Below are 113,597 nucleotides of genomic sequence, written 5' to 3' on the forward strand. Positions count from 1 at the left end.
GATCAGCGGTTGGCGGTGGTGACCGGGGAGGTGACGCCGCCGAGCGAGACCCAGGCGACGGCGTCCTGGCTCTCGCGCTTGATGAACACGTAGCCGGTCTTGTGCCAGGGCAGGATCGCGTTGGTCTTGTTGTCGAGCACCAGGTCGCCCCGGTCGGTGATCAGAGTGAGCACCGCGTGGCCCTCGCCCTTCTCGTCGATCACCACGGTCATGCGCATCGCCCGCCGCGGCAGGCCGGCCTGGGCCAGCAGATGGCGCTTGAGCAGCTGGAAGTCCTCGCAGTCGCCGATGCCGTCCTCGGCCAGATCCCACCGGTCGGCCACGTGCAGGTGGTCCTGATCGGTCATCGGCTCGACCGCCTTGTTGACCCGCCGGTTCACCGACACGATCGTCGCCCAGGTCGCGGGCGTCAGGCTGATCCGGGCCGGTTCGCCCCGGTCGAGCGCGCATTCGGCCGCGTAGGTCTGGCAGAAGGTCGTCCAGGCCGCGATCGGCTTGGCATCGCCCTGCACCCGCGCACCGGCTTCCGTCGGCAGGCTCGCAAGCGTCTGCGCCTGGACGCCCGTGGCGAGGCCCGCAATGCCGAAGACCGCGAGGGCGGCGGCGGCGCGGCGGCTCCGGGGCAGCCGACGCGCTGCGGGTGCCTCGACCCGTCTCTGCATCATGGAAACCGCGAACCGCATCGCCGGACCCAACCGTTAAGCTCTCGTTAACGAAAGCTCTCACGCCGGCGGGCCGGCGGCAATGCGCCGATTAACAAAAGGTTAATGCTGTGCGCAACGCGGATAATCGTTCAGTCGTCGTTCCGAGCCGGCACGTCCCCGCGATGCGCGAAATCGTGAAGGCGCACCAAGGTCTTCGTTTCCGAGATCCGTCGTTATCCCGGCGTCGCTCCACCGAGAAGAAGCCTGTGGGCGGCAGGAGGACGACTTATGCGGCGCGCAGCAGACAGGATCGCCGGGCTCATTCTGGCCGGACTTGCAGCAGGAACCCTGGGAGCCGTTTCGACATCCGCCGCCCCAGCCGGCGCGGCATCGACCGACCTGAAGAGCGAGGGACCGACGCAGCCGGCGAAGGTCCAGGACGGCCAGTACACCGACAAGAACGGCGATCCGACCTACCACGTCACGGACGGCGGCAAGAAGGTCGACTGGTACACCATGTCCGGCTACGTGCGGTACAATTCCAACTGCATCGTCTGCCACGGCCCCGACGGGATGGGCTCGACCTATGCACCGTCGCTTGTCGATGCCCTCAAGGGCATGGACTACGCGCACTTCGCCGGCATCGTCGTGGGCGGCAAGAAGGACGTGAACGCCTCGCAGGAGCTGGTCATGCCCGCCTTCGGCGATAACAAGAACGTCATGTGCTACCTGCCGGACATATTCACGTATCTCCGCGCCCGTTCGGACGGAGCGCTCGGTCGCAACAGACCGCCGGAGCACGAGCCCAAGCCCGCTGCCTTCGAGAAGGCCGAGGACGCCTGCATGAAGTGAACGCCGCCTCCCGGGCCTCGGACCGAGATTGAACCTGCCCGGGGGGCGACACGCCCCGTTGCACCGCTCGGTTGCGCACGACATACTCTGCACAAGACGCGGAAGAGCAGGCGCCAAGCTTGCCGAGGGGGTCGCAGGGGATGGAACGTGGCTCAAGGATCGGGAGTGCGCCGCCATCTCTGCGGCATCTGGACGGCCTGGACCGATGCGGCCGGGGCCGCCGACGCGGCCGCTGAGGTCGCCCGGGCCGTCGGGGGCTCGGCCCTGTCACAGATCGTCGTGTTCTTCTCGGCGGATTACGATGCGGAGATCCTGGCCCGCGCGCTGGAAACTTGGTTCCCCGGCGTCCCGGTGGCGGGCTGCTCGATGTCGGGAGGCATCGCCCCGGCCGGAGGCCTCGACCGCGGCCTCGTGGCCATCGCGTTCCCGGCGGAGCGCTTCCGCATCGTCTCGACGGTCCTCGACGCCATCGACCACCTCGACGTGGAGCGGACGGCCTCCGCGGTCCGGGCGCTGCGCCGGACCCTCGACCCGCTGGACCGGTGCCGCGAGGTCGACATGGCCGCGTCCGGCCACCGCTTCGCCCTGTCGCTGATCGACGGGCTCGCCAACGCCGAGGAGACGGTCGTCTCGGCCATCGCCTGGGCACTCGACGGCATCCCGATCGTCGGCGGCTCGGCCGGCGACGACCTGCGCTTCCGCGACGCCGTCCTACTCCACGGCGGGAAGATCCACCGGAAGGCGGCGGTCCTGGTCCTCGTGGAGACCGACTTCTCGGTGGAGATCTTCAAGAGCGACAATTTCGAGCCGACCCAGACCAAGTTCGTGGTGACGGCCTCCGATGGCGAGCGCCGGACCGTGCACGAGTTGAACGCCGAGCCGGCAGCCCGGGAATACGCGATGGCGATCGGCCTCGACCCCGAGGGCTTGTCGCCGATGAGCTTCGCCGCCTACCCGCTGGCTGTGAAGGTCGGCGGCGAGTATTTCTGCCGCTCGATCCGGCGCATGAACGAGGACGGGTCGCTCAGCTTCTTCTGTGCGGTGGACGAGGGCGTTGTGCTGACCCTCGCCGAACCGCGCGATATCGTCGCCTCGACGCGGGCCGAGCTGGCGCGCCTCGACGCGGTGCTCGGCGGCGTCGACCTGATCATCGGCTTCGAATGCGTGCTGCGACGGCTCGACGCCGAGAGCCGGCAGGTGCGCCACGGCATTGCCGACCTCTATCGCCGCTACAACGTCGTCGGCTTCGAGACCTTCGGCGAGCAGTACAGGGCGATGCACCTGAACCAGACCTTCACGGGCATCGCCATCGGCAAGACCCTCGCCGGCGGTGCCCCGGGGGCGGAAGCCACCCCCGTCGCGTCGTGACCCTGCATCCGAACGGTCTCGAGACCGACGCGTCGCTGCACCGGCGGATCGAGAAGCTCGAGCGCATCAACGCCGCGCTGATGTCCCATGTCGAGCGCTCCATGGATCAGCGGGGCAGCGCCTATTCGCTGTTCCAGACCGCGATCATGCTGGAGGGCCGGGTCCGCACCCGCACCGAGGAGCTGACCGGGCTGATGCACCGGCTGGAGCGCTCCAACGAGGCGCTGGGCGCCGCCAAGGAGGAGGCCGAGACCGCCAACCGCTCCAAGACCCGGTTCCTGGCCGCGGCGAGCCACGACCTGCTTCAGCCGGTCAACGCCGCCCGCCTGTCGATTTCGGCGCTGGCCGATCTCGACGTGCCGCCGGAGGCGCGCATCATCGCGGGCCAGGTGGATCGCGGCCTGCAGACCATCGAAGATCTGATCAAGACGCTGCTCGACATCTCGAAGCTCGATGCCGGGATCGTGCGGCCGCAGATCCAGCCGGTGTTCCTGCCCGACCTGCTGGCGGAGCTGGCCGAGAGCTTCAAGCCGTTCGCGGAGCGCAAGGGCCTGCGGCTGTCGCTGCGCTGCCCCGACGTCACCGTCACCAGCGACGTGATGCTCCTGCAGCGCATCCTCCAGAACCTCGTCTCCAACGCGGTCCGGTACACAAGCGTCGGCGGGATCGTTCTCGCGGCCCGGCGGCGGTCCGGCGGCATCCGGATCGAGGTGACCGATACCGGCTGCGGCATCGCCGCAGAGGAATGCGACCTCGTCTTCGACGAGTTCTTCCGCGGCGGCGCCCGGACCGGCAGCGGCGAGGAGCCGGGCCTCGGCCTCGGCCTGTCGATCGTCCGCCGTATGGCCCAGGCCCTCGACCACCCCCTGCGGCTGCGCTCCCGGATCGGCCACGGCACCCGAGTCGCCCTGACGCTGCCCGTGAGCACGATCCCGGCGGCCGTCGCCCCGCCCGCTCCGGTGGCGACCCGGCTCTCGGGCGCGCACGTGCTCGTCGTGGAGAACGACCCATCCACGTCCGACGCCCTCGCCCGCCTCCTCCAGAACTGGGATGCCCGGGTCTCGACCTTCCGCGACCTCGCGGGGGTGCGGGCCGCCGTAGAGGCCGGCGCCCCGCGGCCGGACATCCTGGTGCTCGACTACCATCTCGACGACGGCGCCTGCGGCCTCGACGTGGCCAACTACCTCCGGGCCGCGCACGCCGATCCGGTCCCGGTCATCGTCACCACCGCCGACCATTCCGATGCCGTCGAGGACCGGGTCACGGCCGCCGGGGCGGAACTCGTGCACAAGCCGATCAAGCCGGCGCAGCTCCGCTCCCTGCTCACCTACATGCTCGCCTGAGCGGCCTGCGGCGGTCCGCGCTTCGACCGGCGGCACGCCTCGCGCTGCCTGCGGACAGGCGGACCTTCGGGAAAGCCGATCCCCGGCCGAGCAAGGGATGGGTCGCCCCGCTGCGGAGCACGAGCCCCCGACGCGGCACCCGTCCGACGCGAACAAACCTGCCCGTGCCGTGACATAGGACACACGACGCCCCTCGACGTGCCGTGCCGCCTGCGCGACAGGGAACAGCGTCCGCGGCGCGTCCTGCGTCCGGATTTTCCCAGCCATCGACGTCACGGACCCGCCGGGACGCCGCAGGAGCGCGCAGGAATGGCGCAGGTCCCGCTCGGTCCAGCCGGCGGCCGTCACGGACACCCGCAGAGGCACCCGCAGGGGCCTTCGCACGATGGCCTGCCGCCCCGCGAGCGCGTCCTCGCCATGGCGGCGATCGCGCTGGCCATGACCATGGCGGTCCTCGACGGCGCCATCGTCAACGTGGCGCTGCCCGTCATGGCCAAGGATCTGGCGGTCAGGCCGGCCGACGCGATCTTCGTGGTCAACGCCTACCAGATCGCCGTCACGGCCACCCTCCTGCCGTTCGCGACGCTGGGCGACATCTTCGGCTTCCGACGCGTCTACCTGCCGGGTCTGGCCGTCTTCGTGGCCGCCTCGCTGGCCTGCGCGCTGGCGCCAAGCCTGCCGCTGCTGATCGCCGCCCGGATCGTCCAGGGGCTCGGCGCCGCGGCGATCATGAGCGTGAACATCGGCTTCGTCCGTTTCATCTACCCCCACCGGATGATCGGCCAGGGGGTCGCCAACGTCGCGCTCGTGGTGGCGGTGGCCTCGGCCGCCGGCCCGACCGTGGCGGCCGCGATCCTGTCGGTGGCGACCTGGCCCTGGCTGTTCCTCGTCAACATCCCCGTGGGCCTGCTGGCCCTGGCGGTGGCGTCCCGGACCCTGCCGGCGACGCCGGCGAGCGGCCGCCCCTTCGATCTCGTGAGTGCGGTCCTCAACGCCCTGACCTTCGGCCTGCTGATCATCGGCATCGACGGGCTTGGCGATCCGGAGGCCCGGGGCATCGCCGTCCTCGAACTCGCGGCCGCGATCGCGGTCGGCGCGGTGTTCGTCCGGCACCAGATCCGGCTGGCCGCGCCGCTCCTGCCCGTGGACCTGCTGCGGATCCCCGCCTTCGCCCTGTCGATGGCGACCTCCGTCGCCTCGTTCTGCGCCCAGATGGTCTCCTACGTGGCGCTGCCCTTCTATTTTCAGGACGTGCTGCACCTCTCCAGCACGCAGACCGGCTTCCTGCTCACCCCCTGGCCGATCGCGGTCGCCGCGATGGCGCCGATCTCCGGCCGCCTTGCGGACCGGTATCCGCCCGGGATCCTGGGCGGGATCGGCCTGGCCATGATGGCCGTCGGTCTGGTCTGCGTGACGATCCTGCCGGCCGCTCCGACGACCCTCGATATCGTCTGGCGGCTGACCCTGTGCGGTCTCGGCTTCGGCCTGTTCCAGTCCCCCAACAACAAGGTGATCGTCACGTCGGCGCCGCGCGAACGGGCTGGGGGGGCGAGCGGGATGCAGTCGACGGCGCGGCTCACCGGCCAGTCGCTCGGCGCAGCTCTGGTGGCGGTGATCTTCGGCCTGACCCACGGTCTCGGGGCCGAGCGGGCGGTGACCCTGTCGCTCTCCTGCGCGGTGGCGATCTCGGTGATCGGCGGCTGCGCCAGCGTCCTGCGGCGGAGTCGGAGCGGCTAACCGGATCGCGTATGCCACCCGGGACGCCGGCTTACGTTGATGGGGTGTAACCCATGCTGGAGCGCCCCATGGATCTCGATCTCACCGGCCGGAAGGCCCTGGTCACCGGGTCGACCGGCGGCATCGGCTACGCCATCGCCAAGGAACTCTGCGACCTCGGTGCGGAGGTCGGCATCAACGGTCGCACGCCCGAGCGGGTCGAGGCCGCCCTCGCGAAGCTGCGGGGCGAGACGCGGGCCGGCCGCGCCTTTGCGGCACCGGGCGATGTCGCCACCGGTGAGGGTGTTTCAGCCCTGGTCAAGGCTGTCCCGGCGGTCGACATTCTGGTCAACAACACCGGGATCTTCGAGCCGAAGCCGTTCTTCGAGATCCCGGATGCCGACTGGCAGCGCTTCTTCGACGTCAACGTGATGAGCGGCGTGCGCCTGTCGCGGGCCTACACGCCCGGCATGGCGGAGCGGGGCTGGGGACGGGTGATCTTCATCTCCAGCGAGTCGGGCATCAACACGCCGACCGAGATGGTCCATTATGGAATGACCAAGACGGCGCAGCTCGCGATTTCCCGCGGTCTGGCGCAGACGGTGGCCGGCAGCGGCGTGACGGTCAACAGTGTCCTGCCCGGCCCGACCCTCTCGGAGGGTGTCGGGGACTTCATGCGGCAGATGGCCGGAGCCGCAGCCGATACCGACCTCGAGGCCATGGGCCGGAAATTCGTCGCGGAGCATCGCCCCTCGTCGCTGATCCAGCGGCTGGCGCGGGTGGACGAGGTGGCCAATCTCGTCGCCTATCTCTGCAGCCCGGCCGCGAGCGCCACCACCGGCGCCGCCCTGAGGGTCGACGGAGGGGTCCTGCAGGGCCTCGCTTGAAGCCGGGATCGGTGGGGGCAACGCCGGCGACCGCCGAAGCGGGGCTCGAACCGTGCTGGTCTGGGACGGCGAAATCCGCGCGGCGGCGCATCGACAAGCCCGCGCTGGCGATACGTCGGGCGCCTCGGGTTCAGGCGACGCGTTCGCCACGAGGGATCGGACCGGCGGCTCTGGATGCCGGACTCTCGTCCGCATCATACCAAGCCACACGGCCGGTCTTCCCGTACGACGGGGAACGCCGCAGGGCTCCTAGAGCCGTCGGCCCGGAGAGAATGCCGGACTTGGCTCTAGGGCGCGATCAGGCCTTCAGGTGCGCAGCGAGATGCTTGTTCATCTCGAACATCGTGCACTTGTCCTTACCGAAGACCTTCTTGAGCTTGTCGTCGGCGAGGATCTCACGCTTGTTCTGCGGGTTCTGAAGGTTGTTCTTCTTGATGTAGTCCCAAACCTTGCTGACCACCTCGCCGCGCGGCAGCGGGCTGGTCCCGACGATGGCGCCGAGCTCGGCCGACGGCTTCAGCGGCTGCTGCAGAGCGTTCGGCTTGGCGCCGGCCGACTTCTCGGCGGCGGGCTTCGCAGCCTTGGCCGGGGCGGCCTTCTCCGCAGTCTTGGTGGTCTTGGCCGCTTTGGGCGCAGCCTTCTCGGTCTTTGTGGCCATCAACATCCTCCGGTTCTCGGGCCGCAGGCCGGGGCATGATCGCCCCACGGCCGAGCCAGCATAGCAGCAACTAAGCGGTGCCGCCGCCGTTCCAAGGGGAAATTGCCTTTGGAAACGCCTCATCCACAACGCAGGCGCAGAAATCCCCTGCGGGATCGCCGGATGGACGCCGCCGCCAAGATTATTCGGCCGACCGCCGGGCGTGAAACCTGCCTTTAACAATCCTGCACGTGAAGTACAGGCATGTTTGCCCCGACCCTCACGCTCGCGCTCCTGCTCGCCACCGGACTGGTCACGAGTCTCGGTCTCCTGGTGCGGGCCGAGCCTTCCGCGCCCGGCATCGCGCCGGGCCGCGGCTTGGTCTGAACGCGCCGGGATTGCAGCGCCCGTCCACCGGGTGCATCAGCCCGACCGCATGACCGATCCGATCACCCTCGCCAGCCCGGAAAGCACCGCCCACGTCGTCCAGGTGGCGCTGAGCCCCGTGTTCCTGCTGTCGGGCATCGCGACGCTGCTCAACGTCTTCGGCGCGCGGCTCGCGCGCGTGGCCGATCAGGCCGACCACGTCTCCGGGCTCCTCGCGGGCGCCGGCGATGCGGAGCGCATCCTCCTCGGACGGCGCCTGGATCGGCTGCACCGGCGCTCGCTGGCCCTGGATGCCGCCGTGTTCCTGGCCGCGCTGGGCGGCGTGGCGACCTGCGGATCGGTGCTGACCCTGTTCGTCGGAGCCATGCGCGACAGCACGGTCACGACATTACTGTTCGGTCTGTTCGGCGCGGCGATCCTCTGCACCCTGTGCGCCCTCGTGGCCTTCGGGTTCGAGATGCTGCTGGCCAGCCGATCGGTCCGCGACCGGATCAATCAGCGGCGGAGGAGCGCCGGGATACCACCCGACCTCTGAGAGGCCGGCGCTCGCCCGGCCACCGGCTCAGGAGGCGGAACCCGTCCCGGCCCAGGCGCTTAGTGAGCCAGGGACCGCCACGCGGGCACGATCCCGCTCATGGATCGGGAGACATCATGCCGACGGACCTGCCCAACGAACGCGCCTTGAGAAAGCCCGGCACCCTGGAGCTCGATCCCGCCGGCGAGGGCATCGCCATCGACGAGAGCCCCCGGCTGATCGCGTCGAACAAGGTCGAAGGCACCGCCGTGTACGACAGCAGCGGCCGCCACCTGGGCGCCGTCCACAATTTCATGGTGGACAAGGTTTCCGGACAGGTCGCCTACGTGGTGCTGGCCTTCGGGGGATTCCTCGGATTGGGTGAGACCCACCACCCGCTTCCCTGGAAGGCTCTGACCTACAGCACCGAATTCGGCGGCTACGTGATCGACATCGATCCGGCGGTCCTCGCAGGCGCATCGAGCCCCGGCGCCGGCGAAGACGAAGTCGCCGATCCGAGCTATCGCGCCCGGATCTAGACCTTCGACGGCCCGTACGCGCGCCCCTCCTGAGCGGGCGCGGCGGTCTCGGCCTGACGGCTCAGAATTTCCCGCCGAGGCCGACGCTGCCGCCGGGCGACAGCATCGGACCCATTGCGCCGCTGCTGCCACTGCCACCGACCGCCGCATTGCCGCCGTCGAGATCCTCGCGCCGGATCCGGCGCTCCCCGCTATCGGCGGTGCGGGTCGCCCCGCCGGCGGTCTTCGGGATCGCCAGCTGCTTCGTCGGAGCGGTCTGGAGCGGCTGACCATCGGCATCGACCGCAGCATTGCGCGGCTCGCGGTTCGGCAGAGATCCGCGCAGCGAGGGCGGCAGGCCGACCTCTGTCGCGGGCATCACGCCGCCGCCGCCACCGAGCGCCTGGCAGCCGGCCACGAGGCCGGCCAGGGCAGCGCCGAGCGCAAGGCCGCGCGCTGCGGCGCATCTCGACGTGGGGAGGGTCGACATCGTGTGGTCCTCGACAGTGGCCGCGGTGCCGTCCGCGGCTCGCATGGGCTTATGAGCGGTTGTCTACGCCGGGGATGCGGCGAAAACCAGACAGTGCCGTCGCGCCCCCGGTCATCATCGCCGTATCCTTTGTGGCAGACCGCCGAAGCGCGCGGTTCGCGTCTTGCTGTCTGGCCGCTGCGGTCCATAACTTCGCCCAGGTCCTGCGGCATGACGCCATCCGCAGGCGGGGTCCAGCCGGCGGCGGACCCGGAACCGGCCGATACGGTCGTGGACGCGCCGGCGCGCCGGTGCAGCCCGGCCCTTCCTCAGAGGACGAAGCGTGTTCAGAACCAACCGGATGATCGCGGCCGTGACGCTCGCCCTCTGGGCGTCGGGGGCTGCGGCGCAGGTGAGCGGCAGCGAGGGTGCGGCCGGGCAGGCAGCGCCGCACGCACCGGCCACGCCTCCGTCCGCGACTCCGGCTCCCGCGCCGGCTCCGGCGCCAACTCCGACACCGCCGACTTCTCCGCCCGCGGCGGCGCCGGCCGCACCGCCGGCCGCCGGGACTTCGCCGCCTTCCACGACCCAGACGCAGCAGCAGGGAACACCGGCCACGGTCCTCGACACGCAGGATTACGAGAGCCTGCTCGGTCGCAGCGTGCGCAGCGCCGGCGGCGACGAACTGGGGCGCGTCATCGACATCATCATCGACAAGGAGGGCCATCCCAGGGCCGCCATCATCGATTTCGGCGGCTTCCTCGGGGTCGGAACCCGCAAGATCGCAGTGGATTGGCGCGCCCTGCGCTTCACGCCGGACGGCGGCAAGGAGCGCAAGCTCTCGGTCGCGCTGACCCGCAACCAAGTCCGCGTGTCACCGGAATACAAGGCCGGGGAGCCGATCGTGGTTCTCGGGCCCGCCAGCCCCGCCGCGCCGGCGGCGGAGGGCGAGCAGGCGACCACGCCGCCGGCCAATCCGGCGCCGGGCTCGGCGGCACCGTCGCAACCGGCCCCCGCCGCGGCGGCTCCGACCTCGCCCGCTCCGGGCAGTGCGGCCTCGGGCGCGGCGGCGCCGGCCGCGACCGCGCCCGCCCGCCCTCCGGAGAAGGCACCGGATAAGTGACGGTGGCCCGGTCGAAGGCCCGAACCGCCGCCACTCCGCGCGAACGTGAGCTGTCCCGTCAGGACATCCGCTCCCGTCCGGGCCGCCTGAAGGATCCGGCGGGCGAGGCCGCGCGCGCGTCGGCGGTTCCTGCCGCACAGGGGGGACGCGTGATCTCGGCAACGAGCCGCTACGGCCTAGATGCCTTCGCGTTCTTCGTGGCCAACCTGCAGACCGGGTTCGGCCCTTTCCTGGCCGTCTACTTCTCCCAGGCGAAATGGACCCAATCCGACATCGGGTTCGCCCTGACCGTGGGGAGCCTCGTGGCGCTGCTGGGCCAGGTCCCGGGCGGCGCCTTCGTCGACGTCGTGCGCTCGAAGCGCTTCGCCGCTGCCGTGGCGGTGATCGGGATCGCCGGCAGCGCCTTCGCGCTGGCGGTCTGGCCGAGCTTCCTGATCGTGCTCCTGGCAATGGCACTGCACTCGGCCGCGAGCTGCGTGCTCACACCGGCCATCGCGGCGATCAGCATCGGACTCGTCGGGCGTGCCCACGCTGGCGAGCGTCTCGGCCGCAATGCCAGCTTCGCGGCCCTCGGCAACGCCCTCGGCGCGGCCGGGATGGGCGCCATCGGATATTACCTGTCGAACGGCGCCGTCTTCTACCTCACCGCCGCCCTCGGCATCCCGACGGTGATCGCGCTGGCGCGCATCCGCGCCCAAGACATCGATTCCAACGTGTTCAAGGAGCCGGCCACGGCGCAGGCGGCGCCGTCGACCGGCAAGGACAGCATCCGCGCCCTGCTGACCAATCGGAGCCTCCTGTGCTTCGCGGCCTGCATGGTGCTGTTCTTCCTCGCCAACGCCGCGATGCTGCCCCTGGTCGGCAGCGTCCTGACCCTGCGGGCGAGCGAGACCGCCACCGCGCTGGTCGCCGCCTGCATCATGGTCCCGCAGGCGGTGCTGGCGGTCAGCGCCCCTGCGGTCGGCCGGGCCGCCGAGCGCTTCGGCCGCTACCCGGTGCTGCTGTTCGGATTCGGCGCCCTGCCGGTCCGGGGCCTGCTGCTCGCCTACACCACCAACCCCTACGGTCTCGTCGCCATCCAGGTGCTGGACGGCATCTCGGCGTCGGTGCTGGGCGTGATGGTGCCGCTGATCGTGTCGGATCTCACCCGTGGCACCGGCCGCTTCAACCTCGCCCTCGGCGCGGTCGGCACGGCCATGGGCATCGGCGCCGCCCTCTCGACCTCGCTTGCCGGCATCATGGCCGACCATCTCGGCAGCCACAGCGCCTTCCTGGGGCTCGCGATCGTGGGGTTCGCGGCTTTCATGCTGGTGGCGCTGATCATGCCGGAGACGCGTCCGACGGAGCACACGGCCTGACCGGCCGCGGCATCGGATTCGCAAGGGTGTTTCCGCGCCGCTCAAGCGACGTTCAGGTTCTGCGGATAAAAGCGCACGGAAGGTGCGGGCCGGTGAAACATATGGCAACGCTCTCGCGTTGCCGCTGCGGGTCAGACTGCGCCCGCTCTGCACGCCGCCTCAGCCCGTAAGCCAAAGCCGCGCGAATACGGAATGGTCACCGCGATGGAAGAGCTGCACCGATACGCCGACAGGCCCTTCGCCTTCGTCGCGCGGTATCTCCGCCGCCGCTGGCTGCCGCACTTGGTCATCCTGATCTCCGTGCTCGGCGCCGTCGGCTTCTCGGTCTCCACCGATTACGCCCTCAAGGGCGTGGTCGACGCGCTGACGAAGGGGCCCGGCCCGGGCAACACGGTCGTCTGGAGCGCGCTCGCGGTCCTGGTCGCCTTCATCGCCGCCGACAACATGCTCTGGCGCGTGGCGGCGCTGACCGGCGCCTTCACCTTCGTGGGGATCACCGGCGACATCCGGCGCGACCTGTTCCGGCACATGACCGGCCATTCCCCGACCTTCTTCTCCGACCGCCAGCCGGGCACCCTGGCGTCGCGCATCACGGCGACCTCGAACGCGATCTTCACGGTCGAGAACATGTTCGTGTTCAACGTGATGCCGCCGACGGTCGCGGCCTTCGGGTCGATCGCCTACATCGCCACCGTCAACCTCACCATGGCGGGCATCCTGGCGGGCGTGTTCGCGGCCGTCGTCGTGCTGATGTTCAAGATGGCCTCGGCCGGCAAGCCGCTGCACCACGACTTCGCCGCCAAGGCCGCCAGCGTCGACGGCGAGATGGTCGATCTCGTCGGCAACATGTCGCTCGTGCGCGCCTTCTCGGCCTTCAAGCGCGAGGGGCAGCGCTTCGAGGGCACCATCGCGACCGAGATGCGGGCGCGGCGCTCGTCGCTCCTCTACCTCGAGAAGCTGCGCATCGTGCACGCGGTGCTGACCGTGCTTGCCGTGTTCGGCCTGCTCTATTGGGCGATCCAGATGTGGGAGGCCGGACAGGCGACGAACGGTCAGGTCGTGCTGGTCTGCACGCTCGGCATCCGCATCCTGGCGGCCACCCGCGACCTCGCGGTCGCGCTGGTCGATGCGACCCAGCACACCGCCCGGCTGGCCGAGGCCCTGCACACCCTGCTTCAGCCCCACGATCTCGTGGATCATCCGGAAGCGCAGCCGCTCACAGGCCAGGGCGCCAAGATCGAGTTCGAGCACGTCGCCTTCAGCTATCCGGACGGGCGCCCCGTCTTCACGGATTTCGACCTCGTCATCGAGCCGGGCCAGCGCGTCGGTCTGGTGGGCCGGTCCGGCGGCGGCAAGTCGACCCTGTTCTCGCTGATTCAGCGCTTCTACGACGTGCAGAGTGGCGCCATCCGCATCAACGGCCAGAACGTCGAGCGGGTCACCCAGGAATCCCTGCGCGAGGCGATCACCGTGGTGCCGCAGGACGTCTCGATGTTCCACCGCAGCTTGCGGGAGAACATCCGCTACGGCCGGCCGGAGGCGACGGACGAGGAGGTCTGGCAGGCCGCCGAGGCCGCGCATTGCACCGACTTCATCAAGGCCCTGCCCGAAGGCTTCGACACGATCGTCGGCGACCGCGGCGTGAAGCTCTCGGGCGGCCAGCGTCAGCGGATCGCCATCGCCCGGGCGATCCTGAAGAACTCGCCGATCCTGCTGCTCGACGAGGCCACCTCGGCGCTGGACGCGGAATCCGAGCAGGCGATCCGTCAGGCCCTCGCCAACCTGATGAAGGGCCGGACCGTCATCGCGATCGCGCACCGCCTCTCGACGCTGCAGGATTTCGACCGGATCGTCGTGCTCGACGGCGGCCGCATCGCGCAGGACGGCTCGCCCGACAAGCTGACCCATCTCGACGGCTTCTTCCGGGAGCTGATGAAGAAGGAATCCATGGCGATGGCCCTCGCCGCCGCCTGACTTCGCCCCCGTGGACCCGTCCCGGCATCGCCGCGCCGGGACGGCGGCGCAGTTCCGCCGCTCCGGTTTTCACGCCCGATCGGCACTGGTAGATCATCGGCCCGCCGGACCGGACCTTGCATCGCCTGGACGTCGCGAACCGGCCCGGTTCCGACGCGTCTCGATGCCCGAGCCCCACCGTGCCTGACCTTGCCCTCGTCATCCGGGAAATCTCCGAGGAGATGGCCCAGCGCTCCGATCGGGGGGCGGTCGCGGATTACATTCCCGAACTCGCGCGGGTGGATCCCGGTCAGTTCGGCATGGCGGTGATCGATGCTGCGGGACGCGTCTTCGCCGGGGGCGACAGCGAGACGCCCTTCTCGATCCAGAGCGTGTCGAAGGTCTTCACCCTCACCCTCGCCCTCGGCATGGTCGGCGACCGGCTGTGGAAACGGGTCGGCCGCGAGCCTTCGGGCAACCCGTTCAACTCCATCGTCCAGTTGGAGCGGGAGCGCGGCGTGCCGCGCAATCCGTTCATCAATGCGGGCGCCATCGCGGTCACCGACGTGATCCTCTCGGGCCACGAGCCCCGCGAGGCGCTGGGCGAGATCCTGCGCTTCATGCAGTTCCTGGCCCAGGATTCGAGCATCGCGATCGACGAGACCGTGGCGGCCTCGGAGAAGCGCACGGGTTTCCGCAACACCGCGCTCGCCAACTACATGAAGTCCTTCGGCGTCATCGACAATCCGGTCGACTACACGCTCGGCGTCTACTTCCACCACTGCGCCATCGCGATGAACTGCCGCCAGCTCGCACGCGCCGGCCGGTTCCTGGCGCATAACGGCATCAACCCGTCGACCGGCCATTCGGTGGTCTCGGCGGAGCGCGCGCGCCGCATCAACGCGATCATGCTGACCTGCGGCCACTACGACGGGTCGGGCGAGTTCGCCTATCGCGTGGGCCTGCCGGGCAAGAGCGGAGTCGGCGGCAGCATCCTGGCGATCGCACCCGGCAAGGCCTCCATCGCCGTCTGGTCGCCCGGTCTCGACGCGGCGGGCAATTCCCATCTCGGCCGCATCGCCCTGGAGCGGCTGACGCAGCGCATGGGCTGGTCCGTCTTCGGATCCTGAGCGGGTCCCTTCCCCTGCCCCCCTTCCCTGCCCCCCTTCCCCTGCCCTCTTGCGCGGCGCCCACTTCCGCGGCACTGCGCCGCCGGGGCGTTGCGGCGCCGAAGCGAGACTCAGCGGCATGGCGACGAGTGTGGCGGTCCGGGCTGCCGACGACGGTCTGGATCCGGGTGCCATCCTGGCCCGTCTCGACCGGCTTCCGGCCACGCCGACGGTCTGGCGCCTCGTGGCGCTGCTCGGCCTCGGGTTCTTCTTCGAACTCTACGACCTGCTCTTCACCGGTTACGTGGCGCCCGGCCTCGTCAAGGCCGGGATCCTGACGCCGACAACCCCCGGCCTGTTCGGCGCCAGTGGTGTGGCGAGCTTCGTGGCCGCCCTCTTCACGGGACTGTTCATCGGCACCCTCGTCTGCGGCTGGCTCGCCGACCGGTTCGGGCGCCGGGCGATCTTCACGTGGTCGCTCCTCGCCTACACCGCGGCGAACGTCGTGATGGCCTGCCAAAGCGACGCCTTCGGCCTCAACCTCTGGCGGCTCGTCGCAGGGATCGGCCTCGGCCTGGAGATGGTGACGATCGGCAGCTACCTCTCCGAACTCGTCCCGAAGGCGATCCGCGGCCGGGCCTTCGCCCTGTGCCAGGGCATCGGCTTCACGGCCGTGCCGGTGGTGGCGTTCCTCTCCTACCTGCTGATCCCGATCGCCCCCCTCGGCATCGACGGGTGGCGCTGGGTGGTGCTGATCGGCGCCTCGGCGGCGATCGTGGTCTGGTGGATGCGGGCGGGCCTTCCGGAAAGCCCGCGCTGGCTCGTCGAGCACGGGCGTCTGGCGGAAGCCGACGCGATTCTGCGGCAGCTGGAGGCGCGGATCGCGGCCGAGCATGGCGGCGCGCTGCCCGCGCCGGCCGCGGCGGAGCCGGTGCAGCCGCGCGGCGCCTTCCGCGACCTGTGGGTCCGGCCCTATCGGCGCCGGGCGCTGATGATGGCCGGATTCAACGTCTTCCAGACGGTGGGCTTCTACGGCTTCGCCAACTGGGTGCCGACCCTGCTGGTGGCCCAGGGCATCACGGTGACGTCGAGCCTCGCCTACACGGCCCTGATCGCGCTGGCCGCCCCCGTCGGCCCGCTGATCGGCCTCGCCATCGCCGACCGGTTCGAGCGCAAGCACGTCATCGTGGCCGCCGCCCTCGTCTATATCGGCTGCGGCCTCGCCTTCGCGCAGACGCGGGACGTCCCGATCATCGTGGCGCTCGGCATCGGCCTGACGCTCGCCTCGAACGTGATGTCGTACAGCTTCCACGCCTATCAGGCCGAGCTGTTCCCCACGGGCATCCGCGCCAGGGCGGTGGGCTTTGTCTATTCCTGGAGCCGCTTCTCGGCGATCTTCACGGGCTTCGTCATCGCGTTCGTCCTGCGGGAGGCCGGCACGCCGGGCGTGTTCCTGTTCATCTCGGCCGCGATGCTGGCCGCGGGCCTGCTCGTCGGGCTCCTGGGTCCGCGGACACGGGACGTCGCGCTGGAGAAGATCGCGGGGTGAGGCCCGTCACGGGCTCGGCTCCCAGGAGGCCGAATCCGTGCTAGCCTCGGGCATGGTCGCTCAGCCGAAATCCCGGATGACGGTCGACGAGTTTCTCACCTGGGCCGATGGGCAGCCGGGGCGCTTCGAGCTGGTCGATGGCGAGGTGTTCGCGATGTCGCCGGAGCGCGTTCGGCATGCCGAGGTCAAGGCTGCCACCTATCTGGCGCTCCGGTCCGCACTGAAGCAAGCGAAGAGCGCCTGCTACGCGCTGCCGGATGGCATCAGCGTTCGCGTCGATCAGGATACGGTCTTCGAGCCCGACGCCCTCGTTTACTGCGGAATGCGCGCTGACCCCGATGCGACGGAGATCACCGATCCCGTCATCGTCGTCGAGGTGCAGTCGCCGAGCACACGTTCCGTCGATTCGGGTTTAAAATTGACCCGCTACTTCAGTCTCGAGAGCGTGATCCACTATCTGATCGTGGATCCGGTCAAACGCCTCGTCATCCATCACCGCCGCGCGCAGGGCGGCCTGATCGAGACCCGCATCGCGACCCAGGAGACGCTGGACCTGACGCCGCCCGGCCTGCGCCTGCCCGTCCCGGAGCTGTTCGCCGACCGCGCGTCCGACGACGACGGAGCTTGATCCGATCCGAGGTGGATGCCACAGCGGCGCGAACGCGAATCAGGACGCCCGGATGACTGAACCTCTCGATCTCCTCGTGCTCGGCAACGCGATCGTCGACGTGATCGCACGGACGGACGATGCCTTCCTGGCGGCGCAGGGCGTCACCAAGGGTGCGATGCAGCTCATCGACGAGCCGCGGGCCGAGGCGCTGTTCGAGGCCATGGGCCCGGCCACGATCGTGTCGGGCGGCTCCGGCGCCAACACCGCGGTCGGCGCGGCCCTGCTCGGGGCCAAGACCGGCTTCGTCGGCAAGGTCCGGAACGACGAGCTCGGCGGCCTGTTCAGCCACGATCTCAAGGCGACCGGCGTCGACTTCAGCGTCCCTGCGGCGGCCGAGGGACCGGCCACCGCCCGATGCTTCGTGCTGGTGACGCCGGATGGCGAGCGCACGATGAGCACCTATCTGGGCGCCTGCCAGGGACTCTCGCCCGACGATGTCGACAAGGCTCTCGTGCGTTCCGCCCGGGTCGTCTATCTCGAGGGCTACCTCTGGGATCCGCCGGCCGCCAAGGAGGCGTTCCGCAAGGCGTCCGACATCGCCCACCAGGCCGGCAACGCCGTTGCGCTGACCCTCTCGGATGCGTTCTGCGTCGGTCGCTACCGCGATGAATTCCTCGGTCTGATCCGCGACGGCACCATCGACATCCTCTTCGCCAACATCGGCGAGTTGCAGAGCCTCTTCCAGACCGACGATGCCGAGGCCGCGGTGGCGGCCCTGCGGGACGAGCGCAACGCCCGCGGCCGTCATCTGCTCGGCCTCGTGACGCGCTCGGCCGACGGTGCCCTGGTGGTGCAGGGTGGCGAGGTCCGCGCCGTCGAGGCGAGCCCGGTCCACGAGGTGGTCGACACGACGGGGGCGGGGGACCTCTTTGCGGCCGGCTTCCTGGCCGGCCACGCCCGCGGCCTCGACCACGTCACGAGCGCCCGGCTCGGCACGCTCGCGGCGGCCGAGGTCATCCAGCACATCGGCGCCCGTCCGCAGGCGGATCTCGTCGGCTTGGCCAAGGCACGCGGGCTCCTCTGAGCCGGTGCGCCGGGCGCGCGGTCGGAGGGTTGCGTCCGCTCCGATTCCGCCCGCTCAGACCGCGCGGACGGTCGCGAGGAAGCGCGTCACCTCGTCCTGAGATGCCCGGACCGGAGCGACAGCTCCGAGGCTGCAGTGAGAACCTGATCGGCCGCCGCTCCGGTTGCCTTCGCCGCGTCGGCGACGCCCGTGATGGTGCTGGTGACGTCAGCCGCCCCCTGGGCGGCCTGGGAGACGTTGCGGACGATCTCCTGCGTCGCGGCGCCCTGCTGCTCCACGGCGCTGGCGATCCGCGTCGCCACGGCGCTGAGTTCCTGGACTCGGCCGCCGATGCGCCCGATCGCCGAGACGGCGTCGCCGGTGGAGGACTGGATCCGGGCGACGTGGCCACCGATCTCGTCGGTCGCCCGCGCGGTCTGACCGGCCAGCGCCTTCACCTCTGCGGCCACGACGGCGAAGCCGCGGCCCGCCGCGCCGGCCCGCGCCGCCTCGATCGTGGCGTTCAGCGCCGGGAGATTCGTCTGTTCGGCGATGGTCGAGATCAGGGTCACGACATGACCGATCTGGACCGCCGCCCCGTTCAGATCCCGAACCAAGTGCGCGGTCGCCTCCGCGTCCGCGACCGCCGACTGGGTCAGCGCCGTCGAGCCCGCGACCTGGCGGCTGATCTCCTGGACGGAGACGCCGAGTTCCTCCGCCGCCGCCGCCGCGACGTTGACGGTGCTGGCCGCGAGTTCGGCCGCGCTCGCCACCCGGCCGGAGCGATCGGCGGTGTCGGCGGCCGCCTCATTCATGGCCGAGGCCGTGTCCTGCAGCGCAGCGACGGCGGCCGAGACCGTGCCGATGATGCCGCCGACCGTGCCCTCGAAGGCGTCGGCGATCTGCTGCATGCCGCTCCGCCGCCGCGCCTCGGCCGCGGCGCGGGCCTGTGCCGCTTCGTGCTCGAGCGTGCGCGCGCGGATCAGGCCGTCCTTGAAGACCTGGACGGAGGCCGCCATGACCCCGACCTCGTCCGCTCGCTCGGAGCCGCCGACGGCCACGTCGAGGTTGTTGGCCGCGAGCCGACCCATGATCTCGGCCAGGGACCGGATCGGGCGGGCGACCCGCTGCCAGACCCACCAGACCGCCGCGCCGGTCATGATCGCTCCGATCACGGAGAGCGTGATGGTGACGGACCACGCCGTCCGGAACGCATCCTCGGAGCGCTGGACCGAGACGTTCGTGCCCTCGGCGGTGACCTGGGCGAGATCCGCCAGGGCATCGAAGGCGGCCACCAGAGGCGGGCGGGCGGGCGCGATGGCGTCGCGGGCCGCGTTCCGGTCGCCGCGCCTGAGCGGGGCGAGGATCGCCTCCTGGGCGGTGCGATAGACCTTCCACCGCCCCTCGAATGCGTCCCAGAGCGCGCGCTCCCGGGGCGTCGTCGCGCGCACGCGATAGCTCTGGAAGGCCTCGGGGATGGTCCGATCCATCTCGACGAACTCGGCATCGAGGTCCCGGTTCTCACCGTCGTCGACGGCGACCACCTTGCGGATCGTCGTCGTGTGGTACCGCAGCATCAGGAATCGAATCGTATGGAGATCGTTGTCCTTGCGCACCCAGACGTCGCGGGTCTCCACGGCGGCGGCATTGATGGCCTGTATCTGCATCAAGCCGATGGTCGAGCTTGCGATAAACAGCAAAAAGCCGATTATCGATGGCAGTATCAGCTTCGAAACGATACTTCTTCGAAAGCTCATCTCGGGCACCACAGAGGACGACACCGGCGCATCGTGGCACACGAAGATGAAGGACAGATTTTTCGCAACCTCTACTTCGGAAGTGATCTGCGCCGCAGATCAGCGCGGAACGCATGACGCGTCGCCCGCCAAGGCCGTGCCGCGGGTCGAGCGCCGATCCAGTCGAAGGCGGGCGGCCGCGGCCCGATCAGGGCCGCAGGAGAACCTTGCCTACGGCCGCACGGCGGGTCAGCAGGCCGAAGGCCTCCGGGAAGTCCGCCAGCGGGTAGACGCCGTGGACCTGCGCGGTGAGCTTGCCCTCGGCCACCCAGTCGAGGAGCCGACGCTGGTCGGCCCGATGCGCCTCCGGCTCGCGTTCGAGGAAGGCGCCCCAGTGGACGCCCTGCACGTCGAGTTCCTTCAGGAGCATCAGGTTCAACGGCAGCCGCGGGATCTCCCCGGCGGCGAAGCCGATGACGAGGAACCGGCCGCGCCAGCCGAGCGCCCGCAGGGCCGGCTCCGCGTAGGCATCGCCGACCGCATCGTAGACCACGTCGATCCCGCCCCCGGAGATCCGGCGCAACTCGTCCTTGAGCGTCGCGGGATCGTAGACGAGGCCGGCCTCGGCGCCGTGGGCGCGGGCGACGGCGAGCTTTTCCTCCGAGGAGGCGCAGGCGATCACCCGGGCGCCCATCAGCCGCCCCAGTTCCACGGCGGCGAGACCGACGCCCCCGGAGGCCCCGAGGACCGCCAGCCATTCGCCGGGCTGCAGGCGGGCACGGTTCGCCAGGGCATGGAGCGAGGTGCCGTAGGTGATGGTGAGCCCGGCCGCCTGCTCGTCCGGCACCGCGTCCGGCACCGGCGTGAGCCGGGCGGCGTCGAGGGCGATGAGTTCGGCGCAGCAACCGTGCCCGGCATGGACGATCACCCGGTCGCCCACGGCCACGCCCGAGGCCCCTGGCCCGAGCGCCTCGACCACGCCGACCCCCTCGCCGCCCGGCGAGAACGGCAGGGCCGGCTTCACTTGGTAGCGCCCAGCCACGATCAGCGTGTCGAAGAAGTTGAGCGCCGCGAGCCGCATCCGCACCAGGGCCTGCCCGGGACCCGGAACCGGATCGGGGCGCTCCACGATCTCCAGATGCTCCGGCCCGTCGAGCCTCGTGCACAGCAGCGCCCGCATTCCGTGTCTCCTCCCCGGCGTTTCTCCGCCGATGAGGCCCGAACCGGCCGTGCGGTCAAGCCGTCCCGATCATCTCGCGGATTCGGGCGCCCAGCACCTCCACCACGAACGGCTTGGTGATGACCTGCATCCCGGCATCGAGCTGGCCGTTGCCCAAGACGGCATTCTCCGCGTAGCCGGTGACGAACAGGACCTTGAGCCCCGGTCGCGTCACCCGGCCGGCCTCGGCCATCTGGCGCCCGTTCATGCCGCCCGGCAGACCGATATCGGACACGAGCAGGTCGATGCGCACGTCGGATTGCAGCACCCTGAGGCCGGCCGCGCTGTCGGCGGCCTCGATCGCCGTGTAGCCGAGATCCTCCAGCACCTCGGTGACCAGCATGCGCACGGTCGGCTCGTCGTCGACCACCAGCACGGTCTCGCCCGGCGCGGCCCGAGGCGGCGCGCCGACGGCGGTATGCGGATCCTCCTCCGCGACCGCGCCGCGATGGCGGGGCAGGTAGAGGCAGACCGTGGTACCCTTGTCGACCTCGGAATGGATCCGCACTTGGCCGCCCGATTGCTGGGCGAAGCCGTAGATCATCGACAGGCCGAGGCCGGTGCCCTGCCCCAGCGGTTTGGTGGTGAAGAACGGCTCGAACACCTTGCCGACGATCTCGGGCGGCATGCCGATGCCGGTATCGGTGACGCAGAGCGAGAGGTACTGGCCCGGCGGCATGTCGTGACGCCGGGCGGCGCGCTCGTCGAGCCAGGCATTGGCGGTCTCGATCGTGATCCGGCCGCCCTCCGGCATGGCGTCACGGGCGTTGATGCACAGGTTGAGCAGGGCGTTCTCGAGCTGCGGCGGGTCGACCAGGGCCGGCCAGAGACCGGGCGCACCCATCACCTCGACGATCACGGCGGGGCCGACCGTCCGCCGGATCAACTCTTCCATGCCGGCCACGAGCCGGTTCACGTCGGTGGGCTTCGGATCGAGGGTCTGCCGCCGCGAGAAGGCGAGCAGGCGATGGGTCAGGGCCGCGGCCCGCTTGGACGCTCCCTGCGCGGCATTGATGTAGCGGTCCACATCCATGACGCGACCCTGGCCGAGGCGGGTCTGGATCAGCTCCAGGGATCCGGAGATACCGGCGAGCAGGTTGTTGAAGTCGTGGGCGATCCCGCCGGTGAGCTGGCCGACGGCCTCCATCTTCTGCGATTGCCGCAGGGCCTCCTCGGTGGCGGCCAGGGCGTCGGCGCGCTCGCGCTCTGCGGTGAAATCGCGGCCGACGGCGTTGATCACACCCTCCCCCGGCCGGGCCGCCCAGCTGATCCAGCGGTATCCGCCGTCCCGGTGGCGGTAGCGGTTGTCGAAGCGCGCGAGGCTCGATCCCGTGGCGAGCTGCTGCGCGCCCTCGACGGTGCGGTCGAAATCGTCCGGATGGACGAAGGCGATGAGCTTGGTTCCGATCAGCTCGTCCGGCCGCCAGCCCAGCACCTCGGTCCAGGCCGGGTTCACCGCGGTGATCGTGCCGTCGAACAGGCAGCGCAGCATCATGTCGGACGAGAGCGTCCACAGGGCGTTGCGATCGGCGGTGCGTTCCTCGACCTGCTGGGCCAGGGTGGCGTTGAGGTCGCGCAGCTCCGCGAGGGCGGATTCCAGGCGGCCCTGGCTCTCCTTGAGGGCGGCGTCGGCGCGCACGCGGGCCGTGGTCTCGTTGGTGAGGATGAACAACCCCGTGACCCGCCCCGCGGCGTCGAGGACCCGCGAGTACGAGAAGGTCCACCACGTCTCCCGGGAGCCCCGGTCGGTGTCGAGCTGCCAGGGCAGATCGATGAAGCGCTCCGGGCTGCCTGCCATGGCCGCGTCGATGATCGGCTTGGCCTGATCCCAGGCATCGGCCCAGACCACGTCGAACCGCTCGCCCATGGCCCAGGCCAGACGGGGCCCGAGCAGCGGGAAGTAGGTGTCGTTGAAGAAGAAGTGGAGATCGGGCCCCCAGGCCAGGATCATCGATTCCGGCGAGTTGAGAACGAGCGAAAGGGCCGCGCGGAATTCCGCCGGCCAGGTCCCCGGGGGGCCGAGGGGATGGCCGGTCCAGTCGCGTGCGCGGATCATCCGCGCGGCCTCGCCGCCGCCGGATAGAAAGGAGAGGGGATCGATCACAAGTTCTGAGCGATACAGGTCATGGACTTACCGCGTATGACCGTCTTCGACGCCATCTCCAAGCCAGGGCGGCCCTGTGGATGCCTGTAGTCGGAGACCAGCCCGACGTCACAGCCCGACGTCACAGCCCCGTCATTCCGGGACTGCGAAGCAGGATCCAGACCTCGACCGCGTGCCGGCATGGCTGGCGGCGGCTCTGGGTTCCGGGCTCGCCCGGGGGTGCCCGGGAATGACTGGGATTGCAGGACGGCAGGGCCTGGATCGCGGCGATCCGTTGACCTGATCTCTCCGCGCAGGCCTCCAACACCGCCCTCTGGACCGGCGGCAGTCCGTGCGGACGAAATACGTTGACCCGGGCACGTGCAAGAGCGTGGGCCAGGGCAGACGGCACAACCGGCGGCCGGCATTTCAGTCGACAGCGACGCAGCCCACGCCGAAGCCGAACGGCTGTTCGCGTTCGTCAGCGACCTTCTGCAGACGAGCCTGCCCGTCCCGGCGGGCATCCTGCATGTTGGAGCGACAGCGATACCCGGGTGCCTGACCGAGGGCGATCTCGCCGTGCCCGGAACGCGGGATCGAGCTGAACTGACGAATTCTCGTCCTCCACGGAGGCGCACCGAACAGCGCATCTCGGTGTCCAATGGACCGCCGGAGGCGGCTGCCTCGACCGGTTGCACCCTTTCGTCGAAACCCTGCGGGCCGGCCCGGTGCTGTGCGGCGCGACGACGCCCCCCAAGCGGGCGCACGCGACCAAGCCGATGGCGCTCTACCGGACGCGCGAGGACGACGCCATCGCCCCTGTACTGAACCCGCGCCCACCGGATCGATGAGCGTCGTGCCGGCCCGCTCCGCTCCGGTCGCGAGGACGGCCAGGTTCAGCCGCTATCCGCGCTAATGCGCCTCCTGCCAGTTCCCCGCCGCGTTGGCCTCCACCACCAGCGGCACCCGCAGCGTGAGGGCCGGCGCCGGCGCTTCCTCCATCACGCCGCGGATGATCGGGATCGCCCGCTCCACCTCGTCCTCGGCAGCCTCGAAGACCAGCTCGTCGTGGACCTGCAGGAGCATGCGCACCCCGAGCTTCTCGTCGGCCAAAGCCCCTTCCATCCGGGTCATGGCCCGGCGGATGATGTCGGCGGCCGAGCCCTGGATCGGCGCGTTGATCGCCTGCCGCTCGACACTGGCGCGCTCGGACGGGTTGTTGGAGCGGATCTGCGGATAGTGGCACACCCGGCCGAACAGGGTGGTGACGTAGCCCTTGTCCCGGCAGCTCTTCTTGGTCGCATCGATGTAGTCGCGGATCCCGGGGAACTGCTCGAAATACTGCTTGATGAACGCTGAAGCCTCCTCGCGGCCAATGCCGAGCCGGTCGGCGAGCCCGAAGGCCGAGATGCCGTAGATGATGCCGAAATTGATGGTCTTCGCCCGGCGCCGCAGGTCGGGCGTCATGTCCTTGAGCGGCACGCCGAACATCGCCGAGGCGGTGGCCGCGTGGATGTCGATCCCGTCCGCGAACGCCTTCCGGAGTTCCGGGATATCGGCCATGTGGGCCAGGAGACGCAGCTCGATCTGGGAATAATCCGCCGAGATCAGCCGGTTGCCGGGCGCCGCCACGAAGGCGCGGCGGATGCGCCGGCCCTCCTCGGTGCGGATCGGGATGTTCTGCAGGTTCGGCTCGGAGGAGGACAGCCGGCCCGTGGTGGTCGCCGCCAGGGAGAACGAGGTGTGGACGCGCGCCGTCTCCCGGTCGGCGTGCGTCTGGAGCGAATCCGTGTAGGTGGATTTCAGCTTTGAGAGCTGCCGCCATTCTAGGATCTTCTTGGGCAGCTCGTGCCCGGCCTGGGCCAGCTCCTCCAGCAGGGTGGCTGGCGTCGCCCACTGGCCGGACGGCGTCTTCTTGGCGCCCGGCAGGCCCATCTTCCCGAACAGGATGTCGCCGATCTGCTTCGGCGAGCCCACCGAGAATTTCTCGCCGGCATCCTCCTGGATTTCCTCTTCCAGGCGCACGAGGATCTGCGAGAAATCCCCCGAGAGGCGGCTCAGCATGTCCCGGTCGACCCGGATGCCGCGCTGCTCCATCCGGGCGATGACCGGCAGGAGCGGGCGCTCCAGGGTCTCGTAGACCGCGACCCGGTGCTCGGCGACGAGGCGCGGCTTCATCATCCGCCACAGGCGGAGCGTCACGTCCGCATCCTCGGCCGCGTAGGCGGTGGCCTTGTCGATCGCGACCCGGTCGAAGCTCACCTTGTTGCGGCCGGTGCCGGCGACATCCGAGAACGTGATCGGCTGGTGGCCGAGATGGCGGCGGGCCAGCTCGTCCATGCCGTGGCCGCCCTTCCCGGCATCGAGGACGTAGGAGATTAGCATCGTGTCGTCGAAGGGCGCCACCTCGACGCCGTAGCGGGCGAGCACGACCCAATCGTATTTGAGGTTCTGGCCGACCTTCAGGACGCCGGGATTCTCCAGAAGCGGCTTCAGTCGGGCGACGGCATCCTTCAGGGGGATCTGGCCCGGGACCGGCTCGACCACGTCGGAGGGCGCGGCCCCTTCGCCGAACAGGTCGGTGGCGTCGGCCTGCACCTTGGCGGCCTGCACGTGCGCCAGCGGGATGTAGCAGGCCCGTCCCGTGGACACCGCCAGCGAGACGCCGACCAGGCCGGCCTTGTGGGCGTCGAGCGCGTCCGTCTCGGTGTCGACCGCGATCACACCGGCCTCCTCGGCCTCGGCGATCCAGGCGTCGAGCTGCTCCAGAGACGTGACGGTCTCGTAGGCGGCGGTGTCGAAGGGGGCCACGGCCTCCGCGGCCCGGGCCGCCACGACGTTGCCGGGCGTCGCCTCGACGGGGGCCCGGGGCTTGGCGGGCGCGTCCGGCAGGTCGAGATCCGCGAAGGGGTCCACCGCGCCGCCCTCGGGCGGTGCGGCGCCCGGCGGGCGCTCGGCCCCGGCCGCCGCGGTCTCGGGATCCGGCGGCACGGAATCGCCGAAGAATGGCACCGCGTCGCTGCCGCCGGCCCCGTTGCCGTAGCCATGCGGCCGGGCGCCGGGCAGGAGCCGCGGATCGGGCTTCACCGCCTCGGGGTCGACGTGCAGCATCTGGGCGATGCGGCGCGTCAGGGTGTTGAACTCCATCGCCTTCAGGAAGCCGACGAGCTTCTCCGGATCGGGCTCGGGCACGCCGAGATCGTCGAGCGGCACCGGGACCGGCACATCCTCCATCAAGGCCACGAGCTTGCGCGACAGCTTGGCCTGATCGACGTTGGCGAGCAGGGTTTCCCGGCGCTTGGGCTGCTTGATCTCGCCCGCCCGCTCCAGCAGCGCCTCGAGGCTGCCGAACTCCTTGATCAGCGCCGCAGCGGTCTTCAGGCCGATGCCCGGCACACCCGGCACGTTGTCGGAGGTGTCGCCGATGAGCGCCAAGGCGTCGCCGATCTGGTTCGGCTGAAGGCCCTCCCATTTGGCGATGATCGCCTCGACATCGAGGTTGCGCTCGGGCCGGTAGCCCGGCTTGCCCTTCGCACCGGATTCGAAATCGTAAAACCGCACCTGCGGTCCCACGAGCTGCATCAGGTCCTTGTCGGAGGAGACGATGATGACGCCCGCGCCCCGCGCCTCGGCCTGGCGGGTATAGGTCGCGATGAGGTCGTCGGCCTCGTAGCGTTCCAGCTCCACCGCGTGCAGGCCGAAGGCCCGCACCGCGTCGCGCATCAGCGGCATCTGCCGCTTGAGGTCGTCGGGCGCGTCCGGGCGGTGGCCCTTGTAGTCTGGGAACATCTCCTTGCGGAACGACCCTTCCGACTTGTCGAAGACGATTCCGAGATGCGTCGGCATCGTGCCGGCGGCGCCGTCCTGCAGGAACTGCGCGATCTTCGTGCAGAACAGCCGCACGGCGCCGGTGGGCATCCCGTCGGAGGGGCGCGAGTTGTACTTCTGGTCCTGATTGATCGACTGGAAATAGGCCCGGAAGATGAACGACGAGCCGTCGACCAGGATCACCTGATCGCCTGGGCCGACGGACTTTATTTCGGGCTTCGCGTCGGTCATGGGCTCAGGCGGCTCGGGGCGATCAGGAATCGGGCGCGCGGGCGAGTTCGGCGCGGCAGGCCGCGACGAGAACGGGCAACTCGTGGTGGACGGTGAGCCAGACGATGTCCAGCGTCACCCGGTGATAGCTGTGGCGATAGACGTTGCCCGCATCCGCGATCTGTCGCCACGGCACGTCCGCATACCGGTCCTTCGTCTCGGCGCTCAATCGGCGGCTCGCCTCCGAGACGATCTCCAGGCAACGCATGACTGCGAAGTGCGTGCGCTCGTCCGCCCCGAAAGTCTCGAGCGTGAACCCCGCCACAAAGCGAGCGGCACGCTCGGCGTTGGCAATGATGTCGGCGCAGGCGGTCCGCTCGCGCTCAGAAAGCGAAAACGGCATCGCGCTCTGCGTGCTTTCGGACCCGATCCTTGAGGGCCGCCCGGTCCGCCACGTCGACCCGGATCGGAAACAGATCATCGATGAAATGGCACAACCCGACATAGCCGAAGAGACCGCCGACGACGGGCGCATCGATGTCGATCAGCACGTCGAGGTCGCTATCGTCCCCGGCGTCCCCACGGGCGACCGAACCGAACAGCGCCGCATGCAGCACCCCGCGGCGGCGCAGTTCCGCTTCGTTCGTGCGGAGGATGTCGAGGGCGAGCTGCTTGTCCATGGCGGCGGGACCGGAGGGAATCGGCGGCCATCAGCATAGCAGAACCGCGGGGTTGGAGGATCAGGCCGCGAGCTCTTGCCCCAGGGCCTCCACCCGGCGCAGGTCGTCCACGAACGCCGCGTAGGCCTCTTCCTTCGCCTCGTCGGGCAGGCGCAGCAGGTAGGAGGGGTGGACCGTGATGAAGCCCTGGAAGCGGTTGTCGAACCGGTCGAACCGGAATGGGCCCCGCGCCCGGGTAATCGGGACGGCCTTGCCGGTCAGCGCCAGCACCGCGGTCGCGCCGAGGGCGACCACGAGCTTCGGAGCCACGAAGTCCAATTCCCGGTCCAGCCACCAGCGGTAATGGCTGACCTCGCCCGCCGTCGGCTTCTGGTGGATGCGGCGCTTGCCGCGTTCTTCGAACTTGAAGTGCTTGACCGCATTCGTGAGATAGCTCGCCCCACGGTCGATCCCGGCCTCCGCCATGGCGCGGGAGAGCAGTTGCCCCGCCGGTCCGACGAAGGGTCGGCCCTGCCGGTCCTCCTGATCGCCGGGCTGCTCGCCCACGAAGGCGATCGTTGCGCCCACCGGCCCCTCGCCGAGCACGGCCTGGGTGGCGCCCGCGACCAGCGGCTCGGTCCGTCGGATGATCGCGTTCAGCTCCTCCAGGGTCTTCGGGTCCTGGTCGGCCATGGCGGCGACGGCGCGGGCCGGGTCGCGGCGTGTGGGCATGGTCGGCTCCCTCTCGATCATCGCTTCGGTGCGCCCGGCCGCCGCGCGGACGAGGGCGGGGATGGCGGCCGTCTCGGGCATGTTGTGCCAGTACTTCTTGGGCATCTCGGCCCGCATGGCCTTCAGGTTGGTGCGGGCCGGGTTGAACGTGCTCTCGTAGTAGGTCTGCCAGCCGGCCTCGAACCCGTCGCCCTCCGGCAGCTGCGCGCGGTCGCCCGGCGGTCCGAAGGTCAAGGCCTCCGTATCCCAATGCGCCGATCCGTCCGGCGTGAGGATCGACCAGCGCATCCCGCGGAAGCGATTGACGAAGAACGGCGCCGCAGCCTCGAGAATGTGGTGATCCGGCTCGAACCACGCGATGTAGCGCTCCCCATCCGGCCCCTCAGCCCGGCGGAAGCGCAGGAAGGCGTGCATCTTGTGGAGGTCGCGCCCGATCGCCTTGGCCAGACGGTGCAGGCGGTGGACCAGCGGATCGCTGCCGACCTCCATCAAATGCCGCTCGCCGTGGCAGACGCGCCAGATCAGCGCGTAGAGCAAGCCATAGCGTTCCGGATCGCGGTGCGGGATCACCTGCGGGATCAGAGCGGCGACGGGCTTCGGCAGGGCTAGCGGCGGGCTGAGGGCATGCGCCGCGCCGGTGCCGAACAGGCCGGGGGAGTCCGCCTCCGACCATGTCACCCCCTCGGGTGGGACACCCTCCGCGACGAGGCTCCGGACGGCGGTGCGGAAGCCGTCGAGATCGGCGCCCGGGCGCAGGAGCATGGCGCGCGGCGCGCCGGCATTCCCGTGTCCGCTTGCAGGGGAACGGAGCATCGCGTCTGCGGCCTTTCTCAAAACAGGCTCAGTTGCGCCGCCGGCTCGACCAGTCGCGCCCGCAGGTCGAGCCGGTCGGTGAGCCCCACCGGACGATGATCGGCGGCGACGAGGAACGGCCGGGCCCGCTTCAAGCCCGAGGTCAGGCGGGCGACGTCGTCGAGGCGCAGGGTCGCGTGCCGGCGCGCCTTGACGATCTTGTCCACGGCCCGGGCGCCGAGCCCCGGCACCCGCAGAAGCCATTCCCGATCGGCCTTATTCACGTCCACGGGGAACTTGTCCCGGTGCTTCAGCGCCCAGGCGAGCTTCGGGTCGATGTCGAGGGCGAGCATCCCGCCCTCCGACGCGTCGGCCACTTCGTCGGGGGTGAATGCGTAATACCGCAGCAGCCAGTCGGCCTGGTACAGCCGGTGCTCGCGCTGGAGCGGCGGCGGCTTCGGCGGCAGGATCGCGGACCCGTCCGGGATCGGGCTGAAAGCGGAGTAGTAGACCCGCTTCAGGCCGACGCTGCCGTAGAGCAGTGCGCTCTTGCGGATCAGCGCCTCGTCGGTGGTGGCGTCCGCGCCGACGATCACCTGCGTCGAGTGGCCGGCCGGCGAGAAGCGGCGCTTCTCGGCCTTGGCCTGCACGATGCGCTCGCCGATCTGGGCCATCGCCCCCTGGATCGCGGCGCCGTCCTTCTCCGGGGCGAGGCGTTCGAGGCTCGCCTCGGTGGGCAGCTCGACGTTGATCGAGAGCCGGTCGGCGTAGAGACCGGCCTCCTCGATCAGCCAGGGGCTCGCCTCCGGGATCGACTTCAGGTGGATGTAGCCGGCAAAGCCGTGATCGCGCCGCAGCGACTTCGCCACCCGGGTCAGCAGCTCCATGGTGTGGTCCGGCGACTTGATGATGCCCGACGAGAGGAACAGGCCCTCGATGTAGTTGCGCCTGTAGAAGTTCAAGGTGAGGTTCACGACCTCCTCGACGGAGAACTTGGCCCGCCGCACGTTCGAGGAGCGCCGGTTGATGCAGTAGGCGCAATCGAACAGGCACCAGTTGGTCAGCAGGATCTTCAGCAGCGAGACGCAGCGCCCGTCCGGCGTATAGGCGTGGCAGATCCCCGCCCCGGTGGTCGACCCGAGCCCGTCCTTGCCGGCTGCGCGCTTCGGCGCGGCCGAGGAGGCGCAGGAGGCGTCGTACTTGGCGGCATCCGCGAGGATGCGCAGCTTCTTGGCCAGGGTCTCGTCCATCGAACAGACAATGAACAACCCGGCCAAAGGTGCAAGGCCGCCCCGCCTTTCACCCCGGGCAGCGATGCCGCACCCGTCACACCATGTCGTCCGGCTCCAGATCGACCACCCGGCGGGCGAGGTCGTAGGCGAAGCCGGCGCGGGCCATGGCGGCAAGGTCCCGGTCGCGGTGCGCCGCCCGCTGATCCGGGCGGCGATACGGCCCGAGGCGCCGCCGCTTGGCGTAGGCCCGCGCGGCCTGGTCCTCGATCGCCTCCGCCTCACCGTCCGGCAGGGCGTCGCGCTCCGCCAGCATCGCGGCCTCGACGACATCGCGCGGAACGCCCTTGGCGGCGAGCTTGGCCGAGACGCCGCGGCTCGACGTGCCGCGGCGGCGCAGGGTGGCGAGGCGGGTGTCGGCGAAGCGCGCGTCGTCCACGAGGCCGGCCGACACCGCCCGCGCGACGGTCGTCGTCACGAGGTCGGTGAAGAGCGCGGGATCCTCGCCCCGAGCGCGGGCCCGCTTCTGGACGCGGCGCGCAAGGGTCCGGCGCAGCATCTCGGTCGAGGCGCTGTAGCGCTCCAGATAATGGAGCGCCGCCCGCTCCAGCCACGCCGGGCTCACAGGGCCGGGCGGCTTGATCTCGCGGTCGCGACCTTCTGGCGCGGATCCTGCAACGAATGGAGATTTCACCGGTTCTTCACGATCTCGACAGGTTTGCGTTCCATGACTCGGGCATGGAACGCGCGCAACGCGACAGGCTCGGCCATGGCCCGAACCACCGTTCTTCGTCAGGCGATCCGCAGGGTCGACGGAACCGTCGGCTGCCACGTGCGGCAGCTATCCTGATGCGGCGTGAATGGCTCCTGGTCCTCGTTGCCCTGGGGCTCGCTGCGGCCGCGGCCGCAATCGTCTATCTGTCGCGCCCGAATACCCTGACGGTGGCGGTCGGCCCGCAGGACGGCCCCGAGGCCGCGCTGATCGAAGCCTATGCCAGCGCCCTCGACCGGGCACGCGAGGATGTCCGGCTCAAGGTCGTGCGCTACGGCGACGTGCGCGACAGCGCCCTCGCGCTTCAGCGGAACAAGGCCGACCTCGCCGTGGTCCGGCCGGACGTGTTCCTGCCCGAGAACGGGCTGACCCTCGCGATCCTGCATGACGAGGCCCTGGTCATCGCGGCGCCGGAGGCGGCCGATATCGACGACATCCCCGCGCTCGCGCGCAAGCGGCTCGGCATCGTGGTCCGGCACAGCGCCGACCTGTCCTTCCTGACGAACCTGCTCTCCTTCTACGACCTCGTGCCGGACAATGCGGGCGCGGACGCGCCGGAGGCCAGCCCTGCCGCCGAGGCGGAGCCCGGTCATGTCACCGTGGTGCCGCTCAAGATCGGCGAGGTGACCGCCGCCCTCGCCGACAAACGCGTCGATGCGGTGGCGGTGATCGCGAGCCCCGCCTCCAAGCCCGCGGCTTCCGTGGTCCGCGCCGTCGAGCTGGGCTCGCCGGAGCGGAAGGTCGGCTTCGTCTCGATCCCGGACGGCGACGCGATCCTGCAGCGCTTCCCCGAATTACAAGCGGTCACGATTCCGGCCGGCACCTTCGGCGGCCGGCCGAAGCGCCCCGACGAGGAGATCAAGACCGTCGGCGCGTCCTACCGCCTGATGGCGCGGGGCACGGTCAGCCGGGTCGCGGTCGCCTCGGCGACGCAGCACCTGTTCGAGTGGCGCTCGCGTCTGGCCTCGGCGGCGCCGGTGGCCAAGCTGATGAAGGCGCCGGACTTCGACACCACCGTGGCGGCGACCTCGGCGCGCCTGCCGAACCACCCCGGCGCCGTCGACTATTTCGAGCGCGAGCAGCAGACCTTCCTCGATCGCTATGAGGATTACATCTACCTGTTCGCCTTCTTCGGCGGCACGATCGGGTCCGGCATCGCCTGGATCGGCCAGCGCCTCGCCCGCAAGCGCCGGGAGCGCGTGGACTTCGTCCTCGACCGGCTCCTCGACATCATGCGCGAGGTGCGGGCGGCGACCAGCGCCGCCGAACTCGATGCGATCGCGATCGAGACCGACGGGCTGGTGGCGGACGTCGTCTGTTACGCCCGTGAACGCAGCATCGATGCGCGGACGGTCAGCGCGCTGATCCTGGCGGTGGACGGCGTCCATGCGGCGATCGCGGACGCGCGGCGGCAGGCGAGCGAGGCGGAGCCCCGGGCGGCGACCCGCACCCGCACGGCGCGGCTGCTCGCCCTCGACCTGCCGGCTGCGGAATAGCGGCGGGGCCGCGTGGCTGGCGGTGTCGGGATATCATGCTAACGGGAGCCATGTTCGATCCCGTCGCAGCCCTCAACACGGTTCTGGAGAACCTCGACCGCGAGGCCCGTGAGCCCACGAAGCTCCGGGCCGCGCTCGTGCCGCAACTGCGCCGGGTCATCGAAGAGGGCCACCGCGCCGCCGAGGCGCAGCTCCTCGAGGACCGCAACGGGCTGCGCTGCGCGCAGACCTTGTCGAACCTCACCGATGCGGTGGTCCGGGCGATTCACGATGCCGTGGTCTGGCGCCTCTATCCCAACGACAATCCGTCGACCGGTGAGCAGCTCGCGGTGGTCGCCACCGGCGGCTACGGCCGGGGCACGATGGCGCCGGGCTCGGACATCGATCTGCTGTTCCTGCTTCCCTACAAGCAGACGGCGTGGTCGGAGAGCGTCGTCGAGGGGATGCTCTACGTCCTGTGGGACCTGAAGCTGAAGGTCGGCCACGCCACCCGGTCGGTGGAGGAATGCCTGCGCGAGGCGCGGGCTGACATGACGATCCGCACCGCCCTCCTGGAAGCGCGATACCTGTTCGGCACCCGGATCCTCTACGAGGAGCTCGTGACCCGCTTCGACGCCGAGCTGGTGGTCGGATCCGCCGCCGAGTTCGTGGAGGCGAAGCTGCGCGAGCGCGACATGCGCGTCTCCAAGGCCGGCACCTCCCGATATCTCGTCGAGCCCAACGTCAAGGACGGCAAGGGCGGCCTGCGCGACCTGAATACCCTGTTCTGGATCGCCAAATACACCTACCGGGTCCGCGACCAGCTGGAACTCGTGAGCGCCGGCCTGTTCACCCCGGAGGAATACGCGCTGTTCGAGCGCTGCGACGAGTTTCTGTGGCGGGTTCGCTGCCACATGCACTTCGTGACGAAGCGCGCGGAGGAGCGCCTGTCCTTCGGCCTGCAGCCGCGGATCGCCGAGCGCTTCGGCTACGAGCCCCGGGGCGGCCTCTCCGGCGTCGAGCGCTGCATGAAGGCCTATTTCCGCATCGCCAAGGACGTGGGCGACCTCACCGCCATCGTCTGCGCGGAGCTGGAGGCGCGCCATGCCAAGCGCACCCCGGTGCTCGACCGCTGGATCGGCCGGTTCCGCGACCGGTTCCGGGCAACCGCCATGGAGGCGGAGGATTTCTGGATCGACCACGGCCGGGTGAACCTGCGGGCGGAGGACGCCTTCGAGCGCGACCCCGTGAACCTGATCCGGCTGTTCTGGCTCGCCGACCGGCACAACCTCGCGATCCATCCGGACGCCAAGCGGCTGGCCAACCGGTCCCTGCGCCTGGTGAACCCGTCGCTGCGCGTGGACCCCGAGGCGAATCGCCTGTTCGTCGAGATCCTCACCTCGCGGAACGCCCCGGAGGAGGCGCTGCGCGAGATGAACGAGGCGGGCGTGCTCGGCCGCTTCATCCCGGATTTCGGCCGCATCGTCGCGATGATGCAGTTCAACATGTACCACCACTTCACGGTGGACGAGCATCTGCTGCGCACGGTCGGCGTCCTGGCCGACATCGAATCGGGCCGGGTCCAGGAGACCTATCCGCTGGTCTCGCGCCTCGTGCATACGATCCACAACCGCATGGCGCTCTACGTGGCGATCCTGCTGCACGACATCGCCAAGGGCCGGCCTGAGGACCACTCGATCGCCGGCGCCGCCATCGCCGAGAAGCTCTGCCCGCGCTTCGGCCTGAACCAGGCCGAGACCGAGACCGTGCGCTGGCTCGTGGAACACCATCTGCTGATGTCCATGACGGCGCAGAGCCGCGACCTCTCGGACGCCAAGACGATCGAGCGGTTCGCCGCGAGCGTGCAGAGCCTGGAGCGGCTGAAACTCCTGACCATCCTGACGGTGGCCGACATCACCGCCGTCGGGCCGGGGGTCTGGACCGCCTGGAAGGGCACTTTGATCCGCACGCTGTACGACGAGACTGAAGTCTACCTGTCAGGCGGCCATTCCGAGATCGCCCGCACCGACCGGGTGCGCCTCGTGCAGATGGGCCTGCGTGAACAGCTGCCGGGCTGGGCCTCGGAGGAGTTCGATGCCTACGCGGCGCGGCACAGCCAGGCCTACTGGCTGAAGGTCGACGGCACGCGCCAGCTGAAGAACGCGATCTTCCTGCGCGACGTGGTGCGCGACGGACGGACCAGCGCCACCGACGTGGCCCTCGATCCGGTTCGGGGCGTGACCGAGATCACCATCTACTCGCCGGATCATCCCCGCCTGCTCGCCATCGTCACCGGCGCCTGCGCGGCGGCGGGGAGCAACATCGTCGACGCGCAGATCTTCACCACCACGGACGGGTTTGCCCTCGACACGATCTTCATCTCCCGCGCCTTCGAGCGCGACGAGGACGAGCTGCGCCGGACCAAGCGCATCACGGCGGCGATCGAGCGCGCACTGAAGGGCGAGATCCGCATCGCCGACCTCGTCGCCGACAAGCACCCGACGGCGAGCACCCGCGCCAAGACCTTCCCGGTGCCGCCGGACGTGATCATCGACAACGCCCTGTCGAGCCGGGAGACCGTCGTGGAGATCACCGGCCTCGACCGGCCGGGCCTGCTCTACGAGCTCACCACCGCCTTCAGCCGGCTGTCGCTCAACATCACGTCGGCGCATGTGGCGACCTTCGGCGAACGCGCCGTGGACGTCTTCTACGTCACCGACCTCACCGGCACCCGGGTGACGCAGCCCGACCGGCAGGCCGCGATCCGCAGCGCCGTGATGGACGTGTTCGCGCACGACGTCGCCACGCTGAAGGCCGAGGGTCTGGAGGCGCTCGTGGCGGCCCCGCCGCCGCGCGAGGCGTGAGCGGACGGGTTGATTTCGCAACCCCTTGGCCAGATATCAGCGCCGATTCCACGATCCCTCACCGATTCCCGCCCACGACTGAAACGTGATGACGAGCAACGACATGCCTCAGGATGACCAGCGCCAGACCACGGTCGAAGCCGGTGCCGGCGCGGCCCAGGATTCCGCGCCCGCGGGTCAGGGCGGCGAGTCGGCCTCCGTCGATCCCGTCGCGGAGGCCCTGGCTCTGCTGACCGCCGAGCGCGACGAGCTCAAGGACCGGACGCTGCGCACCCTCGCCGAGATGGAGAACCTGCGCCGCCGGACGGAGCGCGAAGTCGCCGACGCGCGCGCCTACGCGGTGACCAACTTCGCCCGGGACGTTCTCAACGTCGCCGACAACATCCGCCGCGCCCTCGACAGCGTGCCGGACGATGCGAAGTCCACGGCCGACGGCGCCCTGAAGGGTCTGATCGACGGGATCGAACTCACCGAGCGCGACCTCGCCAAGACCCTTGAGCGCCACGGCGTGAAGATCGTCGAGCCCCAGGGCCAGAAGTTCGACCCGAACCGCCATCAGGCCATGTTCGAGGTGCCGAACGCGGAGGTTCCGGCCGGTACCGTCGTGCAGGTCGTGCAGGCGGGCTACGTCATCGGCGATCGCGTCCTGCGCCCGGCCCTGGTGGGCGTCGCCAAGGGCGGCCCGAAGGCGGCGGCCAGCCCGGCGGACGCCGCCTGACCGACACTGCCGCTCGTCCCCGCGGCGCGGCCTATTGGCAGGGCAGCGCCGCGGAGAAATCCGAGATGAATCGCGCCGCCTCCCGGGTGTGAGCGGGCGCGCGCGGATCCCGGGCGACCGCACCGGCCTCGACCGTGAGGCGCCGGTTGCACGCGCAGCTCGTAAGCGTGCCCGACATCGGATCGGCCGAGCAGATGTCGTGACGGGCGCAGGCCTGGTCCAGCGCGTCGATCGGCCGGAATCCGGGACCCCGGTTACCCGGCCCGCAGAAGTTTCCGTAGATCAGGATGGCACCGCGCCCGGTGGGTCCGGGCGGGATGATCTCCTGGGCCCGTACCGTTACGGCGCAGGCCGCGAGCCCGAAGGCGAGCAAAGCTGTCGTGAGGGTGGTCGGTTTGGGGATGCTCACGGCCGATCCTGTCGGAGAAGACCCTCGATCCCGCACGGCAACGCCCGCGCGACATTCGGAATCGCCGCCCTGCACCGGCCATGACCTCGTTCGCGCGGCCGACGGATTCGCGAAGCCGAACGTCGCGTATGGCGTCCCAGCCCACGGGAAGCGTCAAGATCTCCGACAGCGAATATTTGTTAGAATCTATAATTCACGCCGGCCCTGACCAAGGCGAAACCAGATTCCTGTTTGCCGGCACCATAATATGCCGGAACGCTGGCGTTGTAGTACGTAGCAGCGGACGATCCGCGACCGAGATGGAGGTAGAGGGCCTCCACCTTGGCGGAGAGCTTCTCGGTGAAGGCGTATTCGATGCCGCCGCCGGCCGCATAGCCGGTCCGATCGGTCGCCGGCAGGGTGTAGGGATAGGATCCCGCATAGGTCGAGCGCGTGCCGCCGCCATACGCGAAGCCGCCGGTCCCGTAGATGAGGACGCGGTCGATGGCGTAGCCGAGCCGGCCGCGGACCGTCCCGAAATAGTCGAGGCTCGGCCGAACGCTGTAGTACGGCGTGGTGCCGAGATAGGCTGCATCCGCCTTGGCGAAGGCGGTGCCCTGGAGATCGGTCTCGAAGCCGACCACGAAGCCGGAGCCGGGCGTGAACTGATAATTGTAGCCGATCTGGCCGCCACCGGCGAAGCCGCCGCCCCGGCCGCCGCCCGTGACCGCGCCGTAGGTCGGATCGGTGAAGCCGCTGCTTCCGGTGCGGAAGGCGTATCCCGCATTCACACCGGCGTAGAAGCCGGTCCAGGTGAAGACCGGCAGCGACGGCGGCAGCGGCGGGGGCGGCGCACGGCGCGGCAGATCGGCCGCCTGAGCGGCGAACGCGAAGCAGCAGGCCGCGGCTCCCGTAAGGGCTGCGTGGATCTTGAGCGTCATGGACATCTCGTCGTGGAAGGCGGCGGAGCCGCAGGATCACAGGGTCAGGAGGAGCAGGCCGACGACGGTCACCGCCAGAATCAGGCATAGTGCGAGATCGAGGATGGCTGCTCCGCCGCAGGTCGGCGCCGGATGCGCGGTGCGAAGGCTGGACAGGGTGGTCATGACCGGTCCTCCCGGTATCCGGGCGTCTGCATCGCGGTCCTCATGGTCCGGAGGGCGCGTTTGGGCACGCCGAGAGCGGCAGGTGCCGCCGCCCCGCCTGAGGGGATGACGGGAGCGGCGGCCTGCGGCGCCTTCGGTGCAGCGGCGCGGTGGACCGTTTCCGCGACAGCCACACCGAGGACGGGCAGCGTGAGCGCGGCGGCGACGCAGACGATGCGCCGTAGCCGCGGAAGGGGGTCGTTCTGTCGCGGGCGGAACCCGGAGGCCGGAGGCAGGGTGAGGGGCGGTAGCGTCTCCAGGACCAGTCGGCGTGTCGGAACGGTCATGGTCCTGTGCTCCTCGCTTTACGTGGGAAATTTGACCACGCCGTCGATGTACGTGTGCAAAAATCCCACGTCAATTCGAAATCAGCGGATCGAGGTGCGCCGCCGCACGCAGTGGGATTGTATCCCACGGCACAAACCGTCACCATGCGATCATGTCTGAAACTGCCGATACTCCGCGGGACGGCGCGAGCCTGCACGCGCCGCTGGCGCGGCTGCTGCGCCCCCTCGTGCGCCTGCTGGTGGCCCGTGGAATCACCTTCCCTGCGCTGACCGACCTGTTGCGCGAGCTCTACGTGAACGTCGCCGAGTACGATTTCGCCCTCACCGGCAAGGAGCAGACCGACAGCCGCGTCTCGCTGCTCACCGGCATCCACCGCAAGGAGGTGCGGCGCCTGCGCGGGGCCGGCGCCCCGGTGAGTGCCGTGCCGGCGGTCGTCTCGCGCACCAGCCGGATCATCGCCCGTTGGATCGCCGATCCGGCCTTCACCGACCCGCAGGGTCATCCCCTGCCGCTGCCGCGGACCGCCGACGGCAACGCCCCCTCCTTCGAGACCCTGGTCTCGGGCGTGACCCGCGATCTGCGGCCACGGGCAGTCCTGGACGAGTGGCTCGACCGGGGCCTCGCCTTCACGGATCCACAGGACCGGATCGTTCTCGCCGAGGCGGCCTACGTGCCGCGGGGCGACGGCGCCGAGGGGCCGCAGCTCTACTATTTCGGCCGCAACCTGCACGACCATATCGCGGCCGCCGTCGCCAACATCGTCGGCGACGCGCCGCGCTTCCTGGAGCGGGCGGTCCATTACGACGGCCTGTCCAAGGACCTCGCGATCAAGCTCGAGGCGCGCGCCCGCGAGATCGCCATGGAGGCGCTGCAGCAAGCCAACCGGGAAGCGCACGCCGCCTGCCAGACCGATCCCGGCGGCACGCATCGGTGGAATTTCGGTCTCTACGTCTACACGGAAGCGGCGCCCTCAGCGCAACCCAAGGACGAGCGGTGAGAGGCCGGCCGGTGCGCGTCTTGCCGAACCGCCGGTTCGTCCTGCGCCTGCTCGCGGGCGGCGCGACCTTTCTGCCGGCCCCCGTCCGGCCGCAGGAGGCGCCGCGCGACCAGGGCATCGGCGGCACCGGCATGATGCGGACCGACGAGCCCCGCAACGGGCCCCTCGGCGAGGGCGACCGCGGGATCGGCGGCACCGGCGTGATCGGCACAATCCGCCGCTTCGGCTCGATCATCGTCAACGACCTGCGCATCGCCTATCCGCCGGACGTCGAGGTGCGCATCGACGGCACGGCGGCGAAGACGGCCGACCTCAAGATCGGGCAGGTGGTCCACGTGGTGGCCCGGCCGGAGGGCGCCGGACTCGCCACGGGGCGGATCGACGTGACCAGCGAGGTGGTCGGGCCGGTGGAATCGGTCGCGCCGGGGCGGTTGGTGGTCCTCGGCCAGCGGGTCTCGACGGCGGGTCTCGCCGGCGCCTGGAAGCCGGGGGCGCGGGTCGCGGTGAGCGGGCTGCGGCGGCCCGACGGCGTGATCGTGGCGAGCCTGATCGAGGCGCGGGATTCCGGGCCCGACCGCGTCGCCGGGCCGGTGCAGCGGATCGCGGGCGGCCTCGGGATCGGCGGCCTGCGCATCGCGGGGGCCGACACCCTCCCGACGGGCCGTCGCGCCCTGGTGACGGGCACGGCGGCGAACGGCGTCCTCACCGTGACCAACGCCGCGCAGGTCGGCCTGCCATTCCCGCCGGGGCTGAAGCAGGTCTCGATCGAGGCCTATATCGGCCGGTCCGGCAGCGGCTTCGATGTCGGCGCGGGCTATGCCGTTGTGGGGCGCCCGGGCGCGCGCGTTCCGCGCGCCGGGAGCGTGAAGGCGGTGCTGACCGCAGCCATCGCGCGGGACGGCGACCTGACGGTGGAGCGGCTGCGGATCGAGAACCGCATCGTGCCCGAGCCGCAACAGCCGGATGCCCCGCGGTTCGAGCGGGAACGCGACCGGCTCGACCTGCGCAATCTCCCCGATGAGCTGCCCGGTCGCTTCGGAGCCGAGCCCGGCGGCCGGCAGGGCAGCATCGGCGGCCCTGGCGGCATCGGCGAACCGCGCGGCCCCGCGATCGACACCCGGCCGGGGGGCACGGTCGTCCCCGGGGCGGAGGGTCCCGGCGGATTCGGGGCGCCCCGCGGCGGATTCGGCGGCGCACCGCCGGCCGCTCCGGGGGCGTTCCCCGGCGGCCCCGGGGGATTCGGCGGTCCTCCCGGGGGTCCAGGTCCGGGCCCCGGTGGAGGCGGCTTTGGCGGCGGGTTCGGCGGCCCGGGGGGCGGCCGGCGCTAGGCCGACCATCGTCTCTGCGCGCGATGCCGGGCTTCAGCCCTCCGCCTCCCGGTCGAGCAGCGCGCGCTTGCGCGCGACGCCCCAGCGATAGCCCGACAGGGCGCCGTCCGAGCGCACGACCCGGTGGCAGGGGATGGCGACCGCCACCGGATTCGCCCCGCAGGCCTGCGCGACCGCGCGCATCGCCGTCGGCAGGCCGATCGCCCGGGCGATCTCCGCGTAGGTCGCCGTGGATCCGACCGGGATCTTCCGCAGCGCTGCCCAGACCCGCTGCTGGAAGGCCGTGCCGCGGATGTCGAGCGGCAGGTCGAGGCCGCTGCCCGGCGCCTCCACGAGACCGATGACCTGCGCCATCCAGCTCTCGAAGGCCGGGTCGCCGCCCTCGATCTCCGCGGCGGGAAAGCGGCTCTGAAGATCGTGCAGGAGCGGCTCGGGCGCGTCGCCGAGGAGGATGGCGCAGACGCCCGCCTCCGTGGCGGCGACGAGGATCGCGCCGAGCGTGCAGGCGCCGATGCCGAACCGGATGCGCAGACCGGCGCCCCCCGTCCGATAGGCCGCCGGCGCCATGCCGAGGCGTGGCGCGCCCCCCGCATAGAAGCGGCTCGCCGCACCGTAGCCGGCTTCGTACAGCGTCTCCGTCACCGAGGCGGCGCCGGGCAGCCGCCGGGCCACCACGGCGGCGCGGTGGGCGGCGGCATAGGCCTTGGGCGTCACGCCGGTGGCAGCCTTGAACACCCGGTGGAAGTGGTAGGCGCTCAGGCCGGCGGTGCGGGCGAGTTCGGCGAGCGACGGCATCGTCTCGGCCGACTCGATCAGGCGGCAGGCGCGGACGACCGCCTCGGCCCGGCGCGCGGCGAGGCCGGGCTCGTCGGGGCGGCAGCGCCGGCACGGGCGGAAACCGGCAGCCTCGGCCTCCGCGCAGGTCCGATGGAAGCTGACATTCTCGGGCCGCGCTGCCCGCGCGGCACAGCTCGGGCGGCAATACACACCCGTGGTGCGGACCGCGTACACGAAGGTGCCGTCGGCCCGCGCGTCGCGGGCGGCGAGGGCCGCCCAGCGCTCGGCGTCGCTGAGGTCTGACCTTGGACCGTGGTTCATGGCGGCGGCACTATGCGGCTTGGCGTGGGCGTTGGGGAGGGGCATGAGGGGGCCTGCCGGGCGGTGGAGGACGCGCGCAGCACTCTGTCCGTCCGCCGCCGTGCCGGCATCCCGCTCCTTGCTGCCGAATCCGCTGTCCCGGGCGGCCGTTCGAGCGGGGGGCCATTCCACGAGTGCGCCATGGCTCCGAGCACGCCCGACCACATCCATGTCGGCCAGGATGGATGGCTGTTCCTGAAGACCGGGCGCAACGACGTGCTGGGCCAGTACGAGCGGCCGGAGGAGACCACGGAGCTGATCTGGCAGTGGCGCAGCCTCGTGACGATGCGGGAGCGGCGCCTGCGCGCCCAGGGAATCCTGTACCGCCACGTCGTCGCCCCGGAGAAGCTGATGATCTACGATCACCGGCTCGACGGGCTGACCATCCGGCCGAGCGCCTCGCCGGCCTATCGGCTCCTGCACAACGAGCCCCCGCCGGGTCGGTTCCGCGGGCCCTTCGGCCTCTATGCGGCCTGGCGCCGACGGACGCGCTGGCGCCAGACCTGCATCGATCTGGTGACGCCGATGCGGGCGCAGCGCGATACGGCCGATCTCTACTGCCGGACCGACACCCACTGGTCCGCAGACGGCTGCTATCTCGCCTACGCGGAGATCTGCCGGGCTTTGGGCGCCGAGCCCCGGCCGGATCTGCGGGAGCGGCCGTCCTTCGAGACCGACCACGACGGCGATTTGGGCAGCGCCTTCGACCCGCCCCGGCGGGCGCGCTCACGCACCGTCCTGATGCAGCAGGACGCGGTCCGGACCTATGGCAGCCCGATCGTCGAAGCCCGGGAGAAGGCCGGCCTGCTGCACACGCTGCATGTCGGCGCGCACGTGATCTACGGGAACGCCAAGGCCACCGATCCGCGCCGGCTGGCGCTGTTCGGCGATTCCTTCTCGCACGTCATGCCGTACATGCTGACGATCATGCTGGCCGAGACGTTCCGCGAGGTGCACTTCATCTGGAGCACCTCCCTGGACTGGCCGTATATCGAGCGCGTCCGGCCCGACATCGTGCTGACCGAGGTGGCCGAGCGCTTCATGGTCCAGCTGCCCAACGACACCTTCTCGGTGGAGCGCTACGCGCAGGACCGCTTCGGAGCGGAACTGGCAGCCGCAGGCGCGTGAGCGGCGCCCGCGGCTTGGCCCCGCTCAGGCCTGCAGCTTGGCCACCAGCGCGTCCGACAGGGCGAAGTTGACGTAGACGTGCTGGACGTCGTCCTGATCCTCGATCACCTCGACGAGGCGGATGAGCTTCTCGCCGGTCTCGTCGTCGACGTCGATCGTGTTCTGTGCCTTCCAGATCAGCCCGGTGCGGCTCGGCTCGCCGAAGCGCGCCTCTAGGGCCTTGGTGACCTCGCCGTAGGAATCCTGGGCGCAGACGACCTCGTGGCCGTCCTCCCCGGAGCTGACGTCGTCGGCGCCGGCCTCGATGGCGGCCTCCAGCATCGTGTCGGCATCGGCCACGGAAGCCGGGTAGGCGATCACGCCGACGCGGTCGAACATGAAGGCGACGGCGCCGGTCTCGGCGAGGCTGCCGCCGGACTTGGTGAAGGCCGAGCGGACGTCCGAGGCGGTGCGGTTGCGGTTGTCGGTCTGCGCCTCGACGATCAGGGCGGCGCCGCCGGGCCCGTAGCCCTCGTAGCGGATATCCTCGTAGTTCTCGCCGTCAGCACCGGCGGCCTTCTTGATGGCGCGCTCGATATTGTCCTTGGGCATGTTCTCGGCGCGGGCCGCCAGGATCGCGGCGCGCAGGCGCGGGTTCATCGCCGGGTCGGGCGTGCCGAGCTTGGCCGCCACGGTGATCTCGCGGGCGAGCTTGCCGAACACCTTCGAGCGGACTGCGTCCACCCGGCCCTTCCGGTGCATGATGTTCTTGAACTGCGAATGGCCTGCCATGACGGTTCAGACTTTTGTTCGTTGGCGAGGGCGGGCGTCCGGGACCCCGCCGTCGCGGCTGTGAGGTCGCGCCGTATATAGGCCGCCGCCTTCGGACGAAGCAACGCGGCCGCCGCCGCTCGGCACCGCGCAGGGGGACACGGGCGCGCAGGCTTCGCAATCCCGTGATCGCGGAAAGAATACCCGCCTCGGGCGTTGGCGCTGCACTTCTCCCTGAGCTGGAAGCCCGATGTCGAGCCGGAACGGACGCAGCACGGTCATGGTCACGGGCGCGAGCGCCGGTGTCGGCCGCGCCGTGGCGCATGAATTCGCCCGGCACGGCTGGAATGTCGGTCTGATCGCCCGGGGCGAGGCCGGGCTGAGGGGCACGATCCGCGATGTCGAGCGGGCGGGCGGCCGGGCGCTGGCGTTTGCGGCCGACGTCGCCGACGCGGAGGCCGTCGCCCAGGCCGCCGACGCGCTGGCCGAGGCGTTCGGCGGCATCGACGTCTGGGTCAACAACGCGATGGTGACGGTCTACGCGCCCGTGCAGGAGACGGACCCGGAGGAGTTCCGACGCGCCACCGAGGTCACCTATCTCGGGCAGGTGCACGGGACCCTGGCGGCGCTCCGCCACATGGTGCCGCGCGACCGGGGCACGATCGTGCATATCGGCTCGGCGCTCGCCTATCGGTCGATCCCGCTGCAGGCGAGCTACTGTGCCGCGAAGGCCGCCGTGCGCGGATTCGTGGATTCCCTGCGCAGCGAATTGCTCCACGACGGCAGTCGGGTGCGGCTGACGATGGTCCAGCTCCCGGCGGTCAACACGCCCCAGTTCGACTGGGCGCGGTCGCGGATGCCGCGCAAGCTCGAACCGGTGCCGCCGATCTACCAGCCGGAGGCGATCGCCCGGCACGTGTTCCGGGCGGCGCACGACGCGCCGCGGGAATTGTGGATCGGGGCTTCGGCCTGGAAGGCGATCATCGGAAACATGCTGATCCCGGGCTGGATCGACGGCTACCTCGCCCGGCACGGCTATCGCGGGGAGATGACCAGCGTGCAGGCGCAGACGAACCGCCCCGACAACCTCTACGACCCGGTGGACACCGATCCCGGCGCCCATGGCCGCTTCGATGCCCGGGCGACCGGCCACGTCGCCGCGGCAGACCCGCGCTGGCTCAAGTTCGGGATCGCGGCGGCGCTCGGCATCGTGGCCGGGACGATGCTGTTCGCCACCGAGGCGCATGGGCGGGCGGAAGCGCGCGCCGGCCGCCGGCTGGGCAGACGCTAGGATACCGGTTTAGGCAGGCCCATCGCGCAGCCTCGGGGCTGCGCAAACCTTGCGGAACGCGCTGTGTGGCGCCCCAGGCGGCACCGGGCTTTAGGGAGGATCCGATGCCGGCAACGAACCGCCGCGACCTCGTACGGGGTGCGCTCGCCGGAGGGGCCGTCCTGGGTCTCGGCGGCGGCGCCCGCGCCGCGGCGCCCTTCGGCGGATCGCAGGCGCCGGGCTTCTACCGGACCCGCGTCGGCAGCTGCGAGGTCACGATCCTCAACGACGGGGCGCGCAGCTTCCCGATGCCGGACCGCTTCGTGCGCAATGTTCCCCGGGACGCGGCACTCGGCGCCGCGCAGGCGGCCTACATGCCGCCCGGCCAGGTGACGGTGCCGTTCAACCCGACGCTGATCAACACCGGCGCGAAGCTCATCCTGATCGATACCGGCAACGGTCCGGTGCCGGGCGCGCCCGTCGGCCGGCTCGCGGCGAACCTCGCGGCGGCCGGGATCAGACCCGAGGAGATCGACCTCGTGCTGCTCTCGCATCTCCATCCCGACCACACGAACGGCCTCAAGAGGGCGGACGGGAGCCTCGCCTTCCCGAACGCCGAGATCCGGGCCGCCGCGCCCGACTGGGCATTCTGGATGAGCGACGCCCACATGGCCCAGGCCGCCGACCCGGTGACGCAAGGCTACTTCGCCAACACCCGCCGGGTGCTCGGCGACCTGAAGGACCGGATCGGCACCTTCGCGTGGGACGAGGAGGTCGCACCCGGGATCACCGCCCTCGCCGCGCCCGGCCACACGCCCGGCCACACGGCCTTCGCGATCGCCTCGGGGGCGGACCGGCTGCTGATCCAGTCCGACGTGACCAACATTCCGGCCTTCTTCCTGCAGCACCCGGACTGGCACGTGATGTACGATTACGATGCCGATCAGGCGCAGGCGACGCGCCACCGCTTCTACGACATGGCCGCGTCCGAGAAGGCCCTCGTGGTCGGCTACCACTTCCCCTTCCCGTCCCTCGGCCATGTGGAGCGGAACGGGCCGGGCTACCGGCTGGTGCCCATCGCCTGGAACGGCGTGCTCTGATCGTCCAGGGTCGCGTGCACCCGGATCAGGTTCGCCAAGTCCACGACCCCGCCCGGCCATTCGACGCCCGCGATGTGACGGTGCGGCCGTTCCGGCTCACCGAGATCCGAGACTGCCGAGAAGGCACCGTCGAGCGGGTGGCTCTCGGTGTAGCGGCTCCGTGTCGCCAGGACCGGCAGTCCCGCGGCCCGGGCCGAGCTGATGCCGGCGGCCGAATCCTCGAAGGCCACCGCCTCGGAGGCCGGGATGTCCAGGCCGGCGAGCGCCAGGAGGAATACGTCGGGGGCGGGCTTCTTGCGGTTCGCCTCGTCGCCGGCCGCGATCACGTCGAAGGGTGCCGCGTCCGGCGGGAAGTTGGCGGCCAGGAGCCGGTCGACATTCGGCCGGCTCGTGGTGGTGGCCACGGCGAGCCGCAGGCCCGCCGCCCGGGCCTCGGCAATCAGCCGGGCGATCCCGGGGCGCAGCGGCAGGCCGCTCGCTGCCACCAGTTCGCCGTAGGCGCGCGTCTTGCGGGCGTGGATCTCGGGGGCCAGCGCGTGGAGCGCCTCGGCTTCGGCTGCGTGCCGGGTGTCGATGTAATGGGCGAGCCGCTCCTTGCCCCCCATCACGGTCAGCAGGTCGGCGTAGAGCGCCTCGTCCCAGCGCCAGGGCAGGCCGAGTTCCGCGAAGGCGCGGTTGAACGCCTGCCGGTGCAGATCCTCCGTCTCGGCGAGGGTCCCGTCGACGTCGAAGATCAGCGCCCTCAGCACGACAGGTCGCGACCGGAGGCGCCCTCCGCGCCCGCGCGGATCGCCGCGATGCGCTCGGCATAGGCGCCCGGACCGCCGCCGAAGACCGCGTTGCCGGCGACGAACGTGTCGGCCCCGGCGCGGCTCGCCGCCTTGACGGTCTCGGGGTCGATCCCGCCGTCGACCTGGATGCGGATGTCCCGGCCCGCCACCATGGCGCGCACCCGCGCCACCGATTCCATCGTGCTCTTGATGAAGCTCTGGCCGCCGAAGCCGGGATTGACCGTCATCACCAGCACGAGGTCCACGAGGTCGAGCACCGGCTCGACCAGGGCGGCCGGCGTGCCCGGATTGATCGCCACGCCGGCGCGCTTGCCGAGGTCGCGGATGGTCTGGAGCGAGCGGTGGATGTGCGGCCCGGCCTCGGCATGGACGGTGATGCCGTCGGCCCCGGCCTGCGCGAAGGCCGCGAGGTACGGGTCGGCGGGCGCGATCATCAGGTGGACGTCGAAGTACTTCTGCGTATGCGGGCGCAGAGCCTTCACCACCGGCGGCCCGAAGGTGATGTTGGGCACGAAGTGCCCGTCCATGACGTCGAGATGGATCCAGTCGGCGCCGGCCGCGTCCACGGCGCGGGTCTCCTCGGCGAGCTTCGAGAAGTCGGCGGACAGGATCGAGGGGGCGATGACGGGTGGGAGCATGGGAGGCTTTCGGGATTGTTCAGGCCAGCCTGCGACGGCGCTCGACGAGCTGCATGATCATCGGCGTCAGGATCAGCTGCATGGCCAGATCCAGCTTCCCGCCGGGAATCACGATGGAATTGGCCCGGCTCATGAAACTGTCGTGGATCATGGAGACGAGATACGAGAAGTCGATCCCCTTCGGGTCCTTGAAGCGGATGACCACCATCGATTCGTCGGCGGTGGGGATCCAGCGGGCGATGAACGGGTTCGAGGTGTCGACCGTGGGCACCCGCTGGAAGTTGATGTCGGTGAAGGAGAATTGCGGGCAGATGGTCTGCACGTAATCGGGCATGCGCCGCAGGATCACGTCGGTCACCGCCTCGGTGGAGTAGCCGCGGAACGAGCGGTCCCGGTGCAGCTTCTGGATCCATTCGAGGTTGATCACCGGCACGACGCCGATCTTCAGGTCGGCGTAGCGGGCGATGTCGACATCCTGATCGGCCACGCAGCCGTGCAGGCCCTCGTAGAACAGCAGGTCCGAATCCGGCGGGAACGACTCCCAGTCCGAGAAGCTGCCCTCCGGGATGCCGAAGGCCTGCGCGTCGTGGGCATCGTGGGCGTAGTGGCGGGTGCGGCCGGTCCCGGATTCGGCGTAGCTGCGGAAGACCGCCTCCAGCTCGGGCAGGAGGTTGGCGCGCGGCGCGAAGTGGGACAGCGTCGGTTCGTTCGCCATCATCGCCCGCATCGTGTCGCGGTCGAACGCATGGAAGCCGTCGCCCTCGATGAAGACCGCCCGCACGTCCTCGCGGCGGAAGATCTGCTCGAAGGTGTTGCGCACCGAGGTGGTCCCGGCCCCGGAGGAGCCGGTCACCGAGATGATGGGGTGCCGCGCCGACATTACCGTCCGGACTTCGTGCTGTGCCTCACGACCGCATCAGACCGCGCTGCCCGAACAGCGGCGAGCGGCCGGCATCGGGCTTGCCGCCCGCGTAATAGGTCGCGACGCAGGCCACCTCCTCGGTGGAGCCGCAGACCAGGGGCGCCCGCTCGTGGATGCCGGTGGCCACCAGGTCGAGGATCCGCGTCTGGCCGTCGGTGGCCGTGCCGCCGGCCTGCTCGACCAGCATCGCCACGGGGGCGACCTCGTAGAGCAGCCGCAGGCGGCCGCGGGCGTAGTTCTTCCGGGCGTCGCCCGGGTAGAGGAACACGCCGCCGCGGGTCAGGACGCGCTGGATGTCGGCCACCAGGGAGGCGAGCCAGCGCATGTTGTAGTCCTTGTCCCGCGGGCCCTCGGTGCCGCGCTGGCAATCCTCGATATAGGCCTTCACCGGGGCATCCCAGTGCCGGGCGTTCGAGGCGTTGATAGCGAATTCCTTGGTGGAGGCCGGCACCGACATGGCCGGGCTCGTCAGCTTGAACGTGCCCTCGGCGCGGTCGAGCACGTAGGACTGGGTGCCCTCCCCCAGCGTCAGGATCAGCGCGGTGGCCGGGCCGTAGGTCACGAAGCCCGCGGCGATCTGCGTCGAGCCGGGGGTCGTGAACGAGGCGAGCGGATTCGCCGGATCCTTGATCGACGGCCGGATGCCGAAGATCAGGCCCACGGCCATGTTCACGCCGATGTTGGACGAGCCGTCGAGGGGGTCGATGGCGACGGCGAGCGGCGCGTCCGGGTTCAGCCGCATCACCTCCTCGGCCTCCTCGGAGGCGACCTCGGCGACCGGGGCACCGCGCAGGGCCGCGGTCACGCTCTCGTGCGCGATGACGTCGAGGGCCTTCTGGACGTCGCCGTCGCTGTTGTGCTCGCCGGCCGCCGCGAGGTCGCCGCCGAGCGCACCGCGCCCGATCCGCTCGCTGATCTCCACCGCCGAGCGCGCCACGGCCGCGATCACCGCGGCGGTGTCCTTCAGCGCCGGATTGGCGTCCACGGCCTGCGCAAGACAGGTCTCGAGGGGCGTCCCGATCGCCGCTGAAATTGCCATCGGCCTACTCCTCCTGCTCGGATCCCGTCCGTCGGGATCGCGCCTTCCGCGCCGGCTCTGTAGCGGCCGCTTGGCCGCCAAGATAGCGGTCTGTGTCTCCGGATCGACAGGAACCCGCGGCGCGGCCTTCAAGATTTCTGTGCGATCTTGTGTCATAGGACGAAAAAAACGAGATGTCCGCCATGCGCAATCTCTCCCTCAAGCAGCTTCAGGCGGTCGCTGCCGTGGCCCGACTCGGCACCATGACCCGGGCGGCGCAGGAGCTGAACGTCACCTCGGCCGCCCTCTACGCGCGCATCCGCCAGCTGGAGGAGGAGGCCGGGCTGCTGCTGTTCGACCGGACGCCGGGCGGCCTCAAGCCGACCGATGCCGGCCGCGAGATGCTCTGGGCGATCGACAGCATCAACACCGTGCTGGAGACCTGCACCGACCGCCTGCGTACCCTGCGCGGCGCCGAGGGCGGGCGCGTGGCGCTGGGCGTCGTCTCCACCGCCAAGTACTTCGCCCCGCAGGTGATCGCGGGCTTCGTCAAGAAGCATCCCGGGGTCGAGATCAGCCTGTCGGTGCGCAACCGCGGCCAGACCGTGGAGGCTTTGCGCGGTTACGAGATAGACTTCGCCCTGATGGGCCGCCCGCCCCGGGACTTCCCGATCGAGGCGGCGACCTTCGGACCGCACCCGATCGTGCTGATCGCCCCGCCAAGCCATCCCCTCGCGGGCAAGACCGGGCTGAACCGCGAGGATCTCGCCGACCAGCCGTTCTTCCTGCGAGAGGAGGGCTCGGGCACGCGCATGGTCTTCGAGGAGTTCATGAGCGGCGTCCTGGTCAAGCGGGCGCCGCTGGACATCGACACCGGCTCGAACGAGACCATCAAGCAGGCGGTGATGGCCGGGCTCGGGATCGCGCTGCTCTCGGTGCACTCGGTGGCGGCCGAGCTGGAGAGCGGCCGCCTCGTCCTCCTGAACGTCAAGGGACTGCCGATCCGGCGCGACTGGTACGCGGTCCGGCGCGCCGACAAGGTGCTGGGTCCGGCCGCTTCCGCGGTCTGGTCCTATCTGATGTCGGAGGGTGCGCGCAGCCTGCCGGGCGTCGCGCAGAGCGGTCTCGTGCCGGCGGGAGCCAAGGCGTGAGTCCAGTCGGAATCGTCGTTGCGGGCGCCGGCCAGGCCGGCTTCCAACTCGCCGCCTCCCTGCGCGAGGGTGGGTTCAGGGATCCGATCACCCTGGTGGGCGACGAGGCCGCCCTTCCCTACCAGCGTCCGCCCCTGTCGAAGGCCTACCTCGCCGGCAAGACAGACCAGGAAGGCCTGTTCCTGCGCCCCCCCGGCTTCTTCGCCGAGCACGCCATCGCGCACCGGCCGGGGCTCCGCGCCGTCGCGATCGACCGGGCAACACGTCTTCTGCAGCTGTCGGACGGCGAGCACCTGCCCTACGCCCACCTCGTGATCGCCACCGGCGCCCGCAACCGGCCCCTGCCCGTGCCCGGAGCCGAGCTCGACGGCGTGCGCCAGTTGCGCGGCCTTGCGGATGCCGACGCGCTCCGGGCGCAGATCGAGGCGGCCCGGGCGATCGTCGTGGTGGGCGCGGGCTTCATCGGGCTCGAATTCGCCGCCGTCGCGGCCGGGCGCGGCCTCTCCGTGACGGTGATCGAGGCGGCCGAGTGGCCTATGGCCCGGGCGGTCTCGGCCGAGATGGGCGCGTTCTTCCGCGCGGCTCAGGAGGCGATGGGCGTGCGCTTCGCCTTCGGGGCCGGCGTGACGGCGATCCTCGGGCGGGACGGCCGTGCCGTCGGCGTGGCCCTCGCGGACGGCCGGGAACTGCCCGCCGACCTCGTCCTGGTCGGCATCGGGGTGCTGCCGAACCGGGAGCTCGCCTTGGAAGCGGGCCTGCCGGCCGAGGATGGAGTGCGGGTCGACGCGTTCCTGTCGACACCCGATCCGGCCATCTCGGCGATCGGCGATTGCGCCCGGTTTCCCAGCCCCTTCGCTCACGGGCTCACGCCGGACGGCACCGTGCGGATCGAGTCCGTGCAGAACGCCATCGACCAGGGGCGCTGCCTGGCGGCGCGGCTCACCGGCAAGCCGGCGGCCTACGGCGCGCTGCCCTGGTTCTGGAGCGACCAGGGCCGGCACAAGCTGCAGATCGCCGGATTGGCGGGCCCCACGGATGCCAGCGTGGTCCGCGGCTCCGGCTCCGCCTTCTCGGTCTTCCGATTCCGCGACGGACGCCTGAGCGCCGTCGAATCCGTCGACCGGGCGGGCGACCACATGATCGCCCGGCGGCTGCTCACGGCCGGAACGCCGCTGAGCCCGGATCAGGCGGCGGATCCCGGCTTCGACCTCAAGGCGCTGGCGCTGCAGCGGCCCTGAGGGTTCTCAGCCCGGGAACGCCACCGGGGCCGGCTTCTGCCGCAGGGCGATGGCGGTGCCGATCCCGAGCGCCAGGATCGTGAGGGCGCATCCCAGGAGCGCGCCGAGCTGGCCGAACCGGAGCAGCGCCTGCCCGATCACCGCGACGCCGAGCGCCTGCCCGCAGAAGAATGAGAAAGCATGGAGCGCCACCGCGGAGGCGCGGGCCTTGGGCGCCACCTCGGTGACCTGCGTCTGGTAGGTGTTGTGCAGCATGTAGAAGCCGAGCCCCATCGCGGTGAGCGCGGCGCAATCGACCTGCCACGTGCCGGCGAGCCCGACGACGGTGAGGGACGCACTACAGATCAGGCCGCCGCCGATGAGCATGCGCGGCAGGCCGAGCAGCCGCACCAGCAGCCCGACCAGGGCCGAGTAGAGCAGGCCGCCGACCGCGAACCCCGCCAGCACGAGGCCGGCCTCGCGCGGTCCCCCCTCCCCGCGGGCCTCGATCAGCGGGGCGAGGTGCGGAAACACGCCGAAGATCGCGATGGCCTCGATGAACACCGCCGAGAACAGCACCCGCGCCCGGGGATTGCGCAGGATCGTCCGGTAGCGGGTCACCGCCTCGCCGAAGGCCAGACGGCGCGCGGCGGGCCGGCCGGTCCGGTCGAACCCGAACACGGTCGCCGCGCAGGCGATGGCCGCCACCGCCGCGGTGACCGCGAAGACACCGCGCCAGCCGATCGCCGCCTCGATCAGGCCCGCGAAGGTCGAGCCGGAAAGCTGGCCGAGGATCACCGCCACCAGGAACCGGCCGATCGCCACCTGACGGCCCTCCATCGGCACCCGGTCACCCAGCAGCGCCAGGGACAGCGGAATGCAGCCCCCCGCCGCCGCCCCCGCCAGCATGCGCAGGCCGAACAGGCTGCCGATATCGGGGGCGATGCTGCACAGGGTCAGGGCGACGGCGAGCACCGCGAGGCAGGTGCTCATCACCCGCTCCTTGCCGAGCGCGTCGCCGATCGGGCCGAGCACCGGCTGGATGAAGGCGTAAGGCAGCGCGAAGGCGGTGGAGAGGAGCGCCACCGTGTGGGCGTCGCTCGCGAGATCCCGGGCGAGCACGCCGACGAGAGGCTCGACCGAGCGGAGCGCGAAGGTGCTGCCGAACCCCGCACAGGCCAGGACGACGATGAGACGCGGGATCGACGTCGGCGGCGACTTCGGCAGCGTCGCAGCGGGGACGAGAGCCGGCTCTGTGCTGTCGGTCATGAGGGACGCTGCGCGACGCGGGCCAAACCAGGCTCGCGACATCGCATCTCCCCCGCCGGAGCGGAACCCCGTTGCGCGACAGATCCGTGCGCGTCGAACGCCGGATCCGGTGCGGGGGATCGCTGCCGCCCGAGCCCGGCGGCGCTCAGGCCGAGGCGGCCGCCTGATGCGCCTCCGCGAGCTGCGCATCCTCCGCCGCGACCATCCGGGCGGCCGGACGGGACCGGATGCGCTCGACATAGGCCGTCAGGACGGGCGCGGGCTCCACGAGGCCGAAGCCCGTCGTCCAGCCGAGGGCGCCGCCCCACAGGATGTCGGCGGCGCTGAAGCGCTCGCCGAGCAGGTACGGCCCCGGAGTCAGCGCCTCCTTCACCCGGGCGATCACGCTGTCGTAATCGGCATAGCCCGACATGGCGCGTGGGCCCGGCTCCCGCTTCAGGTGCCGGTCGATCACCGCGGGCTCGAAGCAGGAGCCGTAGAACACCATCCAGCGCAGATAGGCGGCCCGGTCGGGCTCGGTGGGCGCCGGGGCGAGCCCGGCCTCGGGGAACAGGTCGGCGAGGTAGAGGTAGATGGCCGCCTGCTCGGTCACCACGGCCTCGCCGTGGCGGATCGCCGGCACCTTCGCCATCGGATTGACGGCACGGTAGGCCCCTTCGAGGTGCTCGCCGGCGCGCATGTTGAGCACGTGCAGCCGGTACGGGACACCGAGTTCCTCGAGCAGGACGCGCACCCCTGACGAGCGGGTATTGGGCGAATGAAAGAACTCGATGTCAGGCATATTGGTGGCTCCGCCCCCTCAGAGGATTGTCGATTCGCCGAAGCACACGCTCATACCGGCCGGAGGACGGGTCAACCTCGCACCGAAGCGGCCCTTCTCCAGGGACCGGAATCGGGGCAGGAACGTTGGGCGATTGTGCGATGCCGCGCGTTGAGCTGCCGTCCGGCACGACGCGAGCCGGGGGTATGAGTTCTGATGGCGAAGATTCTGCTGGTCGAGGACCACGAAGAGATCTGGGACTTCCTGTCCCGCCGCCTCAAGCGGCGCGGGTATGAGGTGATCCTCGCGCATGACGGCGAGGCCGGGGTCCGACAAGCCCGCTCGGGTCAGCCCGACGTGATCCTGCTCGACATGAACCTGCCGGTCCTGGACGGCTGGTCGGTCGCCCGGACGCTGAAGTCGGGCACCGACACGCGGGCGATCCCGATCATCGCGCTTACCGCCCACGCCATGTCGGGCGACCGCGACAAGGCGATCCAGGCCGGCTGCGACGACTACCACCCGAAGCCGGTCGATTTCTCGAAGCTTCTCAGCCAGATCAGCACCGCCCTGGGCGAGACCGCCCCGGCGAGCTGACCCGACCGCGGACGCGCGAATTGCGATCCCGAGACCTGATGTGAGTGGAGCGTGTCCGTGAGCGAGGATCCCGTCACTGCCCAGCGCCTGCGGCAGGGCCTGCCGGTCTTCGTGGCCTTGGCCTCGATCCTCCTCGTGGTCGCCACGCTGGCGGCCCTGTATCTCGGGCGCGAGATCCTCGTTCCGGTGACGCTGGCGATCCTCCTCAGCTTCGTGCTGGTGCCGGCCGTCCGGATCCTGCGGCGGCTGCGCGTGCCGCGTGCGCCGGCGGTCCTCCTCGTGGTGGTGATCGTCTTCGGCGCCCTGTTCGGGATCGGCAGCCTGATCGCCAGCGAGGCGTCCCAGCTCGCCTCGGACCTGCCGCGCTACACGCAGGTGATGCGTACCAAGATCAAGGATCTGCGCGGGGCGACGGCCGGGACCGGCACCCTGTCGCGGATCGTCGACATGGTGCAGGACCTCAGCGCCACCCTGCAGCCGCCCCCGGCCGCGGAGGTCCGCGGCGAGCCGGGATCGCGCACGCATCCCCTCACCGTGGAACTCACGCCCGCCCGCGCCAGCGTGGTCGACACGCTTCAGACCTTCGCGGGCCCGATCCTGCACCCGCTGGCCACGACGGGCCTGATCCTGATCTTCACGATCTTCATCCTGCTCCAGCGGGAGGATCTGCGAAACCGGGCGATCCGGCTCGCCGGCGGCTCGGGCGACCTGCGCCGCACCACGGCGGCGATCGACGATGCCACGAGCCGGCTCAGCCGCTTCTTCCTGGCCCAGCTCGCCCTCAACATCGCCTTCGGCCTCGTCATCGGCTTCGGACTCTGGATGATCGGCGTCCCGAGTCCGACCCTGTTCGGTGTCCTCGCGGCGATCCTGCGGTTCGTGCCCTATATCGGCGCGGCGATCAGCGCCCTTCTGCCGCTGATCCTCGCCGCCGCCGTCGATCCCGGCTGGGGCATGGTGATCGCCACCGCGGTCCTGTTCCTGGTGGTGGAGCCGATCTGCGGCCACGTGGTCGAGCCGCTCCTCTACGGCCACTCCACCGGCCTCTCGCCGGTCGCCGTCATCCTCGCGGCGACGATCTGGACGTTCCTGTGGGGGCCGATCGGCCTCGTCCTGGCCACGCCGCTCACCGTGTGCCTCGTGGTCCTCGGCCGGCACGTGGAGCGCCTCTGGTACCTCGACGTCCTGCTGGGCGATCAGCCAGCCTTGTCGCCGCCCGAGATCTTCTACCAGCGCATGCTGGCCGGCGATCCGGTCGAGGCGATCGACCAGGGCTGGCAGTTCCTCAAGGAGCGCGCCCTCGTCACCTACTACGACGAGGTCGCCCTCGCCGGCCTGCTGCTCGCGCAGGAGGATCTCTCGCGCGGCACCCTGGACCGCGAGCGGCAGGCGGAGGTCGGGGCGGCGATCCGCACGGTCGTCGACCGCCTCGGGACCGCTCCGATGACCCGGCGAAGCCGCCGAGGCTCCGGGCGCGGGCCCGATACCGAGACTGCGGCGGCGCTGGCCGCCATCGGGCCCGACCGGCAAGTGGCCGGCATCGTCCTCGAGCGCGAGGATCTCGCCCCCAACTGGCGCAGCGAGACGCCGGTGCTGTGCGTGTCGAGCCGCGGCCCGTTCGACGAGGCGGCGACGCTGATGCTGAGCCAGATCCTCGCCCGCCACGGGCTGGCCTCGCAGATTCTCTCGATGGCCGCGATCCGCGCCGGCGAGCGTCCCGACAATCCGGAAGGGCTCGCGCTGATCTGCTTCTCGTATCTCGAGCCGGTGAGCCTCTCGCAGATCCGCTTCACCGTCCGGCAGGCCCGTGCGGCGGTGCCGGGCGTGCGCATCCTCGTGGGCTTCTGGCGCGAGCGCGATCCGGCGACCCTGGAACGGCTGCGCCGGGCAACCTCGGCAGACTTCCTCGTGACATCGCTGAACGAGGCGCTCTCGGCTGTGCTCGGCGCCTGTCAGGAATCCGCACCCACCCGGCTCGTCCCGGCACCCGTGACTGCGCGTTCCGGTTCGGCGCAGCCGGCAGTGGCATGACGCGCCGTGCGACACCACCTCTGAGGACGGGCCGTCGACATCGCGCTCTCGACCGCTAGTGTTCCGTCCGCTTTTCGTGATCGGGCGCGCGCAAAATGCTTTTACGTCCCGGAGGCTGAACATCACCGCGCATGTCTGAGACCCCAGAAACACCGCCCTCCGGGCCGAGCCCTCCGATCAGGGACAGCGCGCCGAGTGACCTGACCGACCGCCGCAGCGATATCTTCTTCGCGGCGGTCGAGACGACGCGCATGCCGATGATCGTCACCGATCCGCGCCAGCCCGACAACCCGATCATCTTCGCCAATCGGGCGTTCCTGGCGATGACGGGCTACACGCCGGAAGAGCTGATCGGGCGCAACTGCCGCTTCCTTCAGGGCCCCGAAACCGACCGCGAGAGCGTCGCGCAGGTCCGGGCCGCTATCGCCGAGAAGCGCGAGTTCGCCACCGAGATCCTGAACTACCGCAAGAACGGCTCGACCTTCTGGAATGCCCTGTTCGTCTCGCCGGTCTACAATGCCGACGGCGAGCTCGTGTACTATTTCGGTTCTCAGCTCGACGTCTCGCGCCGCCGCGACGCCGAGGAAGCGCTGGGTCAGGCTCAGAAGATGGAGGCGCTGGGCCAGCTCACGGGCGGCATCGCGCACGACTTCAACAATCTCCTCCAGGTGATCGTCGGCTACGTCGACATCCTGGCGGCCGGGCTGGAGAAGCCCGACGCCGACCGCGCCCGGCTCGGCCGCGCCACCGAGAACATCCGCCAGGCTGCGGAGCGCGCGACGACGCTGACGCAGCAATTGCTGGCCTTCGCCCGCAAGCAGCGGCTGGACGGGCGCGCCGTCAATCTCAACACCCTGATCGAGGGGATGGGCGAGATGGTCGCCCGCTCCGTCGGCGAGGCCGTGAAGGTCGAACTCGATCTTGCGGAGGATCTCTGGAACTGCCGGGTCGATCCGACCCAGGCCGAGGTCGCGATCCTGAACGTCCTGATCAACGCCCGCGACGCGATGCCGGAGGGCGGCACCGTCCGGATCTCCACGGAGAACAGCGAGGTCGCCGCCCGCGGCCGGGAGCTCGGTCCGCTGCGCGACGGGCGCTATGTCAGCATCGCCATCAAGGACACGGGTACCGGCATCCCGCCGGCTGTGCTCGCCCGGGTGATGGACCCGTTCTTCACCACCAAGGAGGAGGGCAAGGGGACGGGGCTCGGCCTGTCGATGGTCTACGGCTTCGCCAAGCAGTCGGGCGGGGCGGCGCAGATCGAGTCGGCGGTGGGTGCGGGCACGACGGTGCGCCTGTCGTTCCCCGCGACCGACGGCGACGTCAATGCCCCTGCCAAGGTTTCGCTGCGGTCCGTTGATCGGCAGGGCTCCGAGACGATCCTCATCGTCGACGACCGCGAGGACGTGGCCGAACTCGCCCGCACCATCCTGCGGGACTTCGGCTACACGACGCTGGTGGCGAGCAATGCCCGCGAGGCCCTGGAGATCCTGGATTCGAGCGAGCGCATCGATCTGCTCTTCACCGACCTGATCATGCCCGGCGGCATGAACGGCGTGCTGCTGGCCCGCGAAGCCCGCCGCCGCCAGCCCAAGCTCAAGGTGCTGCTCGCCACGGGTTACGCGGAGGCGAGCCTGGAGCGAACCGATATCGGCGGCTCGGAGTTTGATCTCCTGAACAAGCCCTACCGGCGCACGGAGCTGGTCCGCCGCGTGCGCGCCATCCTCGACGGTCCGACCGGCGTGGGCTGAGCTTCGGGAGACGGCCCATGTCCCAGGGCGACAAATCGAAGTACACCGACAAGCAGAAGCGCAAGGCCGAGCACATCGCCGAGTCCTACGAGGCCCGCGGGGTGCCGGAGGACGAGGCGGAGGCCCGGGCCTGGGCCACCGTCAACAAGGACGACGGCGGCGGCAAGAAGCCGGGCGGCTCGGGCCGCGGCAAGGCCACCGGACATCCGGCCGCCCACAAGGGCGGCGAATCCGGCGGCAAGGCCTCGGCCGGGCGGACGGCCGCGGAACGCTCCGCCTCCGCCAGGAAGGCCGCCGCGACCCGCAAGGCCAACGCCGCCGCACGGGCGTAACCGTCCTGTGCGCACCGGGCCGCCCTCGTCTTCGCGAGGGCAGCGCAGCAATGCAGCGGCGCCGGACTCTCCGACGTGGCGCCACCCCGGGCCGCGTCGCTGCGCTCGGGGTGACGGTCCGGGCGCCGGAGAGCGATGTCAGTCCTTGTGCTCGGCGAGCTTGACCAGCGTGTGCAGCAACCGGTTCGCCGGTGTCGGAATGCCGAGCGCCGCGCCCTTGCGAACGACGAAACCGTTGAGGTGGTCGATCTCGCTGGCCCGGCCGCGGGCGAGGTCCTGGGCGGTGGACGAACGCTGCCCGGACATGGTGACACCGAGATCCAGCACGGTGTCGAGGATGTCGGGGGGCACCGACACCCCGTCGGCTTCGGCGACGGCGACGCATTCCCGAACGACATCCGTGATCGCCGCGACGACGCCCTCGCCCTGGAGCAGGCGACCGTAGGGACGCTGCGTCAGGGCCGAGAGGGCGTTGTAGGCGCAGTTCGTGATCAGTTTCGCCCAGAGCGCGTCGACCGCGCGCGCCGAGACCGTCGTGGGGATGCCGGCTGCCGTGAAAGCGGCGGCGATGCGGTCGCTCGTCTTCGAGGCGCCGAGGATCAGGTCGCCGCGCCCGTTGTGCCGGACATGGCCGGGGCCGGCCATCGCGGTGGCGACGTAGACCGCCACCGGCACGACCGGCCGGTCCAGCACGGCGGCGAGCCGCTCCGCGTTGTCGACGCCGTTCTGGAGGCTGAGGATCGTCGCGGCAGGATCGAGATGGCCTGCGATCATCGCACCCGCCGCTTCGGTATCGCCGGACTTCACGCAGACCAGCACGAGGTCGGCGCCGGACACGCCGTCGCCGGCCTCGGTCGCCCGCACGGGGACCGAGGCCGTCCCGGCCGCGCGCTCCAGCACCAGCCCGGCCGCCCCCACGGCCTCGACCAGGGCGGGGCGTCCGATCAGCGTCACCGCGTGGCCGGCCTGCGCCAGGAGAAACCCGTAATAGCAGCCGACAGCGCCGGCCCCGACGACAGCGACGTTCATGGCAGATCTCATGGCGCCGCAGCCGCGGCGCGGGCGGGATGGAAGGCCGCAGCGCCGCCGGCATCCGCACGGACATGCTCGAGGAGCGCCTGGGCCGGGTGTCGCAGCCGCACGCCGTCGACCAGCGTGGCCTGGGACCGGCAGGAATATCCGTCCGCCAGCAGGGTGCAGCCGGGCGCCTCGGCCACGTGGCGGGCCCAGCTCAGGCCGTAGATCGCCTCGGAGGTGGCACGCTGGCGCGCCTCGTGCCCGTAGGTCCCCGCCATGCCGCAGCAGCCGGCGGCCGGCACTTCGAGCCGCAGGCCGAGATGGGCGAACACGGCCTGCCAGTCCCGCACCGCGCCCGGAGCGTTGGTGCGCTCGGTGCAATGGGGCAGCAGCCGCATCGTGCGGCCGCCTTGGCCCGGCGCGATCCGGTCGAGCCGGGCGGCCAGCCATTCCTGGAGGAGATGGACCTTCGGGAGATCGTCGCCCACCGCCTGCGGGTATTCGGACCGGTAGGTCAGCGTCATCGACGGATCGATCCCGACCAGAGGCACGCCGTGCCTGGCGAGATCGCGCAGCATCGCGGCATTGGACCGGGCGACGGCGGCAAACCGCGCCAGGAAGCCGTGTACGTGCAGCGGCTTGCCGTTCGGCCGGTAGGGCACGAGCCAGGGCCGGAAGCCGAGGGCGATGAGGAGTGCGCAGCTATCGGCCACGACGTCCGCGTCGAAATGAGTGGTGAAGGCGTCCTGCACCACCAGCACGGCCCGCGCCCGCTCCTGCGCATCCAGCCGGGCCAGGGCGTCCGGCGTCGCGACGGCGACCCCGAGATCCGCCAGCCGCTCCGTGAGAGCGACGGGCGACAGGGCCGGGATCGCCACCAGCCCGGCCCGGGCCAGAAGCAGCCGGGCCACCGGATTGGTCAGGACGACGTTGCTCAGGCGCGGAATCCGGGCCGCCAGCGGCAGCAGCGGTTCCAACGCCGCCACGAGGTGATCCTTCAGCGGCCGGGCGTAGCGCGTGTGATAGAGCGCCAGGAACTTGGCCCGGAAGGTCGGCACATCGACCTTGATCGGGCAGGACCCCGTGCAGGATTTGCAGGCGAGGCAGCCATCCATCGCCTCCTTGACGGCGTGGGAGAAATCGTCGGCCTCCGACCGGCGGCGGATACCGCTCCGCAAGGTCGCCGCCACGTCGTGCAGCCACCCGGCGCGCTGCCGCGCCAGCTCGGCGGCCGGGTCGATCCCCGCCTCCGCCGCACGGCGCAGCCACTCGCGCATCAGCGAGGCGCGACCCTTGGGCGAATGCCGGCGTTCCCGCGTCGCCTTCCAGGACGGGCACATGGCCTCGTCGGCATCGAACGAGAAGCAGGCGCCGTTGCCGTTGCAATGGAGCGCCTCGTCGAACCCCCGCCGGACCGCCGCCGGGATGGTGCGGTCCTGCTCGCCCCGGCGCGGCACGCCGTCGATCCGGGTCAGCCCCTCCCCCTTGGCCGAGGCGATCTTGCCCGGGTTCATCCGGTCGCCCGGATCGAAGGCGCGCTTGACCGCCTCCAGCGCCGGCATCAGCGGCCCGAAGGTCGCGGGCACGAACTCCGACCGGAAGCCCTTGCCGTGCTCGCCCCAGAGCAGGCCGCCATACTTGGCGGTGAGCGCGACCACGCCTTCCGTGACCTCGCGGATCAGGCCGTTCTGGTCCGGATCCTTCAGGTCGATGGCCGGCCGGACATGCAGCACGCCGGCATCGACGTGGCCGAACATGCCGTAACGCAGCCCCTTGCCGTCGAGGAGCGCCCGGAATTCCGCGATGAAATCGGCGAGCCGTTCCGGCGGGACGGCCGTATCCTCCACGAAGGGGATCGGGCGGGCATCGCCCTGGGCGGCGCCGAGGAGGCCCACCGCCTTCTTGCGCATGGTCCAGAGCCGCTCGATGGCGTCGCCCCGGGCGATGGTGAAGCCGAGGCGCTTCGTGTCGGTGCCGCGCTCGGCCTCCAGCAGGCCGGTGAGCCGCGCCAGGGCGGCCTCCACGGAGGCCGCGTCGTCGCCGACGAATTCCACGAGATTGATGCCGTCCACCGGCCGTCCGGCCGGATCGTCGGGAAAGAAGGCCCGCACCTCGGCCCAGATCGGATCCTTGCGGGCGAGCGCCAGCACCGTGGAGTCGATGGTCTCCACCGAGGCGGCACCGAACGGCAGCAGCGCCTGCGCGTCGCGGAGCGCCGCATCGAAATCGACGTAGGACAGCGCGACCAGCACTGCGGCCTTCGGGATCGGCAGCACGTTGAGCCGCGCCTCGGCGATCAGCGCCAGCGTTCCTTCGGAGCCGCAGATCACGCTCTTGAGGTCGAACCGGCCGCCCGCGTCGCGCAGATGGGCGAGGTCGTAGCCGGTGAGGCAGCGGTTGAGCTTGGGAAAGCGCTCCGCGATGAGCGCCGCATTCGCGGTGACGACGGCATCGATGGTGCGGTGGATCGCCCCGACCCGGTCGTTGCGCCCCTTGGCGGCTTCGAGCCCTTCCGTGTCGAGGGGCTCGGCGGTCCAGACCGTGCCGTCGGTGAGCACGCAGGTCAGCGCCAGGACGTGATCCCGGGTCTTGCCGTAGAGGCACGAGCCCTGCCCGCAGGCATCGGTGGAGATCATGCCGCCGATCGTGGCGCGGTTCGAGGTGGAGAGTTCCGGCGCGAAGAACAGGCCGTGCTTGGCGAGCTCCCGGTTGAGCTGGTCCTTCACCACTCCCGGCTCGACCCGGACGAAGCGGTTCGCGACGTCGATCTCCAGGATGCGGTTCATATGCCGCGAGGTGTCGACCACGAGGCCGTGGCCCAGCGACTGGCCGTTGGTACCGGTCGCCCCGCCCCGGGGCCGGATCACGATCTCGGAAAAGCGCGGATCCTCGAGGAGCTTGGCGATGCGCACGAGATCGTCGCGGCTGCGGGGAAAGGCCACGGCCCCCGGCGCCACTTGGTAGATCGAGTTGTCGGTGGAGAAGACCGTGCGGTCGGCGTCCGACAGCGTCAGATCGCCCTCGAAGCCGCGCAGGCGCAGCTCGGCGCAGGCGGCAACATAGAGCGGCACGGCCTCGGTGTGGCGGGTCAGGACCGGGATCATCCGCGCCTTCTACACCCGGCGGAGCGCGGGAGACCATCGGCGACGGGATGACGCGCGCGCTGGCATCCGGCTTGCCACGCACCCGCGATCTTCGGGACGGATACCCATGAACGCGAGCGTCGAACGAGTCAGGGATGCCCTGGCCGAGCTGATCAAGGCCGCCCTTCTCTCCGACGACGGCCTGAGCCGCGCGTGCCGCGATGCGGGTCGCGCCAAGCTCAGGGCCCTCGCGGACGATCCCCCCGAGCCGGAGAGCCTGCGGATGGACGGCGCCTGGACGCTCGCCATCCGGAAGGCCGAGACGCCGGAGCTGGCGCCGCAGGAAGGACGGGTGAACCTGACCCTGCCGCGCGCCTGTCCCTTCACCCTGGACGAGTTGCTCGCACCCGGTCTCGACATGGACCAAGCCGTGGCACGCATCCGGACGAGCGCCTCGACTGGCTGATCGCGCCTGTTGAGGAAAGCCGGGGCGGCGTTGCCGCGGGCGGGCGGGGCCCCCATGTTAGTCCTACAGGACCGACGCCTCGGTCCCGCGCCCGCACGCGGGTCCCGTCTACCGCAGAACCGTCCGGCATCCCCCTTTTGGCACGACGCACCACCGCCCCCGCGGCCGAGCCCGATGCTCCTCCGCCCCTCCCCACCCGCGAGCAGATCCTCGCCTTCGTGGCCGAGTCGAAGGAACGCGTCGGCAAGCGGGAGATCGCCCAGGCCTTCGGCATCAAGGGGGCCGCCAAGATCGACCTGAAGCGCATCCTCAAGGAGATCGAGGCGGAGGGCGCCCTCGACCGTGGCCGCGGCGGCCTCGCCCCGGCGGGCCATCTGCCGCCGGTCGTGCTGGCCGACATCCGCTCCCGGGACCGCCACGGCGATTTCCTGGCGATACCGGTGGAATGGACCGGCACGGGCAAGCCGCCGGCCATCGTGCTGACGCAGCCGCGCGGCCCCCGCAAGGGCAGCCGGCCGGCCCCGGGCATCGGCGACCGCGCCCTGATCCGCGTCGAGCGCGACGCCGAGGGCGGCTACACCGGCCGGGTCGTCAAGGTCATCGGGAAGAACAAGGCCGAGATCATCGGCGTCTACCGGGCCGGCGCGCAAGGCGGCCGGATCGTGCCCGTCGAGAAGCGCTCGCAGGGGCGCGAGATCCTGATCCCGCCCGGCGAAGAAGGGCAGGCCCGCGACGGCGACCTCGTCAGCGTCTCCCTGGAGCGCGAGACCCGCTTCGGCCTGCCGCGGGGCCGGGTCCGCGAGCGGCTCGGCTCACTCGGGTCCGAGAAGGCCGTCAGCCTGATCGCGCTGCACCTTCACAACATCCCGCACGTCTTCGCCGACACGACCCTGGCCGAGGCGGATGCCGCCGAGCCCGCCACGCTGAAGGGCCGCGAGGATTGGCGCGACCGCCCGCTCCTCACCATAGACCCGCCGGACGCCAAGGACCACGACGACGCCGTCATGGCCGAGGCCGATCCGGATCCGGCCAATCCCGGCGGTTTCATCCTCACCGTCGCCATCGCGGACGTGGCGGCCTATGTCCGCCCCGGCTCCAGCCTCGACCGCGAGGCCCTGGAGCGGGGCAACTCGGTCTATTTCCCCGACCGGGTCGTGCCGATGCTGCCCGAGCGGATCTCGAACGATCTCTGTTCCCTGCGCGAGGGCGAGGACCGGCCGGCGCTCGCCGTGCGCATGGTCATCGCCGCCGACGGCGAGATGCGCCACCACGGCTTCCACCGGGTGATGATGCGCTCCCGGGCCAAGCTCGCCTACGCGCAGGCGCAACGAGCCATCGACGGGCAGCCGGATGACACGACCGGGCCGCTGCTGGAGACGGCGCTCCGCCCCCTCTGGGCGGCCTATGCGGCCCTGCGCGCGGCCCGTGACCGCCGGGGCCCGCTCGCCCTCGACCTGCCCGAGCGCAAGGTTCTCCTGAGCCCCGAGGGCGCGGTCGACCGGGTGATCGTGCCGGAACGCCTCGATGCCCATCGGCTGATCGAGGAGTTCATGATCCAGGCGAACGTCGCCGCCGCCGAGACCCTGGAGCACGCCCGCCAGCCGCTGATCTACCGCGTCCACGACGAGCCCGCCCTGGAGAAGATGCGGGCGCTGGGCGAGGTTCTGGCCTCTGTGGGCATCAAGCTGCCCAAGGAAGGGGCGCTGCGCCCCGCCCTGTTCAACCGGATCCTCGCCACGGCGGCCGAGACCGAGCACGGGGTCTTCCTCAACGAGGTGATCCTGCGCAGCCAGGCCCAGGCCGTCTACGCCGCCGAGAATCTCGGGCATTTCGGCCTGAACCTGCGCCGCTACGCGCACTTCACCTCGCCGATCCGGCGCTACGCCGACCTGATCGTCCATCGGGCCCTGATCACCGCCTGCCGGCTCGGCTCGGACGGGCTGGCGCGCGACATCTCGGCGGGCGAGCTGGCGCAGATCGGCGAGCAAATCTCGGCGGCCGAGCGCCGCGCCATGGCGGCGGAGCGCGAGACGATCGACCGGCTGATCGCCCACCACCTCGCCGACCAGGTCGGCGCGACTTTCGCGGGCCAGATCGCCGGCGTCACCCGGGCCGGCCTGTTCATCAAGCTCGACGAGACCGGCGCGGACGGCTTCGTGCCGGTCTCGCAGCTCGGCGCCGACTATTTCCGCCACGAGGAGGGCCGCCACGCCCTGGTGGGGGAGCGGACCGGAGAGACGTTCCGCCTGGGCGATCGGGTCGAGGTCCGGCTCGTCGAGGCCGCGCCGGTGGCCGGGGCTCTGCGCTTCGAGCTGCTCAGCGAGGGGCGGACCCGCTCCGGCGCCCGGAACGCCGGGCCCGGCAAGAAATCCGGCGGCCGGCCCTTCAAGCCCGCGCCGCCCGGCCGCCCCCCCGGCATCCGCAACACCGGGTCTCGCCACCGCGGCTCGCGCCGCTGACCCGGCCGATGTACACCGATTCCATGACCGCCGATGCGATCCCGGCCCGCACCCGCCTGATCCCCGCGCTGGCCCGGGGCTTCGTCGGACGCTGCCCGCATTGCGGCGAGGGCCGGATCTTCGGCCGCTTCCTCAAGGTGCGGCCGGAATGCGACGTGTGCGGCCTGGAGCTGCACCACCACAGGGCCGACGATCTGCCACCCTACGTGGTGATCTTCATCGTCGCCCACATCGTCGGCTACCTGATCCTGGAGACCGAGAGCACCTACGACGTGCCTCTCTGGGTGGAGATGGGGGTCTGGCCGGTCTTCACGCTCCTGTTCGCACTGGTTTTGCTCCAGCCGGTGAAGGGCGCCGTCGTCGGACTGCAATACGCCCTTGGCATGCACGGCTTTGCCACGCTACCGCGGAGCCGCCCCGCCCCGGGGCCGGAGGAGACGCACCTTGCCGCTGCCGCAGCAGGAGCCCAAGATCGCCACAGCTCCTGAGGGCAAGCCGGCCGCTGCGCGCCTGCGGCCGCGGGACGCCGCGACCATGATCGTCATCGACCGGCGCGGAAAGGGCGGCCCGAAGGTCCTGATGGGCCGTCGCAACCCGAACCTCGCCTTCATGCCGGGGAAGTTCGTCTTCCCGGGCGGCCGGATCGAACTCGGCGACCGCCACATGCCGGTGGCCGGGGCGCTTCCCGATTACGCGGAGGCGGCGCTGACCCGGCAGGTCTCCCGGCCGCCGCACCATCTCGGCCGGGCCCTGGCGCTCGCCGCGATCCGCGAGACCTACGAAGAGACCGGCCTGCTGCTCGGCACGACCGAGCACGGCGCTCCCGAGGATCCCCCGGCGGGCTGGGAGGGCTTCGGCCGCCACGGCGTCCTCCCCGATCTCGAAGCGCTTCATCTCGTGGCCCGCGCGATCACCCCGCCGAAGCGCGTGCGCCGGTTCGACACGCGCTTCTTCGCGATCGACCGCCGCGGGGTGGCGGCCGAGGAGCCGGGACGGATTCAGGCCGACGCCGAGTTCACCGAACTGGCCTGGGTCCGGCTCGACGCCGCCCGCAAGCTCGACCTGCCGTACATAACCCGCGCGATCTTGGACGACCTGGAGGCCCAGATCGCTGCCGATTTCGCGCCCTACCGGATGATTCCCTTCCACTACGAGCGCTACGGGCGGCGCGAGCGGGTGGCCTTGTGAGCCGTCCAGACGGCTTGCAGCAGAACCAGCCGCGCGGGATCAGGTCGGAGGAGGTGGCGGCGATCGCGGCGGCCGTGACCTGCGTCACCGTCGTCGGCATCGGCCTGAGCCTGTCGATCCCGCTCCTCTCGATCGAGATGGAGCGGCGCGGTGCGTCGAGCACGCTGATCGGGCTCAACACCGCGGTGGCGGGCATCGCCAGCATCTGCACCGTGCCGTTCGTCCCGCGGCTCGCAGCACGCATCGGCGTCGCGCCTCTGCTGGGACTGGCGCTCGTCGTCGGAGCGGTCAGCCTCGCCCTGTTCCCGCTCCTGCCGGGCCTCGCCCTGTGGTTCCCCCTGCGCTTCGTCTTCTCGATGACGCTCGGCGCGCTGTTCGTCCTCTCCGAGTACTGGATCAACGCCGCCGCCCCGCCGGAGCGCCGCGGCCTCGTGATGGGCATCTACGCCACCGTCCTGGCGGCGGGCTTCGCAGTCGGGCCGCTCCTGCTGGCGCTGGTCGGGACCGAGGGACCGGCGCCCTACGCGACGGGAGCCGTCCTCATGCTGGCCGGCGGGTTGCCGATCCTTCTGGCCCGGGGGCTGTCGCCGACGATCGAGACGGGCTCCGGCCGCGGCATCCTCGGATACGTCCGGCTCGCCCCCGGCGCCCTGGCGGCGGCCCTCGCCTACGGCGCGGTGGAGACCGGTATCTTCGCCATCCTGCCCCTCTACGGCCTGCGCCTCGGCTACGACGCGCAAGGAGCGGCCGGCCTCGTCAGCCTGATCGCGCTGGGCAACGTGCTGTTCCAGATCCCGTTCGGCTGGCTCGCGGACCGGCTCGACCGCGGCGCGGTGCTGCTCGGCGCGGGCCTCGCGGGCGCCGCGGGCTCGGCCCTGATCCCATTCGCGGCCGGCAACCCGGTGGCGTTCGGCCTGCTCCTCCTCGTCTGGGGCGGGATTGCCGGTACCCTCTACACGGTCGGCCTCGCGATGCTCGGCGACCGTACCCCCGCGAACGATCTCGCGGGGGCCAACGCGGCCTTCGTGGTGCTCTACAATGTCGGTCTGATGCTGGGTCCGCCGGTGATCGGCGGCGGGCTCGACCTCGTGCCGCCGCACGGCTTCGCCCTGGCGCTGCTCGCCCTGTTCCTGGCCTTCGCCGGCTGGCTCGCCGCGACGGAGCGATCGGGCCCACGCTCTTGACCTGCCGGGCCCGATCGGGCATTCACCCGCCCGTATTCGGCCGGGCTCTCCCGGCCATTTGCGTTTCGCTCACGCGGAATGCCGCACCCTGCAGGAGCGCCGCGCCATGGCCAAGGCCGTCACCGTCAAGATCAAGCTCGTCTCCACCGCCGACACGGGCTATTTCTACGTCACCAAGAAGAACTCCCGCACGCAGACCGAGAAGCTGACGATGCGCAAGTACGACCCGGTCGCGCGCAAGCACGTCGATTTCAAGGAAACCAAGATCAAGTAAGGTCGCTGGCTGCATCGCAGCCTGACCGCCGACGGGAAGCCGCTCCGGAAACGGGGCGGCTTTTTCTGTTCGGCACCGCCTCGCGCGACGATGGCGCGCGTTGCCGGCAGCTGTCCGGCCGCCGCCCGAGCGGCCGACAGCCTGGCGCCAGCACGACTCATTAACCCTCACTCGTCCCGGACGCTGCGCGATTCGCCGGCCGATTTCCGGCCCGCGGTTTCGGCCAGCCCGGCTGGCGGAGGGCGGGTTCGATGCAGCGGATCCTGCTGGCGATCCTCATCACCGGGGCGGTACTGGCGATCTGGCTTGTCCTGACGCTGCCGGTGCATGCCCTCGGCGCGGCCCGCCGATGGCTCCTGGAACGCCCCGCCCCGGTTCGGGCACGGAGCCGACCGCTCAGGCGGTCCCCGACGCGGCCAGATCCGGATCGAGCGTCCGCGCCAGGGACCGCGCGATAGCTACGAGGGCCGTCACCATCGGTGTGGACGGCTCGCGCCGCGGAGCGACCAGGCCGATCGTGTGCTCCAGGTCCGGGGCGGTGATCGGTATGGTGCGCACGCCCTCCATGGGCCCCAGCGCATCGACCAGGATCTCCGGCATGATCGAGGCCCAGCGCAGGGTGCGGACATGGGTCAAAAGCACGATCATCGAGTTCGATTCGAGCGTTGCGGCGGGGTCAACACCCGCCTCCCGGATCTGGTGATCGATGATCCGCCGGTTCTGCATGTTCGGCGTGAGCAGGCAGAGGGGCAGGCTGCCGGTTTCGGCCCAGGTGACGCTGGACCGGCCGTCGAAGGGGCCGCCGATCGCCGTGACGAGGCGGTAGCGCTCCCGGTAGAGCGGCACGGAGACCACCCGCCCCAGGGGCTCGTTGTCGAGGTAGGTCAGGCCGGCATCCGCCTCCAGGTTCTCGATCAGCGAGAAGATGTCGGTCGAGGTGGCGGACTCGACCGTCAGCCGCACGTCCGGGTGGCGCTCGCGGTAGGGCGTGGTGAGGTTGACGATCATCGGCAGCGCCGTGGGGATGGCGGCGATGCGCAGGTGTCCGGTGAGGCCCCGGCGCAGGCCGGTGACCTCCTCGTGCATGGCCCGGGCATCGGCCACGATGCGCCGTGCCCATTCCAGCACCCGCTCGCCCTCGGGCGTGAAGCCCTGGAAGCGGGAGCCGCGCAGCACGAGCTGCACGCCGAAGCGGTTCTCCAGCTGTTTTACGCCGGCCGAGAGGGTCTGCTGGGTCACGCCGCAGGATTCGGCGGCGTGCCCGAAATGCTGCTCGCGAGCGAGCGCGAGCAGGAAGTCCAGCTTGTCGATCACGACGAAGGCATCCCGGCACGGCGAGGCGCCGGAAACCTAGCGACCCGCCGTGCCTGCCACAACCGAGCGATCGGGTTCAGCGGAACAGGATGAACGCCTTCGACAGGGTGATGCCGATGCCCCAGACGATCGGGATGCCGACCACCGCCCAGGCCAGGCCGGCGCCGGGGCTGAAGCCGCCGCGGCCGATGCCGAAGGAGCCCGACGGCCCGGAGGCCGTGGCGCCCGAGCGGACATCCAGGGAGGCCCGCTCGGAATCGGACATGAACCACCTTTGCGCCAGCGGCCGGACCAGCAGGTTGCAGAGGAACCCGACCGCCAGGAAGCTCGCGAGCACGTACATGGTGCGGCCGTAGAGGTCCGCCCCCTGCACGCCGGCCGCGACCTGCGCCTCGCGGATCTTGGTGATGACGAAGGGCCCGACGATGCCCGCCATCGACCACGCGGTGAGCAGGCGCCCGTGGATGGCGCCCACGAACTGCGTGCCGAACACGTCAGCGAGGTAGGCCGGGACCGTCGCGAAGCCGCCGCCATACATGGACAGGATCACGCAGAAGATCGCGACGAACAGCGCCTGCGAGCCGATGCCGGCGGCCCAGGGCGCGGCCGCATACAGGAGGCCGCCCAGGGCGAAGAAGATCGCGTAGGTGCCCTTCCGGCCGATCCGGTCCGACATCGAGGCCCAGAAGAACCGGCCCAGGATGTTGAACAGGGAGAGCAGGCCGACGAAACCCGCCGCGATGGCGGCGACCTGCGCCTTCTGGCCAGCGTCGAGGGCGGAAAAGCCGGTGCCCGGCAGGCCGATCAGCTCGCCGCCGAAAATCTCCTGGAGCATCGGCGAGGCCAGCGCCAGCACGCCGATGCCGGCGGACACGTTGAGGAACAGGACGAGCCAGATCATCCAGAACTGGAAGGTCTTGTGCGCGTCGCGCAGATGGACGTGGCCCGAGGCGATCATGGCGTTCTTGGCGGTCGGGTTGGTCCAGCCGTCCGGGCGCCAGCCGGCCGGGGGCACCAGGTAGCCGAAGGCGCCGCCCAGCATGAACAGGATGTACCCGACACCCATCACGGCGAGCGTCTGCCAGACACCGGCCGAATCCGCGGTCCGGAAGCTCTTGATCAGGCTGTCCGCCAGGGGCGAGCCGATCATCGCGCCGCCGCCGAAGCCCATGATCGCCATGCCGGTGGCCATGCCGCGGCGATCCGGGAACCATTTGATCAGCGTGGACACCGGCGAGATGTAGCCGAGGCCCAGCCCGATGCCGCCGATCAGGCCCATGCCGAGCCAGACCAGCCAGAGCTGGTGGATATAGACGCCGAAGGCGCCGATCAGGAAGCCACCGCCCCAGCAGAGGGCCGCCGCGATGCCGGCCTTGCGCGGGCCGGCCCGTTCCAGCCAGCCGCCGAACAGGGCGGCCGAGAGGCCGAGCACGACGATGCCGATGGAAAACACGGTGACGAGGTCGCTTACCCGCCAGTCGCAGGTCGTCGTGAACAGGGCCGTCATCACGCCCATGTCGGGGCAGGCGGCAGGAGCCGGCTGACCCACGGAAAGCGCCCGGGTCAGCGGCAGCCAGAACACCGACAGGCCGTAGGCCATCCCGATACAGAGATGGATCGCCAGCGCCGCCGGCGGGACCAACCATCGGTTGAAGCCCGGCTTGGCGACGATCCGCTCGCGCGACAACAGATTCGGGATTCTCTCAGGCGCGATCGCGCCCGCCACTCCAGCGCCCATCTTGGATTCCTCCGCCGCAGCCTCGTTGACGGGCCGCTCGGCGGCGGAAGATGCGCGATTTGTGTGCACGGCACCAGCGCGTGGCACGCTGGGGAAGCAATTTTAATCCGTTCCCGCGCCGTTTGTATGCGCCTTCCCGGCGAATGGTCCTTCGCCCCGCGAGGCGAGGCCGGACCGATTGACCCCCTCCCGGCGGCCCGAAGGCCTCCGCGACGCGGCTGCAGGGCGAAGATCGAACGTCGCCCCCAGGCCCTTGATCGGCCCGCGCGACGGAATGCGTCGGGCGGGCCGTCCAGCCTTACATGGGCGGGGTCAGGCCGTCCTTGCCGACCGCGATGAGCTTGCCGTCGGCCTTGGCGCCATCCTTGGCGACCACGGCGAAGACCTTGGAACCGGGCGTCAGGATCGCCTTGTCGGCGGGCTCGAACGCGACGATCGGCGCCGAGGAGGGCACCACGATCTCCTTGGAGCCGTCCTTGCCGTAGCTCACCGTCAGGGTGCGCTCGCCGCCGGAGGCCGCCTTGTCGGCCTTCACGGTGCCGTTGGTCATGGCGCTCTTCACCTTGGGGGCGCCCGACGTCTCGGCCTTCACGGTGCCGTTGGTCATGGCGCTCTTCACCTTGGCGCCGGCGCCGGCGGTCTGATCGGTGATCGCGTCCCAGCCATAATGGCCCTCGCCGGTGCCGCGCATCGACTCGGGGAAGAGCACGACCTCCAGGGCGGTCATCGGGTTCTCGCCCTTGGTGGCGGTGCCGATGAAGACGCCGTCCTTGATCTGGTCGAGGCTCGACGGGACCACCCAGGCGAACTTGGCGCCCGCGACATCCACCGTCTCGGTCTTGCCGTCGTCGGTCTTGATCGTGAGCGTGCTGCCATCGGCTTTGTCGACGGTACCGCGGACGCGCTCGACCTGCGCGGCGAAGGCCGCACTCGACAGGAGGGCGGTCAGGCCGGCGGCGGCGAGGGTCTTGCTGAGGTGCTTCATCGGGGTCCCATCCTGGATGCGGAAGCCCGGTTATGGGGCGACACGCGCGCGAAACAAGGTTGTGCGCAAGCGAAATGATCGCCCTGAGAAACAAATAAGGCGGCGCCCGGGGGACGCCGCCTCATCGGTCGCGGGGGCGGCCCGAGGGCCGCCCGGTGCATGGTCAGGCCGCGAGCGAGCGCAGCACGTAGGGCAGGATGCCGCCGTTGCGGAAGTATTCCAGCTCGTCGAGGGTATCGATCCGGCAGGTCAGCGGGACCTGCTTCACCGAACCGTCGGCGGACTTGATCTCCGCGGTGAGCGTCTGGCGGGGCTTCAATTCGCCGGCGAGGCCCTTGATGGTGACGGTCTCGTCACCCTTCAGGCCCAGCGACTGCCAGCTCGTGTCGCCCTGGAAGACCAGCGGCACCACACCCATGCCGACGAGGTTCGAGCGGTGGATGCGCTCGAAGCTCTCGGCCACCACGGCGCGGACGCCCAGCAGCTTCGTGCCCTTCGCCGCCCAGTCGCGCGACGAGCCGGTGCCGTATTCCTTGCCGGCGAAGATGACGAGCGGCGTGCCCTGTTCGGCGTATTTCATCGCCGCGTCGTAGATGAACATCTTCTCGCCGGAGGGCTGGAAGTGCGTCCACCCGCCCTCGACCACGCCGCCGGAGGCGTCCTTCACCATCTGGTTCTTGATGCGGATGTTGGCGAAGGTGCCCCGCATCATCACCTCGTGGTTGCCGCGCCGCGTGCCGTACTGGTTGAAGTCCTGCACGCGCACCTGATGCGACTGCAGGTACTCGCCGGCCGGCGAGGCCGCGCGGATGTTGCCCGCCGGCGAGATGTGGTCGGTGGTGATCGAGTCGAGGAACAGGCCGAGGATCCGGGCATCCGCGATGTCCTCGACCGGCTTCGGGGTCTTCTCCATGCCGACGAAGTAGGGCGGGTTCTGCACGTAGGTGGAGCCCGGGTTCCACGCGAAGGTCTCGGCCTCGGTGACCTCGACGTCCTTCCAGTTCTGATCGCCGCCGAACACGTCCGCGTAGCGGGACTTGAACAGCGCCGAGGTGATGTTCTCCTCGATGAACTGCTGCACCTCGGCCGAGGACGGCCAGATGTCCTTGAGGTAGACCGGCTTGCCGTCCGAGCCCAGGCCGAGGGGCTCGGTGGTGATGTCGATCTGCATCGAACCGGCCAGCGCGTAGGCGACCACGAGGGGCGGCGAAGCGAGGTAGTTCGCCCGCACGTCGGGGTTCACGCGGCCCTCGAAGTTGCGGTTGCCCGAGAGCACCGCCGCGGCCACGATGTCATTGTCGTTGATGGCCTTGGAGATCGCCTCCGGCAGCGGGCCGGAATTGCCGATGCAGGTGGTGCAGCCGAAGCCCACGAGGTTGAAGCCGAGCGCGTCGAGGGGGTCCTGCAGGCCGGATTTTTCGAGATATTCTCCGACCACCTGCGATCCGGGCGCGAGCGAAGTCTTCACCCACGGCTTGGAGCGCAGGCCCTTGGCCACCGCATTGCGAGCCAGAAGCCCGGCGCCGATCATCACCGAGGGATTCGACGTGTTGGTGCAGCTTGTGATCGCCGCGATCACCACGTCGCCGTGCCCGAGGTCGAAGTTCGTGCCCTCGACGGGGTAGCGGCGCGCGATGTCGGCGGCCTTCTTGAACTCGGTCTCCATCGAGCCGGCGAAGCCCGGCTTGGCGCCGTCGAGCAGCACCCGGTCCTGCGGGCGCTTCGGGCCGGCGAGCGAGGGCCGGACCTCGCCCATGTCGAGCTCCAGCGTGTCGGTGAAGACTGGATCGGGGGTCTGGGCGTCGCGCCACATGCCCTGCGCCTTGGCGTAGGCCTCCACCAGGGCGATCCGGTCGTCGGAGCGGCCGGTGACCTTCAGGAAGTCGATGGTCTTCTGGTCGATCGGGAAGAAGCCGCAGGTGGCGCCGTATTCCGGAGCCATGTTGGAGATCGTGGCCCGGTCGGCGACCGCCATGTCGTCGAGGCCGGGGCCGTAGAACTCCACGAACTTGCCGACCACGCCCTTCTTGCGCAGCATCTGGGTGACGGTGAGCACGAGGTCGGTGGCGGTGGTGCCCTCGGGCAGCTTGCCCGACAGCTTGAAGCCCACGACCTCGGGAATCAGCATCGACAGCGGCTGGCCGAGCATGGCCGCCTCGGCCTCGATGCCGCCGACGCCCCAGCCCAGCACGGCCATGCCGTTGACCATGGTGGTGTGCGAATCGGTGCCGACCAGCGAATCGGGATAGGCCACCTCGGACCCGTCCTCGGACTTCGTCCAGACGGTCTGGGCGAGGTATTCCAGGTTCACCTGGTGGCAGATGCCGGTGCCCGGCGGGACCACGGAGAAGTTGTCGAAGGCCGACTGGCCCCACTTCAGGAAGGTGTAGCGCTCGCCATTGCGCGAGTATTCCAGGGCAACGTTGTCGGCCAGCGCCTTCGGGGTGCCGAACTCGTCGACGATCACCGAGTGGTCGATGACGAGATCCACCGGCACCAGCGGGTTGATCTTCTGCGGGTCGCCGCCCAGCGCCACCATGGCGTCGCGCATGGCGGCGAGGTCGACCACCGCCGGCACGCCGGTGAAGTCCTGCATCAGCACGCGGGCGGGGCGGAACGCGATCTCGACCTCGGCCTTGCCCTTCTGGTCGAGCCAGCCGACGGCGGCCGCGATGTCGGCCTTCTTGACCGAGCGGTCGTCCTCGCAGCGCAGCAGGTTCTCCAGGATCACCTTCATGGAGAAGGGCAGCGCGGTGGCCGAGGCGAGGCCGTTCTTCTCGGCCGCGGGAATGGAATAGTAGGTGTAGGTCTTGCCGCCGGCTTCGAGCGTCTGGCGGGCCTTGAAGCTGTCGAGTGAGGGCACGGCTGGTTCTATCCTCGCTGCGGGTTGTCGAACACGCGCAGGCAAGACCTGCGCTACGAGATCCGTGTTCGGCCTGTGTAGCGCCCGACGGGCGCGCGCCGCCCCGGGAGTGCCCGGGCAGGACGATGCGCGGGGGCGATTTGGACGCCCGTGATGCCGCGCGGCGCAGCCGGGGAGGGATATAGAACTTTTCGAATCTGGCCGCTACCGGGTCGTCGTGACAGGTGCGTTTTCCTGTCGGGCACGGTGCGGAGCGGGCACGACGGCGGTGAGCGGGTGCATGCGCCGTCCCGTTCCGCGCATGGGGTCAGGCGACCTCTGCGTCGGGGTGCATCGTCGGTCCTGGACGCCGAAGGCGGGCCCGGACCGGCGGGGTGACCGGCCGCCACGGGCTTCGGCGCGGATCGGACCGAAGAATCAGGCCGATGGGCCGTCGCGTCACCCCTGGCCCGGCGCCCCCAGGCCGGACAACGACTTGGGCCGATTGGGCTGGGCCGCGAGCCGGCGCAGGGAGGCGACGTTCGTGGCCGCCTCCTCGGGGCTCATGTCGCGGCGCAGGACCGCCTCGGCATCGGCGAAGCGGCCTTTGAGGCCCAGGACCATGGCGAGATTCGCCCGCACCCGCGCGTCGGCGCCGGGCTGGTCGGCGGCCTGCCGGAGAGTCTGCTCCGCGAGATCGAGATTGCGCGACAGCGCGTAGGACAGGCCGAGATTGGACAGGAGCGAGGGCTCGTTCGGCCGGATCTTGAGGGCGGCCTCGTAGAAGCTCTGCGCGCGCTCCTGCTCGCCGAGCTGGGCGGAGGCCGAGCCCTGTGCCGACAGGATGCGCCAGTCGGGATTGGCGGGCGTATGCGCGTTGGCGAGCACGTCGATCGCCTCGCGGAATCGACCCGCCTCGACCAGCGACTTGCCGTAGGCGCCGAGGAGGACTCGGTCGCGCGGGTTGCGCAGGGCCGCCTGCTGCAGCACAGCCGAGGCCTGGCTGATCTGATCGGTGGCCCGCAGGGCGCGGGCATAGGCGATCGCCGTGCGGCCGTCGGTGGGATCGGCGTTGAACCGCTCGGCCAGCCGGTCGATGTCCTGTCGCGCGGGCACCGCGGCGGCGGCCGGTGTGCCCCCGAGCGAGCCGATCGAGCCGGTCGTTTCCGGAGAGCGGGTGTTGCAGCCGGCAAGCCCCAGCGCGATGACGGCCGCCACCAGAGCGGCGCGGCCTCCGGCATTGGCCTGGGATCGTGTGACCCGGATCAGGGCCGTCATCATGGTACGCTCCGCCGGCATCTGGCCTGGATGCGATGGCACGCGCTTCACGCTCCCGGCCGGCCGGTGATAGAGCGTTAACCCTAACCACCGGTTAAGCCGCCCGTCGGGACGGCATGCGAGAGGCACATGACCCAGGCCGAGATTCCGGCGACGACCCTCGGGCTCCTGCCCGGCGACACGCAGGCCGTGCCGGTGAGCCTGGTCACGACCGGGAGCTGGGCAAAGGTCGAAGCCGGCCTGGAACCGACCCAGCGGAGCTTCGCCCGGGCCATCGGCTTCAAGCCCAAGGCGGGCGGCCTCGCACTGCTGCCCGGCCCCGACGGCAGCCTCGCGCGGGTTCTGTTCGGCCTCGGCGATCCGGAGGCGGCGGCCCACGACCGGCTGCTCGTCGGCAAGCTGCCGGGGCTGCTGCCGGAGGGCGTGTTCCGGCTGGACGACGCGCCCGAGCCCACCGAGGCGGCGCTCGCCTGGCTGATGGGGAGCTACCGCTTCGGCCGCTACCGCTCCGGCGGCGGGAGCCAGGCCCGGCTCGTGGCGCCGGCCGGCATCGACGCGGCCGAGGTGGAGCGGATCGCCGCCGCGGTGGCGATGGGCCGCGATCTCGTCAACACGCCGGCCAACGATCTCGGCCCCGCCGAGATCGAGGCGGCGGCCCGGACGCTCGGCGCGCGCCACGGCGCCTCCGTCACCGTCACGCAGGGCGAGGCGCTCGCCACGGAGTATCCCCTGATCCACGCGGTGGGCGCCGCCTCGCCCCGGGCGCCACGGCTCATCGACCTGACCTGGGGGCCGGCGGATGCGCCGCGCGTGACCCTGGTCGGCAAGGGGGTGGCCTTCGACACCGGCGGCCTCGACATCAAGCCGTCGGCCGCGATGCTGCTGATGAAGAAGGACATGGGCGGGGCCGCCGCAGCGCTGGCCGCCGCCGACATGGTCATGGGCGCGCGCCTGCGCCTGCGCCTGCGCCTGCTGATCACCGCAGTGGAGAACGCCGTATCGGGCAACGCCTTCCGCCCCGGCGACGTGCTGCCGAGCCGGGCCGGGCTCAGCGTCGAGATCGGCAACACCGATGCGGAAGGCCGGCTGATCCTGGCCGACGCGCTCGCCCTCGCGGACGCGGACTCCCCCGACCTGATCCTCGACTTCTCGACCCTCACCGGCGCCGCCCGGGTGGCCCTCGGGCCGGACCTGCCGGCCTTCTTCACGGAGGACGATGCGCTAGCCGAAGCGGTGGCACAGGCCGGCCGGGCGGCGATCGATCCGGTCTGGCGCATGCCGCTGCACGCGCCCTACGCGAGCCTCCTCGACTCCAAGGTGGCCGACCTCAACAACGTGTCCGGCGGGCCGTTCGCGGGGGCGATCACCGCGGCCCTGTTCCTGCGCCGCTTCGCACCCAACACCAAGGCGCACGGCCATTTCGATCTCTACGGCTGGAACCCCTCCACCAAGCCCGGGCGGCCCGAGGGCGGCGAGGTTCAGACCGCGCGGCTGACCTACACGCTGCTCAAGACGCGCTACGGGGGCTGATCCGGCCTCCGCGAGGGTCGGGACGGCGGGGCGCGCGCTCAGGCGGTGAGCGGCAAGCCGGTCTCGATCAGGCGCGCCCACAGGGAAGCCCCGTACGGCGCGGCCGCGTCGTTGAAATCGTAATGCGGGTGATGGAGCGAGGCGCTGTCGCCGTTGCCGATGAACATGTAGGCGCCGGGGCGGCGGCCGAGCATGTAGGAGAAATCCTCCGCGGTCATCATCGGCGCCACCGCGCGATCGACGTTCTCTCGCCCCACCAGGGCCTCGGCGACATCGGCCATGAAGTCGGTCTCGGCGGGATGGTTCTCGGTGACCGGATAGCTCGATCCGTACTCGACCCGGCCGCGGGCGCCGAAGCCGCCGGCGATGTCGGCCACGAGGGTCTCGATCCGTCCCTTGATCTGGCTGCGCACCGCCTGGGACAGCGTGCGCATGGTGCCGCGCATGGTCACGGTCTGCGGCAAGACGTTGAAGGCCTCGCCGGCCTCGAGCGCACAGACCGAGACCACCGCCTGCTGCACCGGGTCGAGGTTGCGCGACACGATGCTCTGCAGGGCGATGATCACGTGGCTCGACACGAGCACGCTGTCGATGGCGTTCTGCGGGAGCGCCGCGTGCCCGCCCCGCCCCTCGATGGTCACGGTGAAGCGGTCGGTGGAGGCCATGATCGGCCCCGGGCGGATCGCGAAGGTGCCGATCGCCATGCCGGGGATGTTGTGCATCCCGTAGACCGACTCGACGCCGAACCGCTCCATCAGGCCGTCCTCGACCATGGCTTCGCCGCCGCCCCCGCCCTCCTCGGCGGGCTGGAAGATCAGCACGGCCGCCCCGTCGAAGTCCCGGGTCTCAGAGAGGTACTTGGCGGCGCCGAGGAGCATGGTCGTGTGCCCGTCATGGCCGCAGGCGTGCATCTTGCCCGGCACGGTGGAGCGGTAGGGCAGGTCGCGCACCTCCTGGATCGGCAGGGCATCCATGTCGGCGCGCAGGCCGATGGCGCGGTTGGAGGCGCAGCCCTTGCCCCGGATCACGCCGACCACCCCGGTGCGGCCGATGCCGGTGACCACCTCGTCGCAGCCGAAGGACCGCAGCGTCTCGGCCACGAAGCCGGCGGTGCGGGTGACATCGTAGAGCAGCTCGGGATGGGCGTGCAGGTCGTGCCGCCACGCCGTCATCGTGTCGGCGAAGTCGCGGATCCGTTCGAGGACGGGCATCGGGTCGGGGCTTTCGTGGCCTTTGGGGTGGGCCGGACCAGCAAAGCCGGGGCCAGCGCCGCCGTCAACGGCCGCGCTTGGCGCATGCGCGGCGCCCAGGGCCCGATCCGGACGACGCGCAGAGCCCGGCCGTCCGGATCACCCACCCGAACCGGGAGCGCCGCGCACCGACCTCGCAGGGGGATTCACCGGATCGCCCCGTTCTGAGAGGGAGGCGAGCCGGGATCGTCGCGCGCCACCGAGCCTCCGCCGGCGGCCCAGTGCGCCTTCCGGTCCGCTCAGGCCGACCCCCGCGCCGGTCCCCGCCCCGCCAGCCCGCGGCTGCGCCGCTGTGGTTCGGGCGGATGGTCGTCCGCGGCGAGATCGTCGAGGATCGGGCAATCCGGCCTCTCGTCGCCGCAGCAGGCCTCCGCCAGATGCTCCAGCGTCCGCGCCATCCCCTCCATCTCGGCGATGCGGCGGCGTAGATCGGCGATCTGCTCCTGCGCGATCGCCTTCACCCCGGCGCTCGGCCGGGCGCGGTCGCGCCAGAGCGCCAGAAGATCCGCGATCGCGTCGACGCTGAAGCCGAGGTCGCGGGCGCGGCGGATGAAGCGGAGCGTGTGGAGGTCGGCGTCGCCGTAATGGCGGTAGCCGGATTCGGACCGCGCGGCCGGCGGCAGCAGGCCGGTCGCCTCGTACCAGCGGATCATCTTGGCCGAGACGCCGGTGCGGCGCGCCGCCTCGCCGATCGTCAGACTCGCCGCGCTCATGCCGCTCTCGCGTTGAGCGCGGGCGCCGCGCCGGCCGCGGGCCGTCCGCCGGCCCGGCGCAGCCGCAGGGCATTGCCGAGGACGAACACGCTGGAAAACGCCATGGCGCCCGCGGCCAGGATCGGCGACAGGGCCGGGCCGCCGAACGGCACCAGCACGCCGGCCGCCACCGGGATCAAGGCGGCGTTGTAGGCGAAGGCCCAGAACAGGTTCTGGCGGATGTTGGCCATCACCGCCCGCGACAGCGCCAGGGCCTCGACCAGGGCCTCCAGGTCGCCCGACATCAGCACCACGTCGGCGCTCTCGACCGCGATGTCGGTGCCGGTGCCGATGGCCAGCCCGACATCGGCCTCCGCCAGTGCCGGCGCGTCGTTGATGCCGTCGCCCACGAAGGCCACCGGCCCGTGCTCGGCCCTGAACCGCTTGACGGCCTCGACCTTCCCGCCGGGCAATACCCCGGCGGCCACCGCGTCGATGCCGAGGCTCCGCGCCACGCCGGCGGCTGTGACGGGGTCGTCGCCCGTGACCATCGCCACCACGAGGCCGCGCGCCTTCAGGGCCGCCACAGCCGCACGGGCCCCCGCCTTCACGGGATCGGCCACCGCCAGGATCGCGGCATGGCAGCCGTCGAGGACGAGGTGGACCGGGCTGCGGCCCTGGCTGGCCAGCGTCTCGGCGCGGGCGGCGAGATCCGGGTTCAGGGCGACGCCGAGCCGTTCCAGGTAGCGCGGGGCGCCGACAGCCACGGCCCGGCCCGCGACCCGTCCGGAGATTCCGAAGCCCGCCACTGCCTCGAAGCGGTCCGGCTCGGGCATGGCGAGGCCGCGGTCGCGGGCGGCCGCCACCACGGCGCCGGCCAGCGGGTGCTCGGAGCGGGTCTCCAGCGCGGCCGCGAGGGCCAGGGCCTCGGCCTCGGCGATGCCCGGAGCCGGCACAATCTCGGTGAGCCGGGGGCGGCCCTCGGTCAGGGTACCGGTCTTGTCGAGGGCCACGACCCGCACGTCGCGCAGGCCCTGGAGCGCGGCGCCGTCGCGGAACAGCACGCCGCGCGCCGCCGCGCGTCCGGTGCCGACCATGATGGCGGTGGGCGTCGCCAGACCCATGGCGCAGGGGCAGGCGATGATCAGCACCGCCACGGCGTTGACCAGGGCCGGCCCCAGCGAAGGGGCCGGCGCCAGGAGCAGCCACGCCAGGAAGGTCGCCGCGGCGATCCCGATCACCGCCGGCACGAACCGTCCCGTGACGCGGTCGACCAGGGCCTGGATCGGCAGCTTGCCGCTCTGGGCTCGCTCCACCATGGCGGCGATCTGCGCGACCACGGTGGCGCCGCCCACGGCCTCGACCCGCAGGTCGAGGCTGCCGCGGCCGTTGAGGGTGCCGCCGACCACGGAATCGCCCGGCCCCTTGCGCACCGGCGCGGGCTCGCCGGTCACCATGCTCTCGTCGACATGGCTGGTCCCGGAGACCACGGCGCCGTCCGCCGCCACCCGCTCGCCCGGACGCACCCGGACGACGTCGCCGAGGCGCAGGGCGTCGAGGGGCACCTCGGTCTCGGCGCCGTCGCGGACGATCCGGGCGGTCTTCGGGGTCAGGTCCATCAGCCGGGCGATCGCCTGGCCGGTGCGCCCCTTGGCCCGGGCCTCCAGGGTCCGGCCGAGCAGGATCAGCGTGACGATCAGGACGCTCGCCTCGAAGTAGAGGTGCGCGGCCCCCGCCGGCAGGAGGTCGGGCGCCAGGGTCGAGACCAGCGAGTACAGGTAGGCGGCCCCGGCCCCGAGGGCGACCAGGGCGTTCATGTCGGGATGGCCGCGCAGCAGGCCCGGGACGCCGCGCAGGAAGAAGCGCCGCCCCGGCCCTGCGAGGACCAGGGTGGCGAGGATCGCCTGGACCAGGGCCGTCACCGGGCCGCCATGCAGCCCGGGAAGAAGGTGGCCGCCCATGTCGAGGACGACGACGGGCGCCGAGAGCACGACGGCTGCGATCAGGTCGCGGCGCAGGGCGCGGCCCTCCTCCGCCTGACGGGCCGACGGGTCGGCCGGCTGGCCGGCCTCGACCGGGCGGGCGTCGTAGCCGGCCGCCGCCACGGCCGTCACCAGATCGTCCATCGACACGACGCCCTCGGGATGCCGGATCGCGGCCCGTCCGGCGGCGAGGTTGACGCTGGCTCCGGTCACTCCCGGCACGGCGGCCAGCGCCCGCTCGACCCGGCCCACGCAGCTCACGCAGGACATCCCGTCCACGGCCAGCAGGCTCTGCGTCTCGGGGACGGGGTAGCCGGCCTCCGCCAGCGCCGTCGCGACCTCGCCCGGGCTCGTGCCCCCATCGAGAACGAGGCTGGCGCGCTGGGTGGCGAGGTTCACCGCCACGTCCCGGGTGCCGGGCAGCGCCGCGAGGGCGCGCTCCACGCGGCCGACGCAGGAGGCGCAGGACATGCCCGTGACGGGCAGGGTCAGGGCGACGGATTTCGACATGGCGGTGATCCGGTTCGAAGCATCCATGCCGGGTCAGATGGGGCTTCCCATCATGGGAAGGTCAAGGGCGCGCGGGCCGGATATCGGACAGATCCGGGCGATGGCGAGCCGCTTCGCCCGTTGTCGAATCGCTCGCGCCCGGCCAAGCTTCCCGCATACCGGAGCGACGAGGGCGCGGATGAGCGAACCGCTGACGATCTATGGCGACCCGGGCTCCGGGAACTGCCTCAAGGTCAAGTGGGTCGCGGCCCATCTCGGCATCCCGGCGGTCTGGCGCGACGTGGATGTCCCGGGCGGCGGGACCCGCACGCCCGAATTCCTGGCCCTGAACCCCGCCGGGCGGGTGCCGATCGTCGTCCTGCCCGACGGCGCCGTGCTGTCGGAGTCGAACGCGATCATCGTCTATCTCGCGGAGGGCTCCGCGCTGATCCCTGAAGCGGCCCTGCCCCGTGCCCGGATGCTGCAGTGGATGTTCTGGGAGCAGTACAGCCACGAGCCCTACATCGCGGTCCGCCGCTACCAGCTCCATTACCTCAGGCGGGCGCCGGAGGATCTCGACCCGAAGCTTGCCGAGCGCGGCGCCGACGCCCTGCGGCTGATGGAGCGGACGCTGGCCGGTTCCGCCTTCCTGGCGGGCGAGGCCCTGACCCTCGCCGATGTGGCGCTCGTCGCCTACACCCGCATGGCCCATGAGGGCGGCTTCGACCTCGCGGGCTACGGGGCCATCCGCGCCTGGATCGGGCGCGTCGAGGACGGCCTCGGGATCGGCCCCTATGCCGGGCCGGCCTGATCGGCCGGGGGCGGCAGCGCGGCGGAGCCGTATTCCGGCAGACTGACCCGCACGGTGGTCCCCTCCCCCACCGCGCTCTCGATGGCGATGCGTCCGCGGTGGCGGTTGAGGCTGTGCTTGACGATGGCGAGCCCCAGGCCCGTGCCCCCGCGGGCGCGGCTCGACGCGACGTCGACCCGGTAGAAGCGCTCCGTGAGCCGCGGGATGTGCTCGGGCGGGATGCCCGGCCCATCATCGACCACGGACAGGACGATCCGGGGCCCGAGCCGCGGATCGTCCTCGCGGGCGAGCCCGACGCTGATCCGGCCGCCGCCGTATTTGACGGCATTCTCGATCAGGTTCTCGATCACCCGGGCGAGCTCGTCGGAATCGCCGGGGACCGCGAAGGGGCCGGCGCCCTCCTCCAGGCGGATCGTGGCGCCCCGCGCCTCGGCGGGCGGGCCCTGGGCGTCGACCATCTGGCGGGCCAGCGCCGCGAGATCGACCACGGCGGTGGGGGCCACGTGCTCCCGCAGCTCGATCCGCGACAGCGACAGGAGATCGTCGATCAGCCGGGTCATGCGCAGGGCCTGGACGCGCATGATCTCCAGGAAGCGCTCCCGGGCCTGCGCGTCATCGCGGGCGGGGCCCTGCAGGGTCTCGATGAAGCCGATCAGGGTGGCCAGCGGCGTGCGCAGCTCGTGGCTCGCATTGGCGACGAAGTCGACCCGCATGGCCTCCAGACGCCGGGCCGAGGTGAGGTCGCGCAGGAACAGCAGCGCGCTGACGCCGGATCCGTCGGGCATCGGCAGGGCGCCGATCTGGACCTCGAAGGTCCGCTCCAGGGGCACCCGGGTCGACAGCGCGACGCGGCGCGGCAGGCCGGAACTCAGCACCGCCTCGACGCCGTCGAGGACCTCCGGGTCGCGGAGCGCAAAGGACAGGGGCCGGGCGTGGTGCAGGGCCGGCAGGAGGGCCCGGGCGGCGGGGTTCGCCTCCACCACCAGGGTGCGCCGGTCCACCAGGATCACCGGATCCGGCACGTGGGCCAGGAGCGCCTCGGCGACGGCGTGGCGCTGCGTGGTTGCAGCCGGACGCGGCACCGGGGCCTCGCGGCCGCGGCCGCCGAGCCAGCCGCCCAGGCAGACGGCCACGAGCCCGGTCAGGATCAGCGGGAGATCGAGCCGCCCGGCCAGCGCGGTGGCGAGCCCGAGCAGACCCGCGGCGATCGCGGCGCCGGTCCAGGCGGGGGAGCTGCGCAGGCGACCGGACATGGCAGGCGCGGCGGATCAGCGGGTTTCGGACTCGTCGCGCCACGCCCGGCCGGACGGGCCGGCCGTGCCCTCCGGAGGCCCCGGATCGCGCGCGCCGCCCGCCCGCTTGACGATCTCGTACAGGCCGAGCATCGCCAGGGCGGTCACGAACGGGACGACGTAGTAGCAGCCCCGGAACAGCAGCAGCGAGGTCAGCACCTCGTTGCGCGGCAGGCTCGACAGGGCGAGCAGGACCGTCGCCTCGAACACCCCGATGCCGCCGGGGGCATTCGACGCGATGCCCAGCATGGCGGCGAGCACGTAGATCGCCAGGAAGGTGGTGAAGCCGAGCGTCGTCTCCTGCGGCAGCAGCACGTAGAGCACGGCCGCCGCCGCGCAGACGTCGCCGATCCCGACGATCATCTGGCCGATGGAGACGGAGGCCCCGGGCAGTTCCAGGCGCCAGTGCTTGACGGTGATGCTGCGCTTCTTGGCCGAGACCCAGGCGAGGTAGCCGAGCACGAGGGCGAGCGCCGCGAGGCCGACGCCCTGGTTGATCCGGATCGACGTGAAGGCGAGCCCGGCGAGCTGGCCCGCCTCGATGATCAGGCTCAGACCCAGCACCACGCCCATGCCGAGCCAGAAGGTGAAGCCGGCGATCACGGTCAGAGCCGCGATCTTGGCGGTGGACAGGCCCTGCCGGGCATAGATCCAGTAGCGGATCGTGCCGGCGGTGAGCAGCGGGAAACCGAGGGTGAAGCTCACCGCATAGCTCGTGAACGAGGCGAGCGCGGTGATCCGGTACGGCACCTTGATCTTGAGCTGGCGCAGGGCCAGCGCGTCGTAGCCGGTGAGGAACACGTAGCTGACGCCGACGAACAGGAAGGCGAGCCCGAGCTGCTCGGCGGTCGCGGCCGCGATGGCGCTGCGCACCTCCGCCCAGCTCACGCTCTGGACGAGCTTCCACAGGACGCCGAGGGAGACCGCGAACAGCACGATGCTGGCGCCCGTGCCGATCCAGGCATAGCGGCTGCGCCGGACCTTCCGCTTCGCGTCCGCGGCGGCATCGTGCTCAACCGGCTCGACCGGCTCGGCCGGGCTCCGGTGCTGTCCCTGAAAATTCATGCCGATCGGCGTCCGCCCTTCCGGCTGCGCGGCCCGGCCGAAGGCCGTCAGCCCGAGCCGGAAACTCCCGGACCGCGGCCCGTTGCCCCGCATGTAGGCCGAACCGGCGCCCAAGACCAGGGAAGCGGCCGCCGGGACAGGCGTTCTATCCTCAGCCGGGCATCCGCCCGAGCCGCGCCGCCGCCTCGGCGAGGCCCCGCCGGATCCGGGCCGGCACCTCCGGCGCGGTGCAGACATAGGTCGGACTCGGATGCGGCACCCGGATGACCGGCAGGTCGGGGCGGAGCACCGCGAGCGCCGGCGCCGCCTCGCCGGCGAAGCGGCCGGCCAGCACCGCCACGGCGAGGCGCGGCAGGAGGTCGAGGAGCGGGGCCAGATAGGGCGCGGCGGCCGCGACCTCGGCGCGGCGGGGTGCGCGGTTGCGTGCGCCCTCCTGGTGGATCAGCCAGGGGACGGCGTTCCAGATCAGCGTGTCGGCGCGGGCGATGCCGGCCTCGGCGAGGAAGCGGAACAGGTTCGCGGCGGTGCCGTTCGCGCTGTCGCGGGTCACGAAGCCGGTGCGCAGCACCGCCGGGCCCGGCGTCTCGAGGAGGAGCAGCATCCGGGCGTCGACGCCGCCATCCAGGGGGTCGGGCGCCGGGACCGGGGCGCCACGCTCGGCCGCAATGCGCGCGGCGAGGGCCCGGATCGGGGCGATGTGGGGGCTGCCGATCAGGGCGCGGCGTGCCGCGAGGGCGTCCGCATCGGCCAGGGCCCTCGGCGCCTGCGGCTCAGCCGGCATCGAGCCCGGGGACGGTCACGCCGAGCGGGCCGGACAGGCGGAAGCGCTCGAGGCCCTCCTCCCGGGCGAGGCGCGCGTCGAGGCCGGCCACGCCGCCGAACTGGAAACCGATCTGGCTGGCATAGGCCGCGCAGGCGGCGCGCTTGCGGGCTTGCGCCTCCGGATCGAGGCGCATCACCGGCTCGGGAAGCCCCGCGAACAGCGCGGCCAGCGGCGCCTTCGGCGCGGCCTCCCGCACCGTGTAGGGAAAATCGCGCCACCACAGGATCGGCGACGGCACAGCGAGCCCGCGCAGCGCCCGGACCGCCTGGACGTGATCGACATGGCCGCCGATCGCCTGGGGGGCGAGGATCAGGTCGGGCTGCTCGGCGGCGATCAGATCCGCCAGGGCGGGGGCGAGGTCGCCCACGATGCCGTCGTCGGCGCGGGTCTCGGAGAAGAGTTCCGGCGGCGCGCCGTAGCCCCGGTGCGGCGCCTCCCGGAACGGCAGGTGGACGGGCGGCGCGATGCCGAGCGCGGCGGCGGCGCGGACATCCTCGTCCCGGCGCAGGGCCATGTAGTCGACCTCCGGCGCCAGGCCCTTGTCGAGCTGGCAGGCGAGGGCGAAGCCCGTCGGGTCGGCGACGCTGCCGGTGAACAGAGTCGCCATCACCACGCGCCAGCCGTCCCGCGCCAGGCCTGCCAGGAGGCCGCCGCAGGAGAAGGCCGCATCATCGAGATGGGGGGACAGGGCGAGGGCGATCGGCATGGTTCAGAGCCTGTCGGCTGGGGGGATGCTCCAACCCCGAGCCTCATTCCGAGGTGCCGGAGCGCAGTGCCGGCGCGAGGGCGCCTTCGCGGCTTGCGCCCCGCGGGCGCACCTCAGGACGAGGCCCCGGATGGGACGGCCCAAGTGCGGAGTCCCGTCAGAGCAGGTGTGGCTCGGCGCGGAACCGGCAGCTGGGATCGTCGGGCAGGTCCGTCGCAAAGTCGGTGGCCGGCGTCTCGGAGCGCACCCGCGCGTAGACCTCCATGATCTGCCGCCCGACCGCGTGCCAGGAATAGACCCGCCGGCACTCCTCCAGGCCGGCGCTCGCGATGCGGCGGCGGAGCGCCGCGTCCGTGATGATCCGGGTGAGCGCGGCGGCCTGCGCCGGCACGTCGCCCGGATTCACCAGCAGCCCGTTCTCCCCGTCGCGCAGGCAGTCCGACACGCCGACCGCGTGGCACGAGACGGTGGCGAGCCCGGCCGCCAGCGCCTCCAGGATCGTGTTCGAGAACCCCTCCGCGTAGGTCGGCGAGACGAACACGTCGGCGCGGCGGTAGAGGTCGGGCACGGAGCCGTACTCGGCATAGCCCGTGAAGGCGATCTCGCGCTCGGAGAAGGCGTGCTCCGCGGCGAGCGCCTTGGCCGGGTCCACGTCGGGCCCGATCCCCGAGATCGTGGCCGCGAAGGGCGTGCCCTGCCGGCGCAGGATCGCCAGGGCCTCGATGAAATCGAGCACGCCTTTCCGGCGGTCGACCCGGCCGTGGTAGAACAGCCGCACCGGCCCGCCATGGGGCGCCGGCAGCCCGTCGGGCGTGCCCTGCGCGAAGCGCTCGGTGTCGACCGCGCCGGGCACGATCGTGAAGCGGGCGGGGTCCGAGCCCAGGCGCTCGCAGACCTCGTCCACGAAGGAGGCGCCGCCGATCAGCAGGGCGTTGGCGTGGGCCAGCACCTCGCACATGGCGACCCGGTGGGTCTCGCAGCAGGAGCCGACCCAGTGGCCGTCCCCGCCCTGGATCGAGACGACGCTCGGCACCCCGAGCTTGCGGGCGGCCAGCAGCACCGCCCAGCCGGTCGGGTAGCCGTACTGCGCGTGCAGGATGTCGAAGGGGTTCTGGGCGTGCTCTTGAGCGATCGCGTCCACCATGGTGGCGATGTCGCGCTCGAAATCGCCCGACGTCTGCTCGCCGAGCTGCTCCAGGCCGATCACCCGCACACCCGGCACCGGCGGCGGCGGCCCGCCGCCGTAAACGCGGGTGCCGAAGGCGTCGCCCCGGTACTGCGAGATCATCGTCACGTCGTGGCCGGCGCCGACCAACTCGCGCAGCAGGTTCTGCGCGTAGACGCTCATGCCCGATATGGCGGGGAAGTAGCGGCGGCTGAGGAAGAGGATTCTCATCGTGCCGCCCCTTCGCGCAGACCGGGAGCGGCGCCGCGTGGCCCCCTCTCCCGCGCCGGCGTCCCGTCTCGCCCCGGCTCGTCTCTCACTGCCATTGCCGCCGCGTCTCCTGCTCGCCGGCCAGAACCGGGCCGGGGCGCCGGCAGCCGCGGAGGTAGTCGAGCGCCTGCGGGATCATCACGTCGGCCCGGTGGCTCTCGCGGGACAGCTCGACGCAGATCAGCTTGCCGAAGTTGATCGCCTCCAGCGCCTCCAGGACGCCCGGCACGTCCATGTCGCCCTCGCCGAAGGGCAGGTGGATGTGGCTGCCGCGCTTCATGTCCTCGATCGCCACGGTGCCGATCCGGTCGGCGAATTCCCGCACGGCCGCCGCCGGCTCGCGCTCGCCCGTGACGAGGCAGTGGCCGGTATCGAGGGCGAGCTTCAGCCCCGGCACGTCGAGGGACGCGTAATCGTCGAGGGTCTCGATCAGCATGCCGGGCTCCGGCTCCAGGCAGGGGACGACGCCCGCCTCCGTGGCGAAGGCCGCGACTTCGTGCAGCCCCTCGGCCAGCCAGCGCCGGGCCTCGCCGGGATCGACGCCGGGCTTCGGCACGCCGGCCCAGAACGAGACCGCCTCGGCGCTCAGCATGCCGCCGATTTCGATCGCCCGCTTGAGGAAGCCGACCCGCCGGGCGCGGCCCGCGGCATCGGCCGTCACGAGCGTCGGCTCGTGCTTGGCAGTGGGGTCGAGGAGGAAGCGGGCGCCCGTCTCGATGACGCAGGTCAGCTCCAGCTTCTCCAGCAGGCTCGCCACCCGGCCGGCCTCCGCCGCCCAGGTTTCGGAGAACGGATCGAGGTGGTGGATGTCCAGCGTCAGGGCCACGCCGTCGTAGTTCGCGGCCTTGATCAGGTGGATCGCGTCGTCGAGGCGGTGGTTGGCCGCGCCGTTGGTGTTGTAGGCGAACCGGAGCGTCATGCCGCCCTCCCCTGACGCTGGGCGAGGCGGAACGGCGCGTGGTGCGATTCCGGCTCGCGATAGAGCGGATAGTGCCGCCCGACGATCCGCTCGGCCAGGGCGACGTCGAACAGCGGCTGGCCGCCGAACCGCTCCAGGGCCTCCGGCGTCAGGCGGACCGGCCGCAGGGTCTCGCTTTCGGTGCCGAACTTGATCAGCGGATGGTCGCGGTCGATGAGCTTCTTCGTGTTGCGCTCGCCGATCCGGTAGTAGCTCATGGTCTCGACCTCGAGCCCCGGCACGATCGCCTTGACCACGCCGACCCCGCCGCCCGGGGGCGTGCAGTCGACGTAGAGGACGTCGAACCCGGCCTCCGTGAGCCGGTCGCAGGCGATCTTGCCCCTGGCATGCCCGTCCGCGGCCGGGGTCGAGGGCAGGTCCGCGAAGCGCTTGGTGCTCCGCTCCGAATAGACGGTGTCGGCCAGCACGCCGCGCAGGTCGGCGGCGGGCATCTCGATCCATTCGAGCATCGCCTGCAGGGCGCGGCTCTCCTCGAGATCGAGGCTCGGAAGCGCCTTCTGGATGAAGGCGTCGATGTAGCCCGGCGGAGTCACCGTGGCGGCCATGTCGAGGGGGCCGTGGCCGAAGGTCTTGCGCACCCGCGCGGCCTGGAACTCGAGCAGCGCCTTGCGGAGGGCCCGCTCCCGGTCCGGATCGCAGGCCTCGCCGCAGGCCGACAGGGCGATCGGTGCCGGGGTGCGCGCCGGATCCGCGTCGTAGCCGACGACGTAGAGGTTGGTGAGGCCGAACTGGTCGGTGGCGAATTTCGGCAGCGCGTGGATCCCGAGCTCCTTGAGCCGGGCCAGCATCGCGGCATTCTCCGGGCCGATGCCGTCGAGGTCGAGCATCACGCCCTGGTCGAGAGCCCGGAACAGCAGGCCGTTGCCGTCCCGCTGGAGCAGCTCAAGGACGCCGTGGCCCAGCGCAAAGGGCACGTCGGGCCCCGCGCCGAGACCGTTGGTGATCAGGTTGGTGAAGGGTTTGTAGCCCTCGGACAGCTCGAAATAGTCGGTGGCGGCGACGTCGAGCGGCATGAGCACGATCTCGCCCGTGGCGTGCCGGACGCTGGGCGTCCATTCGAGCACCGTGTCCCGGCCCACCGGGGAGCCGGCGGGCAGGCAGAGGGTCAGCGGGTCGGCGACGGATTTGGCGCCGTAGACGCGGGCGAGGTCGGCGTAGCTCGCCCGTTCCTTGGCCCGGGGCAGCACCGCGAGCGAGGGCATCAGGTTCTCGGCGATCTCGGCGACCGCGCCGATCAGCGCCTCGTCGTCGGTGGCGCCGTAGCCGATGCCCGACGGCATCGCGCCCACGAAGAACGGGTCGTCGAGGAACAGGGCCACGAACCAGACCGGGATGCCGGTGCGGTCGAGGGGCGCCAGCGGGAAGCCGACGATGCGCCCCTCCGGCAGGACGTCGAGATAGGCGCGCACGGGATCCGGCAGGGTCTCGGGCAGCCCCTCGATCAGCCGCTTGGCGCCGAAGCGATAGGGGCGCGGCGCCTTGATCCGCGCGTGCCGGGCGCGGTCGTCCTGGTCGTGGAAGCCGTCTGCGTTGCTCACGTCGTGTTCCCGTGTTCCTCGGACCGCCTGCTCACCTTCGTCCTGCCCATCCCCTCATCCTGAGCTGCCAGAGCGTAGCGAAGGCCTCGAAGGAGGGCTCTGGACGGCACAGCGCTTCCTGGAGCCCTCCCACGAGGCCCGCTGGCGCGGGCACCTCAGGATGAGGGTGCGGCTTGGATTGGATAGGTGGCTGTCCGGTGTCTGCTCATCCTGTCCTGCGGTCGCTACCCCTGCCCATAAGCGCGGGCGACGAGTCGCATCGTGTGGAGATCGCGTGCGGCCGAGTATGCCCCCCGCTCCTCGGGCCGGCGCAGGGCCGAGCCGAAGGCGCGCACCTGCTCGGTGAAGGGGGAGCTGTCGGCGTCGAAGGCAAGCGGTTCGACGCGCCCGCTGGCGCCGTCGATGAAGGACAGCGATCCGCCGGCCGTCTGGCCCATGGTGTTCTCGGCGATCAGCATCCCCTTCGTACCGATCACCTCCAGGCGGCGGCGGGGCAGCGCGTCGGGGCAATTGTAGGCGACGTGCAGGCTTGCCAGCGCGCCGCCCGCGGTCCGCCCGATCAGCAGGGCGCCGTCATCGACGGAATAGTCCTGGGCCCGGCTCTGGGTCAGGGCCGTGAGGTCGGCGATCGGCTCGTCGAGCAGGAAATCCACGAGGTCGAGCCCGTGCGGGGCGAGGTCCATCAAGGCGCCGCCGCCGGCCTGGGCGGCATCGATCCGCCAGTTGGGCTGGCCGGCCTCCGACCAGTCGCGCCCGAGCCAGCAGGCGTAGACGATCCGCACCGTGGTGACGGTGCCGAGCCGCCCGGCCGCGACCTGGGCGCGGATCGTCCGATGGGCCGGGTGGTGACGCTGATCGAAGGCCGTGCCGTAGAAGATTTCTTGCGATTCGACCGCACGCGCGATGGCTTCCGCGTCCGCGAGCGTCGCCGCCATGGGCTTCTCGCAGAGCACCGCCTTGCCGGCGGCGGCGAGCGCCTCGACGGCGCCGCGGTGGAGATGGTTCGGCGTCGCCACGTAGACCGCCTCGACCCCGGGCTCGGCGATGAGACCGGCGAGATCGGCATGGCCGCGGGCGCCCGCCCGCTCGGCCGCGGCGCGGCATTCCGGGTTCGGATCGCAGACCGCCACCAGCCGGTGCCCGGCGGCGCGGATGCCCGGCTCCATGTAGTCGCGGGCGACCCAGCCGTAGCCGACGATGCCCCAGCCGACCGCGTCCATCACCACCGCTCCGGCAGGTCGACGAATTCGCGCACCCGGATACGCTGCGTCTCCGGGCTATCGAGCGTGCCGTCGAAGGTCAGATGCTCGGGGCCGGGCGAGCGCAGCGGGTAGGTGGCCCGGGAGGCGTATTCCGCCTCGTAGCGCTCCGAGGGCCAGCGGACGACGTAGCCGTCCCCCTCGGGCGCATAGAGCGGGTTGAGCCGCAGCACCGTGCCGGGCTTCGGCAGGGTCAGCCCGTCGACCAGAGCGCGCGGCGCCGGGCGCATGCCGGGGCCGCATACCACCGAGAACGCCTCGCAGGTCCGCAAGGCCCCAGGCTCCTGCGGGCCCGGCGCCCGCGCCTCGACGAGCGCCCGCGTGAGCTCCGCGTCGTCGTAGACCAGGGCGTCGGGGAAATACTCGGCGATCTCCTCGGCGGTCACCGCCCGGCCGGCCGAGAAGCCCGGGCAGTCGCGGTTGTGGATGTGGCTCAGCGCCAGCCAGCCGTCGTCGCCGGCATTCTGGCGGAGGTTCTCCAGCAGGGCCGCCTTGTCGTCGAGGAAGTAGAAGGCGTCGTTGCACACGACGAGGTCGACCGGCGCGCCCGGGATGGGCCAGTGCGGCGAGCCGGCGTCGAAGCAGACGAGCTGCGCCTTCTCGTCCACCACCCAGTGGCGCGCGACCCAGAGCTTGGCGAAGACCACGTCGGCGCCGGCGACCTTGCAGCCGCGCCGCTGCAATTCCCGCAGGTAATGGCCGATGCCGCAGGCGAATTCGAAGACGCAGATGGGCTCGTTCCAGTGCGCCTCCAGAAGCGACAGGCCGGCCAGGAAGGTCGGGTCGCTCCAGCGGTGCAGGAAATAGTCGCCGACGCGGCCCCAGCCGAGACCCTGGACCGCGTCACGCAGCGTCGCCGTGCGGCGCTCCTTGATGAGGCGGATGACCCCGGCGGGATCGGCCGGGGGCCCGTTCCACCAATCGTCCTGATCGACGAGCAGCGCGGCCAGCGCCTCGTCGGGCTCGCCGGCGTCGAGATGGGCCAGAACCCGCTCGACCAGGGCCTCGCGGTTGATCCGCAGGTACGGGATGCCGTCGATCACGGGCCAGCGGGCGCCGGTCTCCGCATCGCGCAGGGCGTGCGGGCCGTCGGCCTTCAGCGGGTTGCCGGTGTCCGGCGAATGGAGTTCGAACGGGATCATGGTTCTCGGAGCCGCCCGGGCAGATGGGCGGCGGGGTCCGGCGATCAAGGGATGCGCATGTCGGCGAGGACACGATCATGGAAGCCCTTCACCGGGCCGGCATGGACCAGCTCCCACTCGTCGAGCACCATCCCCATCGTGGTCGAGGCCCCGCGCAGATGCTGGGCGATCTGGAGGACACGGTCGATGCAATCCGCCGCGTGGAAGGCGCGGCCCTCCGCGGTGGCGTCGTCGGGCAGCACCGCGCGGGCCCGCTCCACCTGACCCCGCAGGGGCTCGGCGAGCTCGGCCAGCGCCCAGGCGGTGGTGGTCGCCATGATCGGCCCGAGATGGTCGCCGAGCAGCATCTCGCCGGTGAAGCCGGCATCGGGCATCGCGGCGTTGTGGAAGTGATGCGCCATCGCGGCCAGGAACACGGTGCCGGGGTCGGCCCGGTAGAACGGGCTGAGGCAGACCCCGTAGACCGCCACGATGAGGCAGTGCTCGGCGTGGTTCTCCGGCGGCTCCAGCAGGATCCGGGCGCGGCCGGGACAGGTGACGCCCGCCCGCGGCTGCTGCGCCAGGGCGGCGACGAAGCCCGGCAGCGGTCCGGGCCTGCCGGCCGGCCGCGGCGCGAGCCGCCCGCGCAGGCGCTCGCGCAGAGCCGGGTCGAGCTCCCCGGTGACGGCGTCGAAGCCCGCCACCAGCACCGCCGAGGCCGCCTCCTCCGACAGCCCGGCCGCGGTCAGGAAGGCCGCGTCGAGATCGCAGAGGCGCGTCGCCGCGAGGGTGACGGCGGTGATGTCGAGGGCGACGTCGTCGGGCGCGGCGCCCCCGGTGAGGAGGCCCCATCCCTGCGCGAACAGCCGCTCGGCGATCGACCCCTCGCGCCCCGCCGAGCGGACGCGCTTGAGGTCGTTCATCTCGATCAGGAGGTCGCGCAGCGCCTCGGGGGCAGCGCCGGAGGGAGGCGGCTGGTTCTCGCTTGGCATCGTCTCGCTCCGGAAGCCGCCCCTTGGTCGCGACGAGGCCTAGTGCACGCCCAGCCAGTCGCGGAGCATCTGCTCCTGCTTGCCGAAGGCGTGCTCCGGCCCATGGCCGTTCTTGACCATCGGGGCCTTGAAGAAGGTCGAGAGCTGCTCCTGCACGCCGCCGTCGCCGCGCGTGCGGGCGAGGTCGAGGACGCGGGCGATCTCGATGACCAGGGGCGCGGCCAGGATCGAATCCTTGCAGAGGAAGTTCACCTTCACCTGCATCCGCTGGCCCATGAAGCCGGTGACGTCGATGTTGTCCCAGGCTTCCTTGTCGTCGCCGCGCGGGCGGTAATAGTGGATGTGCACGAGATGGTCCTCGACCGGGTAGCCGAGGATCGAGTCGAGCACCGTGCCCTTGGTGTTGAGCTTCGACTGGAGGGAGTTCGGATCGTTCAGGGCGAGTCCGTCGCGGTTGCCCAGGATGTTGGTCGAGAACCAGCCGTCGACGTGGAGCGCCCGCGCCTTGAAGGCCGGGGCCAGCACCGTCTTCATCATGGTCTGACCGGTCTTGCCGTCCTTGCCGGCCACCGGGACGTTCAGCTCCTTGGCGAGGTCCAGGAGGGCCGGGACGTCGGCCGCCACGCTCGGGGTGAAGTTGGCGTAGGGGATGCCGCTCTTGATCGCCGCGTAGGCGTAGAGCATCGCGGGCGAGATCGCCTCGTCGCTCGAATCGAGCCCCTTCTCGAAGGCAGCCGTGGAGTTCAGGGCCGGGTCGTTCAGGTCCGGCCAGCGCTCGGTGGAGGCGAGGTTCACCACGACCACGTCGTCGAGGTTGCTCTCCTTCTGGAAGCGGCGGAGGTCGTTGGCGATCACCGAGACCGCCTCGCGGTGGTCCTTGGCGACGATGCGGTTCTGGCCGTCGATGTTCTTGCAGAACTTGGCGCTGCCCACCGCCGGCCAGGGGGTGATGCCCTTCAGGGCCTGTGCGCCGCTCTCGATGTCGTCCTTCGAGAGCACGCCGTGGCCGCTCGCAGCGGACGCGAGGTCGTCGCCGTTGAGATCCCAGCCGCCGAAGACGAGATCCTTGTAGTCGGCCATGCCGGCCACGGAGAGACCGGCGAGCGGCAGCCCGTCGAGGCGATTGGAGCCGGATTTGATCATTTCGATGCCGGCGATGGCAGTGGTGGCGACGGCGCCTCCCATGCCAACGAACGCGACACCGATGCGGCGACCGGACTGCATGCTCATCGGAAAATGATGTCCTTGTGCGGACGCGGGTGGCGTCTTGGGACGGAAAGTTCGACCCCCCCGGGGCCGTATCTAACTGGCTCGACGGTGCCGCGTTCCAACCCGAATGCGACAACATTGCCCCTCCGTCGTCCGAAGCGCGGCCGGCTCACGGCGTTAACGGCCCCCTAAGCGGCAGGGTTAACCCTTCGTTGACCGTGCCACGCTTGGATCACGGGGCCGTCCCATTCTGGTCACGGCCGGCGTCGATAGGGCCGCCGCTTCCGAAAAAACCCGGCCGTCAGAGCCGGGCGGACGCAAGGACCGATCTGAAGAGGACCAATGATGGGGGTTTTCCCGGAGCCGGCGCGTTGCGCCGACGACGTGAGCCGACTCGTGCCGCCGACCCTGAACGGCACGGGCCATATCGAGGATGAAGCCGTGGCATGGCTGCCGCGGGCCGGACGCGGGACAGGGCGCCGGTCACTTCGCCGCACCGGCCTCGGCCGGATTTCCGGGACGCTGGCCCTGGGGCTCGTCGCCGGGCTCGGCCTGCCGCAGGCCGCCTTCGCGCCGGCGTATTTCGCCCCGGCCGCCCAGGCCCACGACCGGATCGACACCAGCCCGCGCGCCGCTCAGGGGCTCGCACAGACGGCTTCCCAGCCCGCAGCCCCGGCCGTCGCGGCGGACGAGCCGGTCCAGAACACCTGGAACGGCCTTCCGGTTCCAGAGCAGGAGCCCGCCACCACGGCGCTGATTCAGGAAGACCTCGCGGCTCTGCCGCGGGTGACGCAGGAGCAGGGTCAGGACGCGGTCAAGTTCGGCGAGCGCAGCGTGCCGCGCAAGGTGGTCGACACGATCGTCAAGGCCTCCGACGAGGCCGGCGTCGACCCCGTCTACATGATGGCGCTGGCCGACAAGGAATCGAGCTTCGACACGGACGCGAAGGCGGCGACCTCCTCGGCGGCGGGCCTGTTCCAGTTCGTGGCCCGCACCTGGCTGGAGATGATCCGTGATTACGGCGCCCGCTACGGGCTCGCCGAGGAGGCCGCCGCCGTGAAGGGCCGGGGCGCCGCGATCACCGTCACGGGCAGCATGCGCGGCCGGGTGCTCGGCCTGCGCAACGACCCGCGCGTCGCCGCCCTGATGGCGGCCGAGCTGATCAAGCGCGACCGTGAGCGGATCGAGGCCCGGGTCGGGCGCGCGCTGACCACGACCGAGCTGTACCTCGCCCATTTCCTCGGGACTGCGAGCGCCGGGCGCTTCCTGTCGCTCTCCTCCGAGAAGCCCGACGAGGTCGCAGGGCGCGAGTTCCGCACCGCGGCGCGGGCCAATCGCAGCCTGTTCACCGCGAAGACGGGCGGCAAGCGCCGCAGCCTGACCGTCGCGGAACTGCACGGACGGATCGACGACATGATCGACCGGCGGCTGACCCGCTACCAGGGCGTCGCGGCGGTCGCCGAGGCGCTCGACAAGGGCCAGTCCCAGAACGAGATCGTCAGCGCCGAGGAAACGGCGCCGGTGGCCGGCAACCGCCGCGTCGAGGTGACGGAGGCGTTGCCGCCGGACGGCGTGTGAGGATCGCGCAGGGGAAGCGGATCCTGCTGAGGCGCTCGATCGTCTCAATCGGGGCGCGGGGGGCTTCCAACGCGCCTCCCGCTCCCTTCAGGTCAGGGGACCCGCACCCGAGTCCGGGGCTCCGGCGCCGGAGCCGGCGGGTGATTTGCGCCAATCCGGGTGGGCAGGCGCGGCGCCTCGGGATGACGTTCAGCCGTGCCGATCCGCCTCAGTGGCCCCCGGCCGGCGCCCCGCCGCCGAGCTTGACGCTCTTCAGGCTCAGCGCCAGCGGGACCGCGCAGGCGGCGACGAGGCCGAGCACCCAGAACACGTCGATATAGGCCCAGTACGCCACCTGCGTGCTGAGCACGCTCCCGATCCACGCGGTCGCCTGGCTCTGGGCCTCGACGCCGGCATAGCCGTGCTCAGAGAAGTACTGCGTCGCCTGCCGCATGGTCTCCTGATAGGCCGGCGCGGTCGGGTTGACGCTCTCCACCAGGCGGCTCTGATGGAACTGGCTCCGGTAGGCCAGGATGTTCTGGGCCAGCGAGACGCCCATCGACCCGCCGACATTGCGGGCGACGTTGATCAGCGCCGAGGCCTGATCGGTCTGGTCCTTGCGGATCCCCTCGTACGAGGCCGAGGTGATCGACAGGAACACCATCGGCAGGCCGATCCCGATATAGACCCGCGACCACGCGAAGAACGAGAACGTCGTGGAGCCGTCGAGCCGCGTCAGGTCGACCATGCCCAAAGCCACGATGGTCATGCCGGCGGCGATCAGCCATTTCGGCTGCACGTAGGCGGAGACGCGGCCGGTGAGGAACATCATCACCACCGTGACGATGCCCCCCGGACCGAGCACGAGCCCCGACAGCGTGGCGGTGTAGCCGTAATATTCCTGCGTGATCTGCGGGATGAACTGCGTGGTGGCGATCAGGATCGCCCCGGTGAACATCATCACCAGGAAGCAGGAGCCGAACTGGCGGTTGCCGATGAGGCGGAGATCGACGGCCGGGTTCTTCTTGGTCAGGAGCCAGGGGATCATGGCCACGAACGACACGACCATCAGCACGCCGGAGACGTTCATCAGCGTCGAGGTCCCGAACCAGTCCTTCCGCTGGCCCTCGTCGAGGATCACCTCCAGCGAGCCGAGGAACAGGGCGACCAGCACGAAGCCGACGATGTCGAAGCGGATCCCCTTCCGGACCAGCGCACGGCGCTCCTTCTTGGCCGCCGCGCTGTCCTCGATGAGCCAGTACATCAGCCCGAGGGCGATGACCCCCACAGGCCCGTTGATCAGGAAGCACCAGTGCCAGGAGGCGTTGTCGGAGAGCCAGCCGCCGAGGGTCGGGCCGATCACCGGGGCCACCACGATGGCGACGCCGTAGAGCGCGAAGGCCTGGCCGCGCTTCTCGGGCGGGAAGGAATCCGCCAGGATCGACTGGGCGAGCGGCGCCATGCCGCCGCCGCCGAGCCCCTGCAGCACCCGGAACAGCAGCAGGGATTCCAGGCTCCAGGCGAAGCCGCACAGGATCGACGAGACGGTGAACAGGGCCACCGACCACATGAAGAACGCCTTGCGGCCGTAGCGCTTGGCCAGGAAGCTCGACGCCGTGAGCGTGATCGCGTTGGCCACGAGGTAACTCGTCACCACCCAGGCGGCCTCGTCGGGGCCGACCGCGAGGCCGCCCGAGATGTAGCGCAGCGCCACGTTGGCGATGGTGGTGTCGAGCACCTCCATGAAGGTCGCCAGCGCCACCACGCCGGCGATCAGCCACGGATTGTGGCCACCCGGCGCCTTCGCGGATGCCGTGCCGCCTCGCGCCTTGCCTCCTTGTGTCTTGCTTCCCTGCGCCTTGCCCGTGTTCGGCTTGCGTCCGGACGCGGCCGCACCGGTCCCGCCGGCCATGGCGCTCACCGCACCGTGACGGTCGGGACGATCGACATACCCGGGCCGATCGACACGTCCGTCGGCCAGTTCTTGACCACGATCTTGACCGGGATGCGCTGGGTCACCTTCACGTAATTGCCGGTGGCATTCTGTGCCGGCAGCAGGCTGAAGGCCGTACCCGAGCCCGGCTGCACCGAAGCCACCGTCCCCTGGATCTTGCGGCCCGGATAGGCGTCGATCTCGATGTCGACCGGCTGGTCCGGCCGCATGTCGGTGATCTGGGTCTCCTTGAAGTTCGCCGTGACCCAGATGTCGTCGGGCACGAACATCGCCAGGCTCTGGCCGGCCTGGGCGAGCTGGCCGATGCCGCCGGTCAGCCGCACGACGCGGCCGGCCTGCACGGCGCGGACCGTCGTGTAGCCGAGGTTCAGTTCGGCCTGCTCCACCTGTGCCCGGTCGCGGGCGAGCTGCGCCTGGGTCGAGGCCTTCTGCGCCTGGAGGGCGCCGATCTGCTTCTGGGCCGCGACCACGCTCGCCTGGGCGCTCTGCAGGGAGGCCTGCCGCTGCTGCAGCGTCGAGGTCGCCGATTGCGATTGCTGGATCGAGCCGGAGCCGCGCTCGGCGAGGTCCTTGTAGCGGGCCGCATCCTCCTGGGCGAACTTCAGCGCCGCCTCGGCGGTGGCGACCTGCGCCTTGGACACGTCGATGTTGGCGTATTGCGCCTGGATCTGCGCATCGATGTTCTTGATGCCGGCCTCGTCGGCCTCGATCTGCGCCTTCGCCTGATCGAGCGCGATCTGATAGTCGCGCTGGAAGATCTGGAACAGGATCTGGCCGGCCTCGACGTGCTGATTGTCGGTGACCGGCACATCGACGAGGTAGCCGCCGACCTTCGGCTGGATCGCAATGCTGCGCGCGTCGACGAAGGCATCGTCGGTGCTCTCGTAGGGGTGCATGTACAGCAACCAGTAGAAGAACACGCCGACGCAGAGCGCGACGACCGCGAGGCCGCCGAGCAGGAACGCGAACGGGTGGCGCCGCAGGACGTTCGGGCGCCGGGCGTCGTCCTCGCCGTCGTCGGCATCTTCCGCGGCGTCGTCGGATTGGCCGTCCTGCGCCTCTGCGTCGTCGGCCGCATCCTCCGTGCCCGGCTTGCGGCTGGTCTCCTGGGCGGCGCCAACGTCCCCGGCGGGCTTGGCTCGGCCGAGATCCAGCACGTCCCGTTCGCGGGCGGCCGGACGGCCGTCGGCGGGATGCGGGCGCGCCTCACCCTCGGAGGAAGGCCGCTGATCGTCAAACATGGGAAGTCGCCGCCCGATGGCCGGTCACCGCACGGTGACCGGGCTTGTCGCATCGCCCGCCTCAGGCAGCAAAAGCCGGCCGCAGGCTCAAGGTTCCATGCGCGGAGCGGGCCACCGGAACGCAGGCGGCCCTGCGGCGTTCTGCGCCCGGAACCTTTGCCGTTCTCGGGCACCGAGCCCAGGAGTACGCCATGACGCACAGCCCATCCCCGACCCCGCAGAGCCCCGGCTCCGGCTCGCCGACTTCGCCCACCGGCATCCCGCTCGTCGGCGTCGCCCGCCTCGACGCCATGAGCGCGGCGCTGGCGCGGAACTGGTGGCTCGTGGCGCTGCGCGGCGTCATCGCGATCCTGTTCGGTGTCATCGCGTTCGTTGCGCCGGGCGCCTTCGTGCTCTCCCTGGTGCTGTTCTTCGCCGCCTACATGCTTGCCGACGGCATCATCGCCATCGTGGGCGCGGTCCGCGCGGCGCAGCGTCACGAGCGCTGGGGCTTCCTGCTGCTCGAGGGCGTCGTCGACATCGTCGTGGGCGTCGCCGCGGCGCTGGTGCCGGCCGCGGCCGTCTGGGCCTTCGTGCTGCTGCTCGCCGTGTGGGCGCTGGTGACCGGCGGCCTGATGATCGCGGCCGCCTTCCGCCTGCATCTGCATTACGGCCGGTGGTGGCTCGTCCTCGGCGGGATCGTGTCGATCCTGTTCGGCCTCGCGCTGCTCATCAACCCGGGCATGTCGGCCCTGGTGCTGACGTGGTGGATCGGCTCCTACACCTTCGCCTTCGGCATCCTGCTGCTGATCCTGGCCTTCCAGCTGCGCAGCCGGCACGGGGCGGCCGCGGGGCCGGGAACGCCGCTCGGCCGGTGAGCCGGTCCCGAACCGGATCGGGCCCCGTGGCCCGATCCACACGGTCGCGGTGCGATCGACGCGCCGGCCGCCCTGCGTCTCCGCACGCGCGGGACACGGGATCGGATGCGGCCTAGAAGGCTCCCTCGACCGGATCGATCGGTCCCGGAACCCGAACCACGATGACGCCCGACGCGCCGGAACGCGCCCCGGCCGACGGGCCGAACCCGCCGAAGCCGGCTCCAGCCGCCGAGTCCCCGGACCCGCGCCTCGCCGCCCGCGAGGCCGGGCGCGCCGCGCGCGACCTGGCCCGGCATCTCCGGACTCTGGTGACCGCGGCCGGCCTTGGCCTCGCGCGCGGTGGCCGGGCCATTTCCGCCCGCGCGGCGGCGCGGGCGCGCACGCGGGCGGCTTCGGTCGAGAGGCCGGCCGACACCGCCATCCCGGAGGTCGATGGGCGCGTCGAGCGGCGGGGCGCCCGGACGATCCTCGGCCGCCGGCACCCGGCCCTGCTCGCCGCCGGCCTGGTGATCCTGCTGCCGGTCCTGGCGCTGGCGGTCTACCTGTTCGCCGCCCTGGTGACCCTGCCGCCTCTCGGGGGCGCCGTGGTCGAGACCGGCCAGCGGGCGATCACCGTGGAGGCCGACGACGGCCGGGTCTTCGCCACCCGCGGCAGCTTCCGCGGCCAGAAGCTCACGGCATCCGACCTGCCGCCGCACCTCGCCCAGGCGATCGTGGCGATCGAGGACCGCCGCTTCTACAGCCACTGGGGCATCGACCTGCGCGGCCTCGCCCGGGCGGCGTGGCGCAATCTCCGCGGCGGCGGCGTGCGCGAGGGCGGCTCGACCATCACCCAGCAATATGTCCGCCTGACCTCCCTCAACCAGGAGAAGACGCTCTGGCGGAAGGTGCAGGAAGCCTTCCTGGCGCTGCGGGTCGAATCGACGATGAGCAAGGACGCGATCCTGCTCGGCTACCTCGATTCCGCCTATTTCGGCGCCGGCGCCTACGGGGCGGACGCGGCGGCGCGGCGCTATTTCGGCAAGCCCGCCAAGGCCCTGAACCTGCCGGAATCGGCGATGCTGGCCGGGCTGGTGCGGGCGCCCTCGCAGCTCGCCCCGACCCGCAACCTCGGCGGCGCCAAGGAGCGGGCCGACGTGGTGCTCCAGGCCATGGTCGAGACCGGCGCGATCACGCAAGCAGAGGCCGACGCCGCGCGCAAGCAGAGCGTGACCCTGAAATCGCCCCCTGAGGCGCCGCCCGGCACCAACTACTTCCTCGACATGATCGCGGGCGACGTGAAGCGCCTCGCCGGCACCGACGGCGACATGACGGTGCGCTCGACCCTCAACCTCGACCTGCAGAGTCTCGCCGAGGGCGTCGTCGCCCGCCGGCTCGACAAGGACGGCACCCGCCGCAAGGTCGGCCAGGCCGCCATGGTGGTGCTGTCGAAGGAGGGCGCGATCCTCGCCATGGTCGGCGGCCGCGACTACGAGGACAGCCAGTTCAACCGCGCCGTCCAGGCCAAGCGCCAGCCCGGCTCCCTGTTCAAGCTCCTCGTCTACCTGACGGCCTACGAGAAGGGCTACACGCCGGAATCCGTGATGGTCGACCGTCCGGTCCAGATCGGCGACTGGGACCCGGAGAACGACGACGGGCGCTACCGCGGGCCGGTGCCGCTGCGGACCGCCTTCGCGCTCTCGATCAACACCGTAGCGGCCCAGCTCGGGCAGGATGTCGGCATCCCGGCGGTGATCGCCACCGCGCGCAAGCTCGGGATCCAGTCGGACCTGCCGAACGTGCCGAGCCTCGTTCTCGGCTCGGGCGCGGTGAGCCTCCTGGAGATGGCCCGCGCCTACGGCTCGGTCCTGTCCGGGCGCACGCCGCTCCAGGCCTACGGCATCCAGGCGATCCGCGGGGCCGCGCCGCAGCCGCTCTACGTCCGTGCCGACGCGGCCCCGGGCCAGACGTTGGCGCAGGGGCCGCGCACCATGATGCTCGACTCGCTCCAGGCGGTGGTGGAATCCGGCACCGGCCGCGCCGCGCGGGTGCCGGGGCAGATCATCGGCGGCAAGACGGGCACGAGCCAGGACTTCCGCGATGCGTGGTTCGTCGGGATGACCCCCGACCTCGTGGTCGGGATCTGGGTTGGCAACGACGACGACAGCCCGATGAACCGCATGTTCGGCGGCGAGATGCCGGCCGGGATCTTCCACGACTTCATCCAGCGCGCCTCCGAGAAGCTCGCCAAGGGCAAGCCCCGCCCCTCGGCGGAGCGGGCCGAGCCGCCCCGGGCGCCGGCGCCGGCCCCCACGGTCGAGCCGGCCGCGGCCGGCGAGGTCCGCGGCGTGCCGGAGGTGATCGACACCGGCACCCTCAACCTGCGCGGACGGGTCGTGCGCCTCCTCGGCGTCGTCGGCGAGCGCGGCCATCTCGCCCGCCAGCTCGCCAGCTACCTGCGCCGCCGCGAGGTGGTCTGCTCCGGCCTCTCCGACGGGGCCACGGCCCGCTGCCGCATCGAGGGCGACGACCTCGCCGGGCTGATCCTGGCGGCGGGCGGCGCACGGGCCACGGAGGACGCGCCCCCGGACCTCCTGGGCGCGGAGGAGCAGGCCCGCGCCGAGCGGGTCGGCCTGTGGGGCCGGTGAGGGCTTAGGCCACCTGGAGCTTCGCCAGCGTCCGCGGGTCGGGGACGCCGTCGAAGTAGCGCGCCAGCGCCGCGGCGAAGAGCGGCTCCTCGGGCGCGGCGCGGTCGAACAGCGTCATGCTGGAGCGGAACTTCAGATCGTCGGGCGACCCGAAGATCGCGTGGGCCGAGCGCCCGTCGACGGCGTTGACGGCGGCCGTGCAGGCGCGCAGGCGCGCGCCCAGCACCGGATGCGCCGCATAGGCCTCGGCCTCCGCCAGGGATCCGATCGCGTAGCGCTGCGCCATCGGGCTCGACCCGAGCCCGGCGATCTGCGGGAAGACGAACCACATCCAGTGGCTGCGCTTCGCACCGGCCCGCAATTCCGCCAGCGCGCATTCGTAGATCTCCTCCTGCGCGTCGACGAAGCGGCCGAGTTGGTGGCTGTCGGTCATGGCGCTGCTCCGGTGCTCGGTCCCGCTCCGTCAACGACGTTGCGCCGGTCACGGATGCAGGCTGCGGAGACGGGCGGCCCCGATGGGTGTAAGGGCGGCCCATGCTCGGAACGCTTGTCGCCTTCATGGTCGCGAACCCCGCGATGAGCCACGCCCTGACGGCCACCCTCGAGACTGCCGGCCTGGCGGCCGCGCTGATCCTGCTGCGCAGTCCCCGCCCCGAAGGCATCGCGGCGCTGGTGGTCTCGACCTATTACTATGGCCGCGAGGCCGGGCAGCGGGAACACGACCTCAAGCATGCCGGCTGGGATGCCGTGCAGGCGCATCTCGGCGCCGAGTTCCTGTACGGGTGGTCGCTGCCGAACCTGCAGCAATGGGTGGCGCCGACCTGCGCCGCCTGGGTGGTGGCGGGGGCGATCTACCTGATCCGGTCACGGATGGCGCGCGCGGCGCCCCTTCAGCCGCCGCGCCGCGGGCGCTTCTGACGAGCCGCCCGGCCATCCGTCGCGCGATCAGGCGCGGCGCCGGGCGCCGCGTTCAGGCGTGGGTGAACGGACCATCCGACGGCCCGATCTCGCTGCGGTCGCCGAGAAGCCGCCGGCCCGAGGCGATGATCTGGACCGTCTCGCGGCTGCCGCATTGCCGCCGTGCCAGGGCTTCCAGGTCGCGCAGGTAGTCGATCACCGGACCCCGCTGCCGGTCGCCCCGGCCGATCACCGGCTCGACCTTGGCGGTCACAAGCCCGGCCACCGTGTCCCAGAACTCCGCCGGTCGGATCGCGGCATCGCCAGTCGAAGGGTCGTGCATCGCTCGTCTCCTCCTGCCTCGCGGCGCTCGTTGTCGGACGTTTCCCCCGCCGGTGCATTGACCCATGTTGAAGGCAGCACCCCGATCCGTGCCGGCGCCGGGGGGCTCGCGGCATCGTCATCCGCGCCCGGGCGGATCCGGTGGGCCGCGTCCGGTGCGACGCCCATAACGGATCGTGCCGCCGCGCAATTGTTTCGCATGGACGACAGGGAGACCGTATCCCGTGGAGGCTGTGCCAGCTTATGACCGCCCCGCCGCCGCGCCCGCGGCGCAGACCGGCTCGTCCGCCCCCGTGACGCCCCCGTGACGCTCCCGCGCCGGCACAGGCCCCCGCGCGCGTCGGCGCCGACATCGCGCCGGCGTGACATCTGCGAAGACCTCGCGCGAAGGCCCTCGCGAAGACCTTGGACGGAGACAACCGCATGCCGCAGATCACAGTCGGAGGGATCGGGTTCCGCTACCTCCTCGAGGGGCCGGAAGGCGCTCCCGCCGTCGCATTCTCGAACTCGCTGGGTGCGACCCTGGAGATGTGGGACGCGCTGGTGCCGGCCCTGACCGGGCGCTACCGCACCTTGCGCTACGACACGCGCGGCCACGGCGGCTCGGAAACCCGGGATCAGCCCATCACGGTGACGGATCTGGCCGGTGACCTCGCGGGGCTGCTCGACGCCCTCGGAATCGGCAGGGCCCATCTGGTGGGTCTCTCCCTCGGCGGCATGACCGTGCAGGCCCTCGCGAGCGCCGAGCCCGAACGCGCGCTCAGCGCCACCCTGATGGCGACGGCGGCCCACATGCCGAGCCCGCAGAGCTGGGAGGAGCGCGCCGCGACCGTTCGCGCCCAGGGACTGGCGGCCGCGGTCGAGGCGACGCTCGGGCGCTGGTTCACGCCCGGCTTCGCGCAGCGCGATCCTGCGGCGATCCAGGCGATCCGTGAACGCTTCGTCGCCTGCGATCCGGCGGGCTACGCGGTGTGCTGCGGGGCGATCGGGTGCATGGATCTCCGGCCGGCGCTCTCCGCGATCACCGCGCCGACCCTGGTGATCGCCGGGCGCGACGACCCTTCGACACCCCCGGCCATGGCCGAGGAGATCTGCGCCGGCATCGCCCAGGCCGAACTCCTCGTCCTGCCCCACGCCGCCCATCTGCTGGCCGTCGAGCGCGCCGAGGCCGTCGGAGGCTATCTGCGGGCCTTCCTCGACCGCGCGTCGCGGGACGCCTAGGCAGCCCTCAGGGCCGCTCCGGTCGATGATGGCGGGCAGCGCCGCATCGACCGGTTGCCGCGGGAATCCCGTTTCAGTGACAGGATAGGCCGGCTTCCGCGGGCGACATCCCCCGCGCCAGCCGACGCCCGGTATGCAGCAGGGCCTGTCGGATGAGGGTCACGGTCGTCGGATCACCGTCCTGAACCGCCAGACGATAGGCGACGATCAGCGTGTCGCCGATCTCGCCGAGCAGGTCCGCGGCGCCCGCATCGGCGGCCTGCCCGTCCCCTTCGGCGCCCAGGGCGGGCGCATCCTCCGCCGATGGCCGTGCGGCGTCCCCGTGCGGCGCCTCCGCGATGGCGCACAGATCCGCGAGCCCGAACCTGTTCGCTCCGTCTTCCGGTGGGTCGTTGCGCATCGTCTTGGCCCCTCAACCATCGTGAGGTTGCACTCACAGGTTGAGAAGCGTCAACCGCCCTCCGGGCCGTCGATGAGCGGTCGAGCGTCGCAGCCCGATTGCGCCGCGCGGCTATCGGGCAGGCCCGTCCGGGACCTGGCTGCAGGGCGGGAACAGGGGACGGGGGATAGAGGATTTTCGGGCCGCAGCCGAACCGGGTTGAGGATGGGGCTGCGAATTTACCCGTGGTTAACCACAACTTTTACGTGCAGAATCGGTCCTGCAGAGCCCCGCGCGAAGGTGAAGGCCCTGTCGAACGCAGAAGGGCTCCCGCGGCCATCTCCGCGGGAGCCCTTCTCATCGATGCTCCACTGGGAGCGACCGGCTCGTTTTACTTGATGAGGGCGATGAGAGCCTTGCCGGCCTTGGAGTTCAGCTCCTTGGCATCGAGGGTGCCGTCGTTGTCCGGATCGGCCATCTTGAAGCGCTCGCCGACCGCCGCGAGGTACTCCTTCTTGTCGAGGGTGCCGTCGCTGTCCGGATCGGCCCGCTTCACGCCGGCCTGGCTGAGGCGGCCCTTCAGCTCGCGGGCGTCGAGGGTCCCGTCGGCGTCCTTCTCGAGACGATCGAAGGTCGCGGAGGCCACCGCCTCCACTTCCTTCATGTCGACGGTGCCGTCGTTGTCGGTGTCGATCATCTTGACGGCGCTCGCTCCGCCCATCGGCTTCGCCAGCGCGGCCGGAGCAGAGAGGCCGCACACCGCGAGGGTCACTGCCGCGAAGCCACTGATGAAACGAAGGGTCATTGCCAGATGCTCCCGAAAAATTATGCCCGATCTTCCTAGTCGCCGACTCCTCATGCTGCAAGTGCGAAATTGCGCCCCGGGGGCAGATCGGCGCGGCTCGGAGGGCACGGACATAGAGAAAGGGGCCGGCTGCAGCCGACCCCTGAAGAGAGCGCATAGTCGCCGGACGGCGCGCGGCGGCGCGTTTCAGTATCCGTCGCCGGGCCGAATCATCGGACAGTTACCGAATCACGGCCGGCGGGCCGGGCGATCCGCGAGAGAGGCGCCGGCGAGACGGATCCCGAAATCCCTAACCGGCCGCGGGACCGCCGCCCGGGACAATTCCCACCGCACGTCCGGTCAGGCGAGGGTCGCGAGATCCTGGAACCAGTGCTGCGCCTGGATGTAGCTCTTCACCCGCGGCGAAAGCGCGTGCGGATTGGTGTCGTGGACCACCCAGACCTGCACGGCATCGTCGACGACGATCTCGTGGATGCGCGCCAGCAGCCTGTTCTGCTCAGCGACATCGAGGCTCGCCTTGACCTTGTCGCAGAGGGCGTCGACCTCGGGATTGCGGTAATGGCTCCAGTTCACCCCGTTCGGGGCGATCTGCCGCGAATCGTAGAAGCGCAGGATCGCGTAGAACGGGTCCGAGGTGACGTAGGCGATGTTGCCGGCGCTCACGCCCTTGAGGCTCGGATCCGCGGCGCCCTGGCGCCACGCGGTGTAGGCCACCTCCAGCTCGACGGTCTTGAACTCCACCTGGATGCCGACCTCCGCCCAGCTCTGCTGGACGAACTCGTTGATCGGCAGCGACAGCATCTGCCCCGTCCCCCCGGTCGGGATCAGCACCGTGGCCTTCACGGGGTTCTTGACCGAGTAGCCGGCCTCCTCGACGAGTTTGCGGGCCTGATCCACGTCAGTCTTGATCTTGAAGCTCGGCTTGCCGAACCACGGGCTCGATTCCTGCACCTGCCCGACGGCCGGCTGGGCGAGGCCGCCCATCAGTTCGACGACGCCCGCGCGGTCGATGGCGAGGTTGGCGGCCTTGCGCAGGCGCAGGTCGCGCCAGGGAGAGCCCTCCAGCATAGACAGGTGGTAGTTCCAGACATGGGGCGTCTCGTTGCCCACCACCCGCATGCCGGCGGCCTTCAGGCGCTGCACCGCGTCGGGCGCGGGCGATTCGATCAGGTCGACGCTGCCCGACAGGAGCGCGTTCACCCGGGCGAGATCCTCGGGCACGCAGGTGAGGGTCAGCTTCGCGAGCTTCGGGACCCGCTTCGGGTTCCAGTAGCCGACGTTCGGCAGCAACTCGAGGCGCACCCGCGGCACCAGCTGCCCCAGCCGGAACGGCCCGGTCCCCGAGGGGTCGAAGGCGAACTTCGCCCAGTCCTTCCCGACCTTCTCGTACTGCGCCGGCGATGAGATCAGGAACCAGAGCATCTGGTAGGGGAACAGGCTGTCGGGCGTCTTCGTGACGACCTGGACGGTCTTCGCGTCGAGCTTCCGGTAGCTCGCGACCCCGGGCAGGCGCGGCCGGACCTGGGCGGCCTGCCGCTGGTCGAAATGCGGCGCCTCCTTGTTCAGCACCTTGTCGAAGTTCCAGATCACCGCGTCGGCATCGAAGGTCGAGCCGTCGTGGAAGGCCACGCCCTCCCGCAGGTGGAAGGTCCAGACCTTGGGATCGGCCGGATCGGCCTCCCAGGCGGTGGCGAGCCCGGGCACCATCCGGCCCGGCCGGTCCGCGACGTCGAGTTCCCAGGCGACCAGGGGATCGTAGAGGGTCAGGCCGGTGAACTGGTAGCCGCCGGCCCCCCGGTCGGGCTGACCGGTGGTGAGCGGCAGGTCGGTCATCGAGATGCCGTAGGTCAGGGTGCCGGGGGCCGCGCCCTGCGCGCCGGCCCGGCCCGCCGCCCCGAGCGCGGCGAGGGCGACGCCCCCGGCCATCAGGGATCGGCGTGTCGGCTTGATCGGGTCCATCGTGTCTCTCGGCTGAAGGCGCGGGCGTCGCAGGGCGCGGCACACGCCTTCAGGCGCGCGGCGGCGCTGTCCGGACCGTGCCCCCATGCGGCACACCGAATGATGCATGCATCATGCCCGACGGGCCGGGCCCCGGGTCTGCTCCGGTCAGACCTCCCAGACCTGGCCGGGTCTGAGGGCGAGGAACCGCCCGGGCGCGATGCCGGCCCCGCCGAGGGCGGCCGTCAGCGCCTCCGCGGGCCGCTCGACGCCCTCGTCGGTGAGTTGGAACGTGCCCCAGTGGTGGCCGAGGGCCTGCTCGGCGCCGAGCAGCGCGAAGGCCCTCACCGCCTCGGCCGGATCGACATGCTGGGCCTGCATGAACCAGCGCGGCTCGTAGGCCCCGATCGGCAGCGTCGCGAGGCGGGGCGGCCCGAAGCGGGCCCGTATGTCGGAAAAGAGCGATCCGTCGCCGAAGCCGGTATCGCCGACGTGGTAATGCACGCCGCGGGGCGAGGTGATCACGAAGGCGCACCACAGCGCCATCCGCCGGTCGTTCACGCCCCGGGCCGACCAGTGGTTGGCGGGCACGAGATGGACCTGCAGGCCGTCGCCGAGATCGACCGACTGCCCCCAGTCGCGGGTCTCGACATGCATCGTGTCGTCGTAGCCGCGCAGGATCGTGTCGTTGCCCAGCGGCGCCACGATCAGCGGCTGGTGCGCCTGCCAGATCCGGGCGAGGCTCGGCCCATCGAGATGGTCGTAGTGATTGTGGGTGACCAGCACCGCATCGATGGGCGGCAGGTCGGCGAAGGCGATGCCCGGCGGGTTGACGCGCTTCGGCCCGGCGAACCGGACCGGGCTCGCACGCTTGGCGAAAACCGGATCGATCAGGATGTTCCGGCCGGCGACCTGCACGAGGTAGCTCGCATGGCCGATCAGCACGACCCGCAGGCCCGCCACGCGCTCGGGCGGCCGGTCGGCGGGATAGGGGCTGGGAAAACTCTTCGGCCAGGGCTCGCGCTGCCGCTTGGCCTGCCAGCGCAGCACGTCGGACAGCGCCTTGTCGGTGGCCTGCTCCGGCAGGAAGAACCGCAGACCGTCGAAATGGTCGGAGGTCGGGCCGCGGTAATAGGGATTCCGGCCGCGCCGGTGCGCGGCATAGCCGACACCGCCGAGCGTCATGACCGTGGCCGCACTCGCGACCGTGAGCAGGCTGCGCCGTTTCATGGATCCGAGATGGCCGGATCCGGGGGCCGGTCAAGCGCCCGGGTGGCGCGACGGGGAGCCTCAGGCGCCTGCGGGACGCCGCCGGCTCACTCCACCATCTCGGCGGCGAGCGACAGGCGCGCCCGGTAGACGATCTTGCCGACGCCGTCGCGGACGCAGGCGACATAGTCCTGACGCTCGACATCCGGCAGCATGTCGCGGGCGATCGCCGACATGATGCGGGTCACCTTGGCGCGGGCGGCGGGGAGGTCCGGCAGGTCGAACCCGACCTCGTCATGGATCGGCTGCGAGCCGTCGTGCAGGTCGATGAAGAAGCGGGGCATCGGCTCGAAGCGTCTCAAAGAGAAGTCGTTCGCCGAGAAGATTGGTCTTGCTATGGTTAATGATGCCTTAAATTTCAGGTTTTGAGACCGCTCGGTCGCTCGGCCGACGCCGCCGCTGCGACGGCCGGAGGGTGCGCATCGGGCAGTCCGGCGAAGGGCCCGTCCGGTGGATTGCGCCCGTCCTGGACCTGAAACCGACGAGCTTTTTTCGGGATGAAGGGCGGCCTGAAGATCCGCCGCCGCAGCGCCGATGGGCAGCGCGTTGGCCCGGGTTGGGCCCGTTCCGAGGGCCGGCTCGGCGCACGAGAGAACCGCGAGAGAGATTCGCGGGAGAAAACTAACGGAGCCGCGTCCGGCGCGGACGTCCCGGCCCGGACGAGCGAGGGCACGGGCTGCCTCGATCGGGCGACGACCGTTCGACAGGCCGCGCCCGACCCTTCAGCCGGGATCGTCGGCGGGCTTCTCGCCCGGGGGCGCGAACAGATCCTCCGGCGCCGCCACGGTGACGCGGCGCTGCGCCATGTCGAGCACCGGCACGAAGGCCTTGGTGAAGGGCAGGAGCGCCGTGGCGCCGCCGTTCGGAGGGCGCAGCTCCAGGAGATCGCCGCCACCGTAGTTCGGCACGGCCACGATCGTCCCGACGAATGTCCCGGCCTCGTCCACCGCCGTGGCGCCGATCAGGTCGGCCGTATAGACCTCGTCGTCGTCCTCGGGGGCCGTCAGGCGGTCGCGGGGGATGAACAGGGCGACGCGGTTGAGCGCCTCGGCGGCGCTGCGGCCGGAGACGCCCTTCACCCGGGCGATCAGCATGTCGGGTGATGAACCGGGGGCGAGACGCACGTCGGCGAGCGTCAACGACCGTCCGTCCGCGGTTAGCAGGGCGCCGTAGCCGGCGATCGCCCGCGGATCGCCGGTGTAGGATTTGAGCCGGACCTCGCCGTTGAGGCCGTGCGCCCGCCCGAATTCGCCCAGCAGGACGAGGTTCGGATCGGGCGGCACGGGGAGCGGCGCCGGCTTGGGGGCCGGCGCCTTGGGCGAGGTCGCCGCATCGGGGGCGATCTTGCCGATCGCCGAGCTCGTGCGGCCGCGGCGGCCGCCGTCGCGGGGCGTGGAACCTGCGGGGCGGCGCGCCATGATCGGGCGCCTTACGCGGCGGCGTCCTCGGCGGGCGCCGCGGCCTTCTCGGCGCGCTTGGCGGCACGCTCCTTGGCCTTCTCGCCCGGCTCGGCCTTCTGCGGGTTGTTGCGGGTCGGGCGCTTGGCGAGACCGGCCTGATCGAGGAAGCGCAGGACGCGGTCGGTCGGCTGCGCGCCCTTGGCGAGCCAGCTCTGGATCTTCTCGTTGTCGAGCACGATGCGGGCCGGATCGTCCTTGGCCTTCATCGGGTCGTAGGCGCCGACCTTGTCGATGAAGCGGCCGTCGCGGGGGGCGCGGGCGTCGGCGACGACGATGCGGTAGTACGGGCGCTTCTTGGCGCCACCGCGGGTGAGACGGATCTTGAGGGCCATGGTCTGACTACTTTCGCTGTTGCTCGATCTGGGACTCGTGGTCCGCCTTGATCGACTGGTGGTGCCGAATGACTTCCTTGACCACGAAGGCCAGAAATTTCTCGGCGAAGTCGGGGTCGAGCTTGGCCTCGACCGCGAGCTTGCGGAGCCGGGCGACCTGACGGGCCTCCCGGTCCGGATCGGAAGGGGGGATCCCCTTTCGGGCCTTGAGCTCGCCGACCCGCTGCGTGCAGCGGAAGCGCTCGGCGAGGAGATGGATCAGCGCCGCATCGAAATTGTCGATGCTCTCCCGCAGGCGCGCGAGTTCGGGATCGACGGCTTGAGCGGAGAGGATGCTCATTTCTTCTTCCCCGGCATGAACCCACCGAGACCCGGCAGCTTCGGACCGCCCAGGCCCGGAAGTCCGGGAAGCTTAGGCATTCCGCCCCCGCCCAAGCCCGGCGGCATCGGCGGCAGCTTGCCGCCGAACTGCTTCTCAAGCTGCGCGATCTGCTCCGGCGTCGGCTCCGGCATGCCGGGGGGCAAGCCGGGCATGCCGCCGCCCATCCCACCGCCGCCGAGGCCGAACATCGAACCGAGCGCCTGCCCGATCCCGCGCTTGCCCTGGCCCATCGCCTTCATCATGTCGGCCATGGTCCGGTGCATCTTGAGCAGCTTGTTGATCTCGGAGACATCGACCCCCGAGCCCGCCGCGATGCGCTTCTTGCGGCTGTTCTTGAGGAGGTCGGGGTTCTTCCGCTCCTGCGGGGTCATCGACGAGATGATCGCCCGCTGGCGCTTGAACATCTTCTCGTCGAGGTTGGCGCCCTCGACCTGCTTCTTGATCGCGCCCATGCCGGGCAGCATGCCCATCAGGCCACCGATGCCGCCCATCTTCTCCATCTGGGCGAGTTGCATCGACAAGTCCTCGAGATCGAACTTGCCCTTGCGCATCTTCTCCGCGGTGCGGAGCGCCTGCTCGTGGTCGATGGTCTCGGCCGCCTTCTCGACCAGCGAGACGATGTCGCCCATGCCGAAGATGCGGTTGGCGACGCGGGCCGGATGGAATTCCTCCAGGGCGTCGACCTTCTCGCCGACGCCGACGAGCTTGATCGGCTTGCCGGTGACCGCGCGCATGGAGAGCGCAGCGCCGCCGCGGGAATCGCCGTCCATGCGGGTCAGCACGATGCCGGTGACACCGAGCCGCTCGTCGAAGGCGCGGGCGGTGTTGACCGCGTCCTGGCCGGTGAGCGCGTCGGCGACCAGCAGCACCTCGTGCGGCCGGGTCGCGGCCTTCACCTCGGCGGCCTCGG

General features: G+C 71.0%; 100 protein-coding genes (1 of these 100 running past the window's edge). 43 read left to right on the forward strand and 57 right to left on the reverse strand.

The features are described 5' to 3' along the window. Nucleotides 1–2: 2 nt before the first annotated feature. Nucleotides 3–683, reverse strand: a complete 681-nt coding sequence (locus BM396_RS06920) for a transglutaminase-like cysteine peptidase (protein ID WP_091994739.1) — start codon at nt 681–683, stop codon at nt 3–5. Between the two features lie 249 nt (nt 684–932). Here BM396_RS06920 and BM396_RS06925 point away from each other — a divergent pair, with 249 nt between their 5' ends. The 5 genes from BM396_RS06925 to BM396_RS06945 all read left to right on the forward strand — a co-directional run bounded on the left by BM396_RS06925 (nt 933) and on the right by BM396_RS06945 (nt 6,810). Then, nucleotides 933–1,496: a c-type cytochrome, methanol metabolism-related gene (locus BM396_RS06925; protein ID WP_043358028.1), complete on the forward strand. Its 564-nt coding sequence runs from the start codon at nt 933–935 to the stop codon at nt 1,494–1,496. A 147-nt stretch (nt 1,497–1,643) separates the two neighbouring features. Further along, nucleotides 1,644–2,864 carry an FIST signal transduction protein gene (locus BM396_RS06930; protein WP_043381040.1) on the forward strand — a complete coding sequence of 407 codons (1,221 nt, stop codon included), beginning with the start codon at nt 1,644–1,646 and terminating at the stop codon, nt 2,862–2,864. Beyond that, a complete protein-coding gene (locus BM396_RS06935; protein ID WP_043381042.1) occupies nt 2,861–4,207 on the forward strand; it encodes an ATP-binding response regulator in 1,347 nt (448 codons plus the stop codon). The genes BM396_RS06930 and BM396_RS06935 overlap by 4 nt, the downstream gene beginning before the upstream one ends. Before the next feature lie 309 nt (nt 4,208–4,516). After that, on the forward strand, nt 4,517–5,944 hold the full coding sequence (locus BM396_RS06940; protein ID WP_081948602.1) for an MFS transporter: 1,428 nt from the start codon (nt 4,517–4,519) through the stop codon (nt 5,942–5,944). A 68-nt stretch (nt 5,945–6,012) separates the two neighbouring features. Then, nucleotides 6,013–6,810, forward strand: coding sequence for an SDR family NAD(P)-dependent oxidoreductase (locus BM396_RS06945; protein ID WP_043381047.1), 798 nt, complete (start codon nt 6,013–6,015; stop codon nt 6,808–6,810). Nucleotides 6,811–7,108: 298 nt separating this feature from the next. On the opposite strand, the gene BM396_RS06950 is transcribed toward BM396_RS06945, so the two are convergent. Then, on the reverse strand, nt 7,109–7,468 hold the full coding sequence (locus tag BM396_RS06950; protein WP_043356955.1) for an SWIB/MDM2 domain-containing protein: 360 nt from the start codon (nt 7,466–7,468) through the stop codon (nt 7,109–7,111). 243 nt (nt 7,469–7,711) lie between these two features. Here BM396_RS06950 and BM396_RS33635 point away from each other — a divergent pair, with 243 nt between their 5' ends. From BM396_RS33635 to BM396_RS06960, 3 genes are all read left to right on the forward strand, one after another. Continuing rightward, on the forward strand, nt 7,712–7,834 hold the full coding sequence (locus BM396_RS33635; RefSeq protein ID WP_257787383.1) for a hypothetical protein: 123 nt from the start codon (nt 7,712–7,714) through the stop codon (nt 7,832–7,834). A gap of 49 nt (nt 7,835–7,883) precedes the next feature. Then, on the forward strand, nt 7,884–8,369 hold the full coding sequence (locus BM396_RS06955; RefSeq protein WP_043356961.1) for a DUF2721 domain-containing protein: 486 nt from the start codon (nt 7,884–7,886) through the stop codon (nt 8,367–8,369). Between the two features lie 116 nt (nt 8,370–8,485). After that, nucleotides 8,486–8,887 carry a PRC-barrel domain-containing protein gene (locus BM396_RS06960; protein ID WP_043356953.1) on the forward strand — a complete coding sequence of 134 codons (402 nt, stop codon included), beginning with the start codon at nt 8,486–8,488 and terminating at the stop codon, nt 8,885–8,887. Between the two features lie 61 nt (nt 8,888–8,948). Here the strand turns inward: BM396_RS06960 and BM396_RS06965 are convergent, their stop codons facing one another. Next, nucleotides 8,949–9,356: a hypothetical protein gene (locus tag BM396_RS06965; RefSeq protein WP_043356959.1), complete on the reverse strand. Its 408-nt coding sequence runs from the start codon at nt 9,354–9,356 to the stop codon at nt 8,949–8,951. Nucleotides 9,357–9,696: 340 nt separating this feature from the next. On the opposite strand from BM396_RS06965, the gene BM396_RS06970 reads away from it, so the two are divergent. The 7 genes from BM396_RS06970 to BM396_RS07000 all read left to right on the forward strand — a co-directional run bounded on the left by BM396_RS06970 (nt 9,697) and on the right by BM396_RS07000 (nt 18,121). After that, on the forward strand, nt 9,697–10,458 hold the full coding sequence (locus BM396_RS06970) for a PRC-barrel domain-containing protein (RefSeq protein WP_043381048.1): 762 nt from the start codon (nt 9,697–9,699) through the stop codon (nt 10,456–10,458). Next, nucleotides 10,455–11,816, forward strand: coding sequence for an MFS transporter (locus BM396_RS06975; protein WP_043381050.1), 1,362 nt, complete (start codon nt 10,455–10,457; stop codon nt 11,814–11,816). The genes BM396_RS06970 and BM396_RS06975 overlap by 4 nt, the downstream gene beginning before the upstream one ends. Nucleotides 11,817–12,020: 204 nt before the next feature. Beyond that, complete coding sequence (locus tag BM396_RS06980; protein WP_043381239.1) at nt 12,021–13,790, forward strand: ABC transporter ATP-binding protein; 1,770 nt, start codon at nt 12,021–12,023, stop codon at nt 13,788–13,790. A 179-nt stretch (nt 13,791–13,969) separates the two neighbouring features. Further along, nucleotides 13,970–14,899, forward strand: a complete 930-nt coding sequence (locus tag BM396_RS06985; RefSeq protein WP_043356938.1) for a glutaminase — start codon at nt 13,970–13,972, stop codon at nt 14,897–14,899. A 118-nt stretch (nt 14,900–15,017) separates the two neighbouring features. After that, nucleotides 15,018–16,427, forward strand: coding sequence for an MFS transporter (locus BM396_RS06990; protein WP_043356936.1), 1,410 nt, complete (start codon nt 15,018–15,020; stop codon nt 16,425–16,427). Between the two features lie 52 nt (nt 16,428–16,479). Continuing rightward, on the forward strand, nt 16,480–17,055 hold the full coding sequence (locus tag BM396_RS06995; protein WP_043356934.1) for a Uma2 family endonuclease: 576 nt from the start codon (nt 16,480–16,482) through the stop codon (nt 17,053–17,055). A 52-nt stretch (nt 17,056–17,107) separates the two neighbouring features. Continuing rightward, complete coding sequence (locus BM396_RS07000) at nt 17,108–18,121, forward strand: adenosine kinase (protein ID WP_043381053.1); 1,014 nt, start codon at nt 17,108–17,110, stop codon at nt 18,119–18,121. A gap of 86 nt (nt 18,122–18,207) precedes the next feature. Here BM396_RS07000 and BM396_RS07005 read toward each other — a convergent pair whose 3' ends face one another. The 3 genes from BM396_RS07005 to BM396_RS07015 form a co-directional block, all read right to left on the reverse strand. After that, nucleotides 18,208–19,857: a methyl-accepting chemotaxis protein gene (locus tag BM396_RS07005; protein ID WP_348273015.1), complete on the reverse strand. Its 1,650-nt coding sequence runs from the start codon at nt 19,855–19,857 to the stop codon at nt 18,208–18,210. Nucleotides 19,858–20,044: 187 nt separating this feature from the next. Continuing rightward, nucleotides 20,045–21,016: an NADPH:quinone oxidoreductase family protein gene (locus tag BM396_RS07010; protein WP_043381055.1), complete on the reverse strand. Its 972-nt coding sequence runs from the start codon at nt 21,014–21,016 to the stop codon at nt 20,045–20,047. 55 nt (nt 21,017–21,071) lie between these two features. After that, nucleotides 21,072–23,111 (reverse strand): hybrid sensor histidine kinase/response regulator, encoded by a 2,040-nt coding sequence (locus BM396_RS07015; RefSeq protein WP_244538835.1) that lies wholly within the window; start codon nt 23,109–23,111, stop codon nt 21,072–21,074. 719 nt (nt 23,112–23,830) lie between these two features. On the opposite strand from BM396_RS07015, the gene BM396_RS32690 reads away from it, so the two are divergent. After that, the gene (locus BM396_RS32690; RefSeq protein ID WP_158713272.1) at nt 23,831–23,989 is read left to right on the forward strand and encodes a hypothetical protein; all 159 of its coding nucleotides are present in this window, start codon (nt 23,831–23,833) and stop codon (nt 23,987–23,989) included. A gap of 61 nt (nt 23,990–24,050) precedes the next feature. Here the strand turns inward: BM396_RS32690 and polA are convergent, their stop codons facing one another. From polA to BM396_RS07045, 6 genes are all read right to left on the reverse strand, one after another. Beyond that, the gene (gene polA, locus BM396_RS07020; protein ID WP_043381060.1) at nt 24,051–27,197 is read right to left on the reverse strand and encodes a DNA polymerase I; all 3,147 of its coding nucleotides are present in this window, start codon (nt 27,195–27,197) and stop codon (nt 24,051–24,053) included. Between the two features lie 22 nt (nt 27,198–27,219). Next, nucleotides 27,220–27,579 carry a HepT-like ribonuclease domain-containing protein gene (locus BM396_RS07025; RefSeq protein WP_043381062.1) on the reverse strand — a complete coding sequence of 120 codons (360 nt, stop codon included), beginning with the start codon at nt 27,577–27,579 and terminating at the stop codon, nt 27,220–27,222. Then, complete coding sequence (locus BM396_RS07030) at nt 27,560–27,856, reverse strand: nucleotidyltransferase family protein (RefSeq protein ID WP_043356924.1); 297 nt, start codon at nt 27,854–27,856, stop codon at nt 27,560–27,562. Before BM396_RS07030 ends, BM396_RS07025 begins: the two co-directional genes overlap by 20 nt. Before the next feature lie 60 nt (nt 27,857–27,916). Further along, nucleotides 27,917–29,380 (reverse strand): UdgX family uracil-DNA binding protein, encoded by a 1,464-nt coding sequence (locus BM396_RS07035; protein ID WP_043381064.1) that lies wholly within the window; start codon nt 29,378–29,380, stop codon nt 27,917–27,919. Nucleotides 29,381–29,397: 17 nt separating this feature from the next. Then, the gene (locus BM396_RS07040) at nt 29,398–30,609 is read right to left on the reverse strand and encodes a putative DNA modification/repair radical SAM protein (protein ID WP_043381242.1); all 1,212 of its coding nucleotides are present in this window, start codon (nt 30,607–30,609) and stop codon (nt 29,398–29,400) included. Nucleotides 30,610–30,685: 76 nt separating this feature from the next. Continuing rightward, the gene (locus BM396_RS07045) at nt 30,686–31,213 is read right to left on the reverse strand and encodes a regulatory protein RecX (protein WP_043381066.1); all 528 of its coding nucleotides are present in this window, start codon (nt 31,211–31,213) and stop codon (nt 30,686–30,688) included. Between the two features lie 224 nt (nt 31,214–31,437). Here BM396_RS07045 and BM396_RS07050 point away from each other — a divergent pair, with 224 nt between their 5' ends. The 3 genes from BM396_RS07050 to grpE all read left to right on the forward strand — a co-directional run bounded on the left by BM396_RS07050 (nt 31,438) and on the right by grpE (nt 36,417). Next, complete coding sequence (locus BM396_RS07050) at nt 31,438–32,856, forward strand: TAXI family TRAP transporter solute-binding subunit (RefSeq protein WP_043349228.1); 1,419 nt, start codon at nt 31,438–31,440, stop codon at nt 32,854–32,856. Between the two features lie 50 nt (nt 32,857–32,906). Beyond that, on the forward strand, nt 32,907–35,699 hold the full coding sequence (locus tag BM396_RS07055) for a [protein-PII] uridylyltransferase (RefSeq protein ID WP_043381069.1): 2,793 nt from the start codon (nt 32,907–32,909) through the stop codon (nt 35,697–35,699). 103 nt (nt 35,700–35,802) lie between these two features. Continuing rightward, the gene (gene grpE, locus BM396_RS07060) at nt 35,803–36,417 is read left to right on the forward strand and encodes a nucleotide exchange factor GrpE (RefSeq protein ID WP_043381244.1); all 615 of its coding nucleotides are present in this window, start codon (nt 35,803–35,805) and stop codon (nt 36,415–36,417) included. 31 nt (nt 36,418–36,448) lie between these two features. Here grpE and BM396_RS07065 read toward each other — a convergent pair whose 3' ends face one another. From BM396_RS07065 to BM396_RS33640, 3 genes are all read right to left on the reverse strand, one after another. Beyond that, on the reverse strand, nt 36,449–36,826 hold the full coding sequence (locus BM396_RS07065; protein WP_081948603.1) for a phospholipase A2 family protein: 378 nt from the start codon (nt 36,824–36,826) through the stop codon (nt 36,449–36,451). Nucleotides 36,827–37,005: 179 nt separating this feature from the next. After that, entirely contained in the window at nt 37,006–37,746 is a 741-nt protein-coding gene (locus tag BM396_RS07070) for an outer membrane protein (RefSeq protein ID WP_043381071.1), read from the reverse strand. 36 nt (nt 37,747–37,782) lie between these two features. Next, nucleotides 37,783–37,911, reverse strand: a complete 129-nt coding sequence (locus BM396_RS33640) for a hypothetical protein (RefSeq protein ID WP_257787384.1) — start codon at nt 37,909–37,911, stop codon at nt 37,783–37,785. A gap of 478 nt (nt 37,912–38,389) precedes the next feature. On the opposite strand from BM396_RS33640, the gene BM396_RS07080 reads away from it, so the two are divergent. Continuing rightward, a complete protein-coding gene (locus tag BM396_RS07080) occupies nt 38,390–39,235 on the forward strand; it encodes a DUF6502 family protein (RefSeq protein ID WP_043349250.1) in 846 nt (281 codons plus the stop codon). A gap of 11 nt (nt 39,236–39,246) precedes the next feature. After that, a complete protein-coding gene (locus tag BM396_RS07085; RefSeq protein WP_043381073.1) occupies nt 39,247–40,563 on the forward strand; it encodes a DUF5666 domain-containing protein in 1,317 nt (438 codons plus the stop codon). A gap of 33 nt (nt 40,564–40,596) precedes the next feature. Here BM396_RS07085 and ada read toward each other — a convergent pair whose 3' ends face one another. Beyond that, nucleotides 40,597–41,661 carry a bifunctional DNA-binding transcriptional regulator/O6-methylguanine-DNA methyltransferase Ada gene (gene ada / locus BM396_RS07090; protein WP_043381076.1) on the reverse strand — a complete coding sequence of 355 codons (1,065 nt, stop codon included), beginning with the start codon at nt 41,659–41,661 and terminating at the stop codon, nt 40,597–40,599. Between the two features lie 180 nt (nt 41,662–41,841). On the opposite strand from ada, the gene BM396_RS07095 reads away from it, so the two are divergent. After that, entirely contained in the window at nt 41,842–42,828 is a 987-nt protein-coding gene (locus BM396_RS07095; RefSeq protein ID WP_043381078.1) for an alginate O-acetyltransferase AlgX-related protein, read from the forward strand. A 24-nt stretch (nt 42,829–42,852) separates the two neighbouring features. Here the strand turns inward: BM396_RS07095 and BM396_RS07100 are convergent, their stop codons facing one another. Further along, complete coding sequence (locus BM396_RS07100; RefSeq protein ID WP_043349263.1) at nt 42,853–43,599, reverse strand: YebC/PmpR family DNA-binding transcriptional regulator; 747 nt, start codon at nt 43,597–43,599, stop codon at nt 42,853–42,855. 229 nt (nt 43,600–43,828) lie between these two features. Between BM396_RS07100 and BM396_RS07105 the strand changes: the two genes are divergently transcribed. Then, on the forward strand, nt 43,829–44,869 hold the full coding sequence (locus BM396_RS07105) for an SDR family oxidoreductase (protein WP_043381081.1): 1,041 nt from the start codon (nt 43,829–43,831) through the stop codon (nt 44,867–44,869). 104 nt (nt 44,870–44,973) lie between these two features. After that, complete coding sequence (locus BM396_RS07110) at nt 44,974–45,948, forward strand: MBL fold metallo-hydrolase (protein WP_043381083.1); 975 nt, start codon at nt 44,974–44,976, stop codon at nt 45,946–45,948. On the opposite strand, the gene BM396_RS07115 is transcribed toward BM396_RS07110, so the two are convergent. The 4 genes from BM396_RS07115 to BM396_RS07130 are packed head-to-tail and all read right to left on the reverse strand — an operon-like array spanning nt 45,909 to nt 49,338. Then, entirely contained in the window at nt 45,909–46,697 is a 789-nt protein-coding gene (locus BM396_RS07115) for an HAD-IA family hydrolase (RefSeq protein ID WP_043381084.1), read from the reverse strand. The two genes, BM396_RS07110 and BM396_RS07115, sit on opposite strands and share 40 nt — an antisense overlap. After that, entirely contained in the window at nt 46,691–47,377 is a 687-nt protein-coding gene (gene rpe, locus BM396_RS07120; RefSeq protein ID WP_043349271.1) for a ribulose-phosphate 3-epimerase, read from the reverse strand. Before rpe ends, BM396_RS07115 begins: the two co-directional genes overlap by 7 nt. Before the next feature lie 19 nt (nt 47,378–47,396). Further along, nucleotides 47,397–48,257 (reverse strand): phosphoribulokinase, encoded by an 861-nt coding sequence (locus tag BM396_RS07125; protein ID WP_043349274.1) that lies wholly within the window; start codon nt 48,255–48,257, stop codon nt 47,397–47,399. A 25-nt stretch (nt 48,258–48,282) separates the two neighbouring features. Next, complete coding sequence (locus BM396_RS07130) at nt 48,283–49,338, reverse strand: class 1 fructose-bisphosphatase (RefSeq protein ID WP_043381086.1); 1,056 nt, start codon at nt 49,336–49,338, stop codon at nt 48,283–48,285. A gap of 182 nt (nt 49,339–49,520) precedes the next feature. On the opposite strand from BM396_RS07130, the gene BM396_RS07135 reads away from it, so the two are divergent. Then, nucleotides 49,521–50,468 (forward strand): LysR family transcriptional regulator, encoded by a 948-nt coding sequence (locus BM396_RS07135; RefSeq protein WP_043349301.1) that lies wholly within the window; start codon nt 49,521–49,523, stop codon nt 50,466–50,468. After that, complete coding sequence (locus BM396_RS07140) at nt 50,465–51,706, forward strand: NAD(P)/FAD-dependent oxidoreductase (RefSeq protein ID WP_043381088.1); 1,242 nt, start codon at nt 50,465–50,467, stop codon at nt 51,704–51,706. Before BM396_RS07135 ends, BM396_RS07140 begins: the two co-directional genes overlap by 4 nt. Nucleotides 51,707–51,712: 6 nt before the next feature. Here the strand turns inward: BM396_RS07140 and BM396_RS07145 are convergent, their stop codons facing one another. Together BM396_RS07145 and BM396_RS07150 are read right to left on the reverse strand one after the other, a co-directional pair. Then, the gene (locus tag BM396_RS07145; RefSeq protein WP_043381090.1) at nt 51,713–52,954 is read right to left on the reverse strand and encodes an MFS transporter; all 1,242 of its coding nucleotides are present in this window, start codon (nt 52,952–52,954) and stop codon (nt 51,713–51,715) included. Nucleotides 52,955–53,099: 145 nt separating this feature from the next. Then, a complete protein-coding gene (locus tag BM396_RS07150) occupies nt 53,100–53,735 on the reverse strand; it encodes a glutathione S-transferase family protein (RefSeq protein ID WP_043381093.1) in 636 nt (211 codons plus the stop codon). A 195-nt stretch (nt 53,736–53,930) separates the two neighbouring features. Here BM396_RS07150 and BM396_RS07155 point away from each other — a divergent pair, with 195 nt between their 5' ends. From BM396_RS07155 to BM396_RS07170, 4 genes are all read left to right on the forward strand, one after another. After that, complete coding sequence (locus BM396_RS07155) at nt 53,931–54,311, forward strand: response regulator (protein ID WP_043355299.1); 381 nt, start codon at nt 53,931–53,933, stop codon at nt 54,309–54,311. A gap of 57 nt (nt 54,312–54,368) precedes the next feature. After that, entirely contained in the window at nt 54,369–56,342 is a 1,974-nt protein-coding gene (locus BM396_RS07160; protein WP_043381094.1) for an AI-2E family transporter, read from the forward strand. A gap of 131 nt (nt 56,343–56,473) precedes the next feature. Beyond that, nucleotides 56,474–58,093: a hybrid sensor histidine kinase/response regulator gene (locus tag BM396_RS07165; protein ID WP_043381097.1), complete on the forward strand. Its 1,620-nt coding sequence runs from the start codon at nt 56,474–56,476 to the stop codon at nt 58,091–58,093. Between the two features lie 17 nt (nt 58,094–58,110). After that, nucleotides 58,111–58,425 (forward strand): hypothetical protein, encoded by a 315-nt coding sequence (locus BM396_RS07170; protein ID WP_043381099.1) that lies wholly within the window; start codon nt 58,111–58,113, stop codon nt 58,423–58,425. Nucleotides 58,426–58,563: 138 nt separating this feature from the next. Here BM396_RS07170 and BM396_RS07175 read toward each other — a convergent pair whose 3' ends face one another. Beyond that, nucleotides 58,564–59,454: a ketopantoate reductase family protein gene (locus BM396_RS07175; RefSeq protein WP_043381100.1), complete on the reverse strand. Its 891-nt coding sequence runs from the start codon at nt 59,452–59,454 to the stop codon at nt 58,564–58,566. Nucleotides 59,455–59,462: 8 nt separating this feature from the next. Next, entirely contained in the window at nt 59,463–62,546 is a 3,084-nt protein-coding gene (locus BM396_RS07180; protein ID WP_043381102.1) for a D-2-hydroxyglutarate dehydrogenase YdiJ, read from the reverse strand. Nucleotides 62,547–62,652: 106 nt separating this feature from the next. Between BM396_RS07180 and BM396_RS07185 the strand changes: the two genes are divergently transcribed. From BM396_RS07185 to rpmG, 6 genes are all read left to right on the forward strand, one after another. Then, complete coding sequence (locus tag BM396_RS07185) at nt 62,653–62,991, forward strand: hypothetical protein (RefSeq protein WP_043355289.1); 339 nt, start codon at nt 62,653–62,655, stop codon at nt 62,989–62,991. Between the two features lie 137 nt (nt 62,992–63,128). Further along, a complete protein-coding gene (gene rnr / locus BM396_RS07190; protein WP_043381105.1) occupies nt 63,129–65,450 on the forward strand; it encodes a ribonuclease R in 2,322 nt (773 codons plus the stop codon). A 23-nt stretch (nt 65,451–65,473) separates the two neighbouring features. Beyond that, on the forward strand, nt 65,474–65,938 hold the full coding sequence (locus tag BM396_RS07195) for a DUF983 domain-containing protein (protein WP_043381249.1): 465 nt from the start codon (nt 65,474–65,476) through the stop codon (nt 65,936–65,938). After that, nucleotides 65,895–66,638 (forward strand): NUDIX hydrolase, encoded by a 744-nt coding sequence (locus tag BM396_RS07200; protein WP_043356897.1) that lies wholly within the window; start codon nt 65,895–65,897, stop codon nt 66,636–66,638. The genes BM396_RS07195 and BM396_RS07200 overlap by 44 nt, the downstream gene beginning before the upstream one ends. Continuing rightward, nucleotides 66,635–67,822 carry an MFS transporter gene (locus tag BM396_RS07205; RefSeq protein WP_236952716.1) on the forward strand — a complete coding sequence of 396 codons (1,188 nt, stop codon included), beginning with the start codon at nt 66,635–66,637 and terminating at the stop codon, nt 67,820–67,822. The genes BM396_RS07200 and BM396_RS07205 overlap by 4 nt, the downstream gene beginning before the upstream one ends. A 106-nt stretch (nt 67,823–67,928) precedes the next feature. Further along, complete coding sequence (gene rpmG, locus BM396_RS07210; protein ID WP_020092568.1) at nt 67,929–68,096, forward strand: 50S ribosomal protein L33; 168 nt, start codon at nt 67,929–67,931, stop codon at nt 68,094–68,096. Nucleotides 68,097–68,492: 396 nt separating this feature from the next. Here the strand turns inward: rpmG and BM396_RS07215 are convergent, their stop codons facing one another. From BM396_RS07215 to BM396_RS07235, 5 genes are all read right to left on the reverse strand, one after another. Continuing rightward, nucleotides 68,493–69,410, reverse strand: coding sequence for a LysR family transcriptional regulator (locus tag BM396_RS07215; RefSeq protein ID WP_043381106.1), 918 nt, complete (start codon nt 69,408–69,410; stop codon nt 68,493–68,495). A 76-nt stretch (nt 69,411–69,486) separates the two neighbouring features. Further along, nucleotides 69,487–71,148, reverse strand: coding sequence for an OFA family MFS transporter (locus BM396_RS07220; RefSeq protein WP_051975994.1), 1,662 nt, complete (start codon nt 71,146–71,148; stop codon nt 69,487–69,489). Nucleotides 71,149–71,446: 298 nt separating this feature from the next. Then, nucleotides 71,447–72,133 (reverse strand): hypothetical protein, encoded by a 687-nt coding sequence (locus BM396_RS07225; RefSeq protein ID WP_043356887.1) that lies wholly within the window; start codon nt 72,131–72,133, stop codon nt 71,447–71,449. Nucleotides 72,134–72,296: 163 nt separating this feature from the next. Beyond that, nucleotides 72,297–74,996, reverse strand: coding sequence for an aconitate hydratase AcnA (gene acnA, locus BM396_RS07230; RefSeq protein ID WP_043356884.1), 2,700 nt, complete (start codon nt 74,994–74,996; stop codon nt 72,297–72,299). A 438-nt stretch (nt 74,997–75,434) separates the two neighbouring features. Further along, entirely contained in the window at nt 75,435–76,256 is an 822-nt protein-coding gene (locus BM396_RS07235) for a tetratricopeptide repeat protein (RefSeq protein WP_081948604.1), read from the reverse strand. A 126-nt stretch (nt 76,257–76,382) separates the two neighbouring features. On the opposite strand from BM396_RS07235, the gene BM396_RS07240 reads away from it, so the two are divergent. Beyond that, nucleotides 76,383–77,783: a leucyl aminopeptidase family protein gene (locus tag BM396_RS07240; RefSeq protein ID WP_043381109.1), complete on the forward strand. Its 1,401-nt coding sequence runs from the start codon at nt 76,383–76,385 to the stop codon at nt 77,781–77,783. Between the two features lie 38 nt (nt 77,784–77,821). Here the strand turns inward: BM396_RS07240 and BM396_RS07245 are convergent, their stop codons facing one another. From BM396_RS07245 to BM396_RS07255, 3 genes are all read right to left on the reverse strand, one after another. Next, nucleotides 77,822–78,994 carry a M20 aminoacylase family protein gene (locus tag BM396_RS07245; protein WP_043381111.1) on the reverse strand — a complete coding sequence of 391 codons (1,173 nt, stop codon included), beginning with the start codon at nt 78,992–78,994 and terminating at the stop codon, nt 77,822–77,824. 278 nt (nt 78,995–79,272) lie between these two features. Then, complete coding sequence (cueR, locus tag BM396_RS07250; RefSeq protein ID WP_043381114.1) at nt 79,273–79,746, reverse strand: Cu(I)-responsive transcriptional regulator; 474 nt, start codon at nt 79,744–79,746, stop codon at nt 79,273–79,275. Beyond that, complete coding sequence (locus BM396_RS07255; protein ID WP_043381259.1) at nt 79,743–82,217, reverse strand: heavy metal translocating P-type ATPase; 2,475 nt, start codon at nt 82,215–82,217, stop codon at nt 79,743–79,745. Before BM396_RS07255 ends, cueR begins: the two co-directional genes overlap by 4 nt. Before the next feature lie 178 nt (nt 82,218–82,395). Between BM396_RS07255 and BM396_RS07260 the strand changes: the two genes are divergently transcribed. Beyond that, nucleotides 82,396–83,007 carry a glutathione S-transferase family protein gene (locus BM396_RS07260; protein ID WP_043381116.1) on the forward strand — a complete coding sequence of 204 codons (612 nt, stop codon included), beginning with the start codon at nt 82,396–82,398 and terminating at the stop codon, nt 83,005–83,007. Here the strand turns inward: BM396_RS07260 and BM396_RS07265 are convergent. The 11 genes from BM396_RS07265 to BM396_RS07315 all read right to left on the reverse strand — a co-directional run bounded on the left by BM396_RS07265 (nt 82,989) and on the right by BM396_RS07315 (nt 95,447). Continuing rightward, nucleotides 82,989–84,260 carry an ATP-binding protein gene (locus tag BM396_RS07265; protein ID WP_081948605.1) on the reverse strand — a complete coding sequence of 424 codons (1,272 nt, stop codon included), beginning with the start codon at nt 84,258–84,260 and terminating at the stop codon, nt 82,989–82,991. The two genes, BM396_RS07260 and BM396_RS07265, sit on opposite strands and share 19 nt — an antisense overlap. 15 nt (nt 84,261–84,275) lie before the next feature. Then, nucleotides 84,276–85,364: a lysylphosphatidylglycerol synthase domain-containing protein gene (locus BM396_RS07270; protein ID WP_043350479.1), complete on the reverse strand. Its 1,089-nt coding sequence runs from the start codon at nt 85,362–85,364 to the stop codon at nt 84,276–84,278. Nucleotides 85,365–85,515: 151 nt separating this feature from the next. Continuing rightward, nucleotides 85,516–86,145, reverse strand: coding sequence for a uracil-DNA glycosylase (locus BM396_RS07275; RefSeq protein WP_043381119.1), 630 nt, complete (start codon nt 86,143–86,145; stop codon nt 85,516–85,518). Continuing rightward, the gene (locus BM396_RS07280) at nt 86,135–86,893 is read right to left on the reverse strand and encodes a PIG-L deacetylase family protein (RefSeq protein ID WP_043381121.1); all 759 of its coding nucleotides are present in this window, start codon (nt 86,891–86,893) and stop codon (nt 86,135–86,137) included. Before BM396_RS07280 ends, BM396_RS07275 begins: the two co-directional genes overlap by 11 nt. A 157-nt stretch (nt 86,894–87,050) precedes the next feature. Continuing rightward, nucleotides 87,051–88,289 carry a glycosyltransferase family 4 protein gene (locus BM396_RS07285; RefSeq protein ID WP_043381124.1) on the reverse strand — a complete coding sequence of 413 codons (1,239 nt, stop codon included), beginning with the start codon at nt 88,287–88,289 and terminating at the stop codon, nt 87,051–87,053. Between the two features lie 85 nt (nt 88,290–88,374). Next, nucleotides 88,375–89,247: a sugar phosphate isomerase/epimerase family protein gene (locus BM396_RS07290; RefSeq protein ID WP_043381126.1), complete on the reverse strand. Its 873-nt coding sequence runs from the start codon at nt 89,245–89,247 to the stop codon at nt 88,375–88,377. Then, nucleotides 89,244–90,845 carry a YcaO-like family protein gene (locus BM396_RS07295; protein ID WP_043381127.1) on the reverse strand — a complete coding sequence of 534 codons (1,602 nt, stop codon included), beginning with the start codon at nt 90,843–90,845 and terminating at the stop codon, nt 89,244–89,246. The genes BM396_RS07290 and BM396_RS07295 overlap by 4 nt, the downstream gene beginning before the upstream one ends. Nucleotides 90,846–91,069: 224 nt before the next feature. Further along, nucleotides 91,070–92,065: a Gfo/Idh/MocA family protein gene (locus BM396_RS07300; RefSeq protein WP_043381129.1), complete on the reverse strand. Its 996-nt coding sequence runs from the start codon at nt 92,063–92,065 to the stop codon at nt 91,070–91,072. Next, entirely contained in the window at nt 92,065–93,246 is a 1,182-nt protein-coding gene (locus tag BM396_RS07305) for a class I SAM-dependent methyltransferase (protein WP_043381132.1), read from the reverse strand. Before BM396_RS07305 ends, BM396_RS07300 begins: the two co-directional genes overlap by 1 nt. A 44-nt stretch (nt 93,247–93,290) precedes the next feature. Next, nucleotides 93,291–94,217, reverse strand: a complete 927-nt coding sequence (locus BM396_RS07310) for an HD domain-containing protein (RefSeq protein WP_043348083.1) — start codon at nt 94,215–94,217, stop codon at nt 93,291–93,293. Between the two features lie 39 nt (nt 94,218–94,256). Then, complete coding sequence (locus BM396_RS07315; protein WP_043381133.1) at nt 94,257–95,447, reverse strand: inositol-3-phosphate synthase; 1,191 nt, start codon at nt 95,445–95,447, stop codon at nt 94,257–94,259. 324 nt (nt 95,448–95,771) lie between these two features. On the opposite strand from BM396_RS07315, the gene BM396_RS07320 reads away from it, so the two are divergent. Then, nucleotides 95,772–97,004, forward strand: coding sequence for a transglycosylase SLT domain-containing protein (locus BM396_RS07320; RefSeq protein ID WP_043381265.1), 1,233 nt, complete (start codon nt 95,772–95,774; stop codon nt 97,002–97,004). Nucleotides 97,005–97,212: 208 nt separating this feature from the next. On the opposite strand, the gene BM396_RS07325 is transcribed toward BM396_RS07320, so the two are convergent. Further along, on the reverse strand, nt 97,213–98,895 hold the full coding sequence (locus BM396_RS07325; protein WP_210281390.1) for a DHA2 family efflux MFS transporter permease subunit: 1,683 nt from the start codon (nt 98,893–98,895) through the stop codon (nt 97,213–97,215). A gap of 5 nt (nt 98,896–98,900) precedes the next feature. After that, on the reverse strand, nt 98,901–100,178 hold the full coding sequence (locus tag BM396_RS07330; protein WP_043381137.1) for an HlyD family secretion protein: 1,278 nt from the start codon (nt 100,176–100,178) through the stop codon (nt 98,901–98,903). Nucleotides 100,179–100,369: 191 nt separating this feature from the next. Here BM396_RS07330 and BM396_RS07335 point away from each other — a divergent pair, with 191 nt between their 5' ends. Next, a complete protein-coding gene (locus BM396_RS07335) occupies nt 100,370–101,035 on the forward strand; it encodes an HdeD family acid-resistance protein (protein WP_043381140.1) in 666 nt (221 codons plus the stop codon). 161 nt (nt 101,036–101,196) lie between these two features. After that, complete coding sequence (locus BM396_RS07340) at nt 101,197–103,662, forward strand: PBP1A family penicillin-binding protein (RefSeq protein WP_043381141.1); 2,466 nt, start codon at nt 101,197–101,199, stop codon at nt 103,660–103,662. A gap of 4 nt (nt 103,663–103,666) precedes the next feature. On the opposite strand, the gene BM396_RS07345 is transcribed toward BM396_RS07340, so the two are convergent. Then, the gene (locus tag BM396_RS07345) at nt 103,667–104,095 is read right to left on the reverse strand and encodes a DUF1810 domain-containing protein (RefSeq protein ID WP_043381142.1); all 429 of its coding nucleotides are present in this window, start codon (nt 104,093–104,095) and stop codon (nt 103,667–103,669) included. A gap of 101 nt (nt 104,096–104,196) precedes the next feature. On the opposite strand from BM396_RS07345, the gene BM396_RS07350 reads away from it, so the two are divergent. After that, nucleotides 104,197–104,580 carry a hypothetical protein gene (locus BM396_RS07350; protein ID WP_043345682.1) on the forward strand — a complete coding sequence of 128 codons (384 nt, stop codon included), beginning with the start codon at nt 104,197–104,199 and terminating at the stop codon, nt 104,578–104,580. 52 nt (nt 104,581–104,632) lie between these two features. On the opposite strand, the gene BM396_RS07355 is transcribed toward BM396_RS07350, so the two are convergent. Beyond that, nucleotides 104,633–104,902 (reverse strand): hypothetical protein, encoded by a 270-nt coding sequence (locus BM396_RS07355; protein WP_043381144.1) that lies wholly within the window; start codon nt 104,900–104,902, stop codon nt 104,633–104,635. 422 nt (nt 104,903–105,324) lie between these two features. On the opposite strand from BM396_RS07355, the gene pcaD reads away from it, so the two are divergent. Next, complete coding sequence (gene pcaD, locus BM396_RS07360; protein ID WP_043381148.1) at nt 105,325–106,122, forward strand: 3-oxoadipate enol-lactonase; 798 nt, start codon at nt 105,325–105,327, stop codon at nt 106,120–106,122. A gap of 73 nt (nt 106,123–106,195) precedes the next feature. On the opposite strand, the gene BM396_RS07365 is transcribed toward pcaD, so the two are convergent. The 9 genes from BM396_RS07365 to ffh all read right to left on the reverse strand — a co-directional run. Beyond that, nucleotides 106,196–106,522 (reverse strand): hypothetical protein, encoded by a 327-nt coding sequence (locus tag BM396_RS07365; RefSeq protein ID WP_043381150.1) that lies wholly within the window; start codon nt 106,520–106,522, stop codon nt 106,196–106,198. A 370-nt stretch (nt 106,523–106,892) separates the two neighbouring features. After that, a complete protein-coding gene (locus BM396_RS07370; RefSeq protein ID WP_043349950.1) occupies nt 106,893–107,306 on the reverse strand; it encodes an EF-hand domain-containing protein in 414 nt (137 codons plus the stop codon). 339 nt (nt 107,307–107,645) lie between these two features. Beyond that, nucleotides 107,646–109,265 carry an ABC transporter substrate-binding protein gene (locus BM396_RS07375; protein WP_043381152.1) on the reverse strand — a complete coding sequence of 540 codons (1,620 nt, stop codon included), beginning with the start codon at nt 109,263–109,265 and terminating at the stop codon, nt 107,646–107,648. Between the two features lie 147 nt (nt 109,266–109,412). Then, a complete protein-coding gene (locus BM396_RS07380; RefSeq protein ID WP_043349954.1) occupies nt 109,413–110,474 on the reverse strand; it encodes an MBL fold metallo-hydrolase in 1,062 nt (353 codons plus the stop codon). 86 nt (nt 110,475–110,560) lie between these two features. After that, nucleotides 110,561–110,797, reverse strand: a complete 237-nt coding sequence (locus BM396_RS07385; protein ID WP_043349956.1) for a DUF6894 family protein — start codon at nt 110,795–110,797, stop codon at nt 110,561–110,563. 438 nt (nt 110,798–111,235) lie between these two features. Further along, the gene (rimM, locus tag BM396_RS07390; protein ID WP_043381154.1) at nt 111,236–111,931 is read right to left on the reverse strand and encodes a ribosome maturation factor RimM; all 696 of its coding nucleotides are present in this window, start codon (nt 111,929–111,931) and stop codon (nt 111,236–111,238) included. An 11-nt stretch (nt 111,932–111,942) separates the two neighbouring features. Further along, entirely contained in the window at nt 111,943–112,305 is a 363-nt protein-coding gene (gene rpsP / locus BM396_RS07395) for a 30S ribosomal protein S16 (RefSeq protein WP_020092607.1), read from the reverse strand. Nucleotides 112,306–112,312: 7 nt separating this feature from the next. Further along, nucleotides 112,313–112,645 (reverse strand): chorismate mutase, encoded by a 333-nt coding sequence (locus tag BM396_RS07400; protein ID WP_043349961.1) that lies wholly within the window; start codon nt 112,643–112,645, stop codon nt 112,313–112,315. Further along, nucleotides 112,642–113,597 carry the 3' portion of a signal recognition particle protein gene (gene ffh, locus BM396_RS07405; protein ID WP_043381156.1) on the reverse strand. Its footprint extends 607 nt past the window's final position, so the window shows 956 of its 1,563 coding nt (coding positions 608–1,563); its start codon lies beyond the right edge, outside the window — the gene reads right to left on this strand; it ends in the stop codon at nt 112,642–112,644. The genes BM396_RS07400 and ffh overlap by 4 nt, the downstream gene beginning before the upstream one ends.

It is taken from the genome of Methylobacterium sp. UNCCL125, assembly GCF_900116795.1.
Lineage (GTDB): Bacteria > Pseudomonadota > Alphaproteobacteria > Rhizobiales > Beijerinckiaceae > Methylobacterium > Methylobacterium fujisawaense.

Bases quoted from the DNA above. Each gene is read 5' to 3' on its own strand.
- BM396_RS07050 (WP_043349228.1), top strand. From the start codon at position 31,438: ATGCGGCGTGAATGGCTCCTGGTCCTCGTTGCCCTGGGGCTCGCTGCG.
- BM396_RS06920 (WP_091994739.1), bottom strand. From the start codon at position 683: ATGCGGTTCGCGGTTTCCATGATGCAGAGACGGGTCGAGGCACCCGCA.
- BM396_RS07105 (WP_043381081.1), top strand. From the start codon at position 43,829: ATGTCGAGCCGGAACGGACGCAGCACGGTCATGGTCACGGGCGCGAGC.
- BM396_RS07185 (WP_043355289.1), top strand. From the start codon at position 62,653: ATGAACGCGAGCGTCGAACGAGTCAGGGATGCCCTGGCCGAGCTGATC.
- BM396_RS06980 (WP_043381239.1), top strand. From the start codon at position 12,021: ATGGAAGAGCTGCACCGATACGCCGACAGGCCCTTCGCCTTCGTCGCG.
- BM396_RS07240 (WP_043381109.1), top strand. From the start codon at position 76,383: ATGACCCAGGCCGAGATTCCGGCGACGACCCTCGGGCTCCTGCCCGGC.
- BM396_RS07280 (WP_043381121.1), bottom strand. From the start codon at position 86,893: ATGCCGATCGCCCTCGCCCTGTCCCCCCATCTCGATGATGCGGCCTTC.
- BM396_RS07180 (WP_043381102.1), bottom strand. From the start codon at position 62,546: ATGATCCCGGTCCTGACCCGCCACACCGAGGCCGTGCCGCTCTATGTT.
- BM396_RS07135 (WP_043349301.1), top strand. From the start codon at position 49,521: ATGCGCAATCTCTCCCTCAAGCAGCTTCAGGCGGTCGCTGCCGTGGCC.
- BM396_RS07270 (WP_043350479.1), bottom strand. From the start codon at position 85,364: ATGAATTTTCAGGGACAGCACCGGAGCCCGGCCGAGCCGGTCGAGCCG.
- cueR (WP_043381114.1), bottom strand. From the start codon at position 79,746: ATGAGCGCGGCGAGTCTGACGATCGGCGAGGCGGCGCGCCGCACCGGC.
- BM396_RS07370 (WP_043349950.1), bottom strand. From the start codon at position 107,306: ATGACCCTTCGTTTCATCAGTGGCTTCGCGGCAGTGACCCTCGCGGTG.
- BM396_RS06925 (WP_043358028.1), top strand. From the start codon at position 933: ATGCGGCGCGCAGCAGACAGGATCGCCGGGCTCATTCTGGCCGGACTT.
- BM396_RS07365 (WP_043381150.1), bottom strand. From the start codon at position 106,522: ATGCGCAACGACCCACCGGAAGACGGAGCGAACAGGTTCGGGCTCGCG.
- BM396_RS07170 (WP_043381099.1), top strand. From the start codon at position 58,111: ATGTCCCAGGGCGACAAATCGAAGTACACCGACAAGCAGAAGCGCAAG.
- BM396_RS07155 (WP_043355299.1), top strand. From the start codon at position 53,931: ATGGCGAAGATTCTGCTGGTCGAGGACCACGAAGAGATCTGGGACTTC.
- BM396_RS06960 (WP_043356953.1), top strand. From the start codon at position 8,486: ATGCCGACGGACCTGCCCAACGAACGCGCCTTGAGAAAGCCCGGCACC.
- BM396_RS07315 (WP_043381133.1), bottom strand. From the start codon at position 95,447: ATGAGCATGCAGTCCGGTCGCCGCATCGGTGTCGCGTTCGTTGGCATG.
- BM396_RS07340 (WP_043381141.1), top strand. From the start codon at position 101,197: ATGACGCCCGACGCGCCGGAACGCGCCCCGGCCGACGGGCCGAACCCG.
- BM396_RS06945 (WP_043381047.1), top strand. From the start codon at position 6,013: ATGGATCTCGATCTCACCGGCCGGAAGGCCCTGGTCACCGGGTCGACC.
- BM396_RS07245 (WP_043381111.1), bottom strand. From the start codon at position 78,994: ATGCCCGTCCTCGAACGGATCCGCGACTTCGCCGACACGATGACGGCG.
- BM396_RS07325 (WP_210281390.1), bottom strand. From the start codon at position 98,895: ATGGCCGGCGGGACCGGTGCGGCCGCGTCCGGACGCAAGCCGAACACG.
- BM396_RS07070 (WP_043381071.1), bottom strand. From the start codon at position 37,746: ATGACGCTCAAGATCCACGCAGCCCTTACGGGAGCCGCGGCCTGCTGC.
- grpE (WP_043381244.1), top strand. From the start codon at position 35,803: ATGCCTCAGGATGACCAGCGCCAGACCACGGTCGAAGCCGGTGCCGGC.
- BM396_RS07255 (WP_043381259.1), bottom strand. From the start codon at position 82,217: ATGTCGAAATCCGTCGCCCTGACCCTGCCCGTCACGGGCATGTCCTGC.
- rpe (WP_043349271.1), bottom strand. From the start codon at position 47,377: ATGCTCCCACCCGTCATCGCCCCCTCGATCCTGTCCGCCGACTTCTCG.
- BM396_RS07100 (WP_043349263.1), bottom strand. From the start codon at position 43,599: ATGGCAGGCCATTCGCAGTTCAAGAACATCATGCACCGGAAGGGCCGG.
- BM396_RS06990 (WP_043356936.1), top strand. From the start codon at position 15,018: ATGGCGACGAGTGTGGCGGTCCGGGCTGCCGACGACGGTCTGGATCCG.
- BM396_RS07400 (WP_043349961.1), bottom strand. From the start codon at position 112,645: ATGAGCATCCTCTCCGCTCAAGCCGTCGATCCCGAACTCGCGCGCCTG.
- BM396_RS06955 (WP_043356961.1), top strand. From the start codon at position 7,884: ATGACCGATCCGATCACCCTCGCCAGCCCGGAAAGCACCGCCCACGTC.
- BM396_RS07355 (WP_043381144.1), bottom strand. From the start codon at position 104,902: ATGCACGACCCTTCGACTGGCGATGCCGCGATCCGACCGGCGGAGTTC.
- BM396_RS07330 (WP_043381137.1), bottom strand. From the start codon at position 100,178: ATGTTTGACGATCAGCGGCCTTCCTCCGAGGGTGAGGCGCGCCCGCAT.
- BM396_RS07130 (WP_043381086.1), bottom strand. From the start codon at position 49,338: ATGGCAATTTCAGCGGCGATCGGGACGCCCCTCGAGACCTGTCTTGCG.
- BM396_RS07150 (WP_043381093.1), bottom strand. From the start codon at position 53,735: ATGCCTGACATCGAGTTCTTTCATTCGCCCAATACCCGCTCGTCAGGG.
- ada (WP_043381076.1), bottom strand. From the start codon at position 41,661: ATGAACCACGGTCCAAGGTCAGACCTCAGCGACGCCGAGCGCTGGGCG.
- BM396_RS07375 (WP_043381152.1), bottom strand. From the start codon at position 109,265: ATGGACCCGATCAAGCCGACACGCCGATCCCTGATGGCCGGGGGCGTC.
- BM396_RS07095 (WP_043381078.1), top strand. From the start codon at position 41,842: ATGGCTCCGAGCACGCCCGACCACATCCATGTCGGCCAGGATGGATGG.
- BM396_RS07235 (WP_081948604.1), bottom strand. From the start codon at position 76,256: ATGATGACGGCCCTGATCCGGGTCACACGATCCCAGGCCAATGCCGGA.
- BM396_RS07220 (WP_051975994.1), bottom strand. From the start codon at position 71,148: ATGGGCGCTGGAGTGGCGGGCGCGATCGCGCCTGAGAGAATCCCGAAT.
- BM396_RS07080 (WP_043349250.1), top strand. From the start codon at position 38,390: ATGTCTGAAACTGCCGATACTCCGCGGGACGGCGCGAGCCTGCACGCG.
- BM396_RS07165 (WP_043381097.1), top strand. From the start codon at position 56,474: ATGTCTGAGACCCCAGAAACACCGCCCTCCGGGCCGAGCCCTCCGATC.
- BM396_RS07305 (WP_043381132.1), bottom strand. From the start codon at position 93,246: ATGATCCCGTTCGAACTCCATTCGCCGGACACCGGCAACCCGCTGAAG.
- BM396_RS07175 (WP_043381100.1), bottom strand. From the start codon at position 59,454: ATGAACGTCGCTGTCGTCGGGGCCGGCGCTGTCGGCTGCTATTACGGG.
- rimM (WP_043381154.1), bottom strand. From the start codon at position 111,931: ATGGCGCGCCGCCCCGCAGGTTCCACGCCCCGCGACGGCGGCCGCCGC.
- BM396_RS07320 (WP_043381265.1), top strand. From the start codon at position 95,772: ATGGGGGTTTTCCCGGAGCCGGCGCGTTGCGCCGACGACGTGAGCCGA.
- BM396_RS07310 (WP_043348083.1), bottom strand. From the start codon at position 94,217: ATGCCAAGCGAGAACCAGCCGCCTCCCTCCGGCGCTGCCCCCGAGGCG.
- BM396_RS06940 (WP_081948602.1), top strand. From the start codon at position 4,517: ATGGCGCAGGTCCCGCTCGGTCCAGCCGGCGGCCGTCACGGACACCCG.
- BM396_RS07350 (WP_043345682.1), top strand. From the start codon at position 104,197: ATGCTCGGAACGCTTGTCGCCTTCATGGTCGCGAACCCCGCGATGAGC.
- BM396_RS07000 (WP_043381053.1), top strand. From the start codon at position 17,108: ATGACTGAACCTCTCGATCTCCTCGTGCTCGGCAACGCGATCGTCGAC.
- BM396_RS07335 (WP_043381140.1), top strand. From the start codon at position 100,370: ATGACGCACAGCCCATCCCCGACCCCGCAGAGCCCCGGCTCCGGCTCG.
- BM396_RS07265 (WP_081948605.1), bottom strand. From the start codon at position 84,260: ATGTCCGGTCGCCTGCGCAGCTCCCCCGCCTGGACCGGCGCCGCGATC.
- BM396_RS07055 (WP_043381069.1), top strand. From the start codon at position 32,907: ATGTTCGATCCCGTCGCAGCCCTCAACACGGTTCTGGAGAACCTCGAC.
- BM396_RS07040 (WP_043381242.1), bottom strand. From the start codon at position 30,609: ATGGACGAGACCCTGGCCAAGAAGCTGCGCATCCTCGCGGATGCCGCC.
- BM396_RS06970 (WP_043381048.1), top strand. From the start codon at position 9,697: ATGATCGCGGCCGTGACGCTCGCCCTCTGGGCGTCGGGGGCTGCGGCG.
- BM396_RS06950 (WP_043356955.1), bottom strand. From the start codon at position 7,468: ATGGCCACAAAGACCGAGAAGGCTGCGCCCAAAGCGGCCAAGACCACC.
- BM396_RS07125 (WP_043349274.1), bottom strand. From the start codon at position 48,257: ATGTCGGCGCGGCACCCCATCATCTCGGTGACCGGCTCCTCCGGGGCC.
- BM396_RS07030 (WP_043356924.1), bottom strand. From the start codon at position 27,856: ATGGACAAGCAGCTCGCCCTCGACATCCTCCGCACGAACGAAGCGGAA.
- BM396_RS07225 (WP_043356887.1), bottom strand. From the start codon at position 72,133: ATGAAGCACCTCAGCAAGACCCTCGCCGCCGCCGGCCTGACCGCCCTC.
- pcaD (WP_043381148.1), top strand. From the start codon at position 105,325: ATGCCGCAGATCACAGTCGGAGGGATCGGGTTCCGCTACCTCCTCGAG.
- BM396_RS07345 (WP_043381142.1), bottom strand. From the start codon at position 104,095: ATGACCGACAGCCACCAACTCGGCCGCTTCGTCGACGCGCAGGAGGAG.
- BM396_RS06965 (WP_043356959.1), bottom strand. From the start codon at position 9,356: ATGTCGACCCTCCCCACGTCGAGATGCGCCGCAGCGCGCGGCCTTGCG.
- BM396_RS07005 (WP_348273015.1), bottom strand. From the start codon at position 19,857: ATGAGCTTTCGAAGAAGTATCGTTTCGAAGCTGATACTGCCATCGATA.
- BM396_RS07110 (WP_043381083.1), top strand. From the start codon at position 44,974: ATGCCGGCAACGAACCGCCGCGACCTCGTACGGGGTGCGCTCGCCGGA.
- rpsP (WP_020092607.1), bottom strand. From the start codon at position 112,305: ATGGCCCTCAAGATCCGTCTCACCCGCGGTGGCGCCAAGAAGCGCCCG.
- BM396_RS07385 (WP_043349956.1), bottom strand. From the start codon at position 110,797: ATGCCCCGCTTCTTCATCGACCTGCACGACGGCTCGCAGCCGATCCAT.
- BM396_RS07025 (WP_043381062.1), bottom strand. From the start codon at position 27,579: ATGCCGTTTTCGCTTTCTGAGCGCGAGCGGACCGCCTGCGCCGACATC.
- BM396_RS07290 (WP_043381126.1), bottom strand. From the start codon at position 89,247: ATGACGCTCCGGTTCGCCTACAACACCAACGGCGCGGCCAACCACCGC.
- BM396_RS07300 (WP_043381129.1), bottom strand. From the start codon at position 92,065: ATGGACGCGGTCGGCTGGGGCATCGTCGGCTACGGCTGGGTCGCCCGC.
- BM396_RS33640 (WP_257787384.1), bottom strand. From the start codon at position 37,911: ATGACCACCCTGTCCAGCCTTCGCACCGCGCATCCGGCGCCGACCTGC.
- BM396_RS07195 (WP_043381249.1), top strand. From the start codon at position 65,474: ATGACCGCCGATGCGATCCCGGCCCGCACCCGCCTGATCCCCGCGCTG.
- BM396_RS07015 (WP_244538835.1), bottom strand. From the start codon at position 23,111: ATGATCCGCGCACGCGACTGGACCGGCCATCCCCTCGGCCCCCCGGGG.
- BM396_RS07010 (WP_043381055.1), bottom strand. From the start codon at position 21,016: ATGCGGGCGCTGCTGTGCACGAGGCTCGACGGGCCGGAGCATCTGGAG.
- BM396_RS07380 (WP_043349954.1), bottom strand. From the start codon at position 110,474: ATGAAACGGCGCAGCCTGCTCACGGTCGCGAGTGCGGCCACGGTCATG.
- BM396_RS07285 (WP_043381124.1), bottom strand. From the start codon at position 88,289: ATGAGAATCCTCTTCCTCAGCCGCCGCTACTTCCCCGCCATATCGGGC.
- rpmG (WP_020092568.1), top strand. From the start codon at position 67,929: ATGGCCAAGGCCGTCACCGTCAAGATCAAGCTCGTCTCCACCGCCGAC.
- BM396_RS07275 (WP_043381119.1), bottom strand. From the start codon at position 86,145: ATGCCGGCTGAGCCGCAGGCGCCGAGGGCCCTGGCCGATGCGGACGCC.
- BM396_RS06995 (WP_043356934.1), top strand. From the start codon at position 16,480: ATGGTCGCTCAGCCGAAATCCCGGATGACGGTCGACGAGTTTCTCACC.
- BM396_RS07145 (WP_043381090.1), bottom strand. From the start codon at position 52,954: ATGACCGACAGCACAGAGCCGGCTCTCGTCCCCGCTGCGACGCTGCCG.
- BM396_RS07035 (WP_043381064.1), bottom strand. From the start codon at position 29,380: ATGCTCCGTTCCCCTGCAAGCGGACACGGGAATGCCGGCGCGCCGCGC.
- BM396_RS07260 (WP_043381116.1), top strand. From the start codon at position 82,396: ATGAGCGAACCGCTGACGATCTATGGCGACCCGGGCTCCGGGAACTGC.
- BM396_RS33635 (WP_257787383.1), top strand. From the start codon at position 7,712: ATGTTTGCCCCGACCCTCACGCTCGCGCTCCTGCTCGCCACCGGACTG.
- polA (WP_043381060.1), bottom strand. From the start codon at position 27,197: ATGACCGACGCGAAGCCCGAAATAAAGTCCGTCGGCCCAGGCGATCAG.